Origin of the sequence: Burkholderia sp. PAMC 26561 (assembly GCF_001557535.2) — a bacterium.
Taxonomy (GTDB): domain Bacteria; phylum Pseudomonadota; class Gammaproteobacteria; order Burkholderiales; family Burkholderiaceae; genus Caballeronia.
Genome location: NZ_CP014308.1, coordinates 57,672 through 173,014, shown reverse-complemented (window position 1 = coordinate 173,014; position 115,343 = coordinate 57,672). Strand labels below are relative to the sequence as shown.

At 56.6% G+C, this 115,343-nt stretch carries 96 protein-coding genes and 17 pseudogenes (2 of these 113 cut by a window edge); 60 read left to right on the top strand and 53 right to left on the bottom strand.

The window, feature by feature from the left end; genetic code table 11:
* Positions 1–84, bottom strand: the 5' portion of a protein-coding gene (locus AXG89_RS23745) for an IS110 family transposase (protein ID WP_062172902.1). Its footprint begins 930 nt before the window's first position; the window shows 84 of its 1,014 coding nt (coding positions 1–84); its start codon is at positions 82–84; the stop codon falls past the left edge of the window.
* Positions 85–350: 266 nt separating this feature from the next.
* Positions 351–1,370 (bottom strand): IS110 family transposase, encoded by a 1,020-nt coding sequence (locus AXG89_RS23740; RefSeq protein WP_062172906.1) that lies wholly within the window; start codon positions 1,368–1,370, stop codon positions 351–353.
* Positions 1,371–1,959: 589 nt separating this feature from the next.
* Between AXG89_RS23740 and AXG89_RS23735 the strand changes: the two genes are divergently transcribed.
* The 3 genes from AXG89_RS23735 (at position 1,960) to AXG89_RS23725 (ending at position 5,695) form a co-directional block, all read left to right on the top strand.
* Positions 1,960–2,979 carry an IS110 family transposase gene (locus tag AXG89_RS23735; RefSeq protein ID WP_062172904.1) on the top strand — a complete coding sequence of 340 codons (1,020 nt, stop codon included), beginning with the start codon at positions 1,960–1,962 and terminating at the stop codon, positions 2,977–2,979.
* 268 nt (positions 2,980–3,247) lie between these two features.
* Complete coding sequence (locus AXG89_RS23730; RefSeq protein WP_062172902.1) at positions 3,248–4,261, top strand: IS110 family transposase; 1,014 nt, start codon at positions 3,248–3,250, stop codon at positions 4,259–4,261.
* Positions 4,262–4,726: 465 nt separating this feature from the next.
* A complete protein-coding gene (locus AXG89_RS23725; RefSeq protein WP_335671982.1) occupies positions 4,727–5,695 on the top strand; it encodes an ABC transporter permease in 969 nt (322 codons plus the stop codon).
* 587 nt (positions 5,696–6,282) lie between these two features.
* Here AXG89_RS23725 and AXG89_RS23720 read toward each other — a convergent pair.
* From AXG89_RS23720 to AXG89_RS23695, 6 genes and pseudogenes are all read right to left on the bottom strand, one after another.
* A complete protein-coding gene (locus tag AXG89_RS23720) occupies positions 6,283–8,007 on the bottom strand; it encodes a bifunctional protein-serine/threonine kinase/phosphatase (RefSeq protein WP_062172900.1) in 1,725 nt (574 codons plus the stop codon).
* Between the two features lie 92 nt (positions 8,008–8,099).
* Positions 8,100–9,536 (bottom strand): APC family permease, encoded by a 1,437-nt coding sequence (locus tag AXG89_RS23715; protein WP_062172898.1) that lies wholly within the window; start codon positions 9,534–9,536, stop codon positions 8,100–8,102.
* A gap of 82 nt (positions 9,537–9,618) precedes the next feature.
* Positions 9,619–10,980, bottom strand: coding sequence for an FMN-binding glutamate synthase family protein (locus tag AXG89_RS23710; protein WP_062172896.1), 1,362 nt, complete (start codon positions 10,978–10,980; stop codon positions 9,619–9,621).
* A 25-nt stretch (positions 10,981–11,005) separates the two neighbouring features.
* A pseudogene (locus tag AXG89_RS23705) lies at positions 11,006–11,694 on the bottom strand (protein glxC).
* Positions 11,682–12,227: pseudogene (locus AXG89_RS23700) on the bottom strand (class II glutamine amidotransferase); the annotation flags it as partial. The pseudogenes AXG89_RS23705 and AXG89_RS23700, both read right to left, overlap by 13 nt.
* Positions 12,208–12,771: pseudogene (locus AXG89_RS23695) on the bottom strand (type III glutamate--ammonia ligase); the annotation flags it as partial. The pseudogenes AXG89_RS23700 and AXG89_RS23695, both read right to left, overlap by 20 nt.
* Before the next feature lie 146 nt (positions 12,772–12,917).
* On the opposite strand from AXG89_RS23695, the gene AXG89_RS23690 reads away from it, so the two are divergent.
* Positions 12,918–13,517 (top strand): helix-turn-helix domain-containing protein, encoded by a 600-nt coding sequence (locus tag AXG89_RS23690; RefSeq protein WP_062172894.1) that lies wholly within the window; start codon positions 12,918–12,920, stop codon positions 13,515–13,517.
* 241 nt (positions 13,518–13,758) lie between these two features.
* A pseudogene (locus AXG89_RS23685) lies at positions 13,759–14,490 on the top strand (IS6 family transposase).
* An 80-nt stretch (positions 14,491–14,570) separates the two neighbouring features.
* On the opposite strand, the gene AXG89_RS23680 reads toward AXG89_RS23685, so the two are convergent.
* Positions 14,571–14,888 (bottom strand): nitroreductase family protein, encoded by a 318-nt coding sequence (locus AXG89_RS23680; RefSeq protein WP_062172891.1) that lies wholly within the window; start codon positions 14,886–14,888, stop codon positions 14,571–14,573.
* A 197-nt stretch (positions 14,889–15,085) separates the two neighbouring features.
* Here AXG89_RS23680 and AXG89_RS23675 point away from each other — a divergent pair, with 197 nt between their 5' ends.
* Both AXG89_RS23675 and AXG89_RS23670 read left to right on the top strand, forming a co-directional pair.
* Entirely contained in the window at positions 15,086–15,310 is a 225-nt protein-coding gene (locus AXG89_RS23675; protein WP_062172889.1) for a hypothetical protein, read from the top strand.
* Positions 15,311–15,591: 281 nt separating this feature from the next.
* Positions 15,592–16,590 carry a GlxA family transcriptional regulator gene (locus AXG89_RS23670; RefSeq protein WP_062172887.1) on the top strand — a complete coding sequence of 333 codons (999 nt, stop codon included), beginning with the start codon at positions 15,592–15,594 and terminating at the stop codon, positions 16,588–16,590.
* Here AXG89_RS23670 and AXG89_RS23665 read toward each other — a convergent pair.
* The 8 genes and pseudogenes from AXG89_RS23665 to AXG89_RS23630 all read right to left on the bottom strand — a co-directional run.
* Positions 16,553–16,951: pseudogene (locus AXG89_RS23665) on the bottom strand (ISKra4-like element ISBusp5 family transposase); the annotation flags it as partial. The gene AXG89_RS23670 and the pseudogene AXG89_RS23665 sit on opposite strands and share 38 nt — an antisense overlap.
* A 259-nt stretch (positions 16,952–17,210) precedes the next feature.
* Positions 17,211–18,098, bottom strand: a complete 888-nt coding sequence (locus tag AXG89_RS23660) for an EthD domain-containing protein (protein WP_062172885.1) — start codon at positions 18,096–18,098, stop codon at positions 17,211–17,213.
* A gap of 32 nt (positions 18,099–18,130) precedes the next feature.
* Positions 18,131–18,526, bottom strand: a complete 396-nt coding sequence (locus tag AXG89_RS23655; protein ID WP_062172884.1) for a hypothetical protein — start codon at positions 18,524–18,526, stop codon at positions 18,131–18,133.
* Between the two features lie 195 nt (positions 18,527–18,721).
* Positions 18,722–19,825, bottom strand: a complete 1,104-nt coding sequence (locus AXG89_RS23650) for an alkene reductase (protein WP_062172882.1) — start codon at positions 19,823–19,825, stop codon at positions 18,722–18,724.
* A gap of 39 nt (positions 19,826–19,864) precedes the next feature.
* A complete protein-coding gene (locus AXG89_RS23645; protein WP_062172880.1) occupies positions 19,865–20,584 on the bottom strand; it encodes a hypothetical protein in 720 nt (239 codons plus the stop codon).
* Between the two features lie 153 nt (positions 20,585–20,737).
* Positions 20,738–21,644, bottom strand: a pseudogene (locus AXG89_RS23640) (LysR family transcriptional regulator).
* A gap of 72 nt (positions 21,645–21,716) precedes the next feature.
* Positions 21,717–22,850: an alkene reductase gene (locus AXG89_RS23635; protein WP_062172878.1), complete on the bottom strand. Its 1,134-nt coding sequence runs from the start codon at positions 22,848–22,850 to the stop codon at positions 21,717–21,719.
* Positions 22,851–23,037: 187 nt separating this feature from the next.
* On the bottom strand, positions 23,038–23,964 hold the full coding sequence (locus AXG89_RS23630; RefSeq protein WP_062172876.1) for a LysR family transcriptional regulator: 927 nt from the start codon (positions 23,962–23,964) through the stop codon (positions 23,038–23,040).
* Between the two features lie 255 nt (positions 23,965–24,219).
* Here AXG89_RS23630 and AXG89_RS23625 point away from each other — a divergent pair, with 255 nt between their 5' ends.
* Positions 24,220–25,476: an MFS transporter gene (locus AXG89_RS23625; protein WP_062172873.1), complete on the top strand. Its 1,257-nt coding sequence runs from the start codon at positions 24,220–24,222 to the stop codon at positions 25,474–25,476.
* Between the two features lie 139 nt (positions 25,477–25,615).
* Here the strand turns inward: AXG89_RS23625 and AXG89_RS23620 are convergent, their stop codons facing one another.
* Positions 25,616–26,005, bottom strand: a complete 390-nt coding sequence (locus AXG89_RS23620; protein ID WP_062172871.1) for a hypothetical protein — start codon at positions 26,003–26,005, stop codon at positions 25,616–25,618.
* Positions 26,006–26,303: 298 nt separating this feature from the next.
* Between AXG89_RS23620 and AXG89_RS23615 the strand changes: the two genes are divergently transcribed.
* Both AXG89_RS23615 and AXG89_RS23610 read left to right on the top strand, forming a co-directional pair.
* A complete protein-coding gene (locus tag AXG89_RS23615) occupies positions 26,304–26,984 on the top strand; it encodes an alpha/beta hydrolase (protein WP_062172869.1) in 681 nt (226 codons plus the stop codon).
* Positions 26,985–27,508: 524 nt separating this feature from the next.
* The gene (locus tag AXG89_RS23610; RefSeq protein ID WP_062172867.1) at positions 27,509–28,255 is read left to right on the top strand and encodes an SDR family oxidoreductase; all 747 of its coding nucleotides are present in this window, start codon (positions 27,509–27,511) and stop codon (positions 28,253–28,255) included.
* Positions 28,256–28,832: 577 nt separating this feature from the next.
* On the opposite strand, the gene AXG89_RS42305 is transcribed toward AXG89_RS23610, so the two are convergent.
* Positions 28,833–28,982, bottom strand: a complete 150-nt coding sequence (locus AXG89_RS42305; RefSeq protein WP_162916118.1) for a hypothetical protein — start codon at positions 28,980–28,982, stop codon at positions 28,833–28,835.
* A gap of 420 nt (positions 28,983–29,402) precedes the next feature.
* Here AXG89_RS42305 and AXG89_RS23605 point away from each other — a divergent pair, with 420 nt between their 5' ends.
* The 6 genes from AXG89_RS23605 to AXG89_RS23575 all read left to right on the top strand — a co-directional run bounded on the left by AXG89_RS23605 (position 29,403) and on the right by AXG89_RS23575 (position 35,559).
* Positions 29,403–30,392, top strand: a complete 990-nt coding sequence (locus tag AXG89_RS23605; protein ID WP_062172865.1) for a zinc-dependent alcohol dehydrogenase family protein — start codon at positions 29,403–29,405, stop codon at positions 30,390–30,392.
* A gap of 432 nt (positions 30,393–30,824) precedes the next feature.
* Positions 30,825–31,760 carry a GlxA family transcriptional regulator gene (locus tag AXG89_RS23600; protein ID WP_062172863.1) on the top strand — a complete coding sequence of 312 codons (936 nt, stop codon included), beginning with the start codon at positions 30,825–30,827 and terminating at the stop codon, positions 31,758–31,760.
* 149 nt (positions 31,761–31,909) lie between these two features.
* On the top strand, positions 31,910–32,248 hold the full coding sequence (locus AXG89_RS44750) for a DUF3331 domain-containing protein (RefSeq protein ID WP_082771585.1): 339 nt from the start codon (positions 31,910–31,912) through the stop codon (positions 32,246–32,248).
* Between the two features lie 391 nt (positions 32,249–32,639).
* Positions 32,640–33,692, top strand: coding sequence for an IS630 family transposase (locus AXG89_RS23590; protein ID WP_062172861.1), 1,053 nt, complete (start codon positions 32,640–32,642; stop codon positions 33,690–33,692).
* 424 nt (positions 33,693–34,116) lie between these two features.
* The gene (locus tag AXG89_RS23585; RefSeq protein WP_062172859.1) at positions 34,117–34,872 is read left to right on the top strand and encodes an alpha/beta fold hydrolase; all 756 of its coding nucleotides are present in this window, start codon (positions 34,117–34,119) and stop codon (positions 34,870–34,872) included.
* A gap of 336 nt (positions 34,873–35,208) precedes the next feature.
* Entirely contained in the window at positions 35,209–35,559 is a 351-nt protein-coding gene (locus tag AXG89_RS23575) for a BON domain-containing protein (RefSeq protein WP_082771584.1), read from the top strand.
* A 157-nt stretch (positions 35,560–35,716) separates the two neighbouring features.
* On the opposite strand, the gene istB is transcribed toward AXG89_RS23575, so the two are convergent.
* From istB to flgM, 6 genes and pseudogenes are all read right to left on the bottom strand, one after another.
* Positions 35,717–36,475 carry an IS21-like element helper ATPase IstB gene (gene istB, locus AXG89_RS23570; protein WP_062172854.1) on the bottom strand — a complete coding sequence of 253 codons (759 nt, stop codon included), beginning with the start codon at positions 36,473–36,475 and terminating at the stop codon, positions 35,717–35,719.
* Positions 36,476–36,493: 18 nt separating this feature from the next.
* Positions 36,494–38,041: an IS21 family transposase gene (gene istA / locus AXG89_RS23565; protein WP_082771583.1), complete on the bottom strand. Its 1,548-nt coding sequence runs from the start codon at positions 38,039–38,041 to the stop codon at positions 36,494–36,496.
* Positions 38,042–38,242: 201 nt separating this feature from the next.
* A pseudogene (locus AXG89_RS23560) lies at positions 38,243–38,941 on the bottom strand (IS4 family transposase); the annotation flags it as partial.
* 304 nt (positions 38,942–39,245) lie between these two features.
* Entirely contained in the window at positions 39,246–39,509 is a 264-nt protein-coding gene (locus AXG89_RS23555; RefSeq protein WP_162916116.1) for a hypothetical protein, read from the bottom strand.
* 219 nt (positions 39,510–39,728) lie between these two features.
* Positions 39,729–41,279, bottom strand: a complete 1,551-nt coding sequence (locus AXG89_RS23550; protein WP_062172849.1) for a methyl-accepting chemotaxis protein — start codon at positions 41,277–41,279, stop codon at positions 39,729–39,731.
* A 671-nt stretch (positions 41,280–41,950) separates the two neighbouring features.
* A complete protein-coding gene (gene flgM, locus AXG89_RS23545) occupies positions 41,951–42,256 on the bottom strand; it encodes a flagellar biosynthesis anti-sigma factor FlgM (RefSeq protein WP_062172847.1) in 306 nt (101 codons plus the stop codon).
* Between the two features lie 506 nt (positions 42,257–42,762).
* On the opposite strand from flgM, the gene AXG89_RS23540 reads away from it, so the two are divergent.
* Both AXG89_RS23540 and AXG89_RS23535 read left to right on the top strand, forming a co-directional pair.
* The gene (locus AXG89_RS23540; protein ID WP_062172844.1) at positions 42,763–43,170 is read left to right on the top strand and encodes a DUF2384 domain-containing protein; all 408 of its coding nucleotides are present in this window, start codon (positions 42,763–42,765) and stop codon (positions 43,168–43,170) included.
* Positions 43,167–43,688: an RES family NAD+ phosphorylase gene (locus AXG89_RS23535; RefSeq protein ID WP_062172842.1), complete on the top strand. Its 522-nt coding sequence runs from the start codon at positions 43,167–43,169 to the stop codon at positions 43,686–43,688. The genes AXG89_RS23540 and AXG89_RS23535 overlap by 4 nt, the downstream gene beginning before the upstream one ends.
* Positions 43,689–43,840: 152 nt before the next feature.
* Here the strand turns inward: AXG89_RS23535 and AXG89_RS23530 are convergent, their stop codons facing one another.
* Positions 43,841–44,056 carry a hypothetical protein gene (locus AXG89_RS23530; protein ID WP_062172840.1) on the bottom strand — a complete coding sequence of 72 codons (216 nt, stop codon included), beginning with the start codon at positions 44,054–44,056 and terminating at the stop codon, positions 43,841–43,843.
* Between the two features lie 391 nt (positions 44,057–44,447).
* Between AXG89_RS23530 and tnpA the strand changes: the two genes are divergently transcribed.
* The 7 genes and pseudogenes from tnpA to AXG89_RS23490 all read left to right on the top strand — a co-directional run bounded on the left by tnpA (position 44,448) and on the right by AXG89_RS23490 (position 48,802).
* Positions 44,448–44,870 carry an IS66 family insertion sequence element accessory protein TnpA gene (gene tnpA / locus AXG89_RS23520; RefSeq protein ID WP_062172838.1) on the top strand — a complete coding sequence of 141 codons (423 nt, stop codon included), beginning with the start codon at positions 44,448–44,450 and terminating at the stop codon, positions 44,868–44,870.
* Positions 44,864–45,211 carry an IS66 family insertion sequence element accessory protein TnpB gene (gene tnpB, locus AXG89_RS23515; RefSeq protein ID WP_162916115.1) on the top strand — a complete coding sequence of 116 codons (348 nt, stop codon included), beginning with the start codon at positions 44,864–44,866 and terminating at the stop codon, positions 45,209–45,211. Before tnpA ends, tnpB begins: the two co-directional genes overlap by 7 nt.
* Positions 45,212–45,261: 50 nt before the next feature.
* Positions 45,262–46,785, top strand: coding sequence for an IS66 family transposase (tnpC, locus tag AXG89_RS23510; RefSeq protein ID WP_062172836.1), 1,524 nt, complete (start codon positions 45,262–45,264; stop codon positions 46,783–46,785).
* Positions 46,786–46,799: 14 nt separating this feature from the next.
* Complete coding sequence (locus tag AXG89_RS23505) at positions 46,800–47,291, top strand: hypothetical protein (RefSeq protein ID WP_062172834.1); 492 nt, start codon at positions 46,800–46,802, stop codon at positions 47,289–47,291.
* A gap of 39 nt (positions 47,292–47,330) precedes the next feature.
* Positions 47,331–47,659, top strand: a pseudogene (locus AXG89_RS23500) (lactate utilisation protein LutB domain-containing protein); the annotation flags it as partial.
* Complete coding sequence (locus AXG89_RS23495; RefSeq protein ID WP_062172830.1) at positions 47,656–48,255, top strand: LutC/YkgG family protein; 600 nt, start codon at positions 47,656–47,658, stop codon at positions 48,253–48,255. The pseudogene AXG89_RS23500 and the gene AXG89_RS23495, both read left to right, overlap by 4 nt.
* Before the next feature lie 301 nt (positions 48,256–48,556).
* On the top strand, positions 48,557–48,802 hold the full coding sequence (locus AXG89_RS23490; RefSeq protein WP_062172828.1) for a hypothetical protein: 246 nt from the start codon (positions 48,557–48,559) through the stop codon (positions 48,800–48,802).
* A 415-nt stretch (positions 48,803–49,217) separates the two neighbouring features.
* Here the strand turns inward: AXG89_RS23490 and AXG89_RS44745 are convergent.
* Positions 49,218–49,917: pseudogene (locus AXG89_RS44745) on the bottom strand (IS6 family transposase).
* Positions 49,918–50,175: 258 nt separating this feature from the next.
* The gene (locus AXG89_RS23475; RefSeq protein WP_062172824.1) at positions 50,176–50,382 is read right to left on the bottom strand and encodes a hypothetical protein; all 207 of its coding nucleotides are present in this window, start codon (positions 50,380–50,382) and stop codon (positions 50,176–50,178) included.
* Positions 50,383–50,570: 188 nt separating this feature from the next.
* On the opposite strand from AXG89_RS23475, the gene AXG89_RS23470 reads away from it, so the two are divergent.
* From AXG89_RS23470 to AXG89_RS23425, 10 genes and pseudogenes are all read left to right on the top strand, one after another.
* Positions 50,571–51,671, top strand: coding sequence for an IS5 family transposase (locus tag AXG89_RS23470; protein ID WP_062174050.1), 1,101 nt, complete (start codon positions 50,571–50,573; stop codon positions 51,669–51,671).
* 216 nt (positions 51,672–51,887) lie between these two features.
* Entirely contained in the window at positions 51,888–53,180 is a 1,293-nt protein-coding gene (locus tag AXG89_RS23465) for an IS701 family transposase (RefSeq protein WP_062172822.1), read from the top strand.
* 664 nt (positions 53,181–53,844) lie between these two features.
* A complete protein-coding gene (locus AXG89_RS23460; protein ID WP_082771580.1) occupies positions 53,845–55,521 on the top strand; it encodes a methyl-accepting chemotaxis protein in 1,677 nt (558 codons plus the stop codon).
* A 593-nt stretch (positions 55,522–56,114) separates the two neighbouring features.
* A complete protein-coding gene (locus AXG89_RS23455; RefSeq protein ID WP_062172820.1) occupies positions 56,115–56,609 on the top strand; it encodes a hypothetical protein in 495 nt (164 codons plus the stop codon).
* 22 nt (positions 56,610–56,631) lie between these two features.
* On the top strand, positions 56,632–57,372 hold the full coding sequence (locus tag AXG89_RS23450; protein ID WP_082771579.1) for a response regulator: 741 nt from the start codon (positions 56,632–56,634) through the stop codon (positions 57,370–57,372).
* A gap of 693 nt (positions 57,373–58,065) precedes the next feature.
* Entirely contained in the window at positions 58,066–58,242 is a 177-nt protein-coding gene (locus AXG89_RS43150; RefSeq protein ID WP_236873534.1) for a BON domain-containing protein, read from the top strand.
* Entirely contained in the window at positions 58,179–58,589 is a 411-nt protein-coding gene (locus AXG89_RS44740; RefSeq protein ID WP_442861759.1) for a BON domain-containing protein, read from the top strand. The genes AXG89_RS43150 and AXG89_RS44740 overlap by 64 nt, the downstream gene beginning before the upstream one ends.
* A gap of 265 nt (positions 58,590–58,854) precedes the next feature.
* Positions 58,855–59,301 (top strand): response regulator, encoded by a 447-nt coding sequence (locus AXG89_RS23435; protein ID WP_062172812.1) that lies wholly within the window; start codon positions 58,855–58,857, stop codon positions 59,299–59,301.
* Between the two features lie 106 nt (positions 59,302–59,407).
* A pseudogene (locus AXG89_RS23430) lies at positions 59,408–60,625 on the top strand (sensor histidine kinase).
* Between the two features lie 191 nt (positions 60,626–60,816).
* Positions 60,817–63,201 carry a PAS domain-containing protein gene (locus AXG89_RS23425; RefSeq protein ID WP_062172810.1) on the top strand — a complete coding sequence of 795 codons (2,385 nt, stop codon included), beginning with the start codon at positions 60,817–60,819 and terminating at the stop codon, positions 63,199–63,201.
* A 694-nt stretch (positions 63,202–63,895) separates the two neighbouring features.
* On the opposite strand, the gene AXG89_RS23420 is transcribed toward AXG89_RS23425, so the two are convergent.
* The 6 genes from AXG89_RS23420 to AXG89_RS23400 form a co-directional block, all read right to left on the bottom strand.
* Complete coding sequence (locus AXG89_RS23420; protein ID WP_082771577.1) at positions 63,896–66,259, bottom strand: putative bifunctional diguanylate cyclase/phosphodiesterase; 2,364 nt, start codon at positions 66,257–66,259, stop codon at positions 63,896–63,898.
* Positions 66,260–66,265: 6 nt separating this feature from the next.
* Positions 66,266–66,865 carry a methylamine utilization protein gene (locus AXG89_RS23415; RefSeq protein WP_062172808.1) on the bottom strand — a complete coding sequence of 200 codons (600 nt, stop codon included), beginning with the start codon at positions 66,863–66,865 and terminating at the stop codon, positions 66,266–66,268.
* 87 nt (positions 66,866–66,952) lie between these two features.
* Complete coding sequence (locus AXG89_RS23410) at positions 66,953–67,390, bottom strand: group I truncated hemoglobin (RefSeq protein WP_062172806.1); 438 nt, start codon at positions 67,388–67,390, stop codon at positions 66,953–66,955.
* Positions 67,390–68,109, bottom strand: a complete 720-nt coding sequence (locus tag AXG89_RS23405) for a DUF3034 family protein (RefSeq protein ID WP_335671981.1) — start codon at positions 68,107–68,109, stop codon at positions 67,390–67,392. Before AXG89_RS23405 ends, AXG89_RS23410 begins: the two co-directional genes overlap by 1 nt.
* Complete coding sequence (locus AXG89_RS44365; protein ID WP_335671980.1) at positions 68,106–68,264, bottom strand: hypothetical protein; 159 nt, start codon at positions 68,262–68,264, stop codon at positions 68,106–68,108. Before AXG89_RS44365 ends, AXG89_RS23405 begins: the two co-directional genes overlap by 4 nt.
* A gap of 446 nt (positions 68,265–68,710) precedes the next feature.
* Complete coding sequence (locus AXG89_RS23400; protein ID WP_442861758.1) at positions 68,711–69,196, bottom strand: GGDEF domain-containing protein; 486 nt, start codon at positions 69,194–69,196, stop codon at positions 68,711–68,713.
* Between the two features lie 59 nt (positions 69,197–69,255).
* On the opposite strand from AXG89_RS23400, the pseudogene AXG89_RS23395 reads away from it, so the two are divergent.
* A pseudogene (locus AXG89_RS23395) lies at positions 69,256–69,777 on the top strand (IS110 family transposase); the annotation flags it as partial.
* Positions 69,778–70,042: 265 nt separating this feature from the next.
* A pseudogene (locus AXG89_RS23390) lies at positions 70,043–71,055 on the top strand (IS110 family transposase).
* A gap of 620 nt (positions 71,056–71,675) precedes the next feature.
* On the opposite strand, the gene AXG89_RS23380 reads toward AXG89_RS23390, so the two are convergent.
* Positions 71,676–74,018, bottom strand: a complete 2,343-nt coding sequence (locus tag AXG89_RS23380; protein WP_062172803.1) for a putative bifunctional diguanylate cyclase/phosphodiesterase — start codon at positions 74,016–74,018, stop codon at positions 71,676–71,678.
* Between the two features lie 302 nt (positions 74,019–74,320).
* Here AXG89_RS23380 and AXG89_RS23375 point away from each other — a divergent pair, with 302 nt between their 5' ends.
* Positions 74,321–74,710: a transposase gene (locus AXG89_RS23375; RefSeq protein ID WP_062172801.1), complete on the top strand. Its 390-nt coding sequence runs from the start codon at positions 74,321–74,323 to the stop codon at positions 74,708–74,710.
* A 75-nt stretch (positions 74,711–74,785) separates the two neighbouring features.
* On the opposite strand, the gene AXG89_RS23370 is transcribed toward AXG89_RS23375, so the two are convergent.
* Positions 74,786–76,362, bottom strand: a protein-coding gene (locus AXG89_RS23370) for an IS3 family transposase (protein ID WP_236873502.1) whose coding sequence is annotated in 2 segments (ribosomal slippage) — positions 74,786–75,903 and positions 75,903–76,362 — 1,578 coding nt in all. Because the reading frame shifts where the segments join, the coding sequence is not laid out codon by codon here.
* A gap of 72 nt (positions 76,363–76,434) precedes the next feature.
* Here AXG89_RS23370 and AXG89_RS23365 point away from each other — a divergent pair.
* Positions 76,435–77,292, top strand: a complete 858-nt coding sequence (locus AXG89_RS23365) for a DDE-type integrase/transposase/recombinase (RefSeq protein WP_062172796.1) — start codon at positions 76,435–76,437, stop codon at positions 77,290–77,292.
* A gap of 858 nt (positions 77,293–78,150) precedes the next feature.
* On the opposite strand, the gene AXG89_RS23360 is transcribed toward AXG89_RS23365, so the two are convergent.
* Both AXG89_RS23360 and AXG89_RS23355 read right to left on the bottom strand, forming a co-directional pair.
* Positions 78,151–78,396: a hypothetical protein gene (locus tag AXG89_RS23360; protein ID WP_062172795.1), complete on the bottom strand. Its 246-nt coding sequence runs from the start codon at positions 78,394–78,396 to the stop codon at positions 78,151–78,153.
* 226 nt (positions 78,397–78,622) lie between these two features.
* A complete protein-coding gene (locus AXG89_RS23355; protein WP_062172794.1) occupies positions 78,623–79,606 on the bottom strand; it encodes an IS5 family transposase in 984 nt (327 codons plus the stop codon).
* Between the two features lie 123 nt (positions 79,607–79,729).
* On the opposite strand from AXG89_RS23355, the gene AXG89_RS42300 reads away from it, so the two are divergent.
* Positions 79,730–79,876, top strand: coding sequence for a hypothetical protein (locus AXG89_RS42300; RefSeq protein ID WP_162916113.1), 147 nt, complete (start codon positions 79,730–79,732; stop codon positions 79,874–79,876).
* A gap of 22 nt (positions 79,877–79,898) precedes the next feature.
* Positions 79,899–80,180 carry a hypothetical protein gene (locus AXG89_RS23345; RefSeq protein WP_062172792.1) on the top strand — a complete coding sequence of 94 codons (282 nt, stop codon included), beginning with the start codon at positions 79,899–79,901 and terminating at the stop codon, positions 80,178–80,180.
* Between the two features lie 676 nt (positions 80,181–80,856).
* On the opposite strand, the gene AXG89_RS23340 is transcribed toward AXG89_RS23345, so the two are convergent.
* Positions 80,857–81,180, bottom strand: coding sequence for a flagellar transcriptional regulator FlhD (locus tag AXG89_RS23340; RefSeq protein WP_062172791.1), 324 nt, complete (start codon positions 81,178–81,180; stop codon positions 80,857–80,859).
* A gap of 971 nt (positions 81,181–82,151) precedes the next feature.
* On the opposite strand from AXG89_RS23340, the gene AXG89_RS23335 reads away from it, so the two are divergent.
* Positions 82,152–84,473, top strand: coding sequence for a PAS domain-containing hybrid sensor histidine kinase/response regulator (locus tag AXG89_RS23335; protein WP_062172790.1), 2,322 nt, complete (start codon positions 82,152–82,154; stop codon positions 84,471–84,473).
* A gap of 810 nt (positions 84,474–85,283) precedes the next feature.
* Here AXG89_RS23335 and AXG89_RS42295 read toward each other — a convergent pair.
* Complete coding sequence (locus AXG89_RS42295; RefSeq protein ID WP_162916112.1) at positions 85,284–85,436, bottom strand: hypothetical protein; 153 nt, start codon at positions 85,434–85,436, stop codon at positions 85,284–85,286.
* A 68-nt stretch (positions 85,437–85,504) separates the two neighbouring features.
* On the opposite strand from AXG89_RS42295, the gene AXG89_RS44735 reads away from it, so the two are divergent.
* The gene (locus tag AXG89_RS44735) at positions 85,505–85,699 is read left to right on the top strand and encodes a BON domain-containing protein (RefSeq protein WP_082771574.1); all 195 of its coding nucleotides are present in this window, start codon (positions 85,505–85,507) and stop codon (positions 85,697–85,699) included.
* Between the two features lie 246 nt (positions 85,700–85,945).
* On the opposite strand, the gene AXG89_RS23315 is transcribed toward AXG89_RS44735, so the two are convergent.
* The 4 genes from AXG89_RS23315 to AXG89_RS23300 form a co-directional block, all read right to left on the bottom strand.
* The gene (locus AXG89_RS23315) at positions 85,946–86,692 is read right to left on the bottom strand and encodes an anti-sigma factor (protein ID WP_062172785.1); all 747 of its coding nucleotides are present in this window, start codon (positions 86,690–86,692) and stop codon (positions 85,946–85,948) included.
* Entirely contained in the window at positions 86,689–87,255 is a 567-nt protein-coding gene (locus AXG89_RS23310; protein WP_062172783.1) for a sigma-70 family RNA polymerase sigma factor, read from the bottom strand. The genes AXG89_RS23315 and AXG89_RS23310 overlap by 4 nt, the downstream gene beginning before the upstream one ends.
* Positions 87,256–87,336: 81 nt before the next feature.
* Entirely contained in the window at positions 87,337–87,822 is a 486-nt protein-coding gene (locus AXG89_RS23305) for a DUF3455 domain-containing protein (RefSeq protein WP_062174046.1), read from the bottom strand.
* 642 nt (positions 87,823–88,464) lie between these two features.
* Positions 88,465–89,823 (bottom strand): Nramp family divalent metal transporter, encoded by a 1,359-nt coding sequence (locus tag AXG89_RS23300; protein ID WP_062172781.1) that lies wholly within the window; start codon positions 89,821–89,823, stop codon positions 88,465–88,467.
* Positions 89,824–90,073: 250 nt separating this feature from the next.
* Between AXG89_RS23300 and mntR the strand changes: the two genes are divergently transcribed.
* Positions 90,074–90,517 (top strand): manganese-binding transcriptional regulator MntR, encoded by a 444-nt coding sequence (gene mntR, locus AXG89_RS23295; RefSeq protein ID WP_062172779.1) that lies wholly within the window; start codon positions 90,074–90,076, stop codon positions 90,515–90,517.
* Positions 90,518–90,949: 432 nt separating this feature from the next.
* On the opposite strand, the gene AXG89_RS23290 is transcribed toward mntR, so the two are convergent.
* Complete coding sequence (locus AXG89_RS23290) at positions 90,950–92,605, bottom strand: methyl-accepting chemotaxis protein (RefSeq protein WP_062172777.1); 1,656 nt, start codon at positions 92,603–92,605, stop codon at positions 90,950–90,952.
* A gap of 665 nt (positions 92,606–93,270) precedes the next feature.
* Here AXG89_RS23290 and corA point away from each other — a divergent pair.
* The gene (gene corA / locus AXG89_RS23280; RefSeq protein ID WP_062172773.1) at positions 93,271–94,242 is read left to right on the top strand and encodes a magnesium/cobalt transporter CorA; all 972 of its coding nucleotides are present in this window, start codon (positions 93,271–93,273) and stop codon (positions 94,240–94,242) included.
* Positions 94,243–95,054: 812 nt separating this feature from the next.
* Positions 95,055–95,282, top strand: a pseudogene (locus tag AXG89_RS43145) (Tn3 family transposase); the annotation flags it as partial.
* Between the two features lie 71 nt (positions 95,283–95,353).
* On the opposite strand, the gene AXG89_RS23270 reads toward AXG89_RS43145, so the two are convergent.
* Both AXG89_RS23270 and AXG89_RS23265 read right to left on the bottom strand, forming a co-directional pair.
* Positions 95,354–96,262, bottom strand: a complete 909-nt coding sequence (locus AXG89_RS23270; RefSeq protein ID WP_062172772.1) for an NADP-dependent oxidoreductase — start codon at positions 96,260–96,262, stop codon at positions 95,354–95,356.
* Positions 96,259–97,446, bottom strand: a complete 1,188-nt coding sequence (locus AXG89_RS23265) for a TCR/Tet family MFS transporter (protein WP_062172770.1) — start codon at positions 97,444–97,446, stop codon at positions 96,259–96,261. Before AXG89_RS23265 ends, AXG89_RS23270 begins: the two co-directional genes overlap by 4 nt.
* A gap of 135 nt (positions 97,447–97,581) precedes the next feature.
* Between AXG89_RS23265 and AXG89_RS23260 the strand changes: the two genes are divergently transcribed.
* The 3 genes and pseudogenes from AXG89_RS23260 (at position 97,582) to AXG89_RS23240 (ending at position 101,623) form a co-directional block, all read left to right on the top strand.
* The gene (locus AXG89_RS23260; RefSeq protein ID WP_062172768.1) at positions 97,582–98,214 is read left to right on the top strand and encodes a TetR/AcrR family transcriptional regulator; all 633 of its coding nucleotides are present in this window, start codon (positions 97,582–97,584) and stop codon (positions 98,212–98,214) included.
* 1,064 nt (positions 98,215–99,278) lie between these two features.
* Positions 99,279–100,856 carry a hypothetical protein gene (locus AXG89_RS23245; RefSeq protein ID WP_062172762.1) on the top strand — a complete coding sequence of 526 codons (1,578 nt, stop codon included), beginning with the start codon at positions 99,279–99,281 and terminating at the stop codon, positions 100,854–100,856.
* A gap of 73 nt (positions 100,857–100,929) precedes the next feature.
* Positions 100,930–101,623 (top strand): annotated as a pseudogene (locus AXG89_RS23240) (IS6 family transposase).
* Between the two features lie 118 nt (positions 101,624–101,741).
* Here the strand turns inward: AXG89_RS23240 and AXG89_RS23235 are convergent.
* Positions 101,742–102,593 carry a LysR family transcriptional regulator gene (locus AXG89_RS23235; protein WP_062172760.1) on the bottom strand — a complete coding sequence of 284 codons (852 nt, stop codon included), beginning with the start codon at positions 102,591–102,593 and terminating at the stop codon, positions 101,742–101,744.
* 244 nt (positions 102,594–102,837) lie between these two features.
* Between AXG89_RS23235 and AXG89_RS23230 the strand changes: the two genes are divergently transcribed.
* From AXG89_RS23230 to AXG89_RS23190, 9 genes are all read left to right on the top strand, one after another.
* A complete protein-coding gene (locus AXG89_RS23230; protein ID WP_062172758.1) occupies positions 102,838–103,668 on the top strand; it encodes an oxidoreductase in 831 nt (276 codons plus the stop codon).
* A gap of 182 nt (positions 103,669–103,850) precedes the next feature.
* Positions 103,851–104,189 carry an EthD family reductase gene (locus AXG89_RS23225; protein ID WP_062174044.1) on the top strand — a complete coding sequence of 113 codons (339 nt, stop codon included), beginning with the start codon at positions 103,851–103,853 and terminating at the stop codon, positions 104,187–104,189.
* A gap of 12 nt (positions 104,190–104,201) precedes the next feature.
* Positions 104,202–105,227 (top strand): alpha/beta hydrolase, encoded by a 1,026-nt coding sequence (locus tag AXG89_RS23220; protein ID WP_062172756.1) that lies wholly within the window; start codon positions 104,202–104,204, stop codon positions 105,225–105,227.
* Positions 105,224–105,736, top strand: a complete 513-nt coding sequence (locus AXG89_RS23215) for a (2Fe-2S)-binding protein (protein ID WP_062172754.1) — start codon at positions 105,224–105,226, stop codon at positions 105,734–105,736. Before AXG89_RS23220 ends, AXG89_RS23215 begins: the two co-directional genes overlap by 4 nt.
* Positions 105,736–106,746 (top strand): FAD binding domain-containing protein, encoded by a 1,011-nt coding sequence (locus tag AXG89_RS23210; protein WP_062172753.1) that lies wholly within the window; start codon positions 105,736–105,738, stop codon positions 106,744–106,746. Before AXG89_RS23215 ends, AXG89_RS23210 begins: the two co-directional genes overlap by 1 nt.
* A 66-nt stretch (positions 106,747–106,812) precedes the next feature.
* Positions 106,813–107,211, top strand: a complete 399-nt coding sequence (locus AXG89_RS44045) for an amidohydrolase family protein (RefSeq protein WP_062172751.1) — start codon at positions 106,813–106,815, stop codon at positions 107,209–107,211.
* Positions 107,202–108,173, top strand: a complete 972-nt coding sequence (locus AXG89_RS23200; protein ID WP_205583090.1) for an amidohydrolase family protein — start codon at positions 107,202–107,204, stop codon at positions 108,171–108,173. Before AXG89_RS44045 ends, AXG89_RS23200 begins: the two co-directional genes overlap by 10 nt.
* Positions 108,174–108,341: 168 nt before the next feature.
* Positions 108,342–109,136, top strand: coding sequence for an ABC transporter substrate-binding protein (locus tag AXG89_RS23195; protein WP_062172746.1), 795 nt, complete (start codon positions 108,342–108,344; stop codon positions 109,134–109,136).
* Between the two features lie 400 nt (positions 109,137–109,536).
* The gene (locus tag AXG89_RS23190; RefSeq protein ID WP_062172743.1) at positions 109,537–109,977 is read left to right on the top strand and encodes a hypothetical protein; all 441 of its coding nucleotides are present in this window, start codon (positions 109,537–109,539) and stop codon (positions 109,975–109,977) included.
* Positions 109,978–110,024: 47 nt separating this feature from the next.
* Here the strand turns inward: AXG89_RS23190 and AXG89_RS23185 are convergent.
* A pseudogene (locus AXG89_RS23185) lies at positions 110,025–110,282 on the bottom strand (SDR family NAD(P)-dependent oxidoreductase); the annotation flags it as partial.
* A gap of 61 nt (positions 110,283–110,343) precedes the next feature.
* Between AXG89_RS23185 and AXG89_RS23180 the strand changes: the two are divergent.
* Together AXG89_RS23180 and AXG89_RS43140 are read left to right on the top strand one after the other, a co-directional pair.
* A pseudogene (locus AXG89_RS23180) lies at positions 110,344–111,141 on the top strand (IS630 family transposase); the annotation flags it as partial.
* Positions 111,142–111,833: 692 nt separating this feature from the next.
* A complete protein-coding gene (locus tag AXG89_RS43140; RefSeq protein ID WP_236873532.1) occupies positions 111,834–112,115 on the top strand; it encodes a transposase in 282 nt (93 codons plus the stop codon).
* A 585-nt stretch (positions 112,116–112,700) separates the two neighbouring features.
* Here the strand turns inward: AXG89_RS43140 and AXG89_RS23170 are convergent.
* From AXG89_RS23170 to AXG89_RS23155, 4 genes and pseudogenes are all read right to left on the bottom strand, one after another.
* Positions 112,701–112,961 (bottom strand): response regulator, encoded by a 261-nt coding sequence (locus AXG89_RS23170; RefSeq protein ID WP_082771572.1) that lies wholly within the window; start codon positions 112,959–112,961, stop codon positions 112,701–112,703.
* The gene (locus AXG89_RS23165; RefSeq protein ID WP_062172739.1) at positions 112,931–113,635 is read right to left on the bottom strand and encodes a sensor histidine kinase; all 705 of its coding nucleotides are present in this window, start codon (positions 113,633–113,635) and stop codon (positions 112,931–112,933) included. Before AXG89_RS23165 ends, AXG89_RS23170 begins: the two co-directional genes overlap by 31 nt.
* 36 nt (positions 113,636–113,671) lie before the next feature.
* A pseudogene (locus tag AXG89_RS23160) lies at positions 113,672–113,812 on the bottom strand (transposase); the annotation flags it as partial.
* Positions 113,813–114,120: 308 nt separating this feature from the next.
* Positions 114,121–115,343, bottom strand: the 3' portion of a protein-coding gene (locus AXG89_RS23155; RefSeq protein WP_082771571.1) for a sensor domain-containing protein. Its footprint extends 697 nt past the window's final position; 1,223 of the gene's 1,920 nt are visible here — the last part of the coding sequence; its start codon lies off the right edge, out of view; its stop codon occupies positions 114,121–114,123.

The following is a 115,343-nucleotide window of genomic DNA, read 5'->3' as shown; positions in this document are numbered from 1 at the left end:
AATGACCACTTTCCCGTGGCGATCAACGCCGTGAATCTGAAACACGTTTTTTGCGATGTCTAGACCGATGGTAAGCGTAGGCATTGACGTTCTCCCAGGAGTTGGTGCGGTCAGTGTCGCCCCGGAGGGGGCGGGAGTCCATACCATCAGCCTTATTGCAGCCTGCTTCGCTGCGGGCCCCTATGAAATCCGCGGATTCACGCCTCATTCAACTCACGAGCTCAGTGGCTCAGACAAATTTTCAGGCTTGGTGAATCCCAGGTCCGACCTGCTCTGTCATTACACTCAAATACCGCCGCAACTTTGGACACTCCATCCTTTCCTACAGCATCGTGCCTTTAAACTTGGTGTCAGATGGGTCGAACGCTCTTGTGACCTTTCTGATAAGGCTTTTGATGGGCGAGCACTGCCCATATAATTCGAGCCAATTTGTTTGCCATGGCTACTATGACGACATTTAGTGGACGCCGTAGTTTCATCTGTTCCACCCACGCCCCGGGCTCTTTGACATGATAGATAACGCTTCGAGCGCCATGCACGAGTAATGTTCTGAGATAGGTATCGCCTCGCTTACTTATGCCGAGTAACGCTACCTTGCCTCCGGAGCCGCTCTGCGCGGGAACAAGACCAAGCCACGCCGCGAACTCCCTGCCGGACTTGAACGTTCCTGCGTCGCCCATCGTTGCAACCGCCGCCGTCGCGCTAAGCAATCCGACGCCCGGGATGGCTGCAATCGCCTTGACGGCCTCATTGTTCTTCATCCATTCATTTAAACGCCGTTCAATCTGCGCGACTTGCCGATCGATCTCATCAACCCCGTTCCACTGCTCACGAAGCGTATCGATCAACATCACAGGCAACCGATCTGATAGTCGGGCGAAAACTCCGATTATGCCTTTCTCTAAAGCAGCGCGGCCAGTGCCAATGACTTCGCCGTACTCGGTGAGCAAGCCTCGCAGACTATTGATCTGCATCGTTCGAAATTTGATGAGCTGCTGACGCATCCTATGCAATGCTAGGACAGCTTGTTGAGACTCTGTCTTTATTGCCACAGGCTTGCTTTGCATCTGAGTCGCCATCCATATGGCACGTGCGTCGGCAGCATCGCTTTTGTTTGCAATATTGAACGCTTTCACGAACTTTGCAGGCATTAACTTTACCTGGTGACCCATCTGGACCAGTTGCCGCGCCCAATGTTGTGACCCGCTGCACGACTCCATTCCTATCAGACAAGGCGAGCGGTTAGCAAAATATTCGAGAAAAGCGGCTCGCTTTATCGGTCGATTCACGACCTCGCCCGTCTGAGGATCAACCCAGTGAACTTGCATCACGTTCTTTGCGATATCCACACCAACGACGGTATGTGTCATGACGGATCCCCTTTGATTAACCGGCGAAGCTAATATGATCTACCCTATTTTGCATTTCTGTTGCGGCAGTGCCATTAACGTCAAACACCACGTTAGGTGGGGAGCGTCCATATCATTCAACTCGCGGTTTTGGAGCTAAATTCCGTTTGTGCGCAGGGGGTTTTCCCTAAAGGGCTATTTGACGAAAGCGAATTACGGAGCCTCCTCTTCGACGCCTCGCCGTATGCTTCACAGGGTGATTGCGAAGCGCCATTCCCTCCTGCATGGCGTCGGATTCAACTTAGGAACGGGCATCACGCCACAAAAAATTACTGGTATTGACGCAGCATCTTCGATAGCCTCCACAGCTAATCGATTACTTAGTTATACTAATTAATAAATAACATTGGTCTCGGATACGGACTTCGTGGGATGCTCGAGCCGTCCTTCTGCAAAGAAAATATGCCTCTTTTGAATTTGTAGTGGAATGATATGAACGGCCTCCGCCCATCGGTCAGGACGCACGCGAGGCGCCTCACGGGCCAATGGCATCAAACTGCCTAAATTGGGAGATCATGAAGATCTTCGTAGACAAACCGGAGGGTCCAAAATGCAACATACGATCGTGGGTGTAGACATCGCAAAGAACGTCATCCAGCTGCATTGGGTCGACCTTGACACCGGTGAAATCGTGAACAAACCGGTCAAGCGCGCAGCGTTTCTCGAACACTTCGCGAATCGCTTACCGTGTCGGATTGGGATGGAAGCTTGCGGCGGTGCGCAACATTGGGCACGGCGACTCGTCGAAATGGGTCACGAGGTAAAGCTGATGCCTGCTAAATTCGTCAAGGCTTTCAATACTGGAAACAAAAATGACGCTGCCGACGCGCGCGCTATCTGGATGGCAACGCAAATGCCCAGCAAAGCAGTTGCAGTGAAGACCGAAGCCCAGCAAGCTGTTCTGGCGCTGCACCGAATGAGACAGCAACTCGTGAAATTCCGCACGATGCAAATCAATAGCCTTCGTGGTTTGCTGACTGAATACGGTGAAGTGATGGGCCAGGGGCGCACGGCGCTGGACAAGGCGATACCAAGCGTGCTCGAACGGTTGGTTGATAGGCTACCTGCGATCCTGATCGACACGCTGCGTGAACAATGGAATGGGCTGATAACTCTGGATAAGCAAATTGTCGAAATTGAACGACGCCTGCAGGCGTGGATGAAAGAGGATAAAGCGTGCAAGGCAATATCTGCCATACCAGGCGTTGGCTTGCTGACCGCGACAGCTGCAGTCGCAACGATGGGTGACGCGAAAGCCTTCAAATCGGGACGAGAGTTTGCTGCGTGGCTTGGTCTGGTTCCGGGGCAAACCGGATCGGGTGGCAAGGTACAGCTATTGGGTATCAGTAAAAGAGGGGACACCTATGTGCGCACCTTGCTAATTCACGGCGCCCGCAGTGTGCTATTTCACGCAAAGGAGCCTGGTAGATGGATCGAAGAAATGAAAAAGCGGCGACCATTGAACGTTGTGACAGTCGCACTCGCCAACAAGATGGCGAGAACGATCTGGGCAATATTGGCGCATGATACCCCTTACCGAAAAGATCACCTGAGCGTGAAGCCAGCTTGAATAGCTGGTGTTGTTAAAGCAGTACCAACAAGACAGGATGCCTCATCGAAAGGTTGCGTTGGCTATCAAATGTGATGACGAACCAGGTTGGACCGGGATCCGCTAAGCCTGAAAACCCACATGAGCCTTGAGCTCGTGAGTGGAATGAGGCGCGGGTCAGCGGCTTTCATAGGGACCCGCAGCTAAACAGGCTGCAACAAGGTTGATGGTATGGACTCCCGCCCCCTCCGGGGCGACACTGACCGCACCAACTCCTGGGAGAACGTCAATGCCTACGCTTACCATCGGTCTAGACATCGCAAAAAACGTGTTTCAGATTCACGGCGTTGATCGCCACGGGAAAGTGGTCATTCAGCGAAAGCTTCGCCGAAGTGACGTGCTGAAGTTCTTCGCAAAACTCGAATCTGGTCTGATTGGCATCGAGGCCTGCCACGGATCGCATTTTTGGGCTCGTGAATTGACTGCCTTAGGTCATACGGTCCGGTTGCTACCAACGCAGTACGTAAAGCCATTCCTCATCGGCGGCAAAAACGATGCGAATGACGCGGCTGCGATCTGTGCAGCAGTCACTCGTGCGGGCATCCACTTTGTCGCGATAAAAAGCGCGGAACAGCAGTCGCTGCAATCGGTGCATCGCATGCGCCAACGACTGGTCCTGGAGCGTACTGCCAAGTCCAATCAGATCCGAAGCATGTTTGCCGAAGAGGGTGTGATCTTCCCGATTGGTCTTCCGCAGTTAAAAAAGGGGGTGATGGCGCTGGTCAACGACCCCGATTCCGGCATCACCACTTTGCTAAGACGGCTTGGATCAATGTACCTTGAGCAACTGAAGGCATTGCAGCAATGGCTCGACGAACTTGCCACCGAGATAGCGGAGATATTCAAAAGCAATGAGGCCTGCCAGCGGCTCGCTACAGTTCCGGGAATTGGGCCGGTTATTGCGACTGCGCTCGTGAGCAGTGTGGGCGATCCCTCGCAGTTCAAGAATGGGAGACAGTTCGCAGCCTGGCTGGGGCTAACGCCGATGCAAAGATCGAGTGGAGGCAAAACGCGATTAGGCGGTATCACAAAGCGCGGCGACACTTATCTAAGAACTTTGCTTGTACAGGGTGCCCGCGCGGTAATGCACTTCGTGAGTCGGCGCAATGACAGTCACAGCCAGTGGATCAAATCCGTTATGCAACGCCGTCACGTGAGCATCGCGGCGATCGCCCTGGCGAACAAGACGGCGCGCATCGCTTGGGCCATATTGACGGGCAACGGCTGTTTCAGGGCTGCATAGCAGGCTTCAGATATCGAGTACTGTTTCATTTCTTCCGCGATTGCGCAAGAAGCGGCAAGCATGGCGAACCGGTCGGACCGGCGCTTGCAGATCCTGATATATCCGACGGCTGCAGTACGAAGCCAGAAGGCCGATGAGGAGCAAGCGCGCAGATTTCCATGATGGCTCGTGCGGCAGTAAGCACATCAGAAGCCGAATGTACGGACGCAGTCGTGACCCTCAAAATGCAAACCGATCTTGCTCATAGGCGGGAGTCCATGTACGAATATAGAGGCGCAGCCTATCCTGTCCGTCAAAGCACACGAAATCCAAGCGCAAAGGAGGCCGTTCATATAGTGGGTTTGGCGGGTCAAGGGCGGGCGTGAGCCCGGCGTAGCGAGCCCTTGAGGCGCGCCCCACCCAGTAAGATGGGTCATGGGTGATTGCGGCAGAATGCGAGAATCACCCTTGTAAAACCAACCAGCTATGACGAATCAATTGTTTGAATCCGCCCTCGGTATCACGGCTCTTTGGTATGTTCGAAGTGTTGACTTCGATGCTGCTCAGCGGCAGCTCAATATTGGTGTGGACTTCGTCATTCTTGATAAGCAGCGCACCGACGTGCTTTCGCAAAAACTCAAGCGAATATTTGTTAAGCTTGGCGTGCTTCCAATCCTGCTAGTGGTTGCGGTAGCAATTTTTACTTCAATGTCCGCGAACTTCCTCACGCTTGAGAATCTTACTAACGTAATCCGCCAATCTGCATTCCTTATTATTGTCTCCCTTGGTCAGATGATGGTCCTTCTCGCCGGTGGGTTCGATCTCTCCGTTGGAACAATCCTTGCCCTAACGTCGGTAGTTTCAGCATTGACGATGTCGTTCTTGGCGACCGTATGGCCTAACATGATCCCATTAGTCATCATGGTTGGCTGCCTGGCGGGTTTCCTTTCCGGTGTCCTCGTCGGAGTCGTCAACGGTTTCGGCGTCGCGTTCTTTGGCGTGTCGCCGTTTATCATGACGCTTGGCGTATCTTCAATGGGTTTTGGGATTGCACTTTTTCTAACCGGTGGTACGCCAATCTATGGGATGCCACCCAAATTTGGCTCGGTCGTCGGCTTCGGTTCGTTCCTTGGTATTCCCTTCCCGATTTGGATCACAATTCTGCTCATTGGCGCTTCCTATCTACTTATAAACTGGACGCGGGTCGGACGCGCGTTCTACGCGGTTGGCGGCAACGAGAGGGCTGCGCTACTATCTGGCATCAATACACGCCAATCGCAATTCCTTGTTTTTGTGCTGTCTGCTGGACTTTCGGGGGTCGCTGGGGTCCTGCTCACCGCACGCTTGGATTCGGGAGAAGCTAACATTGGCACCACGATGCCCCTGGAGTCCATCGCTGCATGCGTTATTGCTGGCGTGAGTTTAAGAGGGGGATCGGAAAGGTTGAGAACGTGATCTTAGGCGCCATTTTTATCAACTTGGTACAAAACGGCATGAACCTCGGACGTATCGATTCCTACTTGCAGACCGTCGTAATTGGAGCAATCCTTATCGCAGCCGTTATTGCTGACCAAATTCGACTTCGGTATATCGCGGATCTTCGCGATTAAAACTGGACAGCCATCAGCATCAAGGGCCTGCTGATTCACTTCATGAGGCGGGCTCGATCAAGTACGCCTGACTGTGCAGGGCCTGCGCTTCTTTTACATGCTTGCCGTCAATGGCTGAAAAAGGCGCAGGCTGGACTGACCTGCAAAATTGGACACTTTTCGGCTATTGCCGAAAGCGCCCTCTTCCATACATCACAGGGTCTAGCCGCTTATAATATCGGCTCTAGGTTTTCTCAGCGCCCGGCGTCAGCTCCGCAATGTCATTACTTGAAACTTCGATGTTTGTGCCCAAGCGGCATCCTCTCGTCCCAAACAGGGTTTGTCGACAATACTTCTTGCCTTTAGACCTCTCATCGATGTTCCAAATCACTTGGCTTCCGCTCTTGCGATTTCAGCATTGATGTCCATAGCATTGGTTCCAAATCATGGTGTTCAATGTCGCATCAACGACCCCATTGCCAACGCGAGCAATAGCAGCGCAAGTAACTGCCAGAACAGCACCGGATTTCTCTCGAGCAAGGACTTGCGACGAACAGGCGTCAAGGTGTCACGCCCGTTAGAAAACCGTTCGAGATCGGCGCAGACTTCAAGCACGTCTTGATATCGGCGAGAAGGGTCAGGCTGCATCGTTTTTTCAAGGATCAGATCGAGCCATTCCGGCGCGTCGGGTCTGTACTGGTAAAGCGGCACGCGACCATTGAAACCATAGGGCAGCTGGCCGCCGCTGAACAGGCGGTAAAGCGTTACACCGAACGCGAAAACTTCGGATCGTGCATCCCCTTTTGCGCCTCTCATCAACTCCGGCGCCATATAGGCAGGCGACCCGGGTGCAGCGTCGGGTTCAGGTACACCCATGCCCGGCATATGTCCGAATCCCAGATCGAGCAGGCGCGTCGCATCGCCCTTGATGATAAGCACGTTCTCGGGCTTGATATCACGATGAAAGATCTCGCGGCGATTCAGCGCGTGGATTGAACGGCCCAAATTTCGCGCGATCGCGAGCGCACGGTTCAGGGCAATAGGCGGCGGTGTTGCCAACAGTTTTTCGAGAGTGACACCCTTGCCGAGCGGCATGACTACGTAGAGCCGGGTCTGCCGGGCGGGATCGACGGGTATCGGCGCGAGGACACCTTCATCGCCAATCTTGCCGGCCAGCCAGCGCTCGCGCACGATCGACTGGCGTACATTGTCGTCCTGCTCGACACGGGGCTTGGGAAACTTCAATGCAAGCGCGGTGTCTGGATCAACCAGATCGTAGCCGGTAAAAATCCGCGAATAAAAGCCGTCGTTCAGGACGCTCTTCAGCAGGTATCCGTCGACGACATCTCCTGCATCTGGAACAGCCAAAATGGGTAAAGCGCCGACCACTCGCTCCAGGTAGCCTAAATCGAGCAAAGGCAGACTGCCGACATCGATCACTGCGCTGGTCACATCGTCCTTCGTGCCGCGGGCGACCGCCAGCGCATTAAGCCGACGCGCGGTGTCAAGAGCAGCGCCTCCTGCCGCCAGCACCGCCTGCAACTCACGCACCGGAACGCGCCGATACAGCCCGTCGGAACACAGCAACAGACGGTCCGCTTTTCGCAACTCCATGGCCTCGATTCGCGTTACCAGCGCTGGATGCATGCCGACCGCATGCGCCACGTAAGCGCCGAAGGCGACCGGCACCACATCGTCGTCGCCTAGCTGGGTGAGTTGCCTATCTCGGAGCAGATAGAGCCGTACATCGCCCGCCGCGACGAGATAAGCGGTCGCTCGGCGCACGATCAGCGCCGCGAAGCAAGCGGCCATCTGGTTCAATTCGGGATCGACACGCCCGATATGATGCAGCCAACCGTGTATTGCTTCAAGCGCACGCCCTGCTGCCACGTCCGGCTGTAACGTGTGCGGCAGCCCGTAGTAAGCATCAATGAATGTTCGCACGGCGAGTTCGGACGCGACCCGGCCGCCCTTGCTGCCGCTAATGCCATCGGCCAACGCAATCGTGATGCCGCGCGCAGCCCGGGCGGCTAGGTCACCAGACATTACGCCAACATAGTCTGCGTTGATGTGATCCGCTTTGGCGCTGCGGGCCGTGGAAGAAACGCAACCGATCTCGAGCGCGGCGCACTCGCCGCGCTCAGGCTGAACCCGGATGTCGTATTCTTGGATGCTCATTCCGCCTCGATTAGCGGATCGGTCACCGAGAACGTCGGCACCTTGCTCGCGAACAATGCAGGTGAGCTATCCAGGAAAAAAAGTTCGTTCATCTATTTTTTGCCGTGAGTCATCACGTCGCTAACTTCCAGATCGTGCTCGATCTTCTGCAGCACCTGGGGTGAGCGCTTCTTGAGTGCCATCAGCCAGACAGCGCCGACAAGCATATAAGCAACGAATAGATAAGGCAAAATGTTGTAGGGATAATCGGGCACCGGGTACACGCTGCCGATCACTGCACCGACCATTGCAAGCGCGCCGAGCACGCCCCACACGACATTGATCGACTTCAGTTCGCCCTGCTTCTTCAGATAGATCGGCGCTGACACTGCGACGAGAAAATACGTCACAAGAAAACCAAAGGTAGCGAACGTACTGGTATAGCCGAAAGTATTGAGTGGGCCAGTGCCGAGCATCGCAATGCAGACGACCAAGGTCAGGACCGACGAGAACGCGACAGCTAAGTAAGGCGTCCGGTGCGTCCGGTGAACCATGCCCATGGAACGGTGCACGAACTGGTAACGTCCCATCGAATACAACAATCGGCTCGATGAGTTGATGCACGCAAGCACGCACGAAAACGCGCTGACCGAAGCGATCAGATAAAACACCGGGCCCAGTGACGACGCACCGACGCTCGTGAGCAAAGTGTTGAGCACGGCCGAATCACCGCCAAGTTTGGTCGCGTCATCATGATAGGCAATCGTCATTGAATACGCCACGAACATAAAGAAGAGCCCCGACAATATCAGGCTCCAGACGACAGCGCGCGGAATGACGCGCAACGGGTTCTTCGTCTCCTGGCCAAGAGAGGCCGCGCTTTCAAACCCGACGTAAGAGAAGATGCCCAGCACCATTCCCTGCGCCATGCCTTTGCCGCTTACCCCTTGCAGCTTCAGCTGCGTGGGATCGACGATATGTTCCGGATGCAACGCCAGCACGTAGATCAGCACACCGCCCACGATCACCACGGAAGCCGCTTCGATCCCGAGCGATAACCGCGAGGAAAGCTTTACATCGCGTGCGGAGAAGAACCAGGCCAAGCCCACGAAGACCGTGTAAATCGCCCACGATGGGACATTGATGCCCCATGCCACGAATGCATTCTGCACGAACACCACGCCGGCAGCGCCGACCCCCATCGCGGTTCCCACGTAGGCTGCAATCAGCCCCCACCCCGCAATACCGCCCGCCATCGGCCCGAGCGCGCGAGCGATGTAAATGAAGAACGACCCCGCCGTCGCGATCCGGCTTGACAGCGCAATGATGCTCATGCTGACCAGCAACAGCCCGATGGTTGACAGGCCGTAGATCAACCAGGTGCCCGCACCCGCCAGTGCTGCAATCGCGGTCACGTTGATCGACGGCGTAAAGGTCGGAGACAGGTTCGCGATGGATTGACCGATAACCTCGGTAAAGCCCAATGTGCCGGGACGCAAGCCGTCGGAAGATGCCGGCACTGCGGGCGTGCTGCTTTGCGGATTGCTCATGGTGGGCCTCAGATGAATGGGTGGATCAAATTGGAAGGCGTTCAACTTTGCAGAACCGTAAGATCTCCTGAGACAACTCGACTTACTCTTTCCAGCCCGGTATCCACGATGTGCCCGCGAGCGGAATACGCGCCATGGCCGCAGCCTCGACAGTCAACGCGACAAGATCTTCGGGTTCGAGGTGATGGACGTTTTGCTTGCCGCAGGCGCGGGCTATCGTGGCGAGTTCCATGTTCAGCGTCTTCAGGTAATTACGTGCGCGGCGCGACCCTTCGTCCGGCTGCAGGCGTTGCTCCAGCGACGCGTCTTGTGTGGTCACGCCGACTGGGCACTTGCCCGTATGACAGTGATGGCAAAATCCCGGCGACGTGTTCAGGGCGGCGTAGTCTGCCGCCGCCGAATGAAGCGCGCCGTCCTGGAAATAGGTGTCGCTGTTACAGCCCAGCGCCATCAGCATGCCCTGCCCGATCGCCACCGCATCCGCACCCATCGCGATTGCTTTGGCGACATCGGCGCCCGTCCGGATGCCTCCCGACACGATCAACTGCACTTGGCCTTTCATGTTGAGTTCTTCGAGCGCGTCCACCGCCTGACGCACCGCCGCGAGCGTCGGAATCCCCACGTTTTCGATAAAGCAGGTTTGCGTCGCCGCCGTGCCGCCCTGCATTCCGTCAACCACGACGACATCGGCGCCCGCGTGTATCGCAAGCTTGACGTCGTTGAACACGCGCGTCGCGCCGACCTTCACGTAAATCGGCTTTTCCCAATCGGTGATTTCTCTGAGTTCCTGGATCTTGATCGCCAGGTCGTCGGGGCCGGTCCAATCCGGATGGCGACTCGCCGAACGCTGGTCGACGCCTGCCGGCAGCGTGCGCATTGACGCCACGCGCGGATTGATCTTCTGGCCGAGCAGCATGCCGCCGCCGCCCGGCTTTGCACCCTGGCCGATCACTATTTCGATGGCGTCGGCACGGCGCACATCGTCCGGATTGAAGCCATAACGCGATGGCAGGCACTGATAGACCAGCGTCTTCGACGAACGCCGCTCTTCCTGTGTCATGCCGCCGTCGCCCGTAGTGGTCGAGGTGCCCATCGCTGTGGCGGCCCGGCCGAGCGCCTCCTTGACGTTCGCCGACAGCGCGCCGAAGCTCATGCCCGCAATCGTGATGGGAATGTCGAGCACGACCGGTTTCGTTGCGAACCGAGTACCGAGCACGGTCCGCGTCGTGCATTTCTCGCGGTACCCTTCGAGCGGATAGCGCGACAACGATGCTCCCAGAAAAAGCAGGTCGTCGAAATGCGGTACGCGGCGCTTCGCGCCCAAACCGCGAATTTCATACAGCCCGCGTTGCGCGGCCGAGTGGATGTAGTCGATCGCCTTGCGGTCGTAGCCTTGCGACTCTTCCTGCTGCAAGCGGGCGAAATGAACCGATTTTGCTTCCATGGAGACCTTCTCAGAGAGCGTGTGTTCAATATTCCTGGTTCGCTTCGGCGTTCCAGTGGTAGAGCGTGCGGGCCGACGCGATCCGTTTGAACGACGCCGGATCATGGTCCATGCCGGCCGCATCGAGAAGTTCGCGCACCGCCTCAAGATCGGGAGTTGTCATTGGTTCGTACTGGGCGTCCGCGCCGAGGGATTTCACGTGACCTCGCACATAGAGAACCGCTTCATACAGCGAGTCGCCTAACGCGTCGCCTGCATCGCCGCAGATCACCATGCGGCCCGCCTGCGCCATGAACGCCGAGAAACTGCCTACCGAGCCGCCGACCACGATGTCGCCACCTTTCAGTGAGATTCCACAGCGCAGCCCCGCGTCGCCATCGATCACGAGCAGCCCCCATGCGCCGACGCGCCCGCCCCGTTCGACGCAAACCCCTTCACATGCACGCGGCCGCTCATCATGTTTTCAGCGACGCCGGTGCCCGCGCTTCCATCGATTTCAATGGTGGCATGCTGGTTCATGCCGCCCGCGTAATAACCGGCATGTCCGGCAATGGTTACCTTGACGGGCGCATCGACGCCCACCGCGAGGTTGTGCGCGCCATTCGGGGCAAGCACGGAGACGACCTGCCCGGCCAGCTCGTTCGCCGGCTGATGCAGAAACTGGTTCAATTCCCGTACTGTCGAGCGCCCCAGGTCGAAACTCAGGCTTTCCATACGTACATCTCCTCGGGTGCGGGTTCGAAGACCCTGGCGTTCTTGATATCCGGCAAATGCGCGAGCGACCGGAATTCAGACGCGATCGCGACGTAGTCGTCGTTTTCCGCAACCACCGCGGGCTTGCACGCGAACGGATCGCGGATCAGCGCGAGCTCGCTAGCGGTGCCCATCAAAAATGTATAGAAACCGTCGAGCTCCTCGAAGCCTTTCTGCAATGAAACCGGTAATGTGTCGCCCTCGCGCAGGCGCCATTCGAGAAAGCGACAAGCGGCTTCGGTATCGTTGTCGGTATCGAAGTGAATGCCTTGTGGTTCCAGCTTGCGCCGCACGCCATGCGCGTTGGAAAGCGAGCCGTTGTGCACCAAGCAGAAGTCGTCACCCGCCGTAAACGGATGGGCGCGATCCGGCGTGACGGCCGATTCCGTCGCCATGCGCGTATGGCCGACCAGATGCGTGCCCTTGAGGCCGGCGAAGTCATATCGCGCGGCCACTTGTGCGGGTGAACCAATATCCTTGTAAAGATCCATGGTCCACAAGGCGCTTGTAAGAGTTGACCGTCGGGTTGCACAGCGCGGCGAGCGCGGGCGCATGCGCAAGCAAACCCGCTGTGAACTGGTAACCCAATGTGGATAGGCCCATGCCAAGCTTGTCGCTCTTGTCGGCGAACAGATTGCGTTCTCCGTCGCCTATCGACATATGCATGTGCATTCCGTTACCCGGACGGTTCGCGAAGGGCTTCGGCATGAACGAACAGATGAGACCCAGCTCGTTCGCGATCTCAGATGCCGCCATCTTGAAGAACACGAAGTGATCGCATGATGTCAGGCAGTCGGTGTACGTGTAGTTGATTTCGAACTGGCCATTCCCGTCCTCGTGATCGATCTGATAGACGTCGATCCCGACCGCGCGCATCGATTCGGTCAGCGTTTCGAGGAAGGCGCGGGTGCGCGACAACCCCTTATAGTCGTAACAAGGCTTGGCGAGCGTATCGCTCGGGTCACACGGTTCAAGCGTGCCGGTCACCGAGCGCTTGAGGAGCGAGAACTCCGGCTCGAGGCCAGTGAAGAGCGTCCAGCTCTCGCTAAAATCATCTTAGGCAAGCAGGTTCGAAGTATGAGCAAAAAATTATTAACATGCAACAAAACTTCATTCCATGAAACTTATCGGGCAGACTCGTATCTACGATCTGCTACTCTCTTGGCTTTCTACGAGGTCCAGCAATGCCAAACGGCGAAGACAACAAGAACTCGCTAGAGCGCTATCTCGGCACGACGATTCGCGAACTTCGCCAGCGCCACGGGCTGACCATCGCGCAAGTTTGCGAACAAGCCAACATCAGCCGCGGCATGCTCTCTAAAATCGAGAATGCTCAAACCTCGACGGGTCTCGATGTACTTAGTCGAATTGCAAATGCGCTCGGTGTTTCCATGTCCACGCTTTTTCGCAGATTCGATGTACCGGAAGGTGGCGCACAGCTTGTTAAGAAAGGCGAAGGGATGGAAGTGGTCCGTAAGGGCACCAAACGCGGTCATACCTATCACTTGCTCGCGTACGACCAAGGCCCGCGGAAAAACTTTGAGCCTTTCCTAATAACAATGGATGACGAATCAGAAACTTTCCCCGTCTTCGAGCATCCGGGCATCGAATTCATACACATGCTTAAGGGCGTCATCGAATACCGCCACGGTCAGCAAACCTACGTGTTGCATCCCGGGGATACTATGACTTTCGAAGCTAGCGTTCCTCATGGACCCGAGCGGTTAATCAAAACTCCAATCCAATTCCTGTCCATTTTCGTATATGGCGCAAGTGAGACGTAGAACCACATTTCCTCTGGATTTGAGACAGCTGTGCAACCTCTACGCCAATTTCCCCATAAACAGCTTTTGATTCGCCCCACCAAACACAGATCGAGGGCCGACTGCAGGGTCTAGATGCAAGCTTCACTGCGCATCAATTCGGTGCCATTGCTGCAATACGAAACGCGACCCGCACAAAAACGCACCCTTGGACTGCTAATGGCCTTGTCAGGTTGCGTGACGGGTCGTAAAAGATGACGCGGTGAAGAAATCGAAATCGCTCTATCGCGGTCACCGTTTCCCAGCTGGTTTCATCAGCTGCGCTGTTCGATAATATTTCCGCTTCCAGTGAGCTTGCGCGAAATCGAGGAACTGCTTTTCGAGCGCGGCGTGATCGTGACATACGAGACCATCCGATGCTGGTGTGACAAGTTGGGTAAGGGCTTTGCCCATCGAGTGAAAGCGATGCGACGCAAGAAGGGTAGCACGTGGCACCCGACGAGATGTTCGTCGCGCTACGTGGCGAACCGTACCTGCTGTTGCGTGCGGTCGACGAGCATGGTGCCGAACTCGACATCCTGCTGCAAAAACGGCGTAATAAAGCCGCTGCCAAACGCTTCTTCAAGCGTGTGCGCGTTCGAGCCCGACACCGCGCAAAATCGTCACCGATCAGTTACGCAGCTATCCGGCGGCAAAAGCCGAGATCCTAGAACTGGCTAACGTGAAGCCTGTCTTCGTCAAAGCTGCAGCCCGACTGAACAACCGAGCCGAGAACAGCCACCAACCCACGCGCGAACGTGAGCGACGCATGCGCGGCTTTCGCGACCCTAAACGCACACAGAAATTTCTCTCGTGTTTCGGACCGATCCGGCAACATTTCGCACTCAAGCGGCATCTGCTGGGCGCTTCACTTTATCGCGAGCAGCTCGCAGCGCGATTCGCTGCATGGCGCGAATTCGCCGAACTCGCCCAAAATCCGTCGACTGCTTTCTGATTAGTCGTCCCACCTCCGTCGTGCCGCCTCATTTTCCGCAAGGCGATAATGCCGTTCATAGTAATCCGGGTCGAGGGCGTTCACGCTGGTCGCATGAGAAATTCGCCGAAGCCGCACAGGTCGGCAATAAGCACGGTCAGCAAGGGCGCCGCCGCCACATGCCTCTGTTTGCCCGCAAAGCCAGCAGGGCGCGCCGTGCGCTCCGTATAGCGCACGGCCACTACGCTGAACACCTGAAGATTCGACGAACCCGATGCCGACTGGGCCGCAGCCATGATCGTCTCGAGAATATCCGCAGGCAGAGGCTCGTCCGAATAGTTACGCAATGACCGATGGCTCGGCAAGGTTCCAAGCACCTCGCTGACCTGCGTGTCGGCGGCATCGATTGTAGCGACCATGCGTTGCTATAGCGTTCCTTCACCAGCGTCTGCAGCGTCAGGTGTTTCCAAGCTTGCGGTAAGCGGTTCGTTCATCTTCAGACCTTAAGGCCAGTAGTTGTCTGGGCTACCGTTTGCTCTTGAATTGACCGGTCGTATGGCGTCGCGCAATCCATAATATAAGCCCTGAATCTTACCGGTCGAATGCCGGTGCAATTGTGGAACGCGCGAAGACGACCTTATCGCAATACACTGGCACTCTGTGCCACGTCGACTACGCCATGCCTGCAGAAGATCCCACCGATAAGCCGCGCGAAACCGCAGCGCCATTTAAACGCGAGCCGGTTTCCGATTTGCCTGGCAAACTGCCGACTGGGTCCAGCGGCCTTGAACCGGCTGTTGCCACCGGCTTTTGCGGGTTGATGCTCGACGCCGGCGCATGAGCTTTTGCGCGCGATAAAAGCGGAGACTTTTTCCCTGCGCTCACGCCCATTTGCGCGGTCGCGGGCACGATTCTTACCACTATCAGTGTTGTGTTTTTCTGGCGTCGTATGGATCAGGCATCGCCGCGCTTCGCGCTCAAAATAAGCGTGCGTGGCGGCATGGGCAGACGTGCCTTGGCTCTTTTTTTGCCTGCCATCGGCGTAGACTTCGACTATGATCGAGCGACACATCCGGCTGCCAGCGCAATCCGACGAAGCCCTTTAAGCAACGCCCAGGTGTGATGACAAAACAGACTTCCCACGCGCGCCCAGACGCATCCGCCGACAAGCCAGATTCATCCGATGCCGAAAGCGCCTTTTTGTTCTTGCTGGTAGACGGCCTCTCCATGATGAGTCTTTCTTCAGCCATAGAACCGCTTCGCTCGGCGAACCGGCTGATGAACAAGTCGCTCTATAGCTGGACGCTCGCAAGTCTCGACGGCAATCCGGTGCATGCATCGAATGGCATTGAATTACAGGCGCACAAGCTCGACGATGTCATGACCCGCGCGCAGTACATCTTCGTTTGCGGCGGCCTGCGTCTCGACCCCACGCTCGAGCCGGAATACCTGCGTGCGCTGCGCCGGGCGGCTCGCACGGGCGCGGTGATCGGCTCGTTATCGACGGGAAGTTATTTGCTTGCGCGCGCCGGCCTGCTCGAGGGATACCAGTGCACCATCCATTGGGAAAATCTTTCCGCCTTCACCGAAGAGTTTCGCGGCTTGATGTGCTCAGGGAAGATATACGAGATCGATCGCGACCGCATGACGTGCTCGGGCGGCATTGCTGCGATCGACATGATGCTGCAGTTGATTTCGGAACAACACGGTCCTGAACTCGCGGTCCGCGTTGCGAACCAGTTCCACCACGAACGCATCCGCGACAGCGACGACGAACAGCGCGGCTGGCGCGATCAGAACCACGAAAGCCTGCCGCGCGGCATCCGGCGCGCGATCGAACTGATGCGCGCGCATGTGGACGAGCCATTGCCCATATCGCAGATCGGCACCGATATAGCCATGACCTCGCGCCAGCTCGAGCGGCTTTTCCTACGCCATCTGAACGCGACGCCCGCACGTTATTACGTGCAGTTGCGGCTCGAACGTGCGCACGATCTGCTGGTGTATTCGAATGTGCCGGTGGCTGACATTGCTCTCGCCACGGGGTTTGCATCGGCGTCACATCTGGTGTTGTTGGAAGCCGTTAAAAACCCTGGGATGTTCTCTGCCAGGGCCACGTAACGCGTCGCTGTCCAATCCACGGAAACTGTCGCCGTGCGAGTTCGTGGAATTCTTGGTTCAACAGCGCGACGCGCAGCTGTACGACACTGTGTGCTCCCACGCGACTCCAGCGCATATGCTGGCTCTTGCACATTCGACAGCCAACTATTCGGTTGATCGATGACTCGACGAAGCCGGTAGAGATTCGCCGTCCTACACGTTGCCACGTGCGATAGTCGATCAGCGACTCAAGCTTGCTCTCGAGATACGTGACCACATTGGAGAGGCTGTAACTTGCTTTCTTGATCTGGCTGCTCGCTGCCGGATCTCGCTTCTCACGCAGGTCAAGCAAGTGAGCGAGCTTAGCTGCGAACTGCTGCCAAATCACAAGATCTCTCGCATCGACGAATTGCTGCCTTGGAATGTGGCTGACAAACTAAAACCCCTCACCCCGCCACACTCTCAATCGGGTAGATCTGGATAGATTTGGATGGATCGTGCCCACGATCGCCGATCGTGGACACGATCTCCCTTGATCTACACGGACCCCAACACGCCATCAGCATCATGCCTCACTCGCGCGCGCGTGAGGACACGGCCCAGCCGAGCCGCTTACCTTCAACAAACACAAAGAGTAAGCGCTAACGAGAAGCGAATCGCGCCATCACCTTTTCATCGAGCTGGTTCGTTGCGCCTAATTCGGTGATCAGCTCTGCAACTCGACTCCCGCGAAGCCCGGCTAAGGTTGGACAACCGTCACGAACGAACGTATAGAACCCTTTTACGAGATACACGCCAATCGCACCAACATGTTGTGCCTGCGGGGCATGCACTTCTTTGAATATTCGAGAGGAGAAAAGCGATTGTGCCGCTAAGGGGCTAGAAAATGCGATTTCTGCAACCGCTAGATTCAATCGGTCCTCTTCCACATAGTGCTCAACATTCGGAGACGGGGGCGCGGGCCTGTTGTTGTCGTACGGATCCAAGAGATGCAGCTTCCACTTGATAACCGAGTCATGTTGCGATAGAGCCGTGCTCGTTTCCGTAAGCCACGCTGTTGTGTCCTTGCCTCGTTTGCGACTCATATACAAGTGGATACGATGAAACGGGTCGGCACCATTACGAGAAGCATTCTCATCTTTGTCAATGAGCGTGAGCGACCCACTACGCAAATTGTAGGCAACCGCTTCACCAATAAAATTAGCCTCGTCGTGGTAAAGAATGGTCCCCGCCTCAGCGAAGATAGCTTGTTGCTCGAGGTTCGCAAAACCTAGTTCAGCTGAACCATCAAGTATCGCATTGATCCGGCGGACGCCTTCTGCCATGGGCCAAAAATTTGCGTAGTGATTTCTATCAAAGTGCTGCTGGACGTAAAAGTTGAGTCCCGGCAAGCGCGAACAAAGCGTTGCGTGAACATCGCGCCAATAATTTGCAAAGAGTTCCTGCGGGAGACCGTCTCTCCGTCTCACCGAGGCATAAACGTTGTGATTAACGACATCGTCACGAGAAGAGAAGTCTTGTGCGGTCATTGAAGCTCCTTGGATGTAGGTACTTCCCAGCGTTACACGACCCTATCCAGCAGGACTTTTGGATCATAATAGGCAACCAAAAGCCGTGTTGCCTTGCCTTGAGCACAATCCCAGTGTTCGGAGATTAGTATTGATTCGTCAGTGCCCTGCACAGCAATTCGTATTAACGCTACGACGTGCTCACCTTGGACAGTTAAGCTTTCATACGACAATCTGGTGAAGTCAAGTATCGCCGCTACTTTGGGAAGAATCGACACATACCCTGCTTTGTCGTATTGACCGCCCCACGGAAGATAATCAGGAACGAATAACCTGAAATCATCATCCAACAATTTCTCGAAATCTATAATTCTCCCCTCCGCCGCACCCTGATAGAAGGCTTTTACGATGGCTAGCGCATTTGCTTCTTTAGTAGCATGATCGTTCATATTTAAGGATCCCTCAGTGGAACGAGACTACACGCTTGTGAGCCGAAAGTACCGAGCTAGTTGCTACTTTAGATGGATAAGTTTTCTGTACCCGGGAGAATAGTTAGTCGATTTCGACGTCTTCGCGTATGGAGCGAGGACTATGCTGCCGAAACGAGCGACACTTTAAATTGCAAAGTCTCAGACTGCCGTTCCCTAGTCGGTCATACTTGGATAGTCGGTATAGCCCACAGCGCTCCCACCGTACGCTGTTGCCCGATCGAACGTGTTAAGTCGGACCTGACGACGAATGCGCTCAGGAAGATCAGGGTTGGAGATGAACATCCGCCCAAACGCGACTGCGTCGGCAAGACCATCAGTCAAAACCGTGGCGCCAGTCTCCGCCGTATATCCGCCAGCGGTGATCACCGGTCCGGCAAATAGATGACGAAATAACGCAGCGTTATTTGCGCTGTCCACGCTTGCATCGTCTCCCAATCCGGCCGAAGACGCGCGTGGCTCAATCAAATGAAGATAAGCAATAGAGCGCCTGCTGAGTTCGCCGATCACATAACTGAAGTGAGGAACAGTGGCGCTGTCGCTTAGCCCTCCAAGATTGCCATGTGGCGACAGTCTTACGCCAACGCGGTTTGAACCGATCTCGCTTGAAATGCTGTCGACCACTTCCAGCAGCAGACGAGCGCGGTTTTCAACTGAGCCACCATAGCTGTCCGTACGGCGGTTGCTACCGTCCTGCAGAAACTGGTCGAGCAGAAACCCATTGGCACCATGTACTTCGACGGCGTCGAATCCTGCCTCGACTGCATTGATTGCAGCTCGCCTGAACGTTGCCGTGACGTTCGCAAGTTCGGCGAATTCAAGTGCCCGAGGCGTTTCATACGGTACCTGCTGGAACTGTGGCGTGTAAGCCATTCCAGGCGCGGCAATCGCTGACGGTGCTACAGGCAGGCTGCCATCTGCGTTATATGAAGAATGCGACCAACGTCCGTGATGGACAATCTGCAGCGCGATACGGCCGCCTTCTGCGTGCACGGCATCGGTCACGTCGCGCCAGCTCGCTATTTGCGAAGGCGTGTAAATGCCGGGCATTTGCGGATACCCGTGGCCTTGGCGGATGATCGCTGTCGCCTCAGTGATAATCAAACCCGCTGCCGCTCGCTGGGCGTAATACGTCGCACTAATTGCCTGGGGTGTGCCGTACGCATCGGCTCTCATCCTTGTCAGGGGCGGCATGACGATTCGATTTGGGAGCTGGAGTGCTCCCAATCGAAGCGGAGTGAAAAAGACGTCATAAGTCACGGCACGGCCTTGCGATATTCATGCTTAGGAGAAATTGCGTCAGATGAACTTGAGATCGCCGAAGTCAAGCGAGACAAGCAAAGGCTCCGGCACCTTCTGGAGGCGATCATCGTAGGCGTAGATACGTCGCGTAGTCGGCATCTTGATGCCTTGAAATTCCCGATAATTCGTCGGATAGTTCGCGCCGGTCGCCCCACCGAGAATGTCGACCGTATAGTCGTGGCGCCGCATCAGCCCATCAGGTCCAAAATGGGTGATCTGTGTTTTGGTGTGACTCGCAATATAGTCGGGGAACGTGATTTTCAGGCGACGCCACGTCTCCCCATTTTCGGTCCATGGTTCGATTTCTTCCGTCTCAAATCCTGGATAGGTGTAAAGGAATGGCGAGGTCAAATAAGTCCACAACGCCTCGCTAGCAAAGTATGCGACGTGAAATTTGTCCCACGCACTCTCAATCGTGTGGCCCGCATAAGCCTCTTCTGGGCGATCGCGTGTCTCGACCACATCGCCAGCGAGTGTTTCCAGCGTCATCCGCCCAGGAACAAAGACACTTTGCAGGTTTTCGGTGGTGAACGGCGTAATGGTTAGCTGTTCCACATGCGTCTTGAGAGAGAACACCTTGTCGGTTAATAGACCAGGTTGCTGCTTGAACTGCCAAATAGCGCCGCCAATCGATACCGGCGCATGGAGTTCTGTGAATTCATTCCACCGCTGCAGTCCGCCGTGAGCATTCACTGCAAATTCCGACAAGTCGTTCATATCCAGCTCCTTAAGATCATTCCAGGCGGCGTTGCCAACACGCAGCAATCTAACCGAAGTTCCCCCTTGTCAAAGGTCGCGGTTCCCACCTTTCGTGACACCGGAAACCAAAAGCTAAATATAGGCCTTTTATCCGGCACCAGTTCGGTAGTTTCATGTTTCCCATGGCGGTGCAGGTTGCCAAGCGTCGACGAGTTGATCGATAAAAACGCGTACCTTGGGAGTCAAATGTCGGCGCGACGGATAGGTTGCGCGAATCGGAGTTCCCGCGACGGCAAACGTCTCCAATACTGGTTGTAGTCGTCCTTGGCGAATTTCCGTCGCGAGGAGATAGGTCGGAAGATTGATCACGCCGGCGCCGTTGATAGCCGCTGCGACAAGCGCTTCGGCGCTGTCCAGGCGCAAGCGGCCGCTTGTCTCTATTGCCAGATTCCCGGTGCCAGTAAAGCTCCAGGGCTGAATTCGTCCGGCACTTACAAATGAAGACACTCATGATTAACGAGATCAGACGGCGCGGCCGGTAGCCCCCTCTCTTTGAAATAACTCGGGGAAGCGCAAACTGCAAGCCGCTGTGTCGCCACAGTACGCGCGATCAACCGCGAGTCCGGCTTTGGCTCGCCAATTCTTATGGCGATGCTATACCCTCGTCCGCCAAGTCCACGAATCTATCCGTGAAACTGATGTCGACGGTCACGGCTGGCCAACTCGCGAGAAACGATTCCATTACCGATCGAACCTACGTGTGGCCGAGCGCGACGGGAACGCTGATTCGAAGAGCACCCTTCGGCGTCGCGCTTCGCGCAGCCATCGCCGTTTCGACCTCCTCGAGATCTTCAATAATCTGTGTGCAGCGCGCAAAGAAAACCGAGCCGTCATCTGTGAGGCCGATACTTCGTGGCGTACGGTGAAGCAAGCGTACTTGCAGACGCACGTCAGGGCGGGCGATGATTTTTCCGACCGCCGAGCGCGTAATGCCAAGTTGATGAGCCGCCGCCGTGAAGCTCCCTGCTTTCACCACGGCGACGAACGTCGCAATGTCGTTCACGTTGCCAAGTGCCACAGCCTTATCCTCGGAGATCGAAGAGTCCTGCACCACCCTTAGAACGCGGCGTAGGACCCCTAACGTTACGACTCAGGCAAACTGCTCCGTCGAGCCTACGAGACTCTCAGCAGAGTCCTGATAGAACGGGTAGTCGGTGTAGCCGATTTCTGTGCCGCCGTAAAACGTATCGCGGTCATAGTTATTGAGCGGAAGGCCTCGGCGAAAGCGCTCAGGCAGGTCAGGGTTCGAGATAAAGAAGCGACCAAACGCCACCAGGTCAGCGCTACCCTCGGAAATGATCGCCTTCGCCGATGCCTCATCGAAACCGCCGGCTACGATGATCACCCCCCGGAATGACTCGCGGAATTGACGAGCTGCGACGGGATACTGGACGCGGGTATCGTCGGCAGCATTGCCGGCCACCCTCGGTTCGATCAGATGGAGATAAGCCAAATCCAGCCGGTCGAGTTCTTTGACAGCATGTGTAAAGAGCGACACCGGGTCGGTATCCGACATGTCACCGAACGAGCCGTCCGGTCCGAGGCGCACGCCCACCCGATTGCTACCCCATATCGAGATCACCGCCTTCGTGATTTCAAGAAGGAAACGCGTGCGATTTTCTATCGAGCCGCCATAAACATCGTCGCGTCGGTTGCTACCGTCCTGCAAGAACTGGTCGATGATATAACCGTTCGCCGCGTGAATCTCGACCCCGTCGAATCCTGCCTCGAGACCGCGGGCTGATGCGGCACGAAAATCTCCGACCAGCGACACTACCTCAGCCTGGGTCAATGCCCGATTAGGCGTACTCGGAACCCAGCCATTGGCGGTGTAGGCCAGACCTTCCGATTCGACTTCGGACGGCCCGACAGGCAATACCCGGTTGGGCTGCATATCGCGATGCGACTGACGGCCTGCGTGGAAAAGCTGAAGAAAGATGCGACCGCCCTTCTCGTGAACGGCATTAGTAATCTTTCTCCACCCCAGAATCTGTCCGTCCGAATAAATGCCAGGCGCGCCGAGATAGCCGTTGCCGTTAGGCGATACGACGGTCGCCTCCGACACGACAAATCCGCCTTTCGACGCACGCTGTGAGTAGTAGTCGCGCATCAATTGGTTGGGCACGTCGCCCTTTCCTGAACGCATACGGGTAAGCGGCGCCATCACGATGCGGTGCTCGAGTTGATACTGACCCAACTTAATGGGGCTAAAGAGATTAGACATGTTCTTCACCTATTCTATGAGTGTTACGCCGACGGGCTAGTTGCGCAGTCAGAGGAAATACGATTACTCCATTTCCTAGCTGGCGACTGCTCGGGTGGCAATGGAGACAGAGTAGGCGATCGTTATTGAACAATAAATAACCGTTTTCAGCGTGCTTTATTTCATAGGTGGAACAATCAAAGCTTTTTCATTGGCGCAGAACGGGTTTGTTCGCCGTGTCGCTGCTTAGAAACAATTCGACTAACCAATCGACAAACACTCGGACCTTGGCGCTGAGATGCCGGTTTGGCGGATAGACGACAAAGACGGAAATGGGATCAGCCCACCAATCGGCGAAAGCAGGTTCCAATGCGCCGCTATCGATGTGAATACGGCTCAAGAACGTTAGCGCATGCACAACGCCCAGCCCCGCCAATCCCATCGCTAGGCATGCAGTCGAATCGTTGGCGGTCAGTGTGCGCTCGGGTATCACTTCGACCGCCTCCTCATTTCTCTTGACCACAATAGGGAAAGCCCGTCCCGTTTGAGCCGCAACCATCTGGATCACGTCGTGCCCGTGCTCAAGTCCAGACGGATGTTTGGGACGCCCGTGTTTCAGCCAGTAATCCGGGGTCGCGCAAAGCACCTGACGTACATCTCCGAGCCTTCTTGCGACCAAGGATTGATCCAAGACTTTTCCTGTTCGTACAACGCAGTCGATGTTTTCGGCCATCAGGTCGAGCGGCCGATCGCTGATGCCAAAATCCAGTTTGATATCAGGGTAACGGGCGACGAAATCAGGTAACGCGGGAATGATGAGTCCTAGACCTATCGGGACAGGGAAATCTACGCGCAACCGGCCGCGCGGATTGCTTTTCGCCCGAGTCATGACGCCTTCGACCTCTTGCAGCTCGTTAAGTAAGCGCACGGCTCGTTCGTAGTAAGCGATGCCGTCAGTGGTCGGACTGACTTTACGGGTCGTGCGGTTGAGCAACTTGGTGTCGAGATCCGCTTCGAGCGTCTGAATGAGTCGTGTGACCGTAGGCTTCGGAATGTCGAGTGTTTCCGAAGCCCTTGTGAACGTTCCCGTTTCAACTACACGTACAAAAGCTCGCATCGCCTGAAACTTGTCCATGAGCAACCTATATTCGGATTGGCTTGTTTAGGTGCGCCTAAAAACGGTGCGCCTCGATCATACATCGATGCGACCGTCGGTCAGGGCCTCTGGGCAAGGGTTTGCCGGTATCGCGATCCCGTGTCGTCTCTAAGGGGACGCACTTTCCCCACTGAACCGCCTACTCTCCGTTTTAGAAGCAGTTTTGTTCGACGGTTGGTTTGTGATCTGTCCAACGCACCGTTGACACATTATTTATTTGAAACGGAGAACATCATGGATGCCAATCAATTTGCCAACTCGTCTACCAGTCCGCCGCTTGTCGCAGAGGACGTGCTCCGGACTTCTGTCGAGCCGGCGTCGAGCCAGAATTCGTGGTTGGCCGTTTTGTCGGTCGCGGTGGGTTCTTTTGCATTTGTCGCGACGGAATACATGCCGGTCGGCATCTTGCCGCAGATCGCGCGTGAACTCGGCGTCACTCCGGGTACGGCGGGCCTCATGACGACGACGCCAGGCATCATCGCCGCGATTTCCGCACCCGTCCTGCTGCTCGCTGCCGGCCGCATCAATCGGCGGTTGATTTTGTTGGCACTGGCCGCCCTGCTGCTGGCCTCAAACTTGATCTCGGCTATCGCTCCGAGTTTTGCTGTCATGCTGATCGGCCGTGCGTTGCTCGGCGCGAGTCTCGGCGGCTTCTGGACCGTCGCACTGGGCGCGTCGGGACAGTTGGTCCCGGAAAACCAAGCCGCCCGGGCGAGCGCAACCATTTTCATGGGAATCACGCTGGCCACTGTGATCGGCGTGCCGCTCGGCACGTTGATCGCCGATATGACTTCATGGCGTATATCGTTCTTCGCCACCGCGATCCTCGCGGCCCTGGCGTTGGCCGCCCAAGCCGTATTATTGCCTTCGATCCCCCCGAAGGCCGCGATGCGAACTAGCGATTTCCGCGCGATGCTCTCACGTTCAAACGTTCGACGCAGCCTGTTGATGGTTGGCTTGCTCTTTGGCGCGCACTTCGCGGCGTACACGTATATCGCGCCCTTTCTCGAGCGCAATGCGTCGCTCGGCGGCCAAGGAATCACTGCCGTGCTGCTGGGATTTGGCATCGTGGGATTCGTCTCGAACTTCGCGATTTCGGCATTCGTCACGCGCCATTTGAAGGCTTCACTGTTCGTGCTGGGTGCGCTCGTGATGATCGCGTTGTTCGCGCTTCCGTTGTTGCAGGCATCGCACATCGGCGTGATTGCGACGGTCATGGTGTGGGGCGTTGTGTATGGCGCAATACCGCTCTGTCTGAGCGTGTGGATGCAATTGACATCACCAGATCGCCCAGAAGCAGGTTCATCGATGTTCGTCAGTATCGTGCAAATCGCTATTGCGGTGGGCTCGCTCGGCGGCGGTGTGGTGGTCGACCACCTGAGCATTGCGTCAACCATGCGCTTCGGCGGCATACTCGCTGCTCTCAGCCTGCTCGTGATCATGACGTTCCGCACACGCGAGTCGACGTTAAAAGAGTTGCTTGAAACGTAATGGGCTACATGCGATCGAATATCGGCAGTTGAAGCGATGCAGTTGCATACCACGCACTCGGCGAATCTGACGAGTGCGCGGTGTTTGGCTTATGAAGCGTCAGATGGTTTGTCCGCACAGGCAATGGATATGGATCGAATTAGCTAGGCGATAGAATCGCTTCGAGGCCAGCTGAAAAAGCAACAACTTGCGCAAAGGGGCGGTGGTGCAGCCCAATGTGGCTGATGACGCCGCTAGCGTTGCGGCCGAGAACTGTGACGCCAGCGACCGGATGGCCGGCATAGATACCTTCCCACGCAAGATAAGTGTGAGAGTCAGTGCAGGCCTCATGCACAAACGCAATCGACTCGTACATTCTCCGAGTCGCATCGAAGAACCGCCGGATGTCTTGGGTGCCAATTATCGGCGTTTTGAGTACAGATGCTTCGAGCGCCACGTCTTTCGAAAACCGCATTGCGAACGAATCTAATGATGGTTGGTTGATTAGTGCGATCCAATCGCGAGATGACAGTACAGAAACGTTATACATAAAACTTCCTCGATTGAAAAGTTGATCGTTCGGGCGTTGCAGTTGCCTCCAAGTTACCCTAAGTAAACGCTTAACACTAATCACTGCCTCGAATTACGTGTGCGTAATCCTGTCTTAAAGGCAGGAAAGTGCCAAGCGTTCGACCATTGTAGATTTCCCGCTGCTTAGCAACCGGCACCGAATGCCTGACGACTTAAAAGGTGGGAAGATCGACGCATTATGATGGTCGCGAGGACGCAAAACTTGTCTAAAATTGCACACACAGCGCGTTGCTGACTTGAAAGAAAGGACCATTAATATGGCGAGGGTATCGAATATTCTCTTTGTTCACGGCGCATGGGCTAATTCTTCAGCTTGGGAAAGGGTTCTGCCACTCACCGAAGCAGCGGGCCTCGGCGGTACCGCAGTCTCACTCGCCCTGACATCACTTGCAGACGATGTGGCAACGGTAAAGCGAGCGATTGCGCTGATCGACGGGCCAGTATTGTTGGTCGGCCATTCATATGGCGGAGCGGTCATAACGGAGGCAGGCTCCGAGCCAAACGTTGCGGGGCTTGTGTACGTCGCCGCGTTCGCACCCGATACCGGCGAATCAGCAGGATCGCTCGGCGCGGGCGGACCTTCTACCCGATTACTCGAGGTTGTGCGCCCTGACGCAAACGGCTTTTATAAGCTGACTCGCGAAGGCGTCGATGAGGTGTTCGCCCAAGACCTTGCAGAAGAAGAGCGCGCCCTGATCTTCGCAACGCAAAATCCATTGGCGGGTGCCGCGCTTGGCGCTGAAATAACTTCCCCGGCCTGGAGGGAAAAGCCGAGCTGGTATCTGCTTGCTAGCGAAGACCGCACTATCCATCCGGAGCTTCAACAGAAAATGTCGGCCCGGATGAGCGCGACAGTCCTTACCGTGGCGTCCAGCCATCTGCCAATGCTGTCTCACCCACAGGCAGTCGCCGATTTGATAGGTCAAGCGGCGGGATAGCTCGAATTTTTGCCTGGTCATATGCGGCTTGCCTCTGTCGTTCGAGTTCGAATGGGCCGCGCAAAACTCGCGCAACTTGCCGCCTTTCAAACAAGGCCCGGCAGTTGCAACAGTGGACGTGTAGGCGTCCCAGACTTCGTGCGAAGCGCGTTAGGTATCAGAGGTGTCTGTAGGCTACCGTCTCGCCCATCCCGGACCTATTGCTCTCTCGCTTACCTTGCCGATGTAATCTGTTTAGAAGAGGAAAGCGAACTTTCAAAGTTTGAAACCTTGTTCTCGCAGACGGAAATGGTCGAATTTATAAGCGAATCTCTCCTAGCATGAGGTTGCCGTTGACTTGGTCTGGCACGAACTTGATTCGTACAATGCCTCGCCATACGCAATTTTCTATGCGAAGCAGCCGTTTGGGCCTCACGATTTCGCATTTGGCTCAGGCGCGTTCTCAACTTCTACTGTGATAGACATCATTTCGAAAGCAAGCATTCGTATGACATCGTCGATGTAATTCCACACTGAGAAAATCCATGAAAACAACTGGCAACACTATACTCATCACTGGCGGCGGATCTGGCATCGGCCGAGGCCTTGCCGAAGCGTTCCATCGACTTGGCAACCAAGTCATTATCGCGGGACGACGCCGCGCTAATCTCAACGAAACGATCGCCGCGAATCCCGGAATGGAGGCGGTCGAACTCGATATCACCGATCCGCAGAGCATCTCTTTGGCGGCAGAACAAATTCTCGCCAAGTGGCCATCGCTGAACGTATTGCTTAACAACGCGGGGGTGATGCATATCGACGATCTGAGTCGCCCCATCGATGACGCGATGATGGTATCGACGCTGACCACCAATTTGATGGGACCGATCCGCTTAACAGGTGCGCTCGTCGAACATCTAAAACTGCAAAACGACGCGACGATTATCAATGTATCGTCCGTACTTGGGTTTGTGCCGATGGCGATTACCGGAGTCTATTCGTCGACAAAAGCAGCTATCCATTCGTACACACAATCGCTGCGTTACCGGCTCAAAGACACGTCAGTGCGTGTCATCGAGATTGCGCCGCCTTGGGTTCAAACCGATCTGCTGGATAGCAAGAACGAACCGAGGGCGATGCCGCTCGCTCCGTTCATCGAACAAACAATGCACGAACTCAGCAAAGACGCAGATGAGGCCGTTGTTGAGATCGCTAGACCCATGCGCAATAACGCCGGGCCAAACGAGGCCGCATTCGTCACGCAGTTCAACGATATGATCACCGGTGCCTAAGGCGCTGTACGATATTAAACGAGCGAACCAAAAAGGTTAGCAATGGCTTGCTGTTGCTAACCAACAGGTTCAACAGCATTTTCGTGTGCGAAGGCGCGCGCTAGCAAACCACCTTGTTCTTGCATTAGTGCTTCTGCCGACATCGTCCGACCCACTCCCGAACTTGACTTACCGTTGGTGGTACTAACCTGTTTCATTTACAATTTGCGTACGCAAATCATCTGCTTATCGGTAGCCACACTCTCCCACCATCGACGATGCGATCCGCGAGCGCAAGTTATCCAATGCTGCAGCGAGGCGCCGACTTGGGACGGCGTGTTGGGCTTACTTAAGACATATCCTAGGTTCAAAAAATCAGCGCGTAACGAAGTGAATGGTGTGACTGCCGGTGCGATGTACCGAACCGGCGCACTCAATGTTTTCGTACGCGCGGCCGAGACACGAAGTGCACTGAGGCCGACGCAAGATGGCCTCTTGTCATCTGCGATAGGCAAAGCGATATCGCGACTTCAAGCGCGGCTAAATATTTAGTCCTTTCATCGAAACACTTGCAGCATTTCGCCCCCTCGAAGAGGAACTATTTGCGAGGCGATGCAATGTTCATTGCAGAGGAAATCGGAGCCGTAGAAACAGAACTGGCGATGACAACCTCGACGCCACAAAGATCGCTACGCGTCAACATGCCGGTGGTCGGCACGGTCATGACGCCGGTGATCGGCGCGTTCATTAGAGCCTCTCCGGAGCCCTGCTAAAGCAAGGGCTTGGCGTAGCGTGAGTTCCCGATTTCGCGGTGCGTGCAACTCACACATGGCTCGCTTGTCTCTGTATTGAGACCGTTTCTCGACAGCCGCGGCACTTCGGGTGCGATTGGCCGCAAAGCCAGCAGACCACGTCGAATACACGGGTCTTCGTCCATTTCAGGAACAAATATCTAGTTCCCATTGGCAGTGCTTCGCTAGATACCTACGGTCGACGCGCATAGTGATCGCCAATTGTTGGTAAATACAGGCAAGTGTTGGCGATGACATCGATTTATCTTCCTATCGAATTCGGTCACTATCGAGCCGCAAGCTGCGCCTTGGACGACCAACGTGTTGTTCAGCGGCGATCAGCGTCTGCCCAATTTGCTACTTATCGAGGTGTACGTTTGTCACGCGTGGTCAGTTTTTCCCGTTTTGGTGGACCCGAGGTTCTCGAGATACATGATGTTCCTGTCGCGGTGCCGGGCGCCGACGAAGTGCGTATCCAAGTCAAAGCTATTGGCCTCAATCGGGCCGAGGCCATGTGGCGCGCCGGCGTCTATGTCGAGCCCGTTATCCTTCCTGCACGCCTGGGCTACGAGATATCTGGAGTAGTCGATGCGGTAGGAACGAATGTCACGCATGTGGAGCCTGGTAACGTCGTCAGTACCGTTCCATCCTTTTCGATGAACGACTACGGCATGTATGGGGAACTGGTCCTCGCCCCGGCGCACGCGGTCGTCAAGCACACGGCGCCGATTGCCTTCGAAGATGCAGTGGCAATTTGGAACGTATTCATCACACCGTATGCGGCGTTCACCGAAAACAATCGCCTGTCCGCCGGACAAACCGTATTGATTCCAGCGGCTTCCAGCGGCGTCGGAATCGGTGCGATTCAAGTCGCAAATGCACTTGGCGCTAGGCCGGTTGCGCTCACCCGCACGCGCGACAAGCGAGACGCATTGATAGAGGTTGGCGCGGCGCATGTAATCGTAACGGGTGAACAGGACTTGGTTCAGGAAGTGGCTCGCATCACCGAAGGAAAGGGTGCGGAACTAGTGTTCGATCCGGTTGGCGGTCCGAACTTCGCAAAGCTGGTTGAAGCGACCGCTCCCAGGGGCACGATCCTAGTCTACGGCGCCCTTAGCGAAGAGGTTACGCCGCTTCCGATGCTTTCGGTGCTTGCGAAGCGGATTACGATTCATGGATACAACCTGTTCGACACGACCACGACGCCTTTGTTGCAAAAGGAGGCAGTAGAATTCATTATCGATGGCCTCACATCCGGCAAACTGAAGACGGTCATTGCACAACGTTTCGAGTTCGACAATATTGTTGAGGCGCATCGCACGTTGGAACGAAATCAACACATGGGCCGATTGATTGTTACTGTCTAAGCCCCTTGCTTGCGCCTGTTCTGGATCTACGGAACGGATGCGATTTCGCCGCACGAGGCAACAAACAATCGCCGAGTTCACGGTGTTGCTGTATGCGCCTGGCTTGTTTTGGACGGATGACCCCAACGGATCAGGAGCTTAGGCCGTCTCTTTCCTTAGCGAACTCAGAGTCGGTGTAGCCGGTTTTCATGGCACCCTCGTTGAAGATAAAGCTGCGCGTATGCGAATCACGCGTGGTTGAAATGCTTACATAACGGCGAATGACACTGACAAAACTCGAGTCTATTTAAGAAAGGATGGGTATGCGGGCTACAACCGTCTGCTGAATAACGCAAAGAACAATCTTGTTTTGACTCAAAAAGAGGGGTTATCGTCCTCCGTCTCGGATTTTAGGTTTGTAAGATACGGCCCAATCGAACCGATGAGGATTCAATGCAGCGAATTGCTTTAGTAGTAACCGCGAACTTACAGGTGCTTAGCCTGAGCGTGTTGTCGGTATTCGAGTTCGCGAATGCCATGATGGGTCAACAGCACTATGATGTGTGCCTCTTATCTGAAGATGGACGGGTACGAACATCATTTGGCACCGATATGCTCACAAATCGATTCGGCGACGGCCCGTTTGACACAATCATTGTTAGCGCGGCCATCGATTTTCAGCCAGCGACCCCGGCTACCCTGGCGTTCCTGAAGGACTCGTTAATTTCGTCACGCCGAATCGCTTCGACATGCGTAGGCGCGTTCACGCTTGGAGAAGCTGGCCTGCTCGATGGCAGACAAGCCACAACGCATTGGGCCATGGCCGCTGAGTTGTCGCGGCGTTTTCCCAACGCGAAGGTAGTGCCTGAAAGAATATTTACGCGAGACGGCCAAATCTGGACCTCAGCGGGCGTCACGTCCGGTATGGATCTCGCTTTGTCCATGGTTGAACAGGATCTTGGACAAGAGTTGGCGAAATCGGTGGCAAAAGTAATGGTCCTGGATCACCGGCGGTCGGGCAATCAACCACAGATCACTATTGGTCCGGATCTCTACTCTGGCTCCGATCGTATCGAGGAATCGCTTCGATATGCTAGACAAAACCTTGGGAAACCATTAACGGTAGCTTCCCTTGCCGACGCTGCGAAGCTCAGCCCAAGGCAATTTTCACGACTTTTTCGTGCTACCACGGGGGAGTCGCCCGCGAAGGCAATTGAAAAAATGCGACTAGAGGTCGCCCGCCACCTTGTAGAACACAGCACGACGACCATTCAAAAAATTGTTCGGGACACTGGCTTTGGTGATAGCGAAAGAATGCGGCGTTCTTTCGTCCGCTCGTTTGGCTTTGCACCCCAGGTTCTCAGAAGTCGTTCGCGCAAGGGCCAGTGAATCGAGCGGCGCGCCGATACTTGATCAAGACCCTTGATTGACAGGATTCGACATTGAAACTCCCACTAGAATTGTCAGCTTGGGCAAGCATTGTCCGGGGTCTGCATATCAGATCGAATGATTGCGCTGTGCAGCAACAGATACGTGCGATGGATCGGGGATGGCATCTCAGCGAAAGCTGCGCTGTCGCAACAGCGAACCGCGGACCGCAGGCTCTAGTGAAAGTACTCGAACGCCCCACGAACAGCACAGCAATCATAGATTGGTGCGATCCTGGGTCATGCCGGTATCGAGATCAGATATGGCGAGTTACTCGTGCGCCTAGGGGTGGAACTTGTGCGTTGAGCGGGCTTATTATTTCTCCGGGAGAGCGGGTGTATCGGCCCCGAAGCTATCGCTTGACGCCTAAAAATGCGGGAGCGATGATACGAGCGGAACAGATCGAGCAAGAGCATGCAATTCCGTTGGTTGCGCCCGCGATTCTCTAGTGATGATCGCTTGTTATCGTTGACTCATCAGTTGTTGAGGTAAAAGCACAAGACTGCAGTCTCTGACGTCACAGGTATTTTTGCGCTTCGATGGCGTTACAGATAGTCGACCAAACAAGCATGCCGTCATTCCCGGCAGAAACATCAGTGAAAGCAAGTTAGTGATTCTTCTATGACTGCACGCATCCTTTTGGAAAGGTTGCTAACGTAAATTCGCGGGACTGGTTTACGCCGCGGCTTGAGACACCCTAAATCGACGAAACCTAAACGATCCTTCAGCCGACTTCGTAACGAAACTCTGCACCAAACTCGAACCCGATCCCGATTCCGATTCCAACCCCTAGTCCAATGCGTCATTGACTTGGCACCCCATCTACGTTGGAATTTACGCATGGGAAAAATGAATCTGACTGATACCGAACGTGCGCAATTACTTTCAGCAGCACGCAGCCGAACGGTGCGCGCGGCGGACGTGCGACGTGCAAAACTGATCTTGATGCTCGAGGACGGTGAATCGCGCGACGGGATCATGAGCGCACTGGGCTGCGACTCACGTTTCATCGCACGTTGGTCGGGGCGCTTCCTCAACGAGCGACTGGCCGGCATGTACGCTCGCCACCCCGGGCGCGCTCCTGTGCAGCCGCCTGCCAAGTTGGAAGCGCGGGTACTCAGCCGCACCCTCAAGCACAAACCATCCGACGGTTCGACACACTGGAGCAGCTACAAGCTCGCAGCAGAACTGGGCGACGTGTCGGTCTCGGCCGTGCAGCGCATCTGGCGTAAACACGGCATCAAGCCGCAGCGCTTGGAACGACACATGGTCTCCAACGACCCGGACTTCGAGACCAAGGCGGCCGACGTGATCGGGCTGTATCTGAACCCGCCGGCGCACGCGGCGGTGTTCTGCGTGGATGAAAAGACCGCGATCCAGGCACTTGAGCGTAAGGACCGGATGCTGCCGCTGTCGCCGGGACGCGCCGAGAGCCATGGCTTCGAATACAAACGCAACGGGACACTCAGCCTGTTCGCCGCGTTCAATACGGCGACCGGCGAGGTGCTGGGCAAGACGGCGTCGCGCCACACCAGCGAGCAGTTTGTGGCCTTTCTGACTGACGTCGTCGCCAGCCAGCCCAAACGTCGGGAAATCCACGTGATCTGCGATAACGTAAGCAGCCACAAGACGCAGCGGGTGGTCGACTTTCTCACCGCGCATCGCAACGTACGCTTGCACTTCACGCCGACTTACTCTTCGTGGCTTAACCAGGTGGAAAACTGGTTCTCACGCATTCAGCGTGATGTGATCGCTCGCGGCGTCTTCACTTCGGTGAAGGATCTAGATCGCAAACTGATGCGTCATATTCGCGAGCACAATCAAAACCAGAAACCAATCAAATGGAAATATGACGATCCTTCTCGTCCAATTCGACCGGTGCCAAGTCAATGACGCAGTGGACTAGAGACTAACCAAAAGACGCGTTGAATAATCGCTTTTCACATAACAGCACGTGCTATCAGGCATGCCTAAAAGAGCTATACCCAAACGCATCGATGCGGATGACTCAAAATGAGGGTTTGGCGTCGTTCCGCTGCTTGGCGTCTCAGATAGAATTCGTGCCGTCAGCAGGTGTCCTACCGACTGCTTCGCAGACCTTCGATCGCTTTACATTGGTTTTTCAAAGTTTTCATGGCCGTTTGATTTTTTTGTCCTTCTGTCAACACGTTTTTACGGGCCGCAAGCTTCGGCACCGCTCGTTCATATTGATCACTAGTGACCGACTTTCGTACCAACGCCTAGCATCGTATGAAAATACGATCGTCCACCATAAGACAAGTTCACGTTAATCATCATTTACAACACAGGAAAGACAATGGTCAAGAGTCTCACCCGAACCGCCGCCTCCATTTTCGTTATGCTTGGATTGACTAACGCACAAGCAACGCCTGCGGATGCCGTCAAGAATGTCGTCTTGGTTCACGGAGCTTTCGTCGATGGATCGGGCTGGAACAAAGTGGCCGATATCCTGCGCAAAGACGGCTATCACGTCGCTATCGTTCAGCCGCCTGAAACCTCACTCGGCGACGATGTCGCCGCGACTGATCGAATCCTGGACCAACTCGACGGACCCGCCGTGCTCGTAGGACACAGCTATGGTGGCGCGATCATTACGGAAGCGGGCAATAACACGCACGTGAAAAGCTTGGTGTATGTGGCTGCGCTTCAGCCCGATGTTGGCGAAAGCGCCGGACAACTTCTTGCAAGCAAGCCTGCAGCTTCCAACGATATAGCACCTTCGAAGGATGGTTTTCTTTTCATTCCTGTCGACAAATTTCACGACGACTTCGCTGCTGATTTGCCGCACGCGCAAACAGACCTAATGGCAGTCTCCCAGGTGCCGCCTTCGGTGAAAGCGATCACCGAGGCGATTTCAGCGCCGGCGTGGAAAGATAAGCCCAGTTACGCGATTGTTGCGACTCAGGATCGGGCTATCAATCCCGATTTGGAACGTGCAATGTATAAGCGCTCACATTCGATTACGACCGAGATCGATTCCAGCCATGTTGTCTACATGTCCCAGCCGCGCGCTGTGGCAAAGATAATCGAGGCTGCGGCAAATGCAGAATGATGTGACCAGCAAAGACTCGCTGTGGCTAGTTTTTTGTACTCGACTCTGTGCTGTTGAGAGGAGCTACACAATGATCGTGTGGAAAGTTATCAAGTGGGCAACGATGTTGAAAGCCGCGAATTTTCGGGTGGCCGAACATCGCAGACTCCTCTCACTCATCAACTGCGCGTACTTCGAAAGGACCGTACAGGCGACTAAAAACGTTTCCTCTCCAATTTCGATGTCGGAAAAGCAAACGAATGCTAAGTCAAGATAGGATGAACGCGACTTCTTGCCGGTTTCTAGATGTCTCGGACAAACTAGAAAAACTCTCGATAATTGAGGATATTCTCCGATATGAAAACCACCTTTTCACATAGAGCAACTGTCCTAGCTACGGCCACGCTTATAGGCATTGGCGCCATGAGCACAGCTGGCGTATCCTTCGCCCAACAAAGTGCGTTCGCACGGAAGACGGCTGTGATCAAAGCAGATTTTAAGCTTGAGGAGGCTGTTCAGAAGGCTTTCGATAATGAGAAAAATTTCGATAGTTCTGATGTGCGCGTAGTTTCGCGAAAGGGAATCGTGACACTTGATGGTAACGCACCGGACGACGGACAAATAAAAAAGGCAACCGAAATCGCTGCTGCGACGCCGGGTGTAAAGTCGGTCACGAATTCGCTCACGGCGAAAGAAGCGGGCCACTAAACTTGTTTGCACGTCATCGCCACGGTCTAATTGCGTATTCCACGCAAAGAGAACAGCCATTCCAGGGCAAAGTGAATCGTAATTCCACGGCAAAGCGAACAAGGATTCCACGCCATCGCGAACAAACGGAGCGTAGCGACGCGGGACCTTTACCTTTTTACTCGGACTGCGGCTTCGCGGTCAATCGGCTGCGCGTCTTGCGCAGCGATTCGCCCTCGAGCGTGATGCGATGAGCGTTGTGCACCAGCCGGTCAAGGATCGCGTCGGCGACGGTGGGTTCGCCGATCGCGTCATGCCAGTGGTCCACCGGAATCTGGGAGGTAGCGAGCGTGGAACGGTGCCCGTAACGGTCGTCAAGAACCTCAAGCAGATCGCGCCGCGCGGAATCGGTCAGCGGCGCCATTGCCAGATCGTCGAGAATCACGAGATCCGTCTTGGCGAGTTGTGCGAGCCATCGCGCGTAGCGCCCGCTGCCATGTGCGATCGCCAGTTCCTCGTTCAGTTTCGGCACGCGCAGATAGTAGGCGGAGAACCCTTGCCGGCACGCCTGGATGGCGAAGGCGCAACCCAACCAACTCTTGCCGAGCCCAGTCGGGGCAACCAGGATGAGGTTCTGCCTTTCCCGAAGCCACTCACCGGTCAGCAGTCGGGCGGTGAGCGCCCGGTCCAGGCCGCGGGCGGTGCGATAGTCGATGTCCTCGGGCGACGCGTCGGGCATCTTCAGTCTGGCCCGGCGCAGCCGGGCCGCCGTTTGTCGCGAGTCACGTTCACTGGATTCACGCTCGACCAGCAGCCCCAGACGTTCTTCAAAGCCCAGCCGGTCAATTCCGTCCTGGGACTGTTGTTCGGCAAGCGCCGCTGCCATGCCGGACAGGTGCAGCGCGTGCAGTTTGTCGACAGTGGGATGATGCAGCATATAGACTCCCTTTCAGTTTCAGTGGTAGTACGAAGGCCCGCGCACATTGGCATGCACAAGCGGTAGGTCGGCCTGCCTGGTATTGGATTCGGGCTCTCGGTCCAGGCCGTTCTTCAGCGTCGAATCAATGAACTTGTAGTTCGGCGCTTTCAGATCGATAGCGCGGCGGCAGGCAGCTTCGAGCCGGTCGCGCCCGTAGTCCTTGCCCATGCGCAGTACACCCAGGCAGGTGCGATACGACTGCTGGGGGTGCTTGCGGGCACCCAGCAGGTGCTGGATGACGGCCGCCGTATGCGGGCCGATGTCGGCGGCCCAGTTGCGCAGCCGCTCCGGATCCCAGCCCTTGGCGACCGCCAGGTGTTCCGGCGGCATGTGTGTGTCGATCGTGGTGTGGTAGCGACGGCGAGCGCTTTTGCCGTGAGCGGCAATGCGTTGACCGCGATGGAAGATCTCGACGGTGTTGGTCGTGTGGCGCACGTCGACCTGCTCGCGCGCGTAGCGATACGGCACCGAGTAATAGTGCTGATCAAGCTCGACGTGATAGTCCGGCCCGATACGCGCGACCTTCCACTCCGCGTACTGATAGGGCTGCTCGGGCAACGGCCTGAGTGCTGGGCGATCGATTTCGTCGAAGACGCTACGGCGTGAGCCAGGCAGCTTCTTGAAGGGCCGGTTGTTCAGATCGCCCAGCAACGCGGCGACCGCCCGGTTGGCCTCGCCCAGGCTGAAGAAGCGTTGGTTGCGCAGGCGGGCGAGGACCCATCTCTGCACCAGGAGGACCGACAGCTCTGCTTTCGGCTTGTCCCTCGGTTTTTTACTGCGAGCCGGGATCACAGCCACGGAGTAATGCCTGGCCATTTCCTGGTAGGTTGGATTGATATCCGGATCGTAAAACCCCGGCTTGTGGACGCCCGATTTTAATTTGTCGGGCACCAGAATCTCGACCAGGCCGTCATAGAACGCGAAGGCGCGCACGTGCGAGCCGATCCAGTCTGGAAGCTGCTGAGTCCAGGTGAGCTCCGCAAACGTAAGCCCGGACACGCCGAGCGCAGCGACGAACAGCTCGGCCTCGCGGATTTCTCCGGTGTCCGGGTTGATGATGCCGAGCTTCTTGCCGCTATAGTCGACGAACAGCTTCTGGCCCGGCACGTGCGTTTGCCGCATCGTGACCGGAAGCCGCTGCGCCCATTCCTGGTAAGCCTTGCAGAACCAACTGTAGCCGCAGCCGTCCGGATGCTGAGCCTTATATTCCTGCCACAGCAGATCGAGCGTGACGCCTTTCCTGCCGATCTCGCGATGCACGGTCGGCCAGTCCGGCATGCCGCGCGTTGGCTCGCGCCGCGCCGGCGGCGGATACAGCCTTGCCTCGAGCGCCACGTCGTCTGTCAGCAGTTCCGATGGCAGCGGCCAGCTCAGCCCTGCCAGCCGCGTGCGGCGCAGGTAATGCCACACCGTCGTCGTCGAGGCACCGACCGCGTCGGCGATCTCCCTTCGATTGCGGTCACACTCGAAATGCAACCGCAGCACTTCCCTGATTTTGCGCATGGTCAACCTGACATTTGCCATTCGGCACTCCCGACAAAACTGTCGATCGTGCCACCGTTGACCCGCGTCGCCGCCACCCTGAATTCTTGTTCGCGATGGCGTGGAAACCCTGTTCTTTTTGCCGTGGAATCGGCATTAACTTTGCCGTGGAATTCGTGTTCACTTTGGCGTGGAATATTCAGTCTAATCGATTGTCGGGGAGAGACCGTACAATGTATCGCGTTATACACAACTGTCGCGGTCGTCGCGTAACAAGCGCAATGTTTTTGCGGCGATATGAACTTCTCTGAGTCCGAGCCAGATGGTTTTCGCACCGGGTTCGCCGTCGCCCTTGCGCCCGAGGAATCCGCCCAGGCGTGCGATCAATCGCAAGACTTCGTTGAGCTTCGGCTGGGCCGGGCGGCGCACTTTCGTGAGCAGGTAGGCACTGCGAATTTTGTCGGGATCAAAGAACAGATGCGCATCCAGATCGGGGCAAGTGCGTCCCAGGCGCATCAGATAGGCCACGCGCCAAGCTTCTACCAGGAACAGCGCCAGTGCGCGCTCGAGTTGTTTGATCGAACCGAACTGAAGCGCCTCGACGCGGCAAGCATTCATCAAGATGTTGCACAACATCTCGATTTCCCAGCGCGCTCGATACCAGTCGATCAATCCGATCGCCCCCTCCAACGTAGTCGCCCCGCGGTTGGTCAGCAAGTCCCATTCGATCGGCTTGACGCCCGCAGGAGCGTCGAACTCGCGTGCGACCAGACAGGTGGCCGCGACGCACTTGCCTCGGCCTGCGGGTAACTCCACACGCTGCATCCACAGATGCTGGCGCACCGTGCGCGCCTTGACGCCATGACGCGAGGCCATCGTGAAGGTGATCTGCCCGATGGCTTCGCCACGGGTCGTGCGCTCCCACAGCTTGTCTCCCTCCGGCCAATGACCGGCTTTGTCCAATCACGGGAATACTTTTTGGTCAGCGAAGGGCCGATTTTCCTGTCTGACTTTCCGTGCACGGACTCCCTCCGGGGCGCAGGCCGTCCACGAGCAGATCTACCATCTTGCGGGCGTAGGCAAGCTTTTCGTCACCCGGCTCCGACATAGATTTGCAACCGCACGCAGCAGTTCTTCGGCTTCAATATCGGCTCGCAAAGCCTTCGCCCCTACAGCCGTGTCCAGCAGTCCTCGAACAGCAGGCCGTTTACGCTTTATTATGCCTCCGCAAGGCCTGACTATTCACTTACCGATACGCTGCCATGCGGGCTTCCTTGTCCTTCAACGCTTTGATTGGTTCGTCTACTGGCTCCACGAACTCGTGGAAGCCCCGGTGCACATTGCGGGCCATCTTGACCATCGAACCAATCAACGCGTGCGCTTCTTCTTGCGTTTCGTGAATGTGTTGCTTCAACCGGACTGTCGTGTCGCCGCTTTCCTTCAAGTAGCGTTCGTCAACTTCGCCGCCGTTGTGTTCGTACACATGGCGTCGATGGAACCAACGTGCCACGGTCTGAAACTCCTCCATCGGCATTCCGGGCAGAGTTCGATCCCGTCCCTTGACCCGCAAACCCGCTCACTCGAAATTCAAAAGAGGCCAAAAAAGCGACATAGTCGAACAAAGACAAAAACCGCATGTTCGATCGTTTTCAGAGACTTGTTGCCGACAAGGCTTGCTTAGCGAAGCAGCCAGCATCACGCCGGCTACGTTTCGCAGCACTACGTGCGTTCAATGCACCGAAAATACCGCGATCGCAGTTTCAAGCTGCGCCGTCTGGGTGCGCAGGACGTCGGCGGAGGCGCTCGCTTCCTCGACCAGCGCGGCGTTCTGCTGCGTCGTCTGGTCCATGCTTGCCACCGCAATGTTCACCTGTTCGATGCCCGCGCTCTGCTCCGACGAGGCTTCGCTGATCTCGGCCATGATGAGCGCAACCTGCTTGATATGCCGGACCACGTCGGCCATCGTGACGCCGGCGCGCTCAACCAGTTGCGAGCCATCGACCACCTTCGCGCTGGATTCATCGATAAGCGTCTTGATCTCTTTCGCCGCTGCCGCGCTGCGTTGCGCAAGACTGCGCACTTCGCCCGCGACGACCGCGAAGCCCCGCCCTTCTTCGCCTGCCCGAGCCGCTTCAACCGCTGCGTTCAATGCCAGGATATTCGTCTGGAACGCGATTCCTTCGATCACGCCGATGATGTCGCCGATCTTGCCCGACGACAGTGAAATGCCATTCATCGTATCGACTACCTGACTGACTACGTCGCCGCCGCGCGCGGCTGTTTGCGATGCATCGAGCGCGAGCGTGCTGGCCTGCTTCGCGTTGCTTGCGTTCTGCTTGACCGTCGCGGTGAGCTGCTCCATGCTCGACGCCGTTTCGCCGAGCGCGCTGGCTTGGTCTTCAGTGCGGCGGGACAGGTCCGCATTGCCCGCGGCTATTTCCTTGGATGCTGCCGTGATCGCCGTGGCACCCACACGAATCTGCGAGATGGCGACCGATAGCTGCGCCTGCATGCGTTTCATTGCGGCGAGCATGCTGGACGTATCACCGGGATGTGTGTTCACCTGGACATTGAGATCGCCATCCGCGATGCGCGTGGCGACGTGCGCCGCGTAGTCCGGCTCGCCGCCCAGTTGCTTCTGTATGCCGCGGATGATTACGCCCATAAGAATCGACACGACCAGACACAGCGCGACGGCCGCGCCCACGTATTGCGCAAGGGTACTGTAGAACGCGTGATCAATGTCATCGGTGAATACGCCCGTAACCAGGGTCCAGTGCCAAGGTTTGTATAGCCTTACGTAGTTCGTCTTCGGTGCGATTTCGTTGGTGACGGGTTTGGGAAACTTCAGTCCCATGAACCCCTCGCCTTGCTGCTCGGCCAGATCGGCGCCTTCCTGGAAGACCCGATGTCCGTCGGGGTCCTTGAAGTTGCTCATGTCCTTGCCTTCCATTTCCGGCCGAACCGCATGCATTAAGACCGTGGCATGCGGGTCAAGGATCACGAGATAGCCCCCTGCGCCCTGATAGCGCATGACGCGCAAATCTTCGGCGGCGTTGTGCTTGGCATCGGCGAGCGAGATCTTGCCTGATTCCGCAAGCGCGCCGTATCGTTCGACGATTGAATAGGCTGTTCCCACCACTGTGCGCAGTTCCGCCTGGCGCAGTGTGATCAGCGTGTCGCGAGTCTTGAAGGCGCCCCATGTTCCTATGGCGAGTACCCCCGCGCACATGATCGCCAGTGCTATCCACAGTCGCGCGCTTAGTTTCCACCGTTGCATTGACCTAGTCCCCGTGTTAGTAAAAAGAATGTAGCCGCTTTATGTCGATGGACGGCCGCGCGGTTACGATGACGATTACTTTTACGAAGCGTTTGGCGTGTTAACGGCGGTTTTGCAGTGGGCTTGAAGATTAATCAAAGGGAGCACTCGCACTTGATGTTTTCGTCTTTCGGCCAGCCCGGGGAATGGTTCCTACAGCCGTTCGTCTGGCACCCAGACCATTGCCGTTTAGCTTTGACCGACAGTTTTATTCAAAGCGGGCGACCGGGGGCGTGCCGAGGTCGCCCGTGCGCGACGCGGCCAAATATTGCGCTAACACTGCCTCGGGTTGTCCGACTCCACCCTCCCCATCTTCGTGTTCCCGGAGAAATGGCGAAAGCCCACACTCGCGCCCGTCGGCCGGGCGCAAGAGCTTATGTAACCATTAAGAGATTTGTGGCCCCTTGGGCGTTCCCGACGCCGACATCGCCTGCATGCCGCATCTTGAACGGGATCGTGCATGCTTTTCCCTCAAAACACTCATGCAAACAGTAGATTCGGTATTTGTCCAAGGCTGATAATTGGTATTAGCAGCCTTGGATTTGCTCAAACATCCCAACGAGCATGAAAACGACATCCCTGGCGAACGCCCTCGCTTAACAACGGAAATCGCTCGCTCAGACGAGCTTCCATCAACGCGACTGCGTCTTCATCAGTTCGCTAGCGCTGCTCAGCATACCGCTAGCGATATTGCCCGACTCGATCCTATAGGTGCCGTCGCGAAGTGCGGCCTTGATCGATTCGACCTTTGCCGTGTCGATGTCCGACGCGCCCGTCGCGCTCATATCCGATAAGGACGACAAGCTCACCGACGAGCTTGTTGCATCGGCTGCGATGGCTTGCTGCACCGCGCCCGCGCTTTGCACCTTGCTCTTGGCGGCCATGCGCAGTGGGTTGGTCTGAAGTGCTGCAGGGACGTCGCTGGAGTTGATCTTCATGGTGTGCGCTCCTTAATCTGTTAAATCCTTTAACGGACTCTGGTTCGAAGTCTTAACCATGTTGAAACGCGCGGCCTCACCCTAACCCGCCACGAACTCACACCTGGCGGGCTTCCCAGCTAAATGCAACAAATTGAAACAAAGTGTGAGCAATCCCACATTAGGCCAGTTAGCCTTGTAAAAGGTATAATTTTACTGGAGTTCACTCTCGGTTCGGCATTTTTTGCTTCGTGTCGAGATGAGCGCTTGACTGCAATTTGAAGGGCAGCTGCGTGTTTGGTATAGTCCGGTTCGACCTCTGCTCGCCATCAACGAATGCCGAGCAAACCAAAGAATCGCGCACTGTACGGTGGTGTCTCGACTCCAAAAGTCCACAAGCCGCGCGTAGACAATCCTACTTGGTTTTCTGGTTCAAGGCCGTCACATGCGCGTCGCTTGTTTTCTGAAGCAACGAAACACCGGATGTTGTGCTAGTCTTGTGCATAATTAGTGCACAAGGCGATGCTATGAACTTAAATGCAGATGCAACTGTTCCCGGCGCAGACATCGGCTTTGATCGATTTATGGCGTCGTTGCGTGACCCAGACGACCCCGCACCAATTGTGTCGGCCCGTCGATTCGGCGAGGCTTTGCATATTGACTTGCAAACCCTGGCGCAGCAAGCGCACGTGCACCGCAATACGATCAGCAGGCAACCTGCGTCCGAAAGCGTACAACGGTTTCTTCGTGACGCCCTAAGGGTGATCCGCGCCGCGACTGATCTTGCAGGCGACGTCTCGAGGGCGCTTTTTTGGTACCGAAACGAACCCCTCCCGGTGTTCGACTATAAAACCGCCGAACAATTGGTGTCCGAAGGTCGGGCCGACGATATCATCCGTTTTGTTGCATCCCTCGAAGCGGGCGCGGCGGGATGATTTTTGCGAACCTGTCCGACGTGACCGTATATCGGATGCTCGTCCCAAAGTGGGCAGTCGCGCCGATGAGCGGCGCTGGAGCAGGAACGCATGGCGGTCGCGCGAATCGTGTCGGACTCAACGCGCTTTATCTGGGATTGGATCACGACACTGCCGTCAGAGAGTATCAGCAACTCTCGTCCTTGATGCCACCAGGGACGCTGGTTAGCTACAGCCTCACGGCCGCCCCTATTGTCGATTTCACCGGCGGATACGAGAGTGGCAAGTGGTCTCCTTTGTGGGAGGATTTTTATTGCGATTGGCGCCACTGCTGGTTCAATGAACGGATCGAGCCACCAAGTTGGATCATCGGCGATGAGGTCGTCTCGAGCGGCGCCAAAGGCATCCTCTTCAAATCACGACTAACACCTAACGGCAAGAATCTCGTTCTGTACACAGAGAATTTGGACGCAACAGATCGTCTCGACGTTTTCGATCCGCACAATGCACTGCCGAAAAATCAGTCGTCGTGGGGTTGAACTTCGTACAGCATCAGAACCGTCCATCGTGCGCCCTAGCCTCATATGAGTAGAGGGTAGATACCTTAACGTCGAGAGGCCTGCGGCAGTTTCAAATACCAACGCACCCCTGCCCGATTAAACCGTTGCCATGCCAGCGTCTAACAACCCACTCAGGCGCGCGAGACGAGCCTCATTCGTTCGAGGAACTGGCGACCGTAGCGCGTCAATTGCACGGTAGCTTCTAACGAATTCCGCGATATTTTTTGCTCGGCCACTTCGACGAGTCGGTACCGCCTGAGCGCCTGGACATCCAGATCGAAAGGATCGAGAAATCTGTCGCCACCGCCGAGCGACATGAGTGTTGCAAGTTCGTGATGACTCAGCATTCGATATATCCTCCATGCAATGCAGGGCAACGAGACGATCCTAACCACTCACAGAATGCATTGGTTTACCGATCGGTTTCCGTGCGTTACATCGAGAAATTTGTGTCAGCAGTTTCTGGTGACGTATTCGGGTGCCGGACACGTCGTACCGCACGATCACCGCTCGGAACAGCGCGCGGGTCCCGCCGCTCGGGCGGCCTCAGCTACGGCGCCACCTATGCTGGGCCGATCGGCGTCATCCTGGACCCAACCTTTAGTGCGCGCAAATACAGCAAGATCGTGTTCTCCTCCACGCTGAACGGCTCTTGCACCGTAAGCGTCAGCGGATCCCGTCTTGAATGCGACGTCCCGAATGTGAAGGTGATGCTTTCGTGAGAACGAGGGCAATGCGATGGAAGACGAGATCATTAAGGCTGCAACGGCGATGGGTACACGTCGCCCACGGCAAGGGGAAGCGTTCTGGGGCGAAATGGTTACCACCTGGAAGGCGAGTGGTGTGGGCGCTCGGCGGTTTTGCCGGGAACAGGGTTTGGCGGTCAGCACCTTCAGCCTGTGGCGCAAGAAGCTTTCGACCCACATCAAAGAGATTAAGCAGCCGCTCGCGATTACTGCGGATGCGGCATTCATCGTTTCCAATCTGGATGGTGAACTGGCTTCCTCAAGGCCGCTTGTTGCAACGCAAGCGGCTGATGTGTCGCCGTCGCGTGACGGTGTGACGCTATCGCTCGCTGGCGTTCGTATCGAACTGAGCGGCGTTCACGCCGAGCGCATCGTGCGCTTTGTGCTTGGCCAGCTCGGAGGTGGCCGGTGCTGATTGCCTCGGACGTTCGCGCTTACATCTGTCGCGACCCGGTCGATATGCGCAAGGCGATCGATGGGCTGTCTTATCTCGTCGAGCCGCTACTTGCTCAGAAGCCTGAATCGGGCAACCTGTTCGTCTTCGTAGCGCGAGACCGCTCCAAAGTGAAGATTCTCTATTGGGACCGGACCGGCTTCGCGCTTTGGTATAAGCGTCTCGAAAGAGGCCGTTTCCCGGCACCCTCATTGCTCGCCCAGCGCGGCTTCACGCTCGCCGAGCTCAACGCATGGCTTGAAGGCATCGAGATTCCGGCGCGAGAGCCGCACCGCACCGTGGCAGTAACGCGCGTGACGTGAGGTGCTCCAGCGCAGCGCCGAGCTTGTAAACGTGGCCTGAGTTAGGCATCATGGAACACATGCCACCCAACGCCGTCACTGTCGCGGATCTTCCCGTCGAGCCCGATGCGCTGCAAGCGTTCGCGCTCGAACAGAATCGGCTTGCACGGGTGTTGTGGGAGCAGTTGGAAATCCTCCAGCATCAGATTGCGCAGTTGAACCGTGCGCGCTTTGGCGTAAGCTCCGAGCGCCTGGCAGGCCAAGCCGAGCTGTTTGACGCCGCCACGGATATCCCGGCACCGCCAGCAGTAGACGCCGTTCCTGTAGAGAGTCACACCCGTAAAGGGCGTCCGGCGCTACCCAAGGACCTGCCACGTACACGCATCGAATACGATCTGAGCGACGAACAGAAGATGGCGTTCGATACGCTCGAACGCATTGGCGAAGAGCGTAGCGAGACGCTGCATTACGAGCCGTCCAAGCTGACCGTCATTGAGCACATCCGCTTCAAATACGTGGCGAAGAAGGACAGCGAATCGACCATCGTGACCGCAAGCGCTCAGCCCTCGCCGTTGCCTAAGAGCAATGCAAGCGCCAGCCTGCTCGCCAACGTCCTGGTCAACACCTATGTCGATCATTTGCCGTTGAATCGACAGGAAATGCGCTACGCGCGCCGTGGCGTGTACTTGCCGCGAGCTACGTTGTGCGAATGGAAGCTGGCATCGGCCGAGCTACTCTCGGTACTGCTGCCTAGCTTGCGCGCTCACCAGTTGAAGGCGCCGCGCATGCACGTGGATGACACGACGCTACCTCTGCTTGAGCGAGGGCACCCATCAACGCGCACAGCACGATTATGGGGTTATCTGGGCGCGGGCCAGCGCAACGAGAACGGCTTGTGGGTCGACCATCCGCCGGCAGTCGTGTTCGAGTTCGCCGAGTCGCGTGCTGGAGCACATCCGCTGCTGTACCTAAACGGATACAAAGGGTATCTGCAGGCTGACGCGTATAGCGGCCATGGTGCGCTATACGCGCGCGGCGATGTTATCGAGGTTGGATGTTGGGCCCATTGCCGTCGACGGTTCTTCGAAATTGCTAAGGATCAGAAGGAGCCGGGGCTCGCAGCGCAAGCCCTTCAGTGGATCGCCAAGCTATATGCGATTGAATCACGGGTCAAAGACCAGACACCAGACATCAAGCTCGCGGCACGGCAAACCGAAGCCTTGCCGGTGCTTGCACAGTTTCTTCAGTGGCTCGAGGCGAACAGCATCGGTTTGGTCCCACGAGCGCCGCTTGCCAAGGCATTCGGTTATGCGTTACGGCATTGGGAGGCGCTGATCCGGTACACGGAAAACGGCGTCCTATTGCCAGACAACAATGCTCTGGAACGCCAGATCAGGCCCATTGCCGTCGGAAGATCGAATTGGATGTTCGCAGGTTCTCCACGAGGCGCCCGGGCGGCGGCAACCATGTATTCCCTCATCGGGACGGCTCGCCTTAACGGTATCGAACCCTATGCGTGGCTCGAACGAACGCTTGAGAAACTGCCATCGTATCCCGTCAATCGCGTGCACGAACTGTTGCCGCTCGCCCGTTAAAACACCTCTACACCATGGACATTCTCGACTCGCTTCGGCAGGCGCCCAGCGCCGAGCTATATCGCCTCTATCTAGCTATCGGCAAAATGCTTGATGACCCTCGACGTATTCTCGAAATACGTCAACGCCTGCACCTGGGGATGGCCGTCAACTACGTCGGCGACAACCCGCTTGGACCGCCCGCGCAAGGCACCATAGTTGAACTTCGCCAGACACAGGCCGTGGTTCAGGACAGCGCAACTCGACGCCGTTGGGGCGTACTCTACGCAGCGATCATCCCAGGAACTTCGAATGCTCAGCCTCATGTCGAACCGAAACCACCGCCGAGAACGCAACGTGAGGAATTCTTCATCGGTGACACGGTTGGCTTCACCGACAAGCACCTGAGCGAGCGCGTCGGCATCATCGTTCGACTAAATGCGAAGACCGCCTCGATTGCCGTCAATGACACTGATGGTCACTGGCGCGTTTCGTACTCTCTACTGCGAAAGATCGTCGACATTTAGCCGCGCAACCGCCCTAACGGGTTCCGCTGACGGATACCTTGCACCAACGTGTGTCCGGTCAAAATCAACAAATCAACATCCATGAACAGATAGCCGACTGGCGCACGGTGATGTCAGAGACGCATGAGCTGCCAGTTACGAAGAAGGCGATGATGAAGGCGGCCGGGCTGCTGCTATCAAGCCCCAAGCTGTACCGGGCGGTGTTGCCGATGGCGGACAGCGCGCTGAAACACCTGCCGCGGTTCGTGATCTACAACCGCCTTAATACTTGGGGCAGAGAGCGGGAAATGCCCCCGCCGCCGTTACAAACCTTTCACCAGTGGTATCACCACAACCGGTCAGGCGACGACGGGGGAACGAAACCGTGAGCAACCGCGACGTCATACTCGCTTCTATCCGAGCGCACATGCCCAAGCTGGAACGGCCCGAGCCGGCAGTGCCGTTGTTTGACGGCAATCCGCCGCCCGATCTGCAGGACGCGTTCGGTCACATGTTGGCGAAAATGGGCGGGGAGATGTTGGTGAACGACCTTGTCGACCCTTTGGCATCCGTACAAGCCAAGCTCAAGGACGCTAAGGTGATCTGCTCCAACGTCCCGGAGATCGCCGGTAACCGCACGCTGTCGCCAGGCACACAACCAACCGACCTCGCTGATGTCGACTATGGTGTCGTCCGCGCCGTGTTCGCTGTCGCTGAAACTGGATCAATCTGCCTGACGGACCAGCAACTTACCGTGAACACCCTTGGGTACCTGCCGCAGCACCTGATCGTGCTGCTCGACCCGGCGGACATACTTCCAAACATTCACCACGCCTACCAACACCCAGAATGGCGGGATGCGAACTATGCTGTACTTCAGACCGGGCCCTCAGCCACGGCCGACATCGAGGGCGTGCTCATCCACGGCGCGCAAGGCGTACGCTCCCTTTCGGTGCTTTTGCTCGCAAGGTCACCAATCCCCTGATCGCTGCCGCTCCTCCAGCGCTTATGCAGCATCGTATATGTATTCCCCGGCGCTATATCAAGGAGATAATCCGGACCGATTCGGCGTCAAAATAAATACGCCCTTTCGACATGACCCGAACGGTACACTAATACTGTACTGAGCTTTTAAAGAGGGCCTTGTGTACTCGTAGGTTGATCCAATTGCGGCACCTCAAGGTACGAACGTTTTCGAAGTGTTGCCGCACCCGCAACAGCAGCGAACTATGTGACGATTTGACATCGAACTAAAAAGGCGGACCATGAGTGCCCAATCGATAAGAATGACCGAGCCGATTATTTCTTACGATGAGTCGCTTTGGTTCTCGGCGTACGGCTTCGGCTGGGGTTATTGTTCTTTCTCCATTCCGATCAAATCAGTTTGCGAATATCTGGGCGCGGCAAACGCAACGACGAGACAACTCATGCTCGCGTTCGAATTGAACAAACAGCGTATTTCAAAGGTTCTAGAGCAGATTGAAATTCCTGAGACAAGCGATCGAGTATCCCTAGAAGACTTCGACAATTAGGTGGGTGGCACACATGGATTGGTCGGAATATGTAACAGCTTCACGGCTGCCCCGCGGTCATCAATAATTCGTGATTAACGGGCGTCGAGTTTGTATGCGATGGTAAATCGTGCTTGCCCGAGCAATTTGCGAAAGCCGGGATGTGCTGCTGCTTCGTTTGGTGCAAGCGCCGCGAAATACGTCTGGCGCGGCCTTCGCCCGGCTTCAAAAACACGCGTGAGATGAGCATCATCGCGTTATCCACAGTTTGTATTGAAATGCCTGTGGATAACGTGCGGGACGTTGGCTTAGGTGCCTGACGAGAAACGAGTTTCTCTCAATGACTCGCTACGGGCAAATCCGGGTTCTCGCGGTAAGGCAAGCTGGTCGAGCAAATGCGATTGTTATGCATTGCTTATGAAGCAAGAGAGTAGAATTAGTTGGCGGCAGAAAGCGGCGTTTTGTTTGCGCACTTCATCTGCCCTTTCTTGATCATGTGCATGAGTTCGATGCCGCTCAGAATGACAGGTGCGCAGTCGAAGTCTTTAAACCCCAGCATCCTGCGAGTTCGACCTTTGATTGCCCAATGGTCCTGCTCGACGACGTTGTTCAAATACTTGACTTGACGAACCTTGATGGGTGTCTCACGCTCGGTGTTCACCGCATGCAATGCCGCCAAATTCGAGCCGCTTTTGTCGATGGTCACCCTCTCAGGCGAACCGTTCTGAGCGATTGCCTTTTCAAAAAACGCCTCGCAGCAACCTTGTCCCGCTTGGCTCTGAACAGAAAGTCGATCGTGTTACCCGCCTTGTCTACGGCGCGATACAGGTATTTCCACGAGCCTTTGACCTTGATATACGTCTCATCCATGCGCCAGCTCTTGCCCACTGGGCGCTTGTGCTTGCGAAACGTCTTTTCCAACAGTGGCACCAACTTAATGACCCACCGATGCACCGTTAATAATCGACACCGATGGCGCGCTCGGCCATCATTTCTTCAAGATCGCGAAGACTCAGCGAGTAGGCAACATACCATCGTACGCATAGCAGCATCAAATCTAGCGGATAATGAAGCCGCTTCGAAACCTTGGCAATGCTAGCAGCAAGGTCCGTTCGAGGTGTCGCGCTCTTCTTCATCGTGTGCCGAGGCTAGGTTAGTGCAGCCCGAACTTTACCGCACCATCGTTAATGCGACAGAACCCTTGGCGGCGCCTGCATGCCGCTTCGGTTACCACGACGATCGTGCTAAATTTTTCGATGAAATTTTCTGCAAAAGTCAGCGTGGAGAGCGTATTGGCTCTCGCTAGAGCCACTGCATCGTGACAACCAGGGGCGAGCAACGATATCCACGTTTCAGCCAGTCGCCTGCCGTTACCCAGCGCTTGCGCTAACGCCTCAACACCGCCCAGCTTGGCGGCGCTCGGAGATAGCGGTTAACTCCGCTTCAGCCGCAATTAAATGGCCGGCTTTCAGAAGAGAAAGCGCCAGTTGGCGTGATCTTTCTTCCATGTCATCTTCCGGACGAAAGTCGGCGATCGCCTCACTTATGCGCGCGGCTCGCTCAGGGTCGTTCTCCGGATGAAGCGGCGGATAGATTTTCATGCGAACGTCCTCGCGAACTAAGAATGGGCTATTTTACCTTTCTAAGCGCGAGTTATACGTGGAAAGGGATTGTTGGAAAAGCCTGCCAAGCAGGCCTAGCAGGCTGGTGAAATACCTCGTGTGGCGGTCATCCGGAACGTGGGCGTAAACGTTGAACTGATGTCATCAATGAGAACGAGATGGAACAGATGCGCGGACCGGATGGCTTTACCGAATCTATGTTCACAGTGTTGAAGCTGGATGATTTCGTGCCGAAGGACCATCCGTTGCGTCCGATTCGCACGTGGCTCAATGACGCGCTTAAACGCATGGACGATGTGTTCGCGCGGATGTATGAGGCGGACGTCAAAGGAGGCCGCCCGAGCATCGCGCCGGAGAAGCTGGTGCGCGCTCTTTTGCTGCAGGTGCTGTACTCGATTCGTAGCGAGCGCATGCTGGTAGAACAGATTTCCTACAACATGCTGTTCCGCTGGTTCGTCGGCTTGCCGATGGACGGGACCGTGTGGGACCACTCGACGTTCAGCAAGAACCGCGACCGGTTGCTCGAACACGACGTGCTGGTATTGCTCTTCAACGAGACAGTCGAGACCGCGCGCGAGCGCGGGTATCTTTCTGGCGAACACTTCAGCGTCGACGGTACGTTGATTCAGGCATGGGCCGGGCACAAGAGCTTTGTGCCCAAGGCAAGTCCAGACGATGATGACACGCCTCCTGACGAACCGCCCGCGCCGAATGACAATTGGCGCGGACGGAAACGCAGTAACGAGACGCATCAATCCACGACTGACGAGCAGGCGCGCCTGTTTCGCAAGAGCAAGGGAACTGGAGCGATGCTCTGTTATATGGGGCATGTACTGACCGACAACCGGCACGGGCTGGTGGTCAACGCACAGGTGACGCTGGCGACGGGCACCGCCGAGCGCGACGCGGCCGAGATGATGCTCGCCGATGCCGCAAGTGTTGCGCCGCTCGGCATTACGGTGGGCGCGGACAAGAACTACGACACTGCTGGCTTCGTCGCCAGCTGTCGCGCGAATTGCGTCACGCCGCATGTGGCGCAAAACGATGGACGTCCGGGAGGTTCAGCAATTGACGAGCGAACTACGCGCTGGCCGGGTTACGCGGTAAGCCAGCAAAAACGTAAGCGCATTGAGCAGGTATTCGGATGGGGCAAGACAGTTGGACGAATTCGCCAGGTCATGTATCGGGGACTTGAACGCGTAGACCAGCTCTTCGTGCTGACGCAGGTTGGCTACAACTTGACGCGTATGCGCACACTTGCGGGCTGAGGGGCAATAAGCAATGGCGTAACACCGATATCGTGAACCCGCGAGCAACGTGGAATGCCTGCAAACGTCTTCCGCGTTTCAAAAGTGCGACCCTCAGCATCCGTCGTAATGCACCCGAACGCATCAACGACCGATATTTCAGCAGCCTGCTAGTACTACTGTGTCATAAGATTCATGGCATTATAGGAGCTTCTTCATCCTTTACAAGAGGAAGCGATGGACTGGGAGACATCGTTCGATGAGTACCTGGAGCACCTATGCGACACAATTGGACATAGTGATCGCCATGCCGGCCTGGTGGGCTATTGCCAAGGGTTGATGCTGCCGATTGCGCGTAAAAGTGTCGAGCCGCTGGCAGCCCATCTCGAGCCGCATCGCGTGAGTGCGCGTCATCAGTCCCTACACCATTTCGTTTCAAAATCCGAATGGTCTGACGCCGCATTGATGGAACAGGTTCGGCGCTGGGTATTGCCGCACATGGACCCGTCAAACGGGCTGTACTGGATCATCGACGACACTGGCTTTCCAAAGAAGGGAAAGCATTCGGTGGGCGTGGCCCGGCAATACTGCGGGCAGTTGGGTAAGCCGGATAATTGCCAGGTTGCTGTGAGCTTGTCTGTAGCCACCGAGGAGGCGAGCCTACCAGTCACTTATCAACTTTACTTGCCGCGGGAATGGGCGGACGACCCGGCAAGACGGCAGCAGGCCGGTGTGCCCGATGAGATTGAGTTTGCGACCAAGCCGCAGATCGCCATCGCGCAACTGCGTGAGGCAAGGCAAAGTGGTGCGCCGAACGCAGTGGTGCTGGCTGACGCGGGTTATGGAAACGACGCAGCGTTTCGTGCCAGCGTTGGCGAACTCGGCTTGCAATACGCCGTGGGCATCCAGTCGAGCACACGCGTGTGGCCACCGGGACTTGCCCCGCTGCCGGCTGTACCCTCAACCGGCAAAGTTGGCCGACCTCGAAGCCTGCAACGCCGGGTACCGGGACATAATCCAGTCGCGGTCAAGGACCTGGCACTAGCGCTCGATCCATCTTGCTATCACACGGTTTCGTGGCGTGAAGGCACTCGTGCCGCACTAAGTTCCCGTTTTGCGGCGTTGCGCGTGCGGACCTCTCACCGTGATAATTGGCAGGCTACACCACGCGATGAAGAATGGCTGCTTATCGAATGGCCCATTGGCGAAATCGAACCGACCAAATACTGGCTTTCAACTTTGCCGGAAGAGACGGTTGTGCAACATCTCGTTCACGTTGCCAAAATGCGTTGGCGCATTGAGCGTGACTATCAGGATCTCAAGCAGGAGTTTGGCCTCGGACACTTCGAGGGGCGTGGGTGGCGGGGTTTTCATCATCACGCATCCCTATGCATTGCCGCCTACGGGTTTCTCGTCGCACAGCGCCTGAGTCAAGGCAGTAAAAAAAACTCCGAAGTCCGCAGCATACCTGCCTTACCCGCGGACTACACCCCACGCGGCTCCCCAGCGCATGCAGCGACACGTATCTGATTCGATCGCAACGCTGCGCTGGCGAATTGCTGCCCACATCTCCAAGCAACTACAGAGATGTCCGTATTGCTGTATTGCGCCACCTTGTTTTATGACACAGTAGTACTAGCAGCCGTGAAAGAGCGCGTAGAGGCCGCGCGGACTACCGGTCGTTAAGGTTGCCCTATGCATGAAGCTAATCACGACCGTTGTTGAAATTTAGGGAATATGCTGAACATTTCAAGTAGCATAACCGTTCGACTCAAAGTTCGTACAAATCGGGCCAACCCATGCCCATCATGGCACTTATGCTTCGTTAAATACGGAATATGACTTGAAGGCGAACGCCCGGGCGTTGGCTCCTACGGCGACAAAAAAAACGTCGCGAATTCTGGCGCCTTTTCTTCCCCGAATCATATCCCCCGCGGCAGTCCAGCCTAGGAGGCTGCTTAGAATGTGTCGCTTAAACGAACGCGACGAGCGAGGAATCCAGGTAGCGGGTGGGAAAAGCCTCCATGACTTCGCTAGTCACGGTGATCTGGTATGCAAGGCACCTCACTTGCGGTCTGGGGGGCGCGGAGCCAGCAACGGCCAAGCTACGGAACACTTCAGATCCGCTCATTCCTGCCGATAAGCTGTGGTCGATCCGCGTGATACAGCGCGGTCCTGTTTTACGAGCCCCTTAATGAAACTCAGCCTAAAAATTCCCCTTGCCTTTGGTGCCGCACTGTTGTTTATGTTTGCCGGCGCGCTTTACGGTATCTGTGCGCTCAACCAGTCGATTAACGCGTACGGCACTACTGTGCAGCAGAATGTTGCTAACGAGCGGATGATTTCGGCCACGCTTGTCGCGTTCAAGCTGCAGGTGCAGGAATGGAAGGATACGCTTCTTCGCGGCAAGGACCCGGCCAAACTTAACAAGTACTGGGGCGCATTTAAGACCCGCGAAAGGACTGTCGACGCGCTCGCTGCAGAATTGAAAACGAAGCTGCCCGAAGGCGACAGCCGCACGCTGATCGACAAATTCGCGGCTGCACACGTTTCGATGGGCGTGGGCTACCGCAAGGGTTTCGAAGCATACAAGGCCGCCGAATTCGATCCGTCGGCCGGCGACATGGCTGTGACAGGCGTCGACCGGGAACCCGCGGCGCTGCTCGAACAGGCTGCGAAGAAGATCGCTGCCGACAGTGCGCAAGTCGCCGAAACAGCCGCCATCGACGCGCACCATGCCACCACTATCAGCGTCGCGCTGATGCTCGCCGTGCTGGCGTTGGCAATGGTTGGAGGCTTCCTCTTTAGCCGCTCGGTTGCACGTCCGCTTGGCCGCGCGTTGGGCTGCGCACGCGCCGTTGCGACCGGCGATCTCTCGCTCGACTTCGATTCAAGCGGCAAGGACGAGATCGCGCAGTTGCTCGGCGCGCTGAAGGACATGCAATCGAGCCTTGCGCAAGTGGTCTCCAAAGTGCGTAAGAGCGCTGAAGGCGTAGCTACCGCGAGCGCTGAAATCGCGTCAGGCAATTTGAGCCTGTCGTCGCGCACCGAAGAACAGGCAGCTTCGCTGGAAGAAACAGCGGCAAGCATGGAAGAACTTACTGCCGCCGTGCGTCAGAACGCCGAAAACGCTCGTCAGGCGTCCGTGCTCGCGGACGCCGCCTCGAGCACGGCCTCCAGCGGCGGTGCCGTGATGGGAGAGGTAGTCGAAACGATGCGTAACATTGCCGAAAGTTCGATCAAGGTTGCGGAAATCATTGCGGTGATAGACGGGATCGCCTTCCAGACCAACATCCTCGCGCTTAACGCAGCGGTAGAGGCGGCACGCGCCGGCGAACAAGGTCGTGGATTTGCCGTGGTGGCATCCGAAGTGCGCATGCTCGCGCAGCGCAGCGCCGCCGCGGCAAAGGAGATCAAAGGCTTGATCGCCCAGTCCACTTGCCGCGTTGATGCGGGCTCGGCACTGGTTGCCGGCGCAGGCCAGATCATTTCCGACATCGTAGGATCTGTACAGCGGGTCACGAATATCGTCGGCGAAATTTCCTCCGCGTCGCAGGAGCAGCACATGGGCATCGAACAGGTCAATACCGCCGTCACCCAAATGGACGAAGTAACGCAACAAAACGCTGCGCTCGTGGAAGAAGCTTCGGCAGCCGCGCACGCCCTCACTGAGCAGGCCAACTCGCTACGCAATGCAGTGTTGGTGTTCAAGTTGCCTGACGAATCAAGGCCGTTCGGTGACACAACAGCGTCAGATATTCCCCGCCTGGCTGCAGGTAACGCGACAAAGTCAGGTCGGTCGCCTGCTTCGCTCAAACCGGTTGGTTTGTTGCGGCAAGGCGCAAAGGGCATAGAGCGGGTGACGTTTTGAACGGCGGATTAAGGAAATGGGAAGGCGAAGAGTTAGATCTACGGCATTCGATTTCGCAAAACCCACGCCTGTGTCGATGACCGAAAGAGAGCTATCGCCCACCTCATCGAACCGGAATCAATCTCTTCTGCAGGTGCCGAATTGACCATCGGCGCTTGTGTTTCCGGGAGAACATTAACATCGTACGTCAGAAATTCCGGGCAGACATATACGACGATACGTCGCAGTACACCACCCGGTCGACGCGCACATTAGACGAAAAGCAGTTTGCGTAGCAGAGCGAGGGGTAGAGGTGACAGCGAAACCGTTTTTCAAACTGCTGGGCGACAAGAGCACCGATTTATAAGTATTTTGTTTTGGCTTGCATGGGCAAACTGCCCGACCAAATAATTTCTTCGGGTTGGCTTCCTGGTGCCGTAGACCGATAAAAAGCGCTCATTCTTTGGTGCGCCGCGATCTGCGCTGGGCGTGACCCCGCAACGAATTGTTATAGATTTTAGCTACACTGGGCGTCCTTGAACCGATGTTCGCGGCTGTTGACCTTCCAAACAATGGTAGCGAAGGCGTAATTTATTAACACTGCTGGAGTCGCAATGCTTGTCGACCGATTTATAGCTCAATCTAACCTGTTCAGTCGCGTGAAGTTGGCAAAACAGCAAAGTAGAGAAGCTCAGCTTTATGCAAGTTGGATCCTCTCGGACATCCAATGTTGCTTAACCTCGATTGCCATTATCGATGACGCCGAAGGCGAGGAAAATAGCGGTACGTTTGCGGCAGGCGGTCAACAACGCTCCGCATTTGCTATGCCCAAGAAGACGCTGATGGATCTATCGAAAGCCGTTTGCGACTTGCAATGCCATGCCGGACTCGCCGCATTGCATCTTTCTGAATTAGGGAACGAGACAATAGGCGCTCACCTGCAGCGTGTAGACGACGCGACGACGGAGGAAACTGTCGTAATCGTTGAACTCACCCTGCAACAACTAACCCGCAACTTGACGCGCGTTCACCGGTCAGTACAGGCCCTTGAGGCCAGTGTCCGCAAAACGTTGCACACGATATTTTCGGAACTTTCTGGTTTAGATTAATCTGAACAGTCGTGTCTTTCTCGTGCGCCTAAAAGATAGCGGCGTCGGCATAGCTCCGGAATTACTACCTCATATTTACGAACTCTTCACACAAGCAGAACGGTCCCTTGCGCGCTCCCGCGGTGGACTGGGGATGGACCTTGCGTTGGTAAAACGTATCGTGGAAATGCACGATGGGATCATCGACGTTCATAGCGTCTTGAACGAAGGGACGGAATTTGTGATACGTCTGCCGATCGCAATATTGTCAGCAAAGCTAGCGTTGCCGGTGACCGAATCAAGTATCAAATCATCGACCGCGTTGCGTATTCTCGTTGTGGATGACAACGTCGACACAGCAGAGAGTACGGCGATGCTGGTGGGAATGCTCGGGCATACCGTGAGGACGAAGCACGATGGCAATAGCGCGCTTCGAGCCGCATCCGAATTTCGGCCTAACGTGTTGCTTCTAAACATAGGCTTGCCCGGGCTCAACGGTTACGAGGTTGCATCGCGCATCAGAGAACAATCGAGTCTCGACCACACGGTTCTTGTCGCAATTACTGGATATGGCCACGAAACAGATCGACAGCTTGGGTTGAGGTCTGGAATCGATCATTACCTAGTCAAGCCTGTTGACTTCGATCGAATGCGACGCATCCTAGGACAGTCGCCGATCGAGCTGTCACGCCGACACACTTGGAACCGTAGGGCAGTCGGAATTCCGATAAGGCCTTCGCAACGCGAAACGGGTCATCTGCCGCCGCGTCTCCGTACGCCTTAGCCATGCCCGTCGAAACCCAGAAATACACAAGTTAGCCCCTGCCTTACCCACATCGATTGGCAACACATTCTTTGATGCCGCCATCTTTAGGTCAGGCAGAGGCAATTAATAAAAAAGCCGGCCACAGAAGCTAACGGCAAAGGATACCGATGCCGAGGGCGGCAACCGGTATCCGAGAGATCGATGCTACAACGACAGTGTGGACGACAGCACCGGTGCCGGCGAGCACTTTGATCGCTTTGTCATGAAACATTTTTGCCTGTTGCTCAGCCGCCGTTGGCAAAAAGAGCAGAAGCCTTTCGAAATGATTGCGTGGTCGATCACCTCTCGGGAACATGTCCGGCGGCTTGGTATGCTCTTCCCCGCCTACCACTCCGGAGAGATTCTCCGCCGGATCCGTGATACACGAACGCTCTCAACGTCAATCCCCTTTTGCGCGGAAATTAGCTTTCTAACGATGAGAGTGTAGACTTGTAGACGAGGTTCGGCTTGACCTGGGTCAACGAATGCAGACATTGGCGATGCGGTCTTTAGTCGCCGGCGTCCGACACGATCCCAAGTTGGCGTCGCCACGCGGCCTGCTGCTGTGTGCTGAGTAGTTTCCGACTCTATCGGAACCGCACGACGGCTTCTATCATCAGCAACATCATTTATTGCATTCTTCAAGCATTCCTGATCGGTCCCGGAGACATCATGGCATTTATAGTCAATGACAGCGAGCTACAACAGGCCGTTCTATCCGAACTTGCCTGGGAACCGAGCGTCACCGCTGCACATGTCGGCGTTACGGCAGCCAGCATCGTCACATTGACCGGCACGTTACATCGTTTGCGGAAAAACATTCCTCCGAAGCGGCTGCGCTGCGCCTGAAGGGTGTCGAGGCGGCTGCGGACAACATCCAAGTCCACCTTGCCTTCGACGCGAAGCGCAGGAACGACGACATTGCAGCAGCGATCGTAAATCGGCTGGCCTGGGACGTTTCCGTTCCTCCGGATGCGGTTGGGGTCTATGTGGAAAACGATTGGATAACACTCAGCGGCAGCGTGGACCGGCATTTTCATAGAGAAGCTGCCGTTCAGGACGTTCGCCGGCTTCTAGGCGTGACCGACATGACCGACCATATAACCCCAAACGCCCCAATTAACGAGTTTCAGGTCCGCAGAAATCTCACACAAGCCTTAAAGCGTTTTGGTCCGACTCCCGCAATATTTCGGTGACGGCAAGCGGCGCAACGCTGCGACTGACGGGTCCGTGCGCACGCCGCAAGAGTACAACCGAAATAGGTTTCTTCGCAGTTTTTGCTCCTTGCCTCAGCCTCGCAAGGCCCACGATCTCCATCATCGTTTCTCAGTCATCTCATACGCGGTAAGGATATTTACATTCGGATGGGGCTATTTTGGGGATTCCCATAGATATGGGTACAAACGGTGCTCACGACGGACCAGCTTCTGAGCTCCTATGCCTTCTCGTCTCGAAAGTTCAATGCAACCCTACCCCAAAAACTCGCTCTCACGAGCCTGGACCGACCGTCGTATCGCGGCCTATATCGAGCCCCTGCGCGTGTTAATCGTCGACGACAACCTAAATGGGGCGGAAGCACTTGCTGCATACCTTTCGCTCGACCCTATGGAGTGCCGAATTTCGTTAAGCGGCGCTCAAGCCATCGAAATGGCGACGGCTTGGGTGCCTGATGTGATTGTCATGGATATTTCAATGCCCGAGCTGAATGGACTAGAGGCAACGCATGCGCTAAGGCGTGATTTGCGAACGGGCAGCATCGTGATCATCGCTTTCACCGCGCTCGATGAGGCGGAGGTTCTCCGGCACCTGTTGCACACGTCGTTTGATGGCTATTGTCAAAAAGGACAGTCGCCGGGGGTGCTAATAGCATTAATCGATTCGTTCGGACGCCAGCGTCCAATCGGGTAGGGTTGATAGAAGAATGTTGTTTCGGTACCGCAACTATTGCTGTCGGTTCGCCATGCCCGTAACCTCAGACATCCGCTTTTACACAAACCTGGTCTTGTGGCTTCCGATGATCGACACGCCTATACGCCCGCTGCGCAAATTTTCCGACTTCATTCGCGAGCATCGGGTCCGGCTGACCGAGCAATGGATGAAAGCCGTTTTCGGCGACGTCGACCTTGTCGGTGCTGACAAGCTTACTTACGAGCAACTCGCCGATCACTTGCCGGGAATTCTCGACGGGTTGTGCGCCGCACTCGACATTGAAGATCTCGAGCGTGTCGGGCCGGCCATCGAGCGCGATGCGCGAAGCCACGGATTGGTCCGCTGGCGCCAGGGCTATAGGATCGAGGAGCTCGTGCGTGAACTCGATTTGTTTCATCAGGCGCTCGCGGACGCACTGGAAAAATTCGCCGACCAGGACAGCACGTTCACTCGCCACCACGAAGGCCGGGCACGGCGCCTCGTTGCCGAAACACTCAGCATGGTAACGCTCACGTCGATCAAGGAAGTGGTCAGTGAACGCGACCGCAAGATCGACGAGTAAACAGGCCGGCTCGAGCGCGCGAATCACGAACTGACGCTCAAGCAACGGCTGGTTAGCGATCTCTACGAATCGCGCATGCAGATCACGCGCAGCGTGGTCCACGATCTGCGCAATTTTCTGAATGCGTTTTCAATCGCACTGCAGTTGGTCAGTCGCGCGCCCTTAAAAGCCGATGTGGCGCTGACGATGGCCACCCGGCAGGCCGCCGACATGAAAGAACTCGTTGATCAGATGGTCGAATACTCGGTCGTGCTTGGCGACGCCGCTCTGCTCACGCTCGAACAAGTCGAATTGCGAGATCTCTTTGATGAACTTGTCGCCTTCGCGCAGCCGGCCATCGAGGCAAAAGCGCTCACGTGGCGCGCGAGTTTCGACCCTGCGCTGTCTACCGTCACCTCCAATCGACTCAAGCTGAAGCAGATTGCCATTAACCTCTTGTCCAACGCGACGAAATACACGAAGTCGGGGGAAATCAACCTCAGCTTTGTCTTGGCGGGCTTGGGGCATTGGTCGATCCACGTGTCGGATACCGGCGTGGGCATCCCGCCTGAGGACGCGAACCGCGTGTTCGACGAGTTCGAACGCGCCGCAGGCCAAGATGTTCCAGGCACCGGTCTAGGTCTCGCGATCGTCAAGGAGCTATGCAGATTATTAGGCGGGCAAATCGATTTTATCTCTCGCGAAGGCGTGGGGACCACATTCGACATCCGCTTTCCGCTGGCCCCGGCCGAACCGCGATGAGCGTCCCGCCGACTACATATCGACATAACCGTCAGCAATTGAGTGACCCGTCTCAGCAGTTCACTTGGACCAGGTTTAGCCAAAGGCGGCGGTCTCTGCCGAGATGAATTGTCGATAACCCCTATCATTCCGAGTATAAATTGTCCTTATAAAACGTTCGTCCGCAGCGCCCCTTTTTATGAGACATCGCAATGCAAAATGCTTTTACCGAAAATCAGGTCGATCTGGGAGACCCCGAGACGATTCTCGATAGCATCACGGACGGCTTCTTCACTCTCAACGCAAATTGGCAGTTTTGTTATGTAAGCCGTCAGACCGAAACAATTTGGGCACGCGAGGCCTGCGAGTTGCTTGGTAAAAGCATTTGGGACGTGTATCCCGGCACCGTAGGCAGCGAGTTCGAAAGGGTCTACCGGAAAGTAGCACAGGAGCGCACGACCGTTGCGTTTTGTTCTTACTATCCGGATCATGACCGTTGGTATGAGGTGAATGTGTATCCGGCCAGGGGCGGATTGGCGATCTACTTTCGCGATGTCACAACGCGTATGTACGACGAGAGCCGCCGCAACGCGCTGCTTAAATTAGCCGATCTCGTTCGTGGCGCAACGACGTCGGAAGAGATCATGTACGGGGCCTCCCAAGTCCTGGGCGAAACGCTCACTGCAAGCAGAGTGGGCTACGGAACTATTGATCCTGTCGCCGAAACACTGCATGTCATCCGGGATTGGAACGCCCCGGGCGTAGAGAGCTTGGCGGGCAGGCTGCATTTGCGCGATTATGGTTCATTCATTGACGACTTAAAGGCAGGAAAATTCGTCGCTATTAATGATGTCGAGCACGACTATCGTACTGCGGAAGCATCAGCGGCGTTGCAGCGGCGCAATGCAGGGGCGTTCGTCGATGTTCCGATTATCGAGCAAAATGAGCTGGTAGCAATGTTGTTCGTCAATCATGAAAAGGCGCGAAAGTGGACCGCTGAGGAACTGGCTTTTATCAGGGAGGTGGCAGAAAGAATTCGAACTGCCAGCGAACGATTACATAACGAGGAAGAACTTGAAAAAGTCGTTGCGGAGTCTGAGCGCCGGCGCCGACTTTACGAATCGTTCTTAGAAAACTCTCCCGACCTAGCCTACGTATTCGACCTGAGTCATCGGTTCATCTACGCCAATAAGGTACTGCTCAATATGTGGAGCCGAACTTGGGACGAGGCGATCGGAAAAAATTGCCTCGAACTCGGTTATGAGCCATGGCATGCTGAGATGCATGACCGGGAGATCGAACAGGTCGTCGCTACGAAACAGTCCGTTCATGGAGAGGTCCCCTTCGAGGGCGCCTATGGCCGACGCATTTACGACTATATATTTGTGCCTGTACTGGGCCCTCACGGTGACGTGGAAGCCATCGCCGGTACGACCCGCGATGTGACAGAACGCAAGCAGGCAGAGCAAGCCTTGCACGACTCAAACCGCCGCAAGGACGAATTTCTGGCAATGCTTTCTCACGAGTTGCGAAACCCGCTCGCTCCGATTCGGAACTCCCTCTACATTCTTGACCGGGCCGACCCTTCCGGGCAACAAGCGAGAAACGCAATAGAGGTTATAAGCCGTCAGGTCACACATCTGACCAACCTCGTGGACGACCTTCTTGACGTTACGCGGATTGCGACAGGCAAGATCGAACTGCAGCGCGCGGAGGTGGACTTAGCTGCACTGGTCCGGCGCACTGCGGAGGACTCTCGCGCTTTGACCCAAGCACGTGGCCTCGAACTTTGTGTCGTCGTGGAAGGCGAGGGACTCTTCGTGGAAGGTGATGAGACCAGATTGTCACAGGTGCTCGGGAACCTGCTCGGCAATGCGGCGAAGTTCACGCCGACAGGGGGTCGAATAACGGTGACGGCTCATAAGCGCGCCGGAAGCGCCCTTATTCAAGTTACTGATACTGGATTGGGCATCGCGCCGGACGTGCTGCCGATCATCTTCGACCCATTCACTCAGGCGAGCCAAGATCTGGCGCGAACGGAAGGCGGACTCGGCCTCGGGCTCGCGCTCGTTAAGGGAGTAATCGTCCTTCACGGCGGGAGCGTCGCGGCGAAGAACATTGCAAATGCCGGCGCGCAGTTCACGATCGAACTGCCGCTTACACAGCTTACAGCATCGACAGCGCCTGATTTCTCGGCAATCGAAATAGACGGCAATACGTCCTCACGTCGGGTACTCATTGTCGATGACAATGCCGACTCTGCCGATTCGCTTGCGGCGATTGCCGACATGTTGGGACATACGGTTGACGTGTGTTACAACGGACGCAGCGCGGTCGCACTAGCGGAGAATAAGCAGCATGAATTGGTGCTGTGCGATATCGGGCTTCCCGATATAAACGGATATGAGGTCGCGCAGGCACTGCGGCGAAAGCTTCCGGCGAAGACAAGATTGGTTGCGATAAGCGGCTACGCTCAGCCCGAAGACGTGCAAAGGGCGCTCGATGCGGGCTTCGATGCGCATTTCGCGAAGCCGCTCGATATGCTTCGCATCGAGCAACTTCTTACAGGCGATGATTCTTTCGATAATCGCAAGTAGTGCACTGATCTACCGCGTTTTCGAAGGCGCATTCCTTCCATCAATGACGGAGCGTCCGCTTTCAATCCAATCGACCGTCGCTTGTAGGCGCGATTACGGTCAACCATTGCCTTTGATGTAGGACTTGCTGATAGGCTGGTCGGATACGCCCGAGGAATTCGTAACAAAACCCCGAGACCGAGAAATGGCAAATAGTTAGGATAACATAACAAAAAGCGGTATATAATTATGTAAAATTAAAGCTTACACAGAAATGCCGCGAAACGAGGGTTCAATGTCACTCAGTGCAAACGATGTGGTCTTGCCAGAACAAGGTGGCGTTGCGGCCGTTCGTACATCCCCAAAGATCCAGATCCTTTTCTAATCGCACTGCGAATTGAAGATCCGTTTCTTCCTATAATTTTGCCTTGGTGATCCTTGAGCAGCCTGCAGAACACCTCCGGATCGCCGTTTCCGCCGTTGCAAGTAGCGGGACGAACGCTTCGTCGTATCCATTCCCGAGTTGGTCCCTAAGCATCGGCTTACTTGGCCTCGATGCTTGGAGCTTTGCAGGCGTTAGGGGCATAATGGACTCAGCGTGCATTGGCCCGGTGATCCAGATGGGCTGAAACGTTCGGGTTCGGGTTCGATGTCGAGCGATGCCAAATATTTGGCTTGTAAAGGCTTTACGTTCCGGTGCCCTGATCGAATGCGCTTACACGGCTGGCGCGAGCGCTTCGTTGATGTCGTCGTCCGCTGCGCGCGCGTTTCGCCACTCGGTCTCCCAGCCGGCCAGCCACACCTCCAGCTTTGCCGGCGGCAGCGGCCGGCTTAGGTGATAACCCTGCACCAGGTCGCACCGCAGGTCCTTCAACTGCATCATAATCGCTTCGGTCTCTACGCCTTCGGCCACCACTTTCAGCCCCATGTTGTGGCCGAGGTCGATTGTCGAGCGCACGATCGTCTCGTCGTCCTTGTGTTCGGCCATGCCCAGCACGAAGGACTTGTCGATCTTCAATTCGTCGACGGGCATGCGCTTCAGGTAAGACAACGACGAATAGCCCGTGCCGAAGTCGTCGATCGATAGCCGGATCCCGAGCGCGTGCAGGCGGTCGAGCGTCTCGATGGCGTGATTCGGGTCGTCCATGATGGCGCTTTCCGTGATCTCGATCCAGATCCACTCCGGTTTCACGCTGTACTTGGCGAGCAGCGCAGCGAAAGTGTCAGGCAGCGACGACTGGATCAGCTCGCGCGCGGAGACGTTGATCGACACTGCCAGGTCGATGCCCTGCGCGTGCCAGATCGCGCACTGGTGGATCGCCTTGTCGGCGACCCAGCGCGATACCGTCTTGATGTAGCCTGTCTGCTCGGCGAACGGGATAAACTGGTCCGGCGCTATGAAGCCGCGCGTCGGATGGTCCCAGCGCACGAGCGCCTCCACGTACTTGACGGTGTGGGTCGCGAGATCGACCTTCGGTTGGTAGTGAAGCGTCAACTGGTCGTGCTCGACGGCTTGGCGCAGTTCGCCCATCAGCGAGAGCCGCTCGGCGCTGTTGTGGTCGTGGCTTTCATCGTAGAGCGCGAATCCCGAATTAGTGCGCTTCGCCGTGTACATGGCGATGTCCGCGCGCCGCAGTAGCGCGTTCATGTCGACGCCGTTGTGCGGATACGTGACGATGCCGATGCTCGCGCCGATATCCACCAGTTGGCCTTCGATCATGGTCGGCGATTCGAGCGCCTTCAGGAGGCGATGTGCGATCAGCTTCGCCGCCCCGATGTCGTCGGTCGGCAGAAGGATGGCGAACTCGTCGCCGCCCAGGCGCGCGACGGTGTCGGAGCCGCGATGCAGAGACGCGCGCAGGCGTTTCGCCACCTCGCACAGCAACAGGTCGCCGATCGGATGGCCGAGCGTGTCGTTCACGTACTTGAAGCGGTCGAGGTCCATCATCATCACCGCGAGCGGATGCTCCGCGTGCATCGCGACGCTGATTGCCTGCTGCAGCCGGTCGTTGAAGAGTGCGCGGTTCGGCAGCCCGGTCAGCTGGTCCATGTAGGCGAGCTCGGTGATGCGCAGTTCGCGCTCGGCGATACCGACCTGCATCTGGTTGAATGACGCCGCCAGCTCGCCGATCTCGTCGTGCCGATGGATCAGGAGCGGCTCAGCGTAGTCGCCCCGACCGATGCGGCGCGAGAAGCGCGTGAGTGCCGCGATCGGCCGTGTCACGCTGCGCGCGATCAATACGCTACCGACGATTGACACCAGCACGCCTACTAGGGTAATCAGCAGCAGCGTGGTGTGCAGGCGGTGAAACGGCGCGAGTGCGTCCTCCATCGAGCGCTGCAGGAGAACCACCATCGCGTCGCCGCCGGCGTTGAGCGTGATGACGCGATCCGCGTGGCTGCCGTCGGTGAAATTTGTGCCGGCGCGAATCACGGGGCGCTCCAACATCGGCAGCGAACTGGCGAGCACGCCCCAGGTGCCATCGGCGTGGCGCTCGAGGAAGGAGACGTCGAGCGCGGTCAGCCTGCCCATGTCGCTTGCCAGCGTGTCGTCGATCAGAAAGCCCATCGCGACCCACGCGATCGTCACCGGTGCCTTCACCGGCACAGCGACGAGCTCGTACGGTCGTCCGTCGATCATGCCGATCGACCAGGCGTCGCCGCCGCGCTGCGCCGAGTGCAGCAGGGTCGGAAACGGGAACGCGGCGCCATCGCTCTGGGTGCCCTGGCTGTCGGCGATCAGCTTACCGTCGAGGCCCGCAAGCATCACGAGGTCTGCGTTGACGCGCTCGCCGTGGTTCTGCAGCGCCGAGGCGACCGTACGCTCGTCGTGGCTCGCGACCGCCTGCCGAAAGCCAAAGTCCGATGCGACGACGCCCGCCGCCTGCGTGAGCTTTTCGCCATTCGCACGCAGCACCTGCCTGAAGACGCGCTCCGCCACAGACAACTGGTCGTTGACGTTCGCGCGCGCGTTCGACGTGATGACAGAGCTGATCACCAGATAGGCGGCGGTCTGCGCGACGAGCATCAACAGCACGAAGACGACGGCGATACGGGCGCGCAGGCTGTGAAGTCGCATGGCGGCCTATTGCGGCTTGAGCGGCAATGCGAACTTCGCGACGCCGGCGTCGGCAACGAGCTTTTGCGTCGGCTGAGCGTCGGGAGTGGTCATGCGGTAATGCCACGCGGTGACCTTGAGCGCGTCGGCGGGCACGTTGTCAATGGTCGCGTTGCCGCTCGCATCGGTCTTGGCGAAATACGGCGTGTCGACAAGCAGCAGGTACGCGACCATTGCGTCGTGAATGTTGCATCCCATCACGACGAGGCCGGGCTTTTCGAAGACGACTGGCGCTGCCGGAATGCCGTGATACAGGTTGAGTTCGAATTTCTTCGCGGGCGAAAACGAATAGACGTCGTGCTCGATGTTGTCTTTGTTCGGGAACGCAATGGCCGCGCCCGTCTGCGCCACCGATACGAGCGGCACAAACTGCCGCTTGATCTGGTCGATCACCGCGCCTACGGGTTTGGTCGTGGGCAGCTTGCCACTCGCCGGGCTCACGTAGACTATGGCGTCCTGCAGCGGCGCGCCCGCCTGGTCGACGACCTGAACGCGCAGCGTCGCCGCGTGCGCGCCGCATGCGGCGAGAAACGCCAGGCCGAAGGCCACAATTTTGGTCGATAACATTGAAGTCTTCCAGTTGAGCGCGCGAGTGTGACGCCCCGATCGTATTAACGGAGCGCGAGCAGAAAACTTGAGCGGTGCCAGCGCTCGCTATTCGCGGTCCTGGATGTCGCGATACATCGGTGCGAGTTTCGCGAGAAGCTGGTTCTGCGCGTGAAACGGCACGCCGTGCTTGTCCATCGCCTTCTGCAGATTTTCGACCATCGCGTCAAACGCGGCGCGGTCAATGTTCTGGCCTTCGTGCGCACGCTTCATGGTGCGGCCAGTATAGGTACAGGGTCCGCCAAGCAGCGCGCAGAACTGCTCGACGAGCTTTTCCTTGATGCGGCGGATCGGCGCGTTCTCGAAGTACGGTGCGGTGCGCGGGTCGGCGAGTAGGTTGGCGTAGAGATCGTCGGTGATGGCGATGAGGCCGGGCTTCTCGCCGAAGGTCCGGTAGACCGCGTCGTCGGCGTGCGCGGGCGTGGCGAGCATCGCCGCCAGAAGAATCGCGCAGGCGGCGAACACGCGCGTGAGGATGGCATGCATTAGAAGCCCGCCTGGAGTGAGAGGTAAGCGCCGCGCTGATTTCTGAACGTGGCGATGTCGCCGAGCGCCACATATGCGAGGGTGAGCGAGACGTGCTTGGTGGGCGCCCACGCGACGAACGCATCGTAGGCGTTCTGTTCGCGCGCGAAGCCGAGGTTGTCGGGCTTGGCGCGGTATTCGCCGCCGATCACGACGGACTTCGACAGCATGTACGCTGCCGACAGTTCCCATTCAGGGTGGTAGGCGTTCGACTTGTCGCCGCCGAAGCCGAGCAGGCCGAACTGGTTGGCCTTCGTGAAGCGCAGCGTGCCGTTCAGCAGGATGCTTTGCGCGAGCAGCAGCTTGGTCGCCGACAGGTAGAAATCGGTGCCGGAATTGCTGTCGGCGCCGACCGCTTTGACGATGTCGCCCTGCTCGTTGTGCTTGAACTGGATGCCGACCGCCATTTGCGGGATCCAGGTGTCCTGATCGAGCACGGCGTCGCCGAAGAGCCGCACCTTCATCCCGGCGATATCCTGGTTGAACTTGAAGCTGGAGCCGAGGCCGAGTGCGGCGCCGGCATCGCGTGTGTCGAAGGTCTGCCGCGCGACCGACAATTCGACGCGGTTCGCGACGCCGAGCGCGGCGCCATAAGTGGCGAGCGCGAAGTCTTGGGTGCGCAAGTAGGTTCCATACGCACTGCCGCCGACCTGCGACGCCGTTCCGTAGCCGCCGATCACTGCCCACGGCGTGAGGCCGCCACCCCCGCGCCTTCTAATTCGGACACGCCGCCGGTCAGCAGCAACTTGCCGCCGGTCGCGTCATCGGCGTGAGCTTGGCCGGCGAACGCGACGCAGGCCGCGAACGCGAGACAGTTTGATCGTTTTGACACCATGCTTTCACGTGCGCCTCGTGCGGAAGCGTCCGGCCGTTGTATGTAAGTCTCTCTTTACGGCACAAATCGCGTTCTCTTAAGTCGGCTTTGTCAAACTGTTAGGAGTGGTACGGCATGATGGCGGGTGTGACTATAGACAGAAAGTGATCGACGGATTTGGGTGACTTCGGCGATTCGCATCAAGCGAATCGAGCTGTGCGCTGTTTGCGAGAAAGTGAAGCGCGCAGGAGATGCCGCTTGAGCGCGATATGTCAGACCAAAATTAGGCGTTAAGCACAGATGACGCCCATGATCGTTATTGCGCCTCTCTCAGCGCGCGTTTTGATATTTGTGGCTATGCCTCAAACTGTCCGCTGTCGTAGCATCTGTCGACCAAGCCACTGACGCGCCTCTACCTCCGCACGCTCGGTGTGAAGCATTGAGCAGCATCAGCGCTCTTCAGTACGTCAATCCGCCACCCGGTTCCTGCCTGCCGCCTTTGCCGCATATAGTGACTTGTCTGCAGCGGCGAGCAGGTCGTGCATCGACGCTAACGCGTGCGATAAGGACGCGCAACCAAGACTGACGGTCACTACCTGCTCACCCACGGCGGTATCGATCCGGCTGGCTTCGATGGTCGCGCGGATGCGTTCTGCGATCAGCGCCGCGCCATCCGCCGACGTACCGGGCAGCATCAGGCAAAACTCCTCCCCTCCGAGGCGCGCAATCACATCGATAGAGCGAAGGGAACGCCTCGCCTCCGCGACAATTCTTTCCAGGACCTTATCGCCTGCCTGGTGCCCTGCTGTATCGTTGATTTTCTTGAAGTGATCCGCATCGATCATTACAAACGAAAGCGATTTGCCCGACCGCTTCGACCGGGCAACTTCCTTCTCTGCGACCTTGAAAAAATGGGCGCGATTCATCGCTCCGGTCAGATGATCGGTCGTCAAAAGACGCGTGAGCTCGTCGCTGCTGATTTTCCTTTCCGATACGTCGCGCAGAACAACCGGTTTCCGAACGGCTTCCAACGGCGCTCATCGATACGCTACGGGAGCAATGGGCAGCGTTATCGAAGATTGACGAACAGGTTTCCACGATCGAGCGTCGCCTCAAACAAGCGGCACTTAACGACAACAACGTTAGAGCAATCACTGCGATTCCAGGCGTTGGCATCTTGACAGCCACCGCGGCTATCGCGTCGATGGGCGACGTAGGTGCGTTTCGATCGGGCCGTGAATTCGCCGCGTGGGTCGGTCTGGTCCCTAAGCAAAACGGTTCCGGGGGTAAGGTTACGCTTGGAAGAATTAGCAGACGTGGTGATACTTACTTGCGAACTTTATTAATTCACGGGGCAAGAAGTGTGCTGTACCGATTCAAGCAGCCTAACTCGTGGTTAGAAGAAATTAAGAAGCGGAGACCGCCAAACGTCGTGGTGGTCGCAATAGCAAACAAAATGGCGAGGACAATCTGGGCCGTTCTAAGTCACGGCCAGCCGTACGAGCCAGGGCACGTCAGTATTGAACCTGCCTAATCACTATCCGTTCTTACGACGGCGTTCGTCCAGGCAGGATCAAAGGTTGCGTTGGCAGTCGAAAGCGATGACAAAATAGGTCGGACCGGTACTCGCCAAACCTGAATGCGCATACGAGCTTGCAGCTCGTTTGATCAAAGAGGCGTGAGTAAGCGGATTTCATCGAGGCCCACAGTGCGCGCCTAGCGCTGTAGCAAGGCTGATGGTATGGACTCCCGCCCCCTCCGGGGCGACACTGACCGCACCAACTCCTGGGAGAACGTCAATGCCTACGCTTACCATCGGTCTAGACATCGCAAAAAACGTGTTTCAGATTCACGGCGTTGATCGCCACGGGAAAGTGGTCATTCAGCGAAAGCTTCGCCGAAGTGACGTGCTGAAGTTCTTCGCAAAACTCGAATCTGGTCTGATTGGCATCGAGGCCTGCCACGGATCGCATTTTTGGGCTCGTGAATTGACTGCCTTAGGTCATACGGTCCGGTTGCTACCAACGCAGTACGTAAAGCCATTCCTCATCGGCGGCAAAACGATGCGAATGACGCGGCTGCGATCTGTGCAGCAGTCACTCGTGCGGGCATCCACTTTGTCGCGATAAAAAGCGCGGAACAGCAGTCGCTGCAATCGGTGCATCGCATGCGCCAACGACTGGTCCTGGAGCGTACTGCCAAGTCCAATCAGATCCGAAGCATGTTTGCCGAAGAGGGTGTGATCTTCCCGATTGGTCTTCCGCAGTTAAAAAAGGGGGTGATGGCGCTGGTCAACGACCCCGATTCCGGCATCACCACTTTGCTAAGACGGCTTGGATCAATGTACCTTGAGCAACTGAAGGCATTGCAGCAATGGCTCGACGAACTTGCCACCGAGATAGCGGAGATATTCAAAAGCAATGAGGCCTGCCAGCGGCTCGCTACAGTTCCGGGAATTGGGCCGGTTATTGCGACTGCGCTCGTGAGCAGTGTGGGCGATCCCTCGCAGTTCAAGAATGGGAGACAGTTCGCAGCCTGGCTGGGGCTAACGCCGATGCAAAGATCGAGTGGAGGCAAAACGCGATTAGGCGGTATCACAAAGCGCGGCGACACTTATCTAAGAACTTTGCTTGTACAGGGTGCCCGCGCGGTAATGCACTTCGTGAGTCGGCGCAATGACAGTCACAGCCAGTGGATCAAATCCGTTATGCAACGCCGTCACGTGAGCATCGCGGCGATCGCCCTGGCGAACAAGACGGCGCGCATCGCTTGGGCCATATTGACGGGCAACGGCTGTTTCAGGGCTGCATAGCAGGCTTCAGATATCGAGTACTGTTTCATTTCTTCCGCGATTGCGCAAGAAGCGGCAAGCATGGCGAACCGGTCGGACCGGCGCTTGCAGATCCTGATATATCCGACGGCTGCAGTACGAAGCCAGAAGGCCGATGAGGAGCAAGCGCGCAGATTTCCATGATGGCTCGTGCGGCAGTAAGCACATCAGAAGCCGAATGTACGGACGCAGTCGTGACCCTCAAAATGCAAACCGATCTTGCTCATAGGCGGGAGTCCATGTACGGATATACAGCAGCAGTCCATCCACTTGTCAGATTTCGAAACTGCTTCGCAAACGGGAGGCGTTCATATACATGCGCATGTTCATCCGGTGCGCGGGCATCGTCTCTCCGGCCAAAGCCGGCGAGCATAACCCGCGTGATTGATGTCATGCGCAACGCCAATCCTGCTGTCTGGTCCGCTCGGTCACGTTCCCGAAACGGCCGGTCACGTTGCCGTAATCGCCGGTCACGATCCCGAAACGGCCGGTCACCTTCATCCGAAATACGCACAATGGACCCTAGCCAAACCGCACACCGCTGAAACAGTTGCGCTCATGCGTTGGGACATGAAGTCACCCGGAACACGCGAGGAATGTTTTCATATCGAGAACGTAGGCCTGCGTGCGTCTACGCGCGCTCTGAGCAGGGCAGATATTTCCACAGTCGGAAGCGGCCTGCACAGCAAGAACCCCTGAAGACGATTGCAGCCCATAGAAGCGAGCGCCGCCATTTGCTCTTGCGTCTCTACGCCTTCGGCGACAACGTCGAGTTCAAGATTCTTCGCCAGTAAAACAATGCTTCGCAAGATCGACATTGTCCTGGGTTTTTGCAACATCCGCATCACGAATGAGCGGTCAATTTTCAGCGTGTCGATCGGGTAGCGGTCCAAGTACGCCAAAGAAGAATAACCGGTGCCGAAGTCATCCAAGGCGATGCGCACTCCCTTGCTCCTTAGCGCCACGAACATCGCCTCCGTTGATGGCGAATCATCAAGCAAAACGCCTTCGGTGATTTCAATCTGCAAATCTGAAAGGGTAAATCCGGCAGCGTCAGTGACGTGAACCAGATTGCGAAGAAAGGAGGGTTCACGAAGCTCAAGTGCGGAAACGTTGACATTTAAATGCAACGATAGCTCGGGGAATTCGCGCTGCCATATACCCACCTGAGCAACGGCGGTTTTAAGCACCCACCGATCGATCGCACCGACAATCCCGAGCTGTTCGGCAAGAGGTATGAATTTCGCCGGCGACACCTGCCCCCGCCGTTCGTGGGTCCAGCGAACCAGCGCTTCAACCCCAATTATGCGGTGCAGAGCCGAGTCGAAGATGGGCTGGTAGTAAACCTCAAATGCGTTCGCTTGCGCGGCCTTCCTCAAATCAGCCTGGAGCGATAAAACCTCGAGCGCCCGCTCATGCATCGAAGGCTGAAAAAACTCGAAACTCCCGCTACCGCTGTGTTTTGCCGCATACATGGCGGCGTCCGCGTCCCGCAGGACCTCGCTTGCGCTGGTATATGCTTCCGAGAGTTCAAGGATTCCGATGCTGCACGAAAGAACAAGGTCCCCAGGAAGAAGCGAGAAAGAACGGCAAAGCGCAGCCTTGATGCCTCTGGCGATTGTTTCCAAGGCGTCGCGACTTTCGCGGCGCTCAACAAAAATGACGAACTCGTCTCCCGCTAAACGCGCGAGCACGTCCGAGGGACGCACGCATTGAGCGAGCCGTGTTGCGACCTCGACCAACAATGCATCGCCGACCGCGTGTCCAAAACTGTCATTCACGAGCTTGAACCCGTCGAGGTCCAGGAAAAAAACAGCGCCGCCGCGATCTTGCCGGCCTTCGCTGCCGACGAGTTTATCGCAGGACCGGAGTGCCGCATCGATCCGTTGCATCACAAAGGCACGATTACAAAGCGCGGTGAGTTCGTCATGCGTTGCTGCGTACTCGAGCGCTTGCTGTGCGAGTTGTCGTTCAGCAAGTGACACCGCCAACGCCTCGCGTTCCTTTTCCGCTGCCTGCGCTCGCAATGCCGCGATTTGCGCCTCTTTGCGCTCGCTCGTATCACGCTGAACCGAAACCCAATGCGTGAACCACCCTGTCTCGTCAGCGACGGGGACGATACTCAGCTCGACCCAGAAAGGTGTACCGTCCTTTTTGTAGTTCAGCAGTTCAATCTCGATCGGGCGCCACGCCTGCAATGCCGCTTTGAGCGTGGCGAGCGCTTTACGATCCGTGGCAGGCCCATGAAGAATTCGAGGCGTACGACCCAAGACGTCCGATTCGGTGTATCCGGTGGTCCTCGTGAAGGCCGGATTGCAATAAACAATGCGCGGCCCTGGTAGCGTAATCGGTTCAGCTTCCGTAATGAGTATCGAATCGCGTGCATTGACGACGGCGGATTCGAGCAGTCTCAGCCGCTCGGTTGATCGCGCGTTCTCGCTCACCAGTTGCTGGGGCTGCGCAGCATCAACAATCGCTCGTTGAGACGCCGACTGTTGATTGGCTACCACTATTTGTGCCCCGATCGTCCCCAAAACAAAGTGTTGAGCAGCGCTCAGCCTTCCCCGCGCGGCTAACGATCCTAGAATGAGCTGGCCGTCAAAGGCACCGTCGGCGTCTACCAGGGGCACGACCACAACAAAGCGGGCAACTACACCTGCAGAGGTCGATTCGTCGGTGCGTGAGGGCCAGCCATCGATACCTGCCTCAGTCTCGAGAACAAACGGTTGGCACTCTTTGGCTTGAATTCGGTCAAGAAACGTAAACCCACAGCCGAACGAGTAGTTGTCGGCATCCCCCAAATGCGCGGCTACGACAAGGCCTTCCGTTGTCGCACGATACAGAACACCTAACTCGCAATCCGCGGCCCGCGCAGCAGCGGTGAGTAGCCGATTAAATATCAACGGTACATTGTTGGCCTTTACTTCCTCGTTTTTGGAGCCCATTTTCGCCTTTGGTCTAGCTCATCCGGGTTTTCCCGTGAATCGTTCGCGTGTGGGTCCGTGCCGAGGATCATGGCTTCGCGGTCGCACCTGAATTCCACTTCATTTAATGCTTGAGACGTAAATACGCCGATTTCTCTATTAACGGCCCAATGTCGAGTTTCTGAAGCTCACCGAAGCATAGCTGTAGCAGCTCGACTCTCGGTGCGACCGATTACGGTCCTTTGCCTGGTCGATTTGCGGCGCCTCCGGTTTTTTTGGACACAGATTTAGGGTAAAACGTGTGTTCCAAACTGGAGTAGTTCATGTTGAAGAAAGCTGATGCGAATGCAGTTGCGCCAGAGTCGTTGGAAGGCGCGCGTAGCGCGACTGGAAGCGCCTCTGGCACCGCCGAAGTCAAACGCTGGTCGACCGGGCGCAAACGCGGCGTGGTGCTTCGATTGCTGCGCGGCGAACCCGTCGATGCCGTGTCGCGCGAAGTTGGCGTGACGATCGCCGAGCTTGAATGCTGGCGTGAACAGGCTCTGGCGGGCATGGAGGCAGGCCTGAAGGCACGCACTAGCGATCCGTTGGAAGCCCGACTCAACGAGGCCGTCCGGCGCGTCGGCGAGCTCACGATGACAATCGAGATTTTGAACAAGGAACGCGAGCGGCAGGCCCGTCGCCCTTTGAGCGCTCGGAGATCATCGACATGAGCCACGAGATCTCCGTGAGCGTCGGCAAGCCCTTTGCGGTAGATTTCAAGCTAGATGTCGCCTCAACGATTAGATTTAGGCGGCTTTTTGCTCCTGTCGGTGGTCGCGTTTGATGGGTTCGAAGTTGTCTATCTGATCGGGATTCAGATGGACCGTTTTTACGCGCTTCCAGTTTCGAGTGGGGCCTTTCCATCGTAGCGGGTTGCGCTGCTTTGCCGCCTCGTAGAGCATCGCGCGGCGATCGAGGATCTGCTGGTCGAGGTTGGCGTGCCGTTGGGCAGGCGTGACGAAACGGATCGCGCTGTGACGATGTTCGTGGTTATACCAGCGCACCAACACGGTGACCCAAGCGCGCGCGGCAAATAGAGTGTCGAACGCCTGCAGAGGATAGGCCGGCCGATACTTCAGTGTTTTGAACAACGATTCCGAGAACGGGTTGTCGTTGCTCACGCCCGGTCGACTCAATGACGGCATGACACCCAGAGCCTGCAGGGTGGCGAGCATCGTGGCACCCTTCATTGGGCCGCCGTTATCCGAATGCAAAATCACCTGACCCGGTTTGATCGCTTCACGTGCACATAGGTCCTTCAGAAGCTCGCTGGCCTGGGCGCTGCTCTCTTCAGCGTAGACCTGCCAGCCGACGACCATCCGACTGAATACGTCCATGAACAGATAGAGATAGAAATACTGCCCGCGAACTGTCGTCGGCAGGTAAGTGATATCCCAGCTGAACAATTGATTGGGCTCGTCGGCACAAACTGCGCGAGGCTTGCTGCGGGCGCGCGCTGGTTGTTCACTGCGCCGATGAGCAAGCTGTTTCTCTTCACGCAGCACCCGGTAGAACGTCGATTCTGAGGCGATGTAGCGGCCCTGGTCGGCCAATCGAGGGACGATTTGGCTCGGTGGCAGATGAGCGAATTCGACAGAGTTGGCCACCGCCAGCAGTTCAGCGCGCTCATCGGTCGACAGCTTGTGAACAGCATCATGATGGCGTAAGGCGCGCCCATCCACTGCTTCAGGACCGCCGCCTTGCCAGCGCTGCACGGTGCGCGCGCTTAGCCCGAGCACAGCACATGCGCGTGCCTGACGAGCCCCGGCTGTAGTCGCCTTGCCGATCAGCTCCTGCAATGTCGCACGCTCTTCGGGGGAGCTCATTCGTCCTCGTCCCCGAACAGCGCCTGGTACTTTTTTGAAAGTATCAGCAACGCGGCCGCCTCCGCTAAAGCCTTTTCCTTGCGTTTCAATTCGCGCTGCAGCTGCGCATTGGCCTGTTTCAGCTCGCGCAGTTCTGGAGCGTTTGCACGTGCGCTGCTCGCGGTGCCGGCCGAGCAAAACTGGGCGCGCCACTGGTCCAGATGATGAACAAACAAGCCACGTTCACGGCACCACGCGCTTAGTGCCTCGTCGCTCAGTCCATGGCTCTGCTGCAATGCCAGCAGGCGCTCTTCCAAGGACCAATCTTCCGGGCGTCGTGCATCGACTGGCCCCGGGTTGCGGTTTGCGGCGTTAGACACGCGGATCCACTTCCTCAAAGTTAATACGTTCATGTTCAGTTCCGCGGCAACCGTTCCTACGGACCGGTTGCCGCGTTGCAGGACCTTTGCCAGCGCCTGCTCCCTGAATTCGACAGAATACGTCTGTTTGGCATTCACAACCTGCACCTCTGAGTTCTTCGGATTAAGAAAATTCAGAGGCGACATCTAGTGTGACGCAGGGGGTTTGGATTGCAACGGGTTTGCCAGGTGCTCGACTTCCCACGCTCGACGATCTACGCCGTACGTGCCATAGCGAGCGCCGGCGTGACGCCGATGGTTGTGCGCAGGCGTGGGCCGAAGCCGAAGATGCCCGATGCTGACCTGCTCAAGGCCATCCGTGACGATCTGGCGGCTTCGCCCTTCAAGGGCGAGGGGCATCGCAAGGTCTGGGCACGGCTGCGCATCCTGCATGACATCCGTGTCTCCCGGACCCGCGTGTTGCGGCTGATGCGGGAGCACAGTCTGCTCTCGCCGCATCGTCAAGCGCGAGGCGAACCCAACCTTCACGACGGCCGGATTACAACTGATCGCCCCAATCAAATGTGGGGTACCGACGGCGTGCGCATCGCGACCGTGGACGACGGCATGGTGTGGATATTCTGCGCCGTCGATCACTGCGACGGCATGTGCACCGGCATTCATGCCGCGAAAATTGGTGACCGTTTCGCCGCCCTCGAGCCGATCTCCCAGGGGCTGCTGGGCGAGTTTGGCTCCGTGGGTGCCGACGCGGGTCGCGGGCTGTCGCTGCGCATGGATCATGGTTCGCAGTACACCTCGGACGACTTTCGCGACCAGATCAGGTTCTGGGGCATCGCGCCGAGCTACGCCTTCGTCGCCGAGCCGCAGACCAACGGCGTTGCCGAGCGATTCAATCGGACAATGAAGGAACAGGCTATTCATGGACGCATCTTCGAAAACCTGGAGGAGGATCGTGCCGCCGCTGTCGCGTTCAAGGATCGATACAACCGCGACTGGCGTCTTGAAAAGCTGGGCTTCAAATCACCCCTCGAAGCCCGTCAGGAAAACCTGATTAAGCTGGCCGCCTGAACTGCAAAAGCGTGTCCAAACAACCGGAGCCGGTACATTTGCCTGGTCGATTCGATGTCTAACTAATACCGCTTTAATCAGACGACGCTTGAGCATCGGCCGCTCGCTTTGCCGACTGCGGTTGAACCGTTGAACGCACAACAGAGGTGGCCCCATTCGTTCCGACAGTTTTTTTCGAATTTTTAGTGGAACGCCGGGCGCGCCGGACACCGTCGCCACATTGGCGGGCGACACGTCGCATTGCGCAGAGAAGGAATTGGCTAGAAAATTCAAAAAATATAAGGTCAGGACACTAAGCAAGGTTCGCCAGACGCCGAAACAAAATCCGTGTGTTGCTGTCGTAACTAATGCTCTCGCGGGCTTTCTCTTAGGCGCCCCGTGGGCAAGCCCCGACGGCGGACCCGCAGCGGACTCAGACGGCTACAGTCGCGCGGGGTCGCCTCTATCAATTTTGTTGAGAGCGATGATAGACGCGGACTTCTCGACATCGAAGAACACCCTCGCTTTTACTGCCCTTCTTGGGATGTTATCGTGACTGTCGTCGTGGTGAGGATGACCTCAAGGCGACGTTGAAGGCGGCCTGGGTCGCGTCAATCGATCGTTGAACGCCGGCCCGTCGTCCCCAACCCTATGCGCGCCTTTACTTACACGAAAGCAGCGATGCGCCTTCTACCGGTGTCGCGAGCAGGCGGAAGAAGCGATGCGGGAGGCATGCACATTCAGCCCGGTTGTCGAGTCAGCCATGTCCGCAGTTCGGCCCAACGTCGGCGCGTTAAGCCGTTGCTTGCGATGTCTTCGTCCAAGGTGACGGCGCCCGTAGCAATTGCGGCCTTCAGTTGCGTGACATTTTTCGATTCACTACGCGAGCAATAGCGCCCGCGTGCTCCCCCGCAGTCCGGCGAAAGGTCCGAGCGCTGTGACCTCGCGTGTGATCCCGGCTTTGGCATGTTCGACCAATTGATCGGCGAGCGCGATCCAGTATGCCGGTGCGCCAATCATCCGGTAGTGAAAACCGAGCGTCTTGCGATGCTCGGGCTCAAGCAAACCGGCGTCTTCCTGAGCCTGCTGCCCAATGAGCGCGCAGACTATCTTGAATGCCGACATTGAGGCCGCGGGCAGGCGCAATTGTCGGAGATGCCGGCATCGAGCGCTGACACCATAAACGAACGGAAAGTTCCTGGCCTCACCTAAGGCTACGCTGAAGAACCTGCGGTTCTGTGACATTCGAGTTCGCTGCTAAGTGAGATGATGAAAAGTCACTCAATTGCATCGATTCATAGGCGTTTAAGTTCGGATTTCACCGCGCTTAAGCCCATTTTTAGGCGGTCTCCTAGACCTTCGGACGGAGTTGCCCCTTCAGTCGCGAGCGACTCATGTAAAGATTCGCCAGCGCCAGAGCAGCGAAAGCCCGATTAGCATTTTTCGCAAGTCCGCGATAGCGAACTTTGCCAAATCCCCAAAGCCGCTTCACCACCGCAAATACATGCTCTACCCGAGCGCGTATCTTTGATTTATTGTGATTCTTTGCCCGCTTGAGCTCATCGACTTCACCAAGGCGGTTTTTTACGCGGTCATTGGTAAAGTCTTTCGCCTTGGGCGCTTTGCTTGCCATCAGCTCCTTTTGGCTCGCATATGCACTGTCACCGTACACACGTTGTTCGTCCCCTTGGAGCAGATCAGGCAATGCGTGCTTGTCATGCACGTTTGCCGCTGTAACTACAGCGCTATGCGTCAGTCCCGTTTGACTGTCCACGCCGATATGCAACTTCATTCCGAAATACCATTGCTGGCCTTTTCTCGTTTGATGCATCTCCGGATCGCGCGCCTTGTCTTTATTCTTCGTGGAACTCGGTGCGCCGATAATCGTGGCGTCGACGATCGTGCCCGTGCCAATCTTTAGTCCCTGGCCTTGCAGCACTTCACTCACTTTCACGAACAGCTGCGCGCCGAGATCATGAGTTTCAAGAAGGCGGCGGAATTTCAATAGCGTCGTGCCATCCGGTACGCGTTCTCGCCCGAGGTCGATTCCCACGAAGCGCCGCAGTGCAGTGCTATCGAGCAATGCCTCTTCGCACGCAACATCCGCAAGATTGAACCAGTGCTGCACGAAATACATTCTTAACATGCGCTCCAGTCCAACCGAAGGACGTCCGCCCACGCCCTTCGGATAGTAAGGCTCGACCAACTCGCATAACTGCTCCCACGGAACCACCTTCTCCATGGTCGCAAGGAATACGTCGCGCTTGGTCGGCCGACGGTAAAGTTCGAAGTCCGTGCCTTGATCTTCTGCCATCGCTAGTGTGTGTTGTCTCATTCCAATTAAACGCATTGTCAGCCAAGATCGTTGATCTTTTTCAGCATTGCCCTAACGGGCAGGCGCTGGATTTGCATCCGAGGTACCCGACGTCATCCGCGGATTCCTCCCAAAGGTATGGACATGAGCGACGTCTCGCATCAGGAACTCACTGCCATTGAGCATGCCCTCAATCATCGCCCTCGCAAAATCCTCGGCTTCCAGTCTCACTACGAAGTATTCTTTCAACTCAAGCAAGATCTCATTGCCCATGTCGCACTTCAAGTTTGAAACCGCCCTCCTACGATAAATTATGACCAATCCGATTATTCCCCTTCATGCCGCGGACTTGCGCGTTGTCTTGGCGTCGCTCTCACGCTTGGCCGAAGCCGAAACAACGGCCGGAAGTTATTCAGACGGCCTGCGCGAGGACGTTGAGCGCCTGCTTCTCGATGTCGATCGCTTGCCGAATTCGAATCCGTCGAGTAAAAAACTTTTGTCGCTGTCAATAGAGCTATTCAAAGCAGGTGAAATCCGTGCGGCGCTTCTCGGGGCGGACGAAGCCTTAGCCTTGAAAATCCCAGCTTCTTTTTGATTGTTTCATTCTGGTGTAAGTCGGCAACTCTGTGCCTATGCCGGGCCTTTGAGGCTCGGCGTGTCCACATATGTCTGAGCCTTTGAATCGCTGCCACGCAGGTTTTTCTGCGCATGCGCTGTCAATGCTTCATTCCCTCGCGGCATCTTATGACGCGGCAGCCGGATCGTCAAAACGCATCCTGGCTCGCCACATCATGTAAGCAGGTCACACCCGTGCAACGCAGCAAATGCCCCAACCTCGGACAATGAGGCGATGCCGCCGGCTGGCCCGGCGGACGACGGCGAGAAAGCTTTGATGGAGGCCGAAAACGGTCGCACCCCAGTACTAGCCTGTCGTTCCTGCGCGCGTCGAGGTCCGACCCGCCCAAACTACGCCGGACCTCTGTCGCCTCTATTGCACGCCCCGGGCTGCCGGCCACGACGTTTAACACTGGGATTGATCGCTCTCGCCTGCTAACAGCCGCTCAATGTCTTTGGCTAACCCGAGCACGGCCGCTTCCCGCTCAAGCGAATCAACCGGGAGCTCTCGCGGTAAGCTTTTTCTCTGCGCAACGCGAATCGAGATGACGGTTTGAGCAGAACGACTGCCTGCGCGCTCAGCTCGGCATCACGAAACAATGGCAACTCGTCATCCATCACATCCCCGCGTTGGCCTCGACATCATTCGAAACTATTCACACGGACAACGCTGCCCCTCGGCTTACGGCAAACGGCAGTTTTGACTCCGCAGGCGTAACTTTGATCTGCTCATCCGCACGAAGCAGCGACGATAATATGGACTGTTCATCGAACCGAAAAGCGCAGAGCAGGTGAGGCGCTGTAGAGAGCTTTACAGTCTGAGCCATCGTCAAGTCAACAAGAATATCCGCCACACGTCCTGTCACGCCGAGTCGCACCTCGCTTCCCGCACGGTCCAAACGTAGCATTTTCTGCGCAAGCAGAACGTACGAAAGGTTGATTTCCCGGATTGAGTTGGCGGAATCATTTGTAGTGTTCATGGCCCTGTCCTCGGATCAGCGATTAACCTAACGTGCTACTTTTTCAGTATTTATTGCCGATCTCAATTCGCATGTGGTAACTAGGACTGATTGTGGCTTTCGCCTAGTTGTTCCGCAGGTGTCGCTGCCGATTTATTTTATTCAGCAGATGCCTCAACAGAATTTATTGCCGGAAGTCCTGCGGTGACCATGCAACCGCTATCAGCCTTATTTTTGAAGCCGGCCTGCCTTGGTATTCGACGGAAGATTCCGATCGGCGGCGCCGACACGTCGCGTCTGAAAGCACATACGACGTCGCATTGGAAGCGCACCATGTGGGTCTGGACGCGCGACCGGCGCGTCTGCGAATAGGTAAAAAACCTTTAAGGGTTTAAATAGCAGAAATTCGGCAAATCAGGAGATTAGAGGGATATACGCTTTCGAATCCGGCAGGTCATCGGATAGAGCGAAAAAGGCGATGATTGCTTCCGCTTATGATTTCGTCAACTGCCAGCACACAGGGGTCCTGTACAGGTAGCGATGCGTCAGTCGGCCCTGGCCCGCGGTTGCGAGTTCTGGAATAAATCTGCATTGAAACTTGGACACTAAAAGGCACGCAAACAATGTTGCAACCAGCGCTTTATCGAAACACCATTTCATTCGAAACAAGGGCACATCAGATACACATTATTTCTTGTGAATACATTTGAAAGGGAATATAACTTGATGCAGAATGCATTAGTCGGCCGCAACATCACATCAAACTTTACGGCGTCTACCGAATACATACATCCGCTGCTCTCCATTAGGACTCGAACAGCAATTGGCGCATCACCCTTAGTGTTCCTGCGTTGAGCGCGCTTGGTACACCACCTCATTTACACGCGCAGCACAATAGCGTGGCAGTCAATCCTTTGCTACTTGCATCGCCGTGTTTTTTAACGAGCTACGGGTCAATGGCACCCGCGCGGCAACACATTATGGAATTTTGAATGAACATAGATCGTCAGCCGCCGGTGGCCTATGACTTCGGGAGACCGGGGCATCCCGACCTAATCCCGTTCGATTCGGTTATTACTGTTGACGTTACGGGACGTGTGCTTTGGATGAACGCGCAAGCAGAGAGCCTGACTGAGTGGAGTGTTGCAGACGCGCGCGGTAGAACACTGCAGCACGTTTTTGCAACGGAAAATGACCCTGTGGGGTTGTTCGAAATCTCCAGGAAGATTTCACCAGAATGCAATTCGCGGTCGATCGGTGGAGCAGTTTCGACCAAGAGCGGCTTGTCAAAATACGTGATTGGCAGCGCAATCGATTTGAACCCGCCTCAAGGGGTAGCCACGGGACTTTTAGTCTTTGCAGAGGAGATCCGGTCAAGAAATCAAAATTCTATTTTCGCGGAAAAACACAGCGCGGCGCAGAGCGTAATCGATTCGCTACCTTTCCCGCTTTTGGTTTTGAATACTGATCTAAGCATTAATGCAGCAAACCCTGATTTTTATCATACCTTCGGTGTCACGGCTGCAGAGACGCTCGGGGTCAAGCTAGATGCATTAGGAAACGGTCAGTGGGCCAAAATCGATGTTGCCGGGGTTTTGGAGGGGCTTATACAAGGCCAGCCGGGGAGCCGACGCTGTCTCGTCGAGGATTTCTTTCCCTCCCTAGGCAAACGCACGATGCAAGTGAGTGCCACGGCTCTCAGCTTGTTCGGCCAGACAGAAGATCTGATTTTAGTGATTATTGAAGACGTCTCGGAACGTCAGACGGCGGAGCGCGCATTACGAGACTCTGAATTGCGTTATCGACGACTGTTCGAGACGGCCAAAGACGGCATCCTCATTCTTGATGCTCAGACGCTTGTCATCGTCGATGCCAATCGCTACATCGCTGATCTTCTTGGTTATTCCCACGGTGCGCTGGTCGGGAAAGAGCTCTGGGAAATCGGGTTCTTTGCCGACAAAGAAGCAAGTCAGGCCACCTACACGCATCTGCAGCAATACGGGTATGTCCGTTACGATAGTCTCCCGCTGAAGACCATTGCAGGAAAGCCGGCCGAGGTGGAATTCATCAGTAATGTTTACTTGGTCGCCGGCCAGCCGATCGCTCAATGCAATATCCGTGATATCAGCGATCGATTGCGCATGCAAGACGTTCTGAAGCAGCAGGCAGCAGCGCTTACAGAATTGCACCATAAGAAGGATGAGTTTCTTGCGATGCTCAGCCATGAGCTCCGCAACCCCCTTGCTCCTATCACCAACGCTGTCCGGCTCCTGCGCCACCACGAAATCAAAGACGCAACAATGGACCGTGCGTGCGTCATCATCGAGCGGCAACTCGTTCAGTTGACGCGACTGGTCGATGATTTGGTCGAAGTGTCGAGGATTACGACCGGACGGGTGCGCTTGAGGATTGAGCGCGTGACCATCCAGGAAATCTTGGGTCGAGCCCTCGAGACAACTCAACCGCTGATTGAACAACGGCGCCACATAGTCTCGGTGTCGCTTGGCGAGAACCTAATATGGATCAACGGAGATGCATCGCGGCTCGAACAGGCGATGGTCAACCTTCTAGCAAACGCGGCCAAATACACGGATGAAGGCGGCACAATAGCATTGTCGGTCGAGGTTGAGGAGACGTATTGCGTCGTGCGCATAAAAGATAGCGGCGTCGGCATAGCTCAGGAATTACTACCTCATATTTACGAACTCTTCACACAAGCAGAACGGTCCCTTGCACGCTCCCGCGGTGGACTGGGGATCGGCCTTGCGTTGGTAAAACGTATCGTGGAAATGCACGATGGGATCATCGCCGTTCATAGCGTCTTGAACGAAGGGACGGAATTTGTGATACGCATGCCCATCGCAATATCGTCAGCAAAGCTCGCGTTGCCGGTGACCGAATCAAGTATCGAATCATCGACCGCATTGCGTATTCTCGTAGTGGATGACAACGTCGACACGGCAGAGAGTATGGCGATGCTGGTGGGAATGCTCGGGCATGCCGTGAGGACGGAGCACGATGGCAATAGCGCACTTCGAGCCGCCTCCGAATTTCGACCTGACGTAGTGCTTCTCGACATAGGCTTGCCCGGGCTTAACGGCTACGAGGTTGCATCGCGGATCAGAGAACAACCGAGCCTCGACCACACGGTTCTTGTCGCAATTACTGGATATGGCCACGAAACAGATCGACAGCTTGGGTTGAAGGCTGGAATCGATCATTACCTAGTCAAGCCTGTTGACTTTGATCGAGTGCGACGCATCTTGGGGACAGTCGCCGATCGAGCTGTCACGCCGACACACTTGGAACCGTAAGGCAGCGGAATCCGATAGGGCCTTTCGCAACGCGAAACGAGTCATCTGCCGCCGCGTCTCCGTACGGTCAGCCATGTCCATCGAAACCCTTAAATACACAAGTTATCCCCCGCTTACTCACATCAATTAGCAACACATTCTTTCATGCCGCCATCTTTGGGTGAGGCAGAGGCAATTAATAAAAAAGCCGGCCACAGCAGCTAACGGCAAAGGATACCGATGCCGAGGGCGGCAACCAGTATCCGAGAGATCGATGCTACAACGGCGGTGTGGATGACAGCACCGGTGCCGTCGAACACTTTGATCGCTTTGTCACGAACATTTCTGCCTTTTGCTCAGCCGCCTGCAAAAAGAGCGGAAGCCTTTCGAAATATCGCGTGGTCGATCACATCTCGGGAAATGTCCGGCGGCTTGGTATGCTCTTCCCCGCCTTCCACTCTGGAGAGCTTCTTCCGCCGGGTCCGTGATACAAGAATGCTCTCAACGTCAATCCCCTTTTGCGCGAAAACGAGCTTTCTAACGATCAGAGTGTAGACTTGCCGACGAGGTTCGGCTTGACCTGGGTCAACGAATGCAGACATTGGCGATGCGGTCTTTGGTCGCCGGCGTCCGACAATCCCTAGTTGGCGTCCACGCGGCATGCTGCTATGTGTTGAGTAGTTTCCGACTCTATCGAAACCGCACGACGGCTTCTATCATCAGCAACATCATTTATTGCATTCTCCAAGCATTCCTGATCGGTCCCGGAGACATCATGGCGTTCATAGTCAATGACAGCGAGCTACAAAAGGCTGTTCTACCCGAACTTGCCTAGGAACCGAGCGTCACCGCTGCATATGTCGGCGTTACGGCAGCCAGCATCGTCACGTTGACCGGCACGTTGCATCGTTTGCGGAAAAACATCCCTCCGATGCGGCTGCGCTGCGCCTGAAGGGTGTCGAGGCGGTTGCGGACAACATCCAAGTCCACCTTGCCTTTGACGCGAAGCGCAGGGACGACGACATTGCAGCGGCGATCGTAAATCGGCTGGCCTGGGACGTCTCCGTTCCTCCGACGCGGTCGGGGTCTATGTGGAAAACGGTTGGATAACACTCAGCGGCAGCGTGGACCGGCATTTACATAGAGAAGCTGCCGTTCAGGACGTTCGACGGCTTCTAGGCGTGAACGACCATATAACCCTAAACGTCCCAATTAACGTGTTACAGGTCCACGGAAATCTCACGTAAGCCTTAAAGCGTTTTTGGTCCGACTCCCGCAATATTTCGGTGACGGCAAGCGGCGCAACGCTGCGACTTGAGCTCGGGCAATTGCCGAGGCTGCAGGTGGATTTCTAGGCATTGCAAGCCGTGTTTCGAGCGCGGAAAGAATCGCGCTGGCTCAACTTGAAAAGTCCTTTTTCGTAGGCGGGTAGAACACATTGTTACTGCCGATGATATCAACGCCATAGCCGTCAAATTAACACCTCCTCCAGGCTACATTATTTGAGCGGCCCTGCCGATAAACTCCACAGGCCCGGACGGTCGTCCCGTTGGAGAACCCGAAAGCGGCTCCAGCGTGAGCTCGAACAACTGATTTTTTTGCACCGATGGCAACTTGCTCACCGGGACGCGCAAAGTCGCGCCTTGCTTGACCATACCCAGCGATATCGGCGCACTCCAGCCGTCGCCCTTGGTCCAGAACTGCAACGCGCGATCGCTCGGCAGCTCGACGCTTCCCAACGGAATCAGTTGTAGTTCGCGATCTGCGCTCACCTGAATGACCCAGCCCGGCGCCTTGTCTTGCGGCGCGACCAGCACGACCATGTATTTGGGTACTGTCGGCGGCGTGTTCTGCCGTATCAGCAGCAGCGAGCCGAAAATTGCGGCAACAGCGAAACCTGCGGCTGACATGCCGCGCCAGAACATCAGGTCGCGCCAGAGGGTCAGTCGGCTGGTTTGGGATGCAGGCACGGTAGTGCGCGCAGCAGCCTCATGCTCGACGAAATCGACGCTGCGCTCGATGCGGTGCCACAGCCGTGTCGAGGGTTCGACAGGATCAGTCATCGACGTAAGCGGCAGCAGGCGCGCTTCCCACTCTTGCACCGCAGCGCGTAACGCCGGGTCGGTGAGCATTCGCTTGCTGACATCTTCGTGCTGCGCCGTCGATAAGGTGCCCAGAACATACTCGCCCGCCAATTCATCGAGGTCAGGACCATCGGAGGAAGAAGTGTCAATGCTCACGCGAGGCACTCCTTCAAGGCTTGGAGGCTGCGCTTGATCCAAGCCTTGACCGTGCCTAAGGGCGCGCCGACGCGACTGGCAATTTCGCTGTGCGAGAGTCCATCAACATACGCGTGCAAAATGCAGTTTCGCCTGACGGGTTCAAGCCGCTCGAGACAGGGACCAATGCGCCCTGCACTGCTCTTCCAGACAAAGGCATCGGTGATGTCATGCCATGCTTCGAGCGATTCGCGCGCATCGATGGCGACTTTAGTGCTCTCATCGACCTCGATTTCCCGGCGATGCTTTCGGATCGAATTGAACGCGAGATGCCGCGTAATGCTATACATCCAGCCCCGCGCGGCACCTTTAGTCACATTGAAGGTGCCCGCATGCGTCCATATATTGACGAAGGCGTCGTGGACAACGTCTTCTGCCAACGCCATGTCTCGAACCAACCTATGCGCGACGCCGAGCAGTCGGGCGCCTTCCTGTTCATATAAGCGATGCAACGCTTCGTGGTTTCCGGCGGCGCACCCTGTAACGGCTGCTTCGTAATCAAACTCGGTCACCGGTATAGGCATGGATGATGATTTAGGCAGGTCGAATAAAAGAAAGCATCGCAATCGGATATTACACGATGCTTTCGATTACGGGCTGCTGGCTTATTCTGCCTTCCAGAAAATGTAGTCTGCCTGGTAGGCAACTGTGTCGCGACGGCCGCGTGTTTCAGCGGCGCAGGGGGACTTCGGCGCAACGCCGCCGGTGAGCGCGACGCGCTGGATATACGCCACGCCGCTCATCGCGCCCGTACCCGTGGCGGGGTTCGCCTTGACCAACTGAAACGGCAGGTTCCCCGGGCCGGACGGAGCGATTGCCTGCTGCGTGCCGGTCAGTTTGGACCCGTCCTTCGCCTCCCACGTTGCGGGCGGCCCATAGTAGGTGCCGACCTGCTTGCCGGACCGATCTTTCAACGCGGCCTTGGGCCCGATAAACGTCCATTCCACGGTGCCGGGAGCATTGGCCTTGTCCTTACACTCGTAGGTTATTTCGCCCATGCCCACGGTTTCCATCGCGACTTTATGCCCTGCAGGGACTTTAACGGAGTCGGGCAAAGAATCTTGCGAAAAGCTCGGTGAGTGTGTGTCCATCGCGCTGCAACCGGAAAGCAGCCCTGCGGCGACTAGCGTGACGGCAACGGATGACTGGAGCAACGAGTGATGATTCATGTTCTTTCTCCGACAAGAGCAACGCGTGGGTGTGGCGGGTTGAGAATCAACCGCATAAGGGGCGGTTGCTGGTACTACACGCGAAGAATCGGGTCGGATGCAGTCAGGCGAAAAAATATTCTAGGTTGAGCGCGTCTGAATCATTTTGGCTGGGTCGCGCCGTCGTGTTGATGATTCTCTGGTTGCTGTGCTGCAGGTATGCAAGGAGGCACGACGTGCGCTGCGACTGCACATTGCCGTGAATGTGGCTAGCGATTCCGGTCGTTGGCGATCGACGGACCGAAACCCGTGACCGCCCTACCGGAACGGCCCATAGGTTTCCGCTTGGCGATCGCGTTGCGCATGTTCTCAAAAATGGACGGTAGCCCGTTTCTTTTTGAAGTAAAGACAACGCCCACGCACCGCACATGCATGCCAAAATTAATAGAGGTCCTCGGCTGGAGTCAATATGCGATCGCTCATCACCAGACGCCCGGGCTTTCGGCATGAATGTGTTGTGATAGCCGCCTCGCGCTTTGTCTAATGACCCGAATGAGGTCTGGCGTCGAACGTCTTCAATATTCATCAACTTAATAACGTGTCATATAACAACTTGAAGTTCAAGACAAGGATGATTCCGCCTACGGCCCATGACAAAGCTGTGATCAACTTGGGGACCACAAACTTCCCCATCTTTTGTCGATCGGTTACGAACCGTACGAGTGGAATGATCGCGAACGGCAGTTGCATCGATAGAACGACTTGGCTTAATACGAGGAGTTGAGCAGTGCCCTTTTCACCATAAATTGCGGTGACTATCACTACAGGAACGATGGCGATGCCGCGGGTAAGCAAACGGCGAGCCCAGTTCGGGATGCGAAGGCGCAAGAAACCTTCCATCACAATCTGTCCTGCCAGCGTCGCGGTCACCGTCGAATTGATACCCGATGCAAGCAGCGCGATTGCGAAGAGGGTCGACGCGATTCCAAGGCCCAGGAGCGGGGACAACAGCTTGAATGCCTGGCCAATCTCAGCGACGTCGGTATGTCCGCTGCCATGAAAGGCCGCAGCGGCCACAATAAGGATCGCCGCGTTTATAAACAAAGCGAGCATAAGCGCAATCGTGCTATCGGCCACGGCCCACTTGATTGCGTCGCGCCGACCAGCATCGTTTCGTTCGTAGGACCGGGTCTGCACGATCGATGAATGAAGATAAAGGTTATGCGGCATCACCGTGGCGCCGATAATGCCGATCGCCACGTAGAGCATCTCGTGATTGGTCACGATCTCGGCTTTCGGAATGAAACCGTGCAGTACCGCCGCGACCGGGGGTGCCGCCGCAAAGATTTGAATGCCGAAGCAGACCGCAATCACAACCAGAAGGGCAATGACAAAAGCCTCGAGAAACCGAAAGCCTCTGTTCATCAACAGCAACAATAGAAAAGCATCGAGTGCGGTGAGCAGTGCTCCGGCTACAAGGGGGATGCCGAACAACAACTGCAATGCGATGGCCGTACCAATGACTTCCGCCAGATCACACGCAACAATCGCAATTTCACACGCAAGCCAGAGCATGATGTTGACAGGGCGCGAATAATGGTCGCGGCACGCCTGAGCAAGGTCGCGCCCCGTCACAATACCAAGCCGCGCCGATAGCGCCTGCAACAAAATTGCCATCAAATTCGACAGCAGAATGACCGAAAGCAGGGTGTAACCAAACTGCGCGCCACCAGCTAAATCAGTCGCCCAATTGCCGGGATCCATGTAGCCGACCGAGATCATATAACCGGGACCCATGAATGCAAGCAACCGCCTTATCCAATGGCCGCCCTGGGGCACGTGGATCGAAGCATTAACTTCGCGCAGACTTGGCTGAAAATCCTCGTCCGGCCTGGAAAATTTCCAGGCGGATCGGGAATTCGAAGTGCTCCTCGGATCTGACATTTAAGTTTCCCGATGAATTTCGCAAAGTTGCCGGCGACCGCCGTTTCTACGATATGTCTCTACTATATACCCTTTGCTATACTTATTTAGCGAAGCGAGTCGCACCTCGGGCCGGCCGATCCATATCTCACCGAGGGCACGGATTCGCCAATGTGGGGTTAGCCCTTGGTGAAGAAATTTAAGCATGTGCTATAAAAGCTAAAAGACGTTGCATTGGCAAATCAAAAACATCGGCAAGGACACCAAACATATGCGTCAGTTTGCGCCGCGTGAGAAACCGCTGATTGACGCCGATAGGCATTCGGAAGCGTTCCGCCAGACGCGTGAGGCGAGTCGGATGGCTTTGGTCGAGGACTATGTCGAGCTGATAGCCGATTTAATCGATGACGGCCATGAGGCGCGGCAGGTTGACATCGCTGCGCGGCTCGGCGTAGCGCAGCCGACCGTCGCTAAGATGCTTGCCCGTTTGTCGGAGAAGGGTCTGATCTCTCGGAAGCCCTATCGAGGCGTTTTTCTGACCGATGCAGGTCGTGAGGTCGCGCACCGAAGCCGAGTGCGCCATCAGATCGTCGAGGACTTTCTTCGATCGCTAGGCGTGAGTGCGGAAACGGCTCGGCTCGATGCCGAAGGCATAGAGCATTATGTAAGCGCCGAGACACTCAAGGCATTCCGACGGGCGATAACGAAGCCGTGATAAGGTCCGTCCATTTTGCTCAACCGATGTAAATCACGACGAGAGGCGCAGCAACAGTGCACGTCGATTGCCTGAGCTGGTCGCGCCGGCAATGGCGATGCTAGCCTCGCCTGTGATAGCCGTTCGAGCAAGGCGACAGAGTCGCCCCTGTCGCGATTACCACATTTTTCTGATTCAAATGGTGTGAGGTTCGAGGCATCCCGATAAGTACGGTCCGTACACTAACCGCCAAAAATTGCCACGAAAGATCACTACCCCACGACACAGATTGACCCGCGAAAAAGCGTAGCCGAAACGGTAATTACCGACAAAAGCGGTTCCAAATTCGTTGGTCAGGTAAGCTATCCGCAACACATCGCTGTTGCGCGCTCCGCCACTTTACCGCGACACCCGCAGCATCCTCTAGGCTCAGGAAAACAGCCGCACACAACATCAAACGAGTTGAAACTTTCCGACCAGATGTTTCAATGCATGGGCTTGGTCGTCGAGCGACTGCGCCGCTGCAGTCGCCTGCTCGACCAGCGCCGCGTTTTGCTGCGTGCCCGCGTCCATCTGCGTAACGGCGTGATTGATTTCCTCAAGGCCGCTGCTCTGCTCCGCAGATGCCGCCGAAATTTCCTCCATGATGTCCGTCACGCGCTTGACCGCCTTCACGACTTCTTCCATAGTCGCGCCAGCTTCGTGAGCGAAGGTCGAGCCATCGGAAACACGCGCGACCGATGCATGGATCAAGCCCTTAATCTCCTTCGCCGCGGCCGACGAACGTTGCGCGAGGTTTCGCACTTCCCCCGCGACGACCGCGAATCCACGCCCCTCTTCACCTGCCCGTGCCGCCTCCACGGCAGCGTTGAGCGCAAGAATATTCGTCTGGAATGCAATGCCTTCGATCACCCCGATGATGTCGCCAATGCTCTTCGCGCTCGAATTGATCTGCTCCATGGTCGCCACCACTCGTCCGACCACCACGCCCCCCTTCTCCGCAATCTCCGATGCGTTGTAAGCCAGCGCGCTCGCCTGCTTCGCGTTATCAGCGTTTTGGCGTACGGTGGACGTCAATTCCTCCATGCTCGAAGCCGTCCTTTCAAGCGCGACCGCCTGCTGTTCCGTGCGCTGCGACAAATCCACATTGCCCTGCGAGATTTCGTTGGACGCCGATGCGATCGCTTCCGCGCTGGCCGCGATTTCGCCGACTGTCGTTGATAAATCATGCTGCATGCCCGAGAGCGCATGGAGCAAGCTAGTGTTATCGCGTTTGGCGAGCGCAATTTGGTTGGACAGATCGCCTGCGGCGATCCGGCTCGCGATTTCCACCGCGTAGACGGGTTCGCCGCCAAGTTGTTTGGCAAGCCGCCGCACGACCCATTCGCTGACCGAGACCGCTAGTACGATCAGCAACAGGGTCAACGCGGCCACCATCACAAAAGATGCGTGATAGATGGACGCCGCCGAATCGATGGTCGCTTTCGCCGCGACGCCACGTTGCTCGATGAGCACATTGACGAGCTTTTCGAGTTTTCCCGTCGCCACCAGCAGCGAGACGTCCTGGATACCCACTTGCCAGTTCATCTGCGACAGATCGAGCGGCTGTTCCTTCACCAACTTCACAAAGGCCCGCAGATCGGCGCTCCAGGCCCCAACGCCGGACGCCAGACGCTTCTGGTCGCCCGACGGGTCTGCGTACCCTTGCAGGTCCTGTTGCTCCCGACCGATATCGGCGAGCGCGTGCTCGATGTCGGTGCCGAGTTCGTCGCGTTCCTTCGCAGTCGTCGCCGTAATCAGCATCTTTTGCGAGCGGCTCGCGCGCAGCACGGCGCTGCGTAGTTCTTCGACAGCACGGTTAGCGACATAACCCTCGCGATAAATCGAATCGGTTGAACTGTTAAGGCGGTTGATCTGTGTCAACGCGATCACGCCAATGGCGAGCGTGCCGACTAGCAGCAGCGAAAACGCCACACGAAGCGACGCCCCGACGGACAACGACCGGCCGCTCCTGCCGGCGGCCTTGACTGTAGTCTTGGCGTGGGCTTTGGCGCCCCCTTCGGGAATAAAGCCAGCGCCGCGATTACCCTGTAGCGAAAACGGTTTCATCTATTTAATTTCCTAGATTTGATTGGCATTGCGTGGCCTACTTTTTGGGCGGGGTGCACTGCTACATCAATGGTCTACGGCGGCAAACGGCGCTTCTTTAGATCGTTATTGCATGGATGGGCATTTACAAGGTAATACTGAAAAAGTAGCTACAGCAAGGTTGGTCCCACGCTGGGTTGCGAAAACTGCGCGAGCGCCACGACCTCTGCTTCGGAAAAAAAACTGTTCGCCGGATCATAACGACGGCTTGCCGTGGACGCTTCTTCGCCAGCGCCCCGAAGATCCGCTAGCGCTCAGCCTCGCGGATTAATACAGATTGATTACGCCGATCACCGGTGCGTTGAAGAGCGCTAGCGCGTACGCTGCTGATTTTTTCGACGCCCGAGCCGTAGCGTCTCGCTGCTTGCCGTCATGAGCCCGACCGGGCGCGTCCGACTCGGTGGGTGGCGGATGAGCGCTTCGATATGCGCATAGGAAGCAACAATAAAGATCAGCCAGACCAAGCGATCGCCAAACGCGGCAACAGGATAGAGGCTTCCATCACCAAGGACAGATTGGCTGTTGGACATGTACTATCAGGAGCCGTCAATCTCGATTCTTTGAGCGCCTTAACTAAACCTTCAGTGATCCCCCAAATGAAACGAGACGATGTAAAGGAGAAACCGATGGCCATGGTCGTCAACAGCGTTGCTTACCGAGCAGGTAAGCGTTTAAGCGACGTCACCATCGACGATATCAGTGAGGTTGTAAAAGAACCTGACACTTTCGTCTGGGTTGGCCTCTGGCAGCCTGATGACACTTTCTTGCGAAAGATTCAGGAAGAGTTTGGCTTGCATGACCTCGCAATCGAGGATGCACTCACCGCCCACCAGCGTCCCAAAATCGAGGTGTATGGCGATTCGCTTTTCATTGTCATCAAAACCGCACAATTGGTGGATGGTGAAGTGCAGTACGGCGAAACCCACCTTTTTGTGGGAAAGAATTTTCTCGTGACAGTCAGGCACGGCGCTTCTTCAAGCTACGCTGCTATTCGCACACGCGTCGAGGAAAATCCAAAGCTGCTTAGCAAGGGCCCCGGGTATGCGCTGTATTCCGTGCTTGATTTTGTCGTCGACAACTACCGCCCAATTGTCAGTCAGTTCGAAGAACAGTTCGATGCGCTCGAGGCGGACATGTTCACATCCGATTTCGACCAGGCGGCGGTTGAGAAATTGTATGACCTCCGGCGTCATCTACTTAAGTTACGCAATGCCGCCATTCCGATGGACGACATATGCAATCAACTGATTCGGTTCCACGAGGACACTATTCCAAAAGATTTGCGCGCCTACGTACGCGATGTCCAGGATCATGCGCATCAGGTAATCACCACGACTGAAGATATGCGCGAGATGCTGACAAACGCTATGCATGTCAACTTAGCCCTTGTGTCCGTCAGGCAGAACGAAGTGGTCAAGCGACTCGCGGGCTGGGCGGCAATACTTGCCGTGCCAACTTTGATATTTAGTATGTACGGGATGAATTTTGAATGGATGCCGGAGTTGAAAACTATGTGGGGTTACCCCGTGACCTTATTTGTCACGGTGACTGGTTGCGCTACCCTTTACTGGAGGCTCAAAAGTGCCGGTTGGGTGTGAAAGATGATTGGACTCCTAACCGACGTTGATCGCCCCATGACTGATTGCATTACATGTGAAAAGGCGAGCGCAAAGCGATTGGTGCCGGCTAGCTAATAGAGTTCGCTGGGAGTAGATGGTGACTGCTCGAACCAAAATGCGCTTGAAAGGCGAGGGTTTGGTACTGCTTGTGGCGATCGCGGTGCTCGAGGTATTCGACATCTCAACAGCCATATTTTTTTGGAATCAAGTATTCAAGCGTGCCGTTGCTCGATGTCATCACCTTTCATGCCATGTGATCGCTTTGATCCAGACATGGATTTTGATAGACGCTCGCTGCGCCTTCGAAACCGGGGTGCATCGGAGTTACATCAAATGTGTCGGAACGCCGCCAGAACTCATCTGCTTCTCACGAAATTGTCCACGACGCTGGCTGGTCGCGATATATGCGCATTTGCATACGGAACTGCTATATGCCGACGCTGACTTATCGGTGAGGAGCGCCGCTCGGGACACGCCATTCTGGGCAATACAGTGTCGTGCGCCATGTGCCATGTGCCGCGTCAGCACCACAACCCCCTACTGCCTATCGCCACTTTTGGTTCGCATCAAAGATGAGGCGCTCAGTCAACAGCCGGTGAAGGTTGAAGAGCGCGAATACCGTATGGCGGCTTGTTGCAGCACTTCCGGCCATCGCACCGGCACACATTTGAAGATGAGGCCGCGACCCGGTACTGCGTCGTCCTGCAAAAAGAGCGACCGTTTTCACATTTGCAAATTCAGGCGGGAAGTCGGGCCATTGCGATAAGACGGCTTATCGCGAGCGTGCACGAATGGTTGTGTTGTGGAACACGATCTACTTAGAGGCGAAGCCGCCTAAAACCAATTGCGGGGAAAAGGTTACGTGTTCAAGGAAGCAGACATGGCACGACTGTCGCCGCTGTTGAACGAGCCACATTAACATGCTGGGGCGGTATTCGTTTTCGATGCCCGATGCCGTGGCCAAGCGCGAATGCGACCCCTACGAGATCCGGCAGTCACCGACTCATGAAAAGGCTTAATCCAGTTTCCGTTCCACTGCGCCTTAACCCCAATCTGCCGAACCCGAAAATAATTGCGCGTTAAAGCCCAGCTAGCCGTCGATGAAAATAATGAGCTTGCCTGTAACCCGCCCTTTGGCACTGACTTCTTGCGCCTCCGCAGTTTGCTCAAGCGGATAGGTCTGTTCCACACGTAAGCGGAAAAGGCCCTCTGAACAAAGTTGTGCCACATCAGCGAAAATCTTTTCCGGGTCCTTTGGAGGCCCATGAGAAAACTTCGCGCCATATTGCTCGGCCGAGAAATCTGCGACGGAGAGGACATGTGAAGGATCGCCGACGATCTCGATCAATTCCGGGATAACCCCCGAACCGACGAGATCGAGGGCGGCGCCGACGCCCTGCGGCGCAAGCGTCCTGACACGTTCCGCCAGTCCTGATCCGTAGGTCGTGGGGATGGCGCCGAGGTCGCGCAGATAGTCATGCTTCGGCGCGCTCGCCGTACCAATGACGTTGATCCCGCGCAGGCGCGCGAGCTGGAGAACGGCCGAACCAATTCCGCCCGCGGCGCCGCTGACAAGCAGCGTTTGACCGGCTTTCACGCCAACTTCATCGAGGGCGCGCGTCGCCGTGTCGACGATCACCGGAAGCCCGGCCGCCACGTCGAACGACAGATCTTCTGGCTTTTGAGCCCAATGCGTGAGAACCGCATATTGCGCCATCGTGTTCTCGCCGAAGCCGAAGACGGCGTCTCCGATCGCGACGTTGGAAACACCCGGCCCGACCTCATCCACAACGCCCGACGCCTCGACGCCAAAGCCCGAGGGAAAAGTCACCTCCTCGAACGCGCGGTATTGTCCGTCCCGACGTTTCCAGTCCGAGGGATTTACCCCGGCAGCCCGGACCGCGATCCGGACTTGCCCGGGACCGGCGTGCGGCTCATCGACGTTGACAACCTGAACGACCTCCGGGCCTCCATATTCACTGAACTGAGCTGCTTTCATGCGGTTTTCCTTTCGGTTTGAAACCCCAAGCCGAGCACGAGGGGGATAGCGAGCGCGTTGACGACCACCGCCGAGAGCCAGATCGCCCCCGGCCAGTGTTCGCGAACGACGAAGTAGAAGGTCGAGAACACGAGCGGCCCGACGATTGATGCAAGGCTGACGGCCGACGCCAGGACTCCCTGCAACTGGCCCTGCCGGCTGTCGTCGACGAGGCGCGTAGAAAGGGACTGCAGTGCTGGAGTTCCGATGCCCGCGAGGGCAAAGACCGGCATGATCGCGAAGACCATCCAGCCTTGCGTGGCGAAAGCCATGACGATCAGCGCGACGCAGGCTCCAGCGATTCCGGTCAGCACGGTCCGGCGCTCTCCAAGCAGCTTGACGGCGGGGCCGGGCAGAAAGGCCTGCGCCAGCGACTGGCAGACACCGAAGGCCCCCAACGACAGACCGATCCAGAGGCCGTTCCACCGGAACACGTCATTGCCCCAGAGCGCCCAGCAGACGCCGTACACTTCGCCCGTGGCGCTTAAGACGAAAAAGGTGGCAACGACAGGGATCAAGGCCTTCATCGAGAACACCCATCGCAATGGGCGCAGCGGATTAAGCGCGGCGAGGTCGATCTTCTTGCGGCTTGGCGTGCGTGACTCCGGAAGAACGAATAGCGCGAGCAACAGATTGCCCGCGTTCAGCACCGCAGCGGCGATGAACGGGAGCCTAAGCCAGTAGTCGCCGAGAACGCCGCCGAGGACCGGGCCAACGATGAAGCCAATGCCGAACATGGCATTGAACAGGCCGAAGCGCCGCGCGCGTGTATCTTCCGGCGAAACGTCGGTGATGTAGGCGGTTGCAACGGAGATATTGGCGCTGGTCAGTCCGGCGATGGAGCGGCCGACAAACAGCAGCCAGAGGTACGGCGCAACTGCCATCACCAAGTAATTGATGGCCGCCCCGGCGAGAGAGATCAGTAGCACTGGGCGGCGACCGAGCCGATCGCTCAATGCGCCGAGCACCGGTGCGAAGACAAATTGCATGGCTGCGTAGAGCGCGGTCAGGACGCCGAGATAGGGCGCAACGTTGCCGGCATGGGTCACGTCCTCGATCAGCCGCGGCAGGATGGGAAAGATTAAGCCGATCCCGACCGCATCGAGACAAATGGCGGTGTAGATCACAACCAGGGGCTTGTTCACGGTCGCCGCCCGCCGATGCGCAATCTGCCCAACGTCAGATCAATCACCGGCAACCTCAGCTTAATTTCGACCGCATGATTGACAATACTAGATATAAACATATACTGAGTATATTTTTAAGAAAACGATAAGTCAATGCTCTCTGATCGCCGATCGCGTAAGCGCCTCGCCACGCGGCAAGGTATCTCCAATGCCGCTACGCGCCTCTTCCTGGAGCGGGGCTTCGATGATGTGACGGTGGATGAGATCGCGGCAGCGGCCGACGTCGGGCGAATGACCGTGTTCAACCACTTCCCCCGCAAGGAAGACATGTTCTTCGATCGTGACGAAGAGGCGCGCGAGGTATTGCGAGAAGCCCTTCGGCAGCGCGACCCCGGCGTCGCGCCGATCGAAGCGTACCGACTGCTCGCGCATCGGCTGATCGCCGAACGACATCCCGCCGTTGAATTTTCCGTGCGAAGCCAAGGCTTCATCGCGACGATCGAGCGCAGCGAAACCCTCAAGGCCCGCGCCAGAGGAATACGCGACGAGATCGCACATGTCGTCACGGCGGCGCTGGCTGAATGCGTAGGGCGCGAAGCCGAAGATTCCGACGCTTACTTCGCGGCCAATGTGCTGCTGGCAACGTGGACCGCCGCCTTCATACAGGGACACCGAACCTTTCGACAGAGCCGAGACTCAGTGGCAGCAAATGCCGCCTTTCTTGCGATTGTCAACAAGGGCGCCATCGGCCTGAAAGCTGCAATGGCAGGCTCGCCTTACGGTTGAACCACCACCATCTGCATGTTCCCAATCTATCCGTTATCGGCGGGACTAGACCGAAGTCGTGCGCCGAACCTTCAGGAAATGCTCAAGCAGCGTCTCGCGCGATAGCGGCCATACACTCGCGCAACCACTGATGGGCGAAGTCCGAAGAGAGCCGCAGATGCCACGATTGAAACATCGTCATCGGTGGAATAGCGAACGGCAGAGGAAATACCCCGAGGTTCATGGTCTTGACGCCCCACAGGGCGACGATACGGGGAGCCGTCGCGAGATAATTTGACGTTGCCGCAAGCGCGAGGGCGGCCAAAGTGTCCGGTACGATCAGGGGTACACGGCGAACAATATACGCGGCCGCCAAAATCTCATCTATCGGCCGTAGGCGCGCCCGCGCCGAGACGCCACCACATGATTGCCGTTGGCATAGGCTTGCAGGGTGACCTTCTCCATCAATATGGAATGGTTTGCGCGACCAGCGCAAACAAATGCGTCCTCCATAAGCTGTTCGGTGCAGATCTCAGGACCCATGCTGCCCCCGGCGCCGATATCGAGGTCCACCGAACCATCACGAAGAGGAGCAATGTGTTCCTCCCTGACGGCGAACGATCGGTATATTATACCCGTCTCGCTTTGTATACGGCATAAATTTCCCTTTTGAGTTACATTTTGTGAGATTAAACCCTCCAAGATGGATTCTCCGGAAGATTACGAACGGTAATCTGCCAACGGAAGCAGCCCTTTGCTAAATCCTCTTATGTCATCGAACAGCGTGCGCTGACGCACAGATGATGTCGTATTATTTGCCTGTACATCAGCGTGACGAGAAGTAATTAATACCTGATTTGTCTTTTTGTCTTGGTCGGCTTAAGTGCGCGCGTAAGTTGGGAAACGCTCCCCTAAGCCGGGAAATTTCTATTCGCCTTAACAATTAACACGCATAAAAGCACGATCTTCAGTTTCACTAATTAGGATTACGGATCATTTTCTCACCATGTCGTCGTTTAAAGACGTGAGAGAAAACACCTCGAAAAAATTTAGAGTCGGCCAGCGCCGACAGGGATGAACTCGCCATGATAAAACGTCGTCAATTCCTGGGCGGCCTTGTCGCCTTTAGCAGTACATATGTATTGACCGCTTGCGGCGGTGGGTCTGATATAGGAAGCGGCGGAGCAAGTCCGAACGTTGCGGCAAGCGTCTCGGCATTGCGGAACGCGGCGATCAATAGCGGCTCTTCGAACGGAACAACGATGCCTCCGGCCTCGTCAATTACGGATAGCAGCGGCGCAACTTGGACATTGATCGGAGGGGTGGTCAAAAAGAATGGCGCGACCGCCGGCGTTAACTACGACGCTGTGCTCATGTTGTGGTACAGCAGCACCATTTATCATCAAAATACATCCGGGAAGTTCTATTCGTGGTCAGGCTCGGGATGGTCCGCATGCCTAGACCCGCGTTCGGAGAAAGGCACATCGCCCAACGGCACAACCATTCCGTCGGGGGCCTATATCAACGACGCCGAGGGTCGACGTTGGACAGTGGCGAACGGCGTTGTGTATCGAGAAGGCGTCGTGGCGGGGATCAATTACAACGTTGCGCTGCTTTTATGGTACGCCGGCATGATCTGGCACAAGAACACCAGCGGTCAGTTCTACGTTTGGTCCGGGGTCGGCGCGGCTGGATGGCTACATGCGACAGACCCACGGATACCAGTGCCTGCGACTGCCGGAACCTTTTTCGGAATGAACGGACACTTTGATTATCGATATACACCCGCCCAAGTCGTCGCGATCTTAAAGGGGATGGGCATTTCGACCTACCGCGTTGGATGCAGCGACGATCCGAAACAGCTCGCGGCTGTCTCTGCACTAGCGCAAGCTTTTCAGTCGGCCGGCCTCACGTTATTTGTGCTTGTTAATCAGGGGATGACGGATGCTTTTGGCAACGTGCTGCGCGGGGAACAGGTTGCGTACAACCAGGCATATATGGTTGGATCGACCGTCGCCAGCCGACTCAAGCAATACGGCGTGACAATGTACGAATGCGGAAACGAGCTGACGCGGCAGGTCTCAACCATTAAAGACTTTAAACAAGCAGGTAACGCAGCGAGCGACTTCAACAATGCAAACTGGCCGGCCATGCGGGGCGTCATGCGGGGCATGATCGATGGGGTCAAGTCTGTTCAACCGAGCGCGAAATGCGGTATCAACTTTTGTGCTGCCGACATCGGTGCTGCCGACGCACTGTGGGAAGGGTCTCAACCCGACGGCACAGCCGGATATGCAAAGGTGCGATGGGACATTACCACGTGGCACAACTACGAAGTCTATGGCGACATCTTTAATATTGGTACTGACGGCGCGGGCCCGGCATTTGATTTGCCTACGTATTGCAAGGCTCGATACGGCGTGCCCTTCATGATAACGGAGTGGAACACGGGACCCGAACAGACGCAGTCGTATCGGGCCGCCTACATTACGACACAATTATCAAACCTTCATCAGGCTCGTAAAACTCATAACATACAGTCCACGATGTATTATGTTCTCGATAGCGGCAACGACACATACGGGATCATGACCGATGGCGTTAAGTCAAATGCGCCTTACACGGCGTTCGCAAAATTCATTGCGTCCAATCCCGACGTTTGATCGCTTTTCCTCGGTTCTGTCGCAATAAGGTGGTGCGATATGATTTGGGTCGATAAAATGAAACCGCTACCCGATGAAAAAGACCCTGACGCCAGCCTTAGCGCGTGTGTTGAAACCCCTTCACTATCCGCTTGACGTGATGTTGATGTGCGTGCGCTGGTATGTCGCCTATGGGCTGAGTGTGCGAAACCTGGAAGAGATGATGGGGGAGCGCGGCATCGAGGTCGATCACTCGACGGTGCACCGGTGGGCGATCAAAATGCTGCCCGTTCTTGAGAAAGCGTTCCGCCGGCATAAGCGAGCGGTGGGCAGGAGCTGGCGCGTCGATGAGACGTATATCAAGATCAAGGGGAAATGGAAGTACTTCTATCGCGCAGTGGACAAGGCCGGCCACACGGTTGATTTTCTGCTACGAGCCCATCGCGATAAGGCCGCGGCGCAGCGTTATTCGAGAAGTCGATCGATAAGAACGGCGAACCTGAGACGATTACAATCGATAAAAGTGGCTCAAATGTGGCCGCGCTTGAGACGCTGAACGCCCAGCGCGACACACCGATCAAGATCCGCCAAAACAAGTATTTAAACACATTATTGAACAGGATCATCGGGCAATCAAGCGGCGCACCCAACCAATGCTTGGATTCAAGACCTTCCGGTGTGCGCGCATTGTGCTGGGCAGCATCGAACTCATGCATATGATTAAGAAAGGGCAAATGAAAGGCGCCGGCTCAAACGCCGCCGAGCAGTTTTACTCGTTAGCCAAATAAGCATCACTTATCATATCGCCCTTGCTCGCCCAACCATCCTTATTGCGACAGAACCGTTTCGAGCGCCATTGGCCAAGCGCGGGTGACGCCGCGCGCCCGGGCTTGCCCGTCCGGTCGACTAACTGGCCAGGTGTTTTATTGCCAGCACTACGAACGCGCGGAGACGATGTAGCCGCCTCAGATCGCGATGGTAGCCCATCCAGATTTCCCGATCGGGTGGATGTTCGCTCAAATCGAGTCGTCGAATAGTGCTGTTCTTGTCTCCGACCGGTCGCGGCAACACAGCGATACCTAGCCCGCTACCGCACATTTGCGCCTGAACATTGCGATTATTCGACTGCAATACGACGCTGGCATTCGGGAAGCGATTTCTTAGCCAATCGATGTCCGGAAATGTGCCGGTCGATGTATCCATCACGATCAGACGGTTACCCGCACCGTCGCCTTCCACGGGATCGGGGCTCGCAATCGATACGTAGACTCCGTAACGCATCGGGTTCAACTGTCTTTGCACGATATCCGGCCCTTCGAATGGAACAATGCGGAAAGCGACGTCTGCTTCACGCTGCGACAGATTGAACAGTCGCGTTCCCGTCAGGACCTCGATCTCAACGAGGGGATACTCTCCCGAATATTCGGCGATCACGGGCGGCAGGACGTAGGCGCCAAACCAATCGGCCGAGGATACCCTGAGTGTTCCTTCCAGCCTCTGCTGCTCACCGGCCAAACGACGCTCCATGCCGAGCGCACCTTCTTCCATTTGCTCGGCGAGCGGCACGATAGCGGTGCCCTCCTCAGTCAAAACGAAGCCATCTGCTGTTCGCTGAAAGAGCACCTGTCCCGTGGACTCTTCAAGTGCACGAAGCCGCCTTCCAATGGTCGGATGACTGAGACGCAGCGCACGCGCGGCGGCACCGAGCGTTCCTAAGCGCGAGACTGCGAGGAAGATTCTGACATCACTCCACTCCATATCCTGCACCCACATAATTGAACGAACGTTGTGCATTATAGTGAATTGAAGATAAACATTGAACCGGCGACACTATGTTGTCGGATGTTGTGACGTGCTCGTGATCTACCGGATTCGAAATCATCACTACACGCCACGGAGCGGTAATGACAGGACGAAGCGCCAGCCACGGGCTGAACGATTCTTCACCCTATCCGTAGCGCTATCGAATTCTTCATTGTGAATACCTAACTTCTATATAGACATGACAAAAACATGGCTTATTACCGGCTGCTCAAGTGGATTCGGCCGGGTGCTCGCGGACTCGGTGCTTGCGAGGGGCGATAACCTGGTTGCAACGGCGCGTAACGGCGACTCTCTTGCACCCCTGAAAGCGCGCTATGGGACGAAAGTCCGTGCCGTCGCGCTCGACGTAACCAAAACCGGGGACGCTGCCGCAGCGGTAGCTGTTGCTGAAGAAGAATTCGGCGGGCTTGATGTTCTTGTCAATAACGCAGGATTCGGCTTTATCGGAGCCGTCGAAGAAGCGACGCCCGAAGAGTATCGCCCCATGTTCGAGACCAATGTCTTCGGTTTGATCGAAACCACACGCGCCGCGCTCCCCGCATTGCGTCACAGGGGTAACGGCCGAATCGTCAATCTATCCTCCGGGGCCGGAATTGCCGGATTTGCGGCAAATGGCTATTACTGCGCGAGCAAATTTGCCGTTGAGGGCCTTTCCGAGGCGCTTGCCGAAGAAGTGACGTCGTTCGGCATTCGAGTCATCATTGTCGAGCCGGGTCCTTTCCGGACAGACTTCCTTGGACGCTCGATGAATGGTCCCAAAAACCACATCGACGCTTATAAGGAGATCGTGGGTCCGTTCCGCTCTTATCGTGATTCCAACGATGGAAGACAGGCGGGCGACCCCGTGAAAGGAGTGGCAGTGATCTTGAAAGCAGTCGACGCAAAAGATCCTCCACTCCATCTGCCTCTCGGCGAACGCGCCTACGAGATTGCTCGCAAAAAGCTGGCGGCGTTTCAGCGCGACATGGATGCGTGGGAGGCGGATGCGTTGGCGACCGGCCACTCATAGAGACCCGTGGTTGTCCGTGGCCTTAGCGTCTCGTCGGCTCGATGTGGAGGCTACTTTATCCGCCATGGTTGAGAAGGTAAGCCGCACATCGATCTGAGAACGCGGCGCGCTGTCTTCACTCTTTTTGCCGGCAGTGACATGACCTAAGGCGATGCCGCACCTGATAACCAGGGAGTATGCGCATGGAAAAAATTGCGACAGGCGCAACGCATGATGACCCGACGGTTACCTTCTACGTAATTTATACGGGTGGCCCGGATGCGCGGTTTGATCGTAACTGGTACGTCGATCACCACTTGCCACTCGTAATGAAGAGCTGGTCGAAATACGGACTGGAAAGTGTTGCTGCGCTGTTTCGGAGCGGTGAGCAGAACGGAACACAGGTGATTTGCGAATGCAATTTCCGGGATATGGCCGCCGTTCACGCTGCATTCGACTCGCCGGAAGCGGCTGCCGTCATGGCCGACGTCATCCATTTCACTGAACTGATGCCTCAGCGTTTGCGCGTCGTTCCGATTTAACAGGATTTCCTAATGAGCAAGTCATTTGCCCCTTGGTCAACCGCCCGTTCGCGCACCGTCTCGCGCGGCCACTTCTGGATCGCGGGAGAACGTATTGGGGTCGGCGAGAACACGTATCAGCGCGGACCGATGTATGTGGAATGGGAAGCGCCCGAACGGGTCACCCGGCAATGGCCGATCGTCCTCGTGCATGGCGGCGGATTCCAAGGCGTCGAATGGCTCGATACACCGGACGGCCGTCCAGGGTGGGCGCAGCGGCTGGTCGAAGCGGGGTATGTCACGCTGGTTGTTGACCGTCCCGGACATGGCCGCTCGCCGCTTCATACCGATGTCATCGGACCCATGGGGCCACCATTTTCTTATGAGGGTGGGCGCCAGATCTATTTTCCGGCGGACCCCTCGGGTAAGCATACGCAATGGCCCTTTGCCCCCGACGATGAAGCCGCGATGGACCAGTTCATCGCGGGCTACGGGCCTTTGCCTGCCGACCTTGCGATGTCTGAAAACATGGATGCAGACCGGCTGGCCCGCCTGCTTGACCGGATCGGACCGGCCATTCTCCTGACCCATTCGGCGTCGGGACCGAGTGGCTGGCTGACGGCCGATCGTCGCCCGCGCCTGGTCAAGGCCATAGTCAGTATCGAACCGATGGGCCCCCCTTTCGCTGATATTCCCCATATCGGTCTTCTGCGCTGGGGATTGACTGCCGCGCCGCTCACATTCGATCCGCCGCAAACAACACCTGAGGCCGTCCGCCAGGCCGACCCGGCTGCACTGCGCCTTGCGCATCTGGCCGACTTGCCTATTGCGGTGGTGACGGGAGACACCTCTTCTTTTGCGCCCGCCAGCACGCCAATTGTTGCCGCGCTCAAAGCGGGAGGCGCAGCGGCAGAACTGCTTCATTTGCCTGACTATGGCGTGACTGGAAATGGTCATGGTCTGATCTACGAAAAGAATTCAGATGCGGCACTGCAGCCCGTACTCGACTGGCTGGCGCGTCACGCCGAAAATTCGTCCGCGCGAGGGGATAACGTATGACGGTCGACCTGGCCCCTTTGGGCGACGAACACGGGCGGCAGTTCAACGTCGTACTTACGATCAATGGAGCCGAACACCGCCTGGCCAATCTCGATGCGCACACCTGCCTGCTCGACGCGTTGCGCGATTACCTTCATTTGACGGGGACAAAAAAGGGTTGTGGGCTGGGAGGGTGTGGAGCGTGCACGGTGTTGATCGATGGGCGCCGGATGAATTCCTGCCTGACGCTCGCGGTCATGAATCAACGCAAAGCGATCACCACGATAGAGGGCTTGTCGAAGGACGGCGTGCTTCACCCGCTGCAGAAAGCATTTATTGCCCATGACGGGTTCCAATGTGGCTATTGCACTCCGGGGCAGATCATGAGCGGCGTCGCCTGCATAGCGGAAGGCCATGCCGTATGCGCCAGCGAAATTCGCGAATGGATGAGCGGCAATATCTGCCGCTGTGGCGCGTACACAAACGTCGTTGCAGCGATCCACCAGTCTGCGTGTGGGGAGGCCAGCTGATGGTGGCCTTCGCATACGTCCAGGCGGCAAGCGTTGCTGGCGCCATCGCAACCCGCGCACGCCATCGCTCAGATGGGGCGCATGAGGCCGGCACCGACTTTTTTGCAGGTGGCACCGACCTCATGCAACTGATGGGTGAACATCTGCGTAACCCTGACCGGATCATAGACATCACCGCTCTGCCCGGGCTCGACGGTATCGAAATGGTCCCTGGCGCGCTTCGCCTGGGCGCACTGGTGCGAATGAGCGACGCGGCAATGAATCCTACCCTGCGCGCTCGGTACCCGGTTGTCACTGAGGCGCTTCTCGCGAGCGCATCGCCGCAGGTTCGCAACCTCGCGACGCTCGGTGGCAACCTCCTTCAGCGGACCCGTTGCGGTTATTTTCGCGATCCCGGCACGCCATGCAACAAGCGCGAACCGGGAACGGGATGCCCCGCTATAGACGGACAAAATCGATTTCACGCAGTGCTGGGCGGCAGCGGCATTTGCATAGCGACTTACAGCGGCGATCTTGCCAATGCGCTGTTGGTGCTCGATGCAAACGTACGGATCGCCGGGCTGAGGAGAGATCGCGTTATTTGTCTAGCGGATCTTCATCGTGCGCCTGGAGATACGCCTGAAATAGAGACGCAACTCGAGCCGGGCGAACTGATCTTGTCAATCGACATTCCCACGGGCATACCAACGCGGCGGTCTCATTACCTTAAAGTTCGCGATCGAGCGAGTTTCGAGTGGTCAATCGCCTCGGCAGCCGTGGCGCTCGACCTGGCTGACGACGGGACGGTGCGCGACGCGCGAATCGCGGTCGGCGGAGTAGCGACCAAGCCCTGGAGATTGCAGAATGTCGAGGCCTCGCTAAAGGGCTCGGCGCTCAATATCAGCAATATAGAGGCGGCAGCGGCGCATGCTGCTGACGGCGCTGTTTCACACGGCGCCAATGCCTACAAGATCGAACTGATCAGGCGTACCGTCGTACGCGCGCTCAGCGAGTTGGGAGCGCTTTCATGACCGCCATCGGCGTACCGCTTCCCCGCGTGGACGGACACCCTCCCGCTCGGGCCGGCCGATACGGTCGTGCCGCTTGATGGCTGTCTGCTCGCGCCCGGCCTCGTCAACGGTCACCAGCATTCACACGAACATTTCCACAAGGGGCGCGTGGAGAACCTGCCGCTCGAACTGTGGATGCACTACGTACGCGCACCGAGGCCCGTTGCGCTGACGCCGCGCCAAATCTACCTGCGCACGCTGATCGGCGCGGTCGAGGCCTTGCGAAGCGGCGCGACAACCGTGGCCGACGACTGCAACCTGGGCGGCTCGATCGATCCCGACGCGATAAATGCGATTTTCCAGGCGTATGAAGACGCCGGCATTCGCACACTCGTCGGCTTCTCGATGATGGACCGCCCGCTTGTCGACAGCTTTCCTTTCGTCGATGCGATTTTTCCGGAGTTATGCTGGCGCAAATGCGATTGATACCGCGCCCATCGCCCGATGCGTGGTTCGCATTTCTCGGCGATACCGTGCGCCACCGGCATCCGCAACATCATCGCGTCGGTGTGCTCGTGGCACTATCGGCGCCGCAACGCTGCACGCCCGAATTCCTGGCACGTTGCCGCGAATTCGCCGACGACCATGCGTTGCCGGTGATCATCCATGTGCAGGAAACCCGCTTGCAGGTCGTGACGGCGAACGCTTTCTACGGCAAGCCGATGGTGCAATTCCTCGACGAACTCGGCTTCCTGAAGCCGGCCACATCGCTCATTCATGCAATGTGGCTTTCCGACGATGAAATCGTGCGGCTCGCCGCCAGCGGCGCCACCGTGCAGCGCAACCCGTGGAGCAACCTGATGCTCGGGTCCGGCATTCAGCCGACGCGTCATTTGCTCGACGCCGGCGTGAACCTGAGCCTTGGCTCGGATGGCTTTTCGTCGAAGGTCACCGCCAACATGCTGAACGTGGCGGGCTCGGCGGCGGGGTTATCGAAGCTGAGGGGGGACGACTATTCGCGCTGGCTGACGGCGGCCGAGGCGTTGCGAGCCGGGACGCTGGGCGGCGCGCAGGCCGTGGGCATGGCGGGTCAGCTCGGCGCGATCGCGTCGGGATATCGCGCGGATCTGGTGGCGTACCGGACCGATACAATCAACTTCACGCCGCTCACGGACCCCGTGCGACAGCTCGTGTACGCCGAGCGGGGCGGGTCGATCGACAGCGTGTTCGTTGCGGGCCGGTGCGTGATGCGCGGCGGCAATCTGACCACGATCGATGAACCAAAAATCCCGCGCGAGATTGCCGACGCTTACGAGGCGTTGAAAGCGGAGATCGATCTTGCCGATGAGTCGGTCGGGCCGTTGCTCGAACCGATGCGGCGAATCTACGAACGGGCATTGTCGATGGATACCCCCTGGAAGCCTCACGCGGCGCGGTTTGTCGGCTAGGCGATGCGACCAGCGGCACGCGCCAATATTTCTTGTCGCGCAGTCTGCCGCCTTTGATTGGTTGAATAGTTTTCCGGCTTATGTTCCTGCTTAAATTACACAATGGCGTGGTCGGGATTCTCATACGCGCCCACAAGATCGCACATTCCCACCTCACGAGACCAGTTTATGAAAATATCGACTTCAATCAAGTTTTTCCAGGCCGCAATACTGTTAGCCTCGACGCTGGGCGCGAGCGCGGCATTTGCCGCCGATACCCTCAAATACGGCCTGGAAGCGCAATATCCGCCGTTCGAATCAAAATCGTCGGGAGGGGAATTGCAGGGTTTGGACATCGACATTGGCAATGCGGTGTGCGCTGAACTGAAGATGAAGTGCGACTGGACCGAGAACTCGTTCGATGGCCTGATTCCCGCGCTGCAAGCCCGTAAGTTCGACGTGATCAACTCAGCCATGAATGTCACCGATAAGCGCCGCCAGGCCATCGACTTTACGAACATCGTGTACAAGGTGCCTACCCAACTGGTCGCGAAGGCGGGCAGCGGACTGATGCCGACGCCTGACTCGTTGAAGGGCAAGACAATCGGCGTGCTGCAGGGATCGACGCAGGAAACCTACGCAAAAATGGCCTGGGCTACCAACGGCGTGACGGTCACGAGCTATCCGGACCAGAACCAGATCTACACCGACCTGAAGGCGGGTCGTATCGATGGCACGCTGGTGTTGTCGGCTGCCGGGCAGTCGGGCTTTTTGTCGAAGCCGGACGGCGAGGGTTATGGGTTTGCCGGCGGTCCCGTGCTCGATGACGCGATTCTGGGCAGCGGCATTGCGTTTGGTGTTCGCAAGGACGAAGGTGCGCTCAAGGCGCGCTTGAACAAGGCGATTGCCAAGCTGCAGGCAAACGGCACTGTCAAGACGCTGGCGAAGAAGTATCTCGGCGATATCGACGTGTCTCCGAAGTGATCTAGCTCGGTGCCTGCAGCATTGCAAGTCTTCATTCCGTCGCACGGTTAAGCCACGCTTTTTCGGGCTTCGTTTCGTTGTCATTCCGCGGCAACGGAACGATGCAATAGAAAATGTCTTCACAGGCTGACTGAGAAGGGTCGTTCCTATACAGTCCCGCGTACCTGTCCCCACGTGGCAGCGCGGGAGAACACCCCGCAGTGAACTTATCCGTTCAATCGCGATCAGTTAAAGAGTGCTGGCCCACGTCACTCAATAGCATCGACTGCGGCCAGACTCGAGCTGCACCTCGTTTTCATCCACTCCCAAATCGCCAACACTCATCCTGCGCGTCTATTTAACGCGCCTATCCGGAGGAACATCTGTGCGAATTTTAACGATCCCCCTGGTTTTTCTTTTCATGCTGCTGACAGGTTGCGCCGCTTACAAAACTCATGAAGCGCGCGACGAGCAGGGCGGTAAGCTTGTCGGATCGAACATTCTCGATCTGGTGCAATCGGTCGGTATTCCTGACAAGACCATGAAGCTCGTTGATACCGGCGGCCCTAATGACCGCATGACGACGCAATGGAACTTCTCGAACTCGGACTCCGCGCTGGACATGACGCTGATCTTGCTCGACCTGAAGGTGGGCGGCGCGGGGAAGTGCAGCATGACGGCTACGGTGGACCGCTGGGGCGGCAAGGTGCTCGCCGTGAATTTCCCGCAGGCGCATAGCGACAGTATCGGTTCGGACTATGGCGCATGCGAGCCGCTTGTTGAAGAGGCGCTCACGCACATGCCGCATACGCCAATGGATCCAAAATACGATGCGTTCGCGCTGGTCGGCGCAGCCAAGTAAGGTCAGTTCGGCTGGACGTATCTCGCTGCAGGCGATTTGCTCGACAACTACGTCGACATTGATTGCCGTGCGCCTTCGAATGCATCCCACTGGCCAATGTCGTGCAGCGCTGGAATCGTAACCAGCTCATGCCGGTCAAAACCAACCAGCGCTGCTTCAACCATGTCGCTTGCGGACATCCCGATGTTTGCATGGAGATGCTCGATCGGCAGCTCGCCGATTTCCCAGAACTCGGTGGCGGTCGCACCCGGCAGCACCGCCTGTATTTGCACGCCTTTGCTCGCGAGTTCGTGATGCAGCGACTGTTGTTGTCCGTTAATCTTGTTAGCGGCGTCCACAGAAGCGCTGATTGTGTCCAGTAATTCCGCTAGTCTGGAAGCGCGGGTACTCACCCGCACCCTCAAGCACAAACCATCCGACGGTTCGACACACTGGAGCAGCTACAAGCTCACAGCAGAACTGGGCGACGTGTCGGTCTTGGCCGTGCAGCGCATCTGACGCAAACACGGCATCAAGCCGCAGCGTTTGGAACGACACATGGTCTCCAACGACCCGAACTTCGAGACCAAGGCGGCCGACGTGATCGGGCTTTATCTGAACCCGCCGGCGCACGCGGCGGTGTTCTGCGTGGATGAGAAGACCGCGATCCAGGCACTTGAGCGTAAGGACCGGATGCTGCTGCTGTCGCCGGGACGCGCCGAGAGCCATGGCTTCGAATACAAACGCAACGGGACACTCAGCCTGTTCGCGGCGTTCAATACGGCGACCGGCGAGGTGCTGGGCAAGACGGCGTCGCGCCACACCAGCGAGCAGTTTGTGGCCTTTCTGACTGACGTCGTCGCCAGCCAGCCCAAACGTCGGGAAATCCACGTCATTTGCGATAACGTAAGCAGCCACAAGACGCAGCGGGTGGTCGACTTTCTCACCGCGCATCGCAACGTACGCTTGCACTTCACGCCGACTTACTCTTCGTGGCTTAACCAGGTGGAAAACTGGTTCTCACGCATTCAGCGTGATGTGATCGCTCGCGGCGTCTTCACTTCGGTGAAGGATCTGGATCGCAAACTGATGCGTTATATCCGCGAGCACAATCAAAATCCGAAACCAATCAAATGGAAATATGACGATCCTTCCCGTCGAATTCGCCCGGTGCCAAGTCAATGACGCAGTGGACTAGGGGAATGAATCGACCAGCCCCAGTCGGCCGCGCTTCAATAGGAGGCTAGAGGTGAAGCATCCGATGGCGTCACGTCGCGACGTGGTCGTCTCGCTTTAGATCGATGCACAAATGCTACGCCGGCACACGCCGTTCGAATCGTTTCCTAGCCCGTGAACGGCGGCATTGTGGCGCGGGATAGCCATAATCGAACGGACGCCATTCTGCGGAAAGCCTCGCAATCGGGCTCGCCGAAAGGTGATAAATCTTATCATTGCCGCTGGCGGATGTCGCACCGGCGAGATTCCGATGCCGTTAAATAATGCGGAGAAAATTAATCTCTGCCGGGGCACAGTGCGTTGAAATGAGGCGGCCGAACATTTCGCTGGGAGCCATGACACAGTGGTGTCGCAAGAGGTCCGCGAACAGCGCCCGCCAAATCGGTTTATCGAGCAGTACTTTAGGCAAGGTACGCGCCCGCTCGCTTCGCAAACTCCATGTGTATTACCGCATCGACCCTTTCGGAGGCTATGGAGCTGTAAGCGCTCGATCTTCCACACCTCGCTTACGTTAGTGAGAAAGCTCGCGATTGCGTCCGCAACCTCACTTTGCGGACGTAATCCATGACAAAAGATGGCCTGAGCTTCCCGCCCTTGCGGGTGACCCGAGTTGGCGTCAGCGGGGAGCGAAGCTCGACCCGATGGACAAGCGACGACTGGTTGAAGCTTGTCTTCAGCCAGGGGCTTCGCTATCGGGCCTCGCCCTTGAGGCCGGCGTGAATGCCAGCCAGTTGCATAAGTGGGTTCGGGTGCATGACCAGTTTGGCGCCCCGGTCAAGCGCGAAACACCGACCGCACTGTCAGCGTTTGTGCCGGTCGTTACGGTCGTCGGTGCGACGCCGGTCATCGTGCCCACAGCGCGCCTCGTCACTACCGCGGAACCATCCAGTGTCTCGCCACCCTCGCAAGCCCAGCACCGCTGACGGCTCTACTGCCCGACGGCGTAAATCCTGAGCTCGAGTGTTCGGCAAACAACGCGGCAATCGTTAATCCGGCATCGGTGTTGATCAGCGGCGAATAAAGCGGCCAAGCTAACGTCGGCTGTTTGTTTGTGCGCCGAATATGGCCATAGCGAACTTGCGTGGCCACAGCCAGTCAACCCCAGTTCAGGACGTAAATTGCTAGAGCTGGGAGGCCAATCGCCAAGATGGCCAGTCCTGCTTTTAGCCCGCAATCGGATAGGGACGGATGCGAGAATGCTTCACTCATTTCGTTGTCAATGTGCCCATACCATGATTCTCTTGATGGATCGGTTCGTTGATCTTTTCGTCCCGTCCGCATCTTGTTTTCCTTTGTAAAAAATAAGAAAGCCGAACAAACATTCTGCTTTAAACGCATCGTTTCGTCATAATGCTAAGTCCGATAGCCCACCGATCAAATACAACTTCACTAGGCTAAACCACAGTATCCGAATTTCCATCGAAGCATCCTCCGATTAGAGGCCATTTTCTTCGAGATGTTGCCAATTTAGCTCTTCGCAGCGCGATGCAGGATTGATCGAGATCGGTTTAAAAGCGCGGCTGACGCTTTTTCGAACTGGCGTCGAGCTGCATGGACTGGAACAACTCTTGGTTAGCCGTAATTGCGACAAGAACCGTGTGATCGAGACTCGGTTGTTCTCTGATGCGCGATGCCACCTCGTAGCCGTTGAGCCCGGGCAAGCCTATATCGAGAAGCACGACATCAGGCCGAAATTCGGAAGCCGCTCGAAGCGCGCTATTGCCATCGTGCTCCGTCCTCACGGCATGCCCGAGCATTCCCACCAGCATCGCCTACTCTCTGCCGTGTCGACGTTGTCATCCACTACGAGAATACGCAACGCGGTCGATGATTCAATACCTGATTCGGTCACGGGCAAGTCAAGCTTTGCTGACGATGTCGCGATCGGCAAGCGTATGACAAATTCCGTCCCTTCGTTCAAGACGCTATGAACGGCGATGATCCCATCGTGCATTTCCACGATACGTTTTACCAACGCAAGGCCGATCCCCAGTCCACCGCGGGAGCGTGCAAGGGACCGTTCTGCTTGTGTGAAGAGTTCGTAAATATGAGGTAGTAATTCCGGAATTATGCCGACGCCGCTATCTTTTAGGCGCACGACGCAATACGTCTCCTCAACCTCGACTGACAATGCTATTGCGCTGCCTTCATCCGTGTATTTGGCCGCGTTTGCTAGAAGGTTGACCATCGCCTGTTCGAGCCGCGATGCATCTCCGTGGATCCATATTAGGTCCTCGCCAAGCGACACCGAGACTTTATGGCGCCGTTGTTCAATCAGCGGTTGAGTTGTCTCGAGGGCCCGACTAAGTATTTCATGGATGGTCACGCGCTCAAGCCTCAACCGCACCCACCCCGTCGTAGTCCTCGACACTTCGACTAAATCATCGACCAGTCGCGTCAACTGAACGAGTTGCCGCTCGATAATGACGCACGCACGGTCCATTGCTCTCAAACATGCCGACAGCCTGCTCTTTCAACTGTTTTTCCAGTCCGTCACCTGATCCGGGTGAATCTCAAAGTGCTGCGCCAGCTCCGCCAGCCTATTATCGCCTTTCAGTGCCGCCAAGGCTACCTTCGCCTTGAAGACTGCCGAGTGAGCACGCCGATTATGTTTCGTCATTTACGGATCCCTTACTGCCCACATTACGGCAGGCTCAGGCCCAGCTTTCCCACTTGTCCGGCTGTCCGAATTCCCGGAGCCACCTCTCACAGACATGAAAAATCTGTCACACCAAGCTATCCGCGCCTGGCTCCAAAGCAAGAAGCTTTGGTGGCAGCAGTGGAAAAGTGAAGTCTCAACCCGAAGCGGTTGCCCTCCCCGGTTCAACCCTCCGCCACGGTTCACCGACGTTCCGCAACGAGACAATTATTATTCATGCTTTGCTGGACCGCTTTCAATACGCTCGTTCAACGAAAGCCCTAGAACCGTCACCCCGTGAGCTCAAGGCAAACGGGCGCGCCTAAGTAAAGGCCTCGCCCAAATTCCCATTGGTTTCGCAACAGAACGTCGATGGCGGCCGCATCGACGGGTCGTGAAAACCAGTAGCCCTGCAATTCGTCACAGCCGAAGCGCAACAATGCGTCGCGCTGCTCAGCGGTCTCGACACCCTCGGCGATGACTTGGAGATCGAGCTTATGGGCCATTGCGACGATTGCCTCGACGATTGCGTTGCTGCTCGCTTGCGAAGTTAGCTCGCTGACAAATACGCGATCCAGTTTGATGCGACGCACGGGGAATCGGCGCAAGTAGGCAAGGTTGGAGTAACCCGTGCCGAAGTCGTCGATCGCAATGCTAATGCCACGGGCCTTAAAGTTATCCAAAATGCGTATGCTTTCTTCCGGGTCCTTCATTGAAAGACTCTCGGTGATTTCAAGCTCTAATTGCTCGGGGGCGAGCCCATGTTCGGCGAGCGCCCGGGCAACGACTGACTCCAACGCCGGATTGTGGAACTGGCGCGCTGAGACGTTTATAGACATGCGCAAAGCCGGCAATCCGCTGCTCTGCCACGCCGCAGCTTGGGCGCAAGCCGTACGCAACACCCATTCGCCAAGCTGCTCGATCAATCCTGACTCTTCGGCGAACCCAATGAAGCGCGTCGGAGGCAGTAATCCGCGAACCGGATGCTGCCAGCGCACTAAAGCCTCAACGCCAGTGATGCGCCCGCTTTTGATCTCGATCTGCGGCTGGTAGTGCAACACGAATTCGCCGCGTTGCAGCCCTCGCTTCATCTGGGCCTCGAGGTCCAATCGTTCGCCCGCGTGAGCGCTTAAAGCAGGTGTGTAACGCAGGACCCGATTCCCGCCGCCTTCTTTGGCGCCGTACATTGCAGCGTCGGCATGCTTGAGTAACGTAGTCGCGTCCTCACCGTCCTGCGGATAAACGCTGTATCCAAGGCTGCATGTGACTGACACCTCGCGCTCGCCAATGAGCACTGGCTTGGCTACCACCCGGGAGAGCCGGCTCATCACGCGGGTCAGTTCGTCGGTAGGGATGGGATTAGTCAGTAACAAGACGAATTCGTCCCCACCAAGGCGGGCGAATGTATCGTCTGCACGCATTAAGCGGCCGATCCGGCGCGTGACCGCGCGCAGCAGTTCGTCGCCTGCAGCGTGACCAAGGCTGTCGTTGACGAGCTTAAAGCGATCAAGAT

Excerpts from the sequence above, each read along its gene's own strand:
- AXG89_RS23740 (WP_062172906.1), bottom strand. The coding sequence starts at position 1,370 with ATGACACATACCGTCGTTGGTGTGGATATCGCAAAGAACGTGATGCAA.
- AXG89_RS23735 (WP_062172904.1), top strand. The coding sequence starts at position 1,960 with ATGCAACATACGATCGTGGGTGTAGACATCGCAAAGAACGTCATCCAG.
- AXG89_RS23730 (WP_062172902.1), top strand. The coding sequence starts at position 3,248 with ATGCCTACGCTTACCATCGGTCTAGACATCGCAAAAAACGTGTTTCAG.
- AXG89_RS23725 (WP_335671982.1), top strand. The coding sequence starts at position 4,727 with ATGACGAATCAATTGTTTGAATCCGCCCTCGGTATCACGGCTCTTTGG.
- AXG89_RS23720 (WP_062172900.1), bottom strand. The coding sequence starts at position 8,007 with ATGAGCATCCAAGAATACGACATCCGGGTTCAGCCTGAGCGCGGCGAG.
- AXG89_RS23715 (WP_062172898.1), bottom strand. The coding sequence starts at position 9,536 with ATGAGCAATCCGCAAAGCAGCACGCCCGCAGTGCCGGCATCTTCCGAC.
- AXG89_RS23710 (WP_062172896.1), bottom strand. The coding sequence starts at position 10,980 with ATGGAAGCAAAATCGGTTCATTTCGCCCGCTTGCAGCAGGAAGAGTCG.
- AXG89_RS23690 (WP_062172894.1), top strand. The coding sequence starts at position 12,918 with ATGCCAAACGGCGAAGACAACAAGAACTCGCTAGAGCGCTATCTCGGC.
- AXG89_RS23680 (WP_062172891.1), bottom strand. The coding sequence starts at position 14,888 with ATGGTCGCTACAATCGATGCCGCCGACACGCAGGTCAGCGAGGTGCTT.
- AXG89_RS23670 (WP_062172887.1), top strand. The coding sequence starts at position 15,592 with ATGACAAAACAGACTTCCCACGCGCGCCCAGACGCATCCGCCGACAAG.
- AXG89_RS23660 (WP_062172885.1), bottom strand. The coding sequence starts at position 18,098 with ATGACCGCACAAGACTTCTCTTCTCGTGACGATGTCGTTAATCACAAC.
- AXG89_RS23655 (WP_062172884.1), bottom strand. The coding sequence starts at position 18,526 with ATGAACGATCATGCTACTAAAGAAGCAAATGCGCTAGCCATCGTAAAA.
- AXG89_RS23645 (WP_062172880.1), bottom strand. The coding sequence starts at position 20,584 with ATGAACGACTTGTCGGAATTTGCAGTGAATGCTCACGGCGGACTGCAG.
- AXG89_RS23635 (WP_062172878.1), bottom strand. The coding sequence starts at position 22,850 with ATGTCTAATCTCTTTAGCCCCATTAAGTTGGGTCAGTATCAACTCGAG.
- AXG89_RS23630 (WP_062172876.1), bottom strand. The coding sequence starts at position 23,964 with ATGGACAAGTTTCAGGCGATGCGAGCTTTTGTACGTGTAGTTGAAACG.
- AXG89_RS23625 (WP_062172873.1), top strand. The coding sequence starts at position 24,220 with ATGGATGCCAATCAATTTGCCAACTCGTCTACCAGTCCGCCGCTTGTC.
- AXG89_RS23620 (WP_062172871.1), bottom strand. The coding sequence starts at position 26,005 with ATGTATAACGTTTCTGTACTGTCATCTCGCGATTGGATCGCACTAATC.
- AXG89_RS23615 (WP_062172869.1), top strand. The coding sequence starts at position 26,304 with ATGGCGAGGGTATCGAATATTCTCTTTGTTCACGGCGCATGGGCTAAT.
- AXG89_RS23610 (WP_062172867.1), top strand. The coding sequence starts at position 27,509 with ATGAAAACAACTGGCAACACTATACTCATCACTGGCGGCGGATCTGGC.
- AXG89_RS42305 (WP_162916118.1), bottom strand. The coding sequence starts at position 28,982 with ATGAACGCGCCGATCACCGGCGTCATGACCGTGCCGACCACCGGCATG.
- AXG89_RS23600 (WP_062172863.1), top strand. The coding sequence starts at position 30,825 with ATGCAGCGAATTGCTTTAGTAGTAACCGCGAACTTACAGGTGCTTAGC.
- AXG89_RS44750 (WP_082771585.1), top strand. The coding sequence starts at position 31,910 with ATGGATCGGGGATGGCATCTCAGCGAAAGCTGCGCTGTCGCAACAGCG.
- AXG89_RS23590 (WP_062172861.1), top strand. The coding sequence starts at position 32,640 with ATGGGAAAAATGAATCTGACTGATACCGAACGTGCGCAATTACTTTCA.
- AXG89_RS23585 (WP_062172859.1), top strand. The coding sequence starts at position 34,117 with ATGGTCAAGAGTCTCACCCGAACCGCCGCCTCCATTTTCGTTATGCTT.
- AXG89_RS23575 (WP_082771584.1), top strand. The coding sequence starts at position 35,209 with ATGAAAACCACCTTTTCACATAGAGCAACTGTCCTAGCTACGGCCACG.
- istB (WP_062172854.1), bottom strand. The coding sequence starts at position 36,475 with ATGCTGCATCATCCCACTGTCGACAAACTGCACGCGCTGCACCTGTCC.
- istA (WP_082771583.1), bottom strand. The coding sequence starts at position 38,041 with ATGGCAAATGTCAGGTTGACCATGCGCAAAATCAGGGAAGTGCTGCGG.
- AXG89_RS23550 (WP_062172849.1), bottom strand. The coding sequence starts at position 41,279 with ATGCAACGGTGGAAACTAAGCGCGCGACTGTGGATAGCACTGGCGATC.
- flgM (WP_062172847.1), bottom strand. The coding sequence starts at position 42,256 with ATGAAGATCAACTCCAGCGACGTCCCTGCAGCACTTCAGACCAACCCA.
- AXG89_RS23540 (WP_062172844.1), top strand. The coding sequence starts at position 42,763 with ATGAACTTAAATGCAGATGCAACTGTTCCCGGCGCAGACATCGGCTTT.
- AXG89_RS23535 (WP_062172842.1), top strand. The coding sequence starts at position 43,167 with ATGATTTTTGCGAACCTGTCCGACGTGACCGTATATCGGATGCTCGTC.
- AXG89_RS23530 (WP_062172840.1), bottom strand. The coding sequence starts at position 44,056 with ATGCTGAGTCATCACGAACTTGCAACACTCATGTCGCTCGGCGGTGGC.
- tnpA (WP_062172838.1), top strand. The coding sequence starts at position 44,448 with ATGGAAGACGAGATCATTAAGGCTGCAACGGCGATGGGTACACGTCGC.
- tnpC (WP_062172836.1), top strand. The coding sequence starts at position 45,262 with ATGGAACACATGCCACCCAACGCCGTCACTGTCGCGGATCTTCCCGTC.
- AXG89_RS23505 (WP_062172834.1), top strand. The coding sequence starts at position 46,800 with ATGGACATTCTCGACTCGCTTCGGCAGGCGCCCAGCGCCGAGCTATAT.
- AXG89_RS23490 (WP_062172828.1), top strand. The coding sequence starts at position 48,557 with ATGACCGAGCCGATTATTTCTTACGATGAGTCGCTTTGGTTCTCGGCG.
- AXG89_RS23475 (WP_062172824.1), bottom strand. The coding sequence starts at position 50,382 with ATGAAAATCTATCCGCCGCTTCATCCGGAGAACGACCCTGAGCGAGCC.
- AXG89_RS23470 (WP_062174050.1), top strand. The coding sequence starts at position 50,571 with ATGCGCGGACCGGATGGCTTTACCGAATCTATGTTCACAGTGTTGAAG.
- AXG89_RS23465 (WP_062172822.1), top strand. The coding sequence starts at position 51,888 with ATGGACTGGGAGACATCGTTCGATGAGTACCTGGAGCACCTATGCGAC.
- AXG89_RS23460 (WP_082771580.1), top strand. The coding sequence starts at position 53,845 with ATGAAACTCAGCCTAAAAATTCCCCTTGCCTTTGGTGCCGCACTGTTG.
- AXG89_RS23455 (WP_062172820.1), top strand. The coding sequence starts at position 56,115 with ATGCTTGTCGACCGATTTATAGCTCAATCTAACCTGTTCAGTCGCGTG.
- AXG89_RS43150 (WP_236873534.1), top strand. The coding sequence starts at position 58,066 with ATGGCATTTATAGTCAATGACAGCGAGCTACAACAGGCCGTTCTATCC.
- AXG89_RS23435 (WP_062172812.1), top strand. The coding sequence starts at position 58,855 with ATGCAACCCTACCCCAAAAACTCGCTCTCACGAGCCTGGACCGACCGT.
- AXG89_RS23425 (WP_062172810.1), top strand. The coding sequence starts at position 60,817 with ATGCAAAATGCTTTTACCGAAAATCAGGTCGATCTGGGAGACCCCGAG.
- AXG89_RS23420 (WP_082771577.1), bottom strand. The coding sequence starts at position 66,259 with ATGCGACTTCACAGCCTGCGCGCCCGTATCGCCGTCGTCTTCGTGCTG.
- AXG89_RS23415 (WP_062172808.1), bottom strand. The coding sequence starts at position 66,865 with ATGTTATCGACCAAAATTGTGGCCTTCGGCCTGGCGTTTCTCGCCGCA.
- AXG89_RS23410 (WP_062172806.1), bottom strand. The coding sequence starts at position 67,390 with ATGCATGCCATCCTCACGCGCGTGTTCGCCGCCTGCGCGATTCTTCTG.
- AXG89_RS44365 (WP_335671980.1), bottom strand. The coding sequence starts at position 68,264 with ATGGTGTCAAAACGATCAAACTGTCTCGCGTTCGCGGCCTGCGTCGCG.
- AXG89_RS23380 (WP_062172803.1), bottom strand. The coding sequence starts at position 74,018 with ATGGGCTCCAAAAACGAGGAAGTAAAGGCCAACAATGTACCGTTGATA.
- AXG89_RS23375 (WP_062172801.1), top strand. The coding sequence starts at position 74,321 with ATGTTGAAGAAAGCTGATGCGAATGCAGTTGCGCCAGAGTCGTTGGAA.
- AXG89_RS23360 (WP_062172795.1), bottom strand. The coding sequence starts at position 78,396 with ATGTCGGCATTCAAGATAGTCTGCGCGCTCATTGGGCAGCAGGCTCAG.
- AXG89_RS23355 (WP_062172794.1), bottom strand. The coding sequence starts at position 79,606 with ATGAGACAACACACACTAGCGATGGCAGAAGATCAAGGCACGGACTTC.
- AXG89_RS42300 (WP_162916113.1), top strand. The coding sequence starts at position 79,730 with ATGAGCGACGTCTCGCATCAGGAACTCACTGCCATTGAGCATGCCCTC.
- AXG89_RS23345 (WP_062172792.1), top strand. The coding sequence starts at position 79,899 with ATGACCAATCCGATTATTCCCCTTCATGCCGCGGACTTGCGCGTTGTC.
- AXG89_RS23340 (WP_062172791.1), bottom strand. The coding sequence starts at position 81,180 with ATGAACACTACAAATGATTCCGCCAACTCAATCCGGGAAATCAACCTT.
- AXG89_RS23335 (WP_062172790.1), top strand. The coding sequence starts at position 82,152 with ATGAACATAGATCGTCAGCCGCCGGTGGCCTATGACTTCGGGAGACCG.
- AXG89_RS23310 (WP_062172783.1), bottom strand. The coding sequence starts at position 87,255 with ATGCCTATACCGGTGACCGAGTTTGATTACGAAGCAGCCGTTACAGGG.
- AXG89_RS23305 (WP_062174046.1), bottom strand. The coding sequence starts at position 87,822 with ATGGACACACACTCACCGAGCTTTTCGCAAGATTCTTTGCCCGACTCC.
- AXG89_RS23300 (WP_062172781.1), bottom strand. The coding sequence starts at position 89,823 with ATGTCAGATCCGAGGAGCACTTCGAATTCCCGATCCGCCTGGAAATTT.
- mntR (WP_062172779.1), top strand. The coding sequence starts at position 90,074 with ATGCGTCAGTTTGCGCCGCGTGAGAAACCGCTGATTGACGCCGATAGG.
- AXG89_RS23290 (WP_062172777.1), bottom strand. The coding sequence starts at position 92,605 with ATGAAACCGTTTTCGCTACAGGGTAATCGCGGCGCTGGCTTTATTCCC.
- corA (WP_062172773.1), top strand. The coding sequence starts at position 93,271 with ATGGCCATGGTCGTCAACAGCGTTGCTTACCGAGCAGGTAAGCGTTTA.
- AXG89_RS23270 (WP_062172772.1), bottom strand. The coding sequence starts at position 96,262 with ATGAAAGCAGCTCAGTTCAGTGAATATGGAGGCCCGGAGGTCGTTCAG.
- AXG89_RS23260 (WP_062172768.1), top strand. The coding sequence starts at position 97,582 with ATGCTCTCTGATCGCCGATCGCGTAAGCGCCTCGCCACGCGGCAAGGT.
- AXG89_RS23245 (WP_062172762.1), top strand. The coding sequence starts at position 99,279 with ATGATAAAACGTCGTCAATTCCTGGGCGGCCTTGTCGCCTTTAGCAGT.
- AXG89_RS23235 (WP_062172760.1), bottom strand. The coding sequence starts at position 102,593 with ATGGAGTGGAGTGATGTCAGAATCTTCCTCGCAGTCTCGCGCTTAGGA.
- AXG89_RS23230 (WP_062172758.1), top strand. The coding sequence starts at position 102,838 with ATGACAAAAACATGGCTTATTACCGGCTGCTCAAGTGGATTCGGCCGG.
- AXG89_RS23225 (WP_062174044.1), top strand. The coding sequence starts at position 103,851 with ATGGAAAAAATTGCGACAGGCGCAACGCATGATGACCCGACGGTTACC.
- AXG89_RS23220 (WP_062172756.1), top strand. The coding sequence starts at position 104,202 with ATGAGCAAGTCATTTGCCCCTTGGTCAACCGCCCGTTCGCGCACCGTC.
- AXG89_RS23215 (WP_062172754.1), top strand. The coding sequence starts at position 105,224 with ATGACGGTCGACCTGGCCCCTTTGGGCGACGAACACGGGCGGCAGTTC.
- AXG89_RS23210 (WP_062172753.1), top strand. The coding sequence starts at position 105,736 with ATGGTGGCCTTCGCATACGTCCAGGCGGCAAGCGTTGCTGGCGCCATC.
- AXG89_RS23200 (WP_205583090.1), top strand. The coding sequence starts at position 107,202 with ATGCGATTGATACCGCGCCCATCGCCCGATGCGTGGTTCGCATTTCTC.
- AXG89_RS23195 (WP_062172746.1), top strand. The coding sequence starts at position 108,342 with ATGAAAATATCGACTTCAATCAAGTTTTTCCAGGCCGCAATACTGTTA.
- AXG89_RS23190 (WP_062172743.1), top strand. The coding sequence starts at position 109,537 with ATGCTGCTGACAGGTTGCGCCGCTTACAAAACTCATGAAGCGCGCGAC.
- AXG89_RS43140 (WP_236873532.1), top strand. The coding sequence starts at position 111,834 with ATGGACAAGCGACGACTGGTTGAAGCTTGTCTTCAGCCAGGGGCTTCG.
- AXG89_RS23170 (WP_082771572.1), bottom strand. The coding sequence starts at position 112,961 with ATGCTGGTGGGAATGCTCGGGCATGCCGTGAGGACGGAGCACGATGGC.
- AXG89_RS23165 (WP_062172739.1), bottom strand. The coding sequence starts at position 113,635 with ATGGACCGTGCGTGCGTCATTATCGAGCGGCAACTCGTTCAGTTGACG.